General features: G+C 56.4%; 103 protein-coding genes and 1 pseudogene (2 of these 104 running past the window's edge). 45 read left to right on the top strand and 59 right to left on the bottom strand.

The annotated features are described in order from the left end of the window. Positions 1–235 carry the final stretch of an NAD-dependent epimerase/dehydratase family protein gene (locus O1721_RS11520; RefSeq protein ID WP_017384852.1) on the top strand. 779 nt of this gene lie to the left of the window's left edge, so only the last 235 of its 1,014 coding nucleotides appear in the window; its start codon lies off the left edge, out of view; the stop codon is at positions 233–235. A 146-nt stretch (positions 236–381) separates the two neighbouring features. Here the strand turns inward: O1721_RS11520 and O1721_RS11515 are convergent, their stop codons facing one another. The 15 genes and pseudogenes from O1721_RS11515 to gspC all read right to left on the bottom strand — a co-directional run bounded on the left by O1721_RS11515 (position 382) and on the right by gspC (position 16,579). After that, positions 382–2,193, bottom strand: a complete 1,812-nt coding sequence (locus tag O1721_RS11515) for a glycoside hydrolase family 19 protein (RefSeq protein WP_032647858.1) — start codon at positions 2,191–2,193, stop codon at positions 382–384. Positions 2,194–2,327: 134 nt separating this feature from the next. Then, positions 2,328–2,768, bottom strand: coding sequence for a type III secretion system invasion protein IagB (gene iagB / locus O1721_RS11510; protein ID WP_017384854.1), 441 nt, complete (start codon positions 2,766–2,768; stop codon positions 2,328–2,330). A gap of 102 nt (positions 2,769–2,870) precedes the next feature. Beyond that, positions 2,871–5,572, bottom strand: a pseudogene (locus O1721_RS11505) (glycosyl hydrolase family 18 protein). Positions 5,573–5,826: 254 nt separating this feature from the next. After that, a complete protein-coding gene (locus O1721_RS11500; RefSeq protein ID WP_023303380.1) occupies positions 5,827–6,624 on the bottom strand; it encodes a prepilin peptidase in 798 nt (265 codons plus the stop codon). Continuing rightward, entirely contained in the window at positions 6,621–7,106 is a 486-nt protein-coding gene (gene gspM, locus O1721_RS11495; RefSeq protein WP_017384857.1) for a type II secretion system protein GspM, read from the bottom strand. Before gspM ends, O1721_RS11500 begins: the two co-directional genes overlap by 4 nt. Further along, positions 7,103–8,236: a type II secretion system protein GspL gene (gene gspL, locus O1721_RS11490; RefSeq protein WP_032647854.1), complete on the bottom strand. Its 1,134-nt coding sequence runs from the start codon at positions 8,234–8,236 to the stop codon at positions 7,103–7,105. The genes gspM and gspL overlap by 4 nt, the downstream gene beginning before the upstream one ends. Positions 8,237–8,251: 15 nt before the next feature. Further along, the gene (gene gspK / locus O1721_RS11485) at positions 8,252–9,262 is read right to left on the bottom strand and encodes a type II secretion system minor pseudopilin GspK (protein WP_017384859.1); all 1,011 of its coding nucleotides are present in this window, start codon (positions 9,260–9,262) and stop codon (positions 8,252–8,254) included. Beyond that, positions 9,259–9,867, bottom strand: coding sequence for a type II secretion system minor pseudopilin GspJ (gspJ, locus tag O1721_RS11480; protein ID WP_017384860.1), 609 nt, complete (start codon positions 9,865–9,867; stop codon positions 9,259–9,261). The genes gspK and gspJ overlap by 4 nt, the downstream gene beginning before the upstream one ends. Further along, positions 9,864–10,244 (bottom strand): type II secretion system minor pseudopilin GspI, encoded by a 381-nt coding sequence (gspI, locus tag O1721_RS11475; RefSeq protein ID WP_015571001.1) that lies wholly within the window; start codon positions 10,242–10,244, stop codon positions 9,864–9,866. Before gspI ends, gspJ begins: the two co-directional genes overlap by 4 nt. Continuing rightward, on the bottom strand, positions 10,237–10,722 hold the full coding sequence (gene gspH / locus O1721_RS11470; RefSeq protein ID WP_032647849.1) for a type II secretion system minor pseudopilin GspH: 486 nt from the start codon (positions 10,720–10,722) through the stop codon (positions 10,237–10,239). Before gspH ends, gspI begins: the two co-directional genes overlap by 8 nt. Then, complete coding sequence (gspG, locus tag O1721_RS11465) at positions 10,722–11,171, bottom strand: type II secretion system major pseudopilin GspG (RefSeq protein ID WP_003858352.1); 450 nt, start codon at positions 11,169–11,171, stop codon at positions 10,722–10,724. The genes gspH and gspG overlap by 1 nt, the downstream gene beginning before the upstream one ends. Positions 11,172–11,174: 3 nt before the next feature. Next, positions 11,175–12,383 (bottom strand): type II secretion system inner membrane protein GspF, encoded by a 1,209-nt coding sequence (gspF, locus tag O1721_RS11460; protein ID WP_017384864.1) that lies wholly within the window; start codon positions 12,381–12,383, stop codon positions 11,175–11,177. Further along, positions 12,383–13,861 carry a type II secretion system ATPase GspE gene (gspE, locus tag O1721_RS11455; RefSeq protein WP_032647847.1) on the bottom strand — a complete coding sequence of 493 codons (1,479 nt, stop codon included), beginning with the start codon at positions 13,859–13,861 and terminating at the stop codon, positions 12,383–12,385. The genes gspF and gspE overlap by 1 nt, the downstream gene beginning before the upstream one ends. 14 nt (positions 13,862–13,875) lie before the next feature. Then, positions 13,876–15,792: a type II secretion system secretin GspD gene (gene gspD / locus O1721_RS11450; protein ID WP_017384866.1), complete on the bottom strand. Its 1,917-nt coding sequence runs from the start codon at positions 15,790–15,792 to the stop codon at positions 13,876–13,878. A gap of 13 nt (positions 15,793–15,805) precedes the next feature. Beyond that, on the bottom strand, positions 15,806–16,579 hold the full coding sequence (gspC, locus tag O1721_RS11445; protein ID WP_045324685.1) for a type II secretion system protein GspC: 774 nt from the start codon (positions 16,577–16,579) through the stop codon (positions 15,806–15,808). Positions 16,580–16,837: 258 nt separating this feature from the next. Between gspC and O1721_RS11440 the strand changes: the two genes are divergently transcribed. Next, the gene (locus O1721_RS11440; protein WP_032647845.1) at positions 16,838–18,400 is read left to right on the top strand and encodes an ExeA family protein; all 1,563 of its coding nucleotides are present in this window, start codon (positions 16,838–16,840) and stop codon (positions 18,398–18,400) included. Further along, entirely contained in the window at positions 18,400–19,038 is a 639-nt protein-coding gene (locus O1721_RS11435) for a hypothetical protein (RefSeq protein WP_015571004.1), read from the top strand. Before O1721_RS11440 ends, O1721_RS11435 begins: the two co-directional genes overlap by 1 nt. Here the strand turns inward: O1721_RS11435 and O1721_RS11430 are convergent. The 3 genes from O1721_RS11430 to O1721_RS11420 form a co-directional block, all read right to left on the bottom strand. Next, a complete protein-coding gene (locus O1721_RS11430) occupies positions 19,035–19,658 on the bottom strand; it encodes a helix-turn-helix domain-containing protein (RefSeq protein WP_017693726.1) in 624 nt (207 codons plus the stop codon). The two genes, O1721_RS11435 and O1721_RS11430, sit on opposite strands and share 4 nt — an antisense overlap. A 269-nt stretch (positions 19,659–19,927) precedes the next feature. After that, positions 19,928–20,758 (bottom strand): N-acetylmuramoyl-L-alanine amidase, encoded by an 831-nt coding sequence (locus tag O1721_RS11425; protein WP_032647842.1) that lies wholly within the window; start codon positions 20,756–20,758, stop codon positions 19,928–19,930. After that, entirely contained in the window at positions 20,755–21,078 is a 324-nt protein-coding gene (locus O1721_RS11420) for a heavy metal-binding domain-containing protein (RefSeq protein WP_006174327.1), read from the bottom strand. The genes O1721_RS11425 and O1721_RS11420 overlap by 4 nt, the downstream gene beginning before the upstream one ends. Positions 21,079–21,175: 97 nt before the next feature. Between O1721_RS11420 and O1721_RS11415 the strand changes: the two genes are divergently transcribed. The 6 genes from O1721_RS11415 (at position 21,176) to artJ (ending at position 25,701) form a co-directional block, all read left to right on the top strand. After that, positions 21,176–21,694, top strand: coding sequence for a lipoprotein (locus tag O1721_RS11415; protein WP_023303369.1), 519 nt, complete (start codon positions 21,176–21,178; stop codon positions 21,692–21,694). Positions 21,695–21,920: 226 nt separating this feature from the next. Then, positions 21,921–22,649, top strand: coding sequence for an arginine ABC transporter ATP-binding protein ArtP (gene artP, locus O1721_RS11410; protein ID WP_006809439.1), 729 nt, complete (start codon positions 21,921–21,923; stop codon positions 22,647–22,649). A gap of 18 nt (positions 22,650–22,667) precedes the next feature. Further along, the gene (artI, locus tag O1721_RS11405; protein WP_006174322.1) at positions 22,668–23,399 is read left to right on the top strand and encodes an arginine ABC transporter substrate-binding protein ArtI; all 732 of its coding nucleotides are present in this window, start codon (positions 22,668–22,670) and stop codon (positions 23,397–23,399) included. Positions 23,400–23,405: 6 nt separating this feature from the next. Continuing rightward, entirely contained in the window at positions 23,406–24,122 is a 717-nt protein-coding gene (gene artQ, locus O1721_RS11400; RefSeq protein WP_003858367.1) for an arginine ABC transporter permease ArtQ, read from the top strand. Next, on the top strand, positions 24,122–24,790 hold the full coding sequence (artM, locus tag O1721_RS11395) for an arginine ABC transporter permease ArtM (protein WP_003858369.1): 669 nt from the start codon (positions 24,122–24,124) through the stop codon (positions 24,788–24,790). Before artQ ends, artM begins: the two co-directional genes overlap by 1 nt. A gap of 179 nt (positions 24,791–24,969) precedes the next feature. After that, a complete protein-coding gene (gene artJ / locus O1721_RS11390; RefSeq protein WP_032647840.1) occupies positions 24,970–25,701 on the top strand; it encodes an arginine ABC transporter substrate-binding protein ArtJ in 732 nt (243 codons plus the stop codon). A 76-nt stretch (positions 25,702–25,777) separates the two neighbouring features. Here the strand turns inward: artJ and O1721_RS11385 are convergent, their stop codons facing one another. From O1721_RS11385 to nfsA, 11 genes are all read right to left on the bottom strand, one after another. After that, a complete protein-coding gene (locus O1721_RS11385) occupies positions 25,778–27,247 on the bottom strand; it encodes a sensor histidine kinase (protein ID WP_015571009.1) in 1,470 nt (489 codons plus the stop codon). After that, positions 27,231–27,938: a response regulator transcription factor gene (locus O1721_RS11380; RefSeq protein WP_022650690.1), complete on the bottom strand. Its 708-nt coding sequence runs from the start codon at positions 27,936–27,938 to the stop codon at positions 27,231–27,233. The genes O1721_RS11385 and O1721_RS11380 overlap by 17 nt, the downstream gene beginning before the upstream one ends. A 112-nt stretch (positions 27,939–28,050) precedes the next feature. Continuing rightward, positions 28,051–29,187: a 23S rRNA (uracil(747)-C(5))-methyltransferase RlmC gene (gene rlmC, locus O1721_RS11375; protein ID WP_032647838.1), complete on the bottom strand. Its 1,137-nt coding sequence runs from the start codon at positions 29,185–29,187 to the stop codon at positions 28,051–28,053. Positions 29,188–29,227: 40 nt separating this feature from the next. Further along, on the bottom strand, positions 29,228–29,725 hold the full coding sequence (locus O1721_RS11370) for a YbjO family protein (RefSeq protein ID WP_086598616.1): 498 nt from the start codon (positions 29,723–29,725) through the stop codon (positions 29,228–29,230). A gap of 42 nt (positions 29,726–29,767) precedes the next feature. Then, positions 29,768–30,613, bottom strand: a complete 846-nt coding sequence (potI, locus tag O1721_RS11365) for a putrescine ABC transporter permease PotI (RefSeq protein ID WP_032668746.1) — start codon at positions 30,611–30,613, stop codon at positions 29,768–29,770. Then, positions 30,610–31,563 carry a putrescine ABC transporter permease PotH gene (potH, locus tag O1721_RS11360; protein WP_017693731.1) on the bottom strand — a complete coding sequence of 318 codons (954 nt, stop codon included), beginning with the start codon at positions 31,561–31,563 and terminating at the stop codon, positions 30,610–30,612. The genes potI and potH overlap by 4 nt, the downstream gene beginning before the upstream one ends. Before the next feature lie 9 nt (positions 31,564–31,572). After that, a complete protein-coding gene (gene potG, locus O1721_RS11355; RefSeq protein WP_017693732.1) occupies positions 31,573–32,706 on the bottom strand; it encodes a putrescine ABC transporter ATP-binding subunit PotG in 1,134 nt (377 codons plus the stop codon). 143 nt (positions 32,707–32,849) lie between these two features. After that, positions 32,850–33,962, bottom strand: coding sequence for a spermidine/putrescine ABC transporter substrate-binding protein PotF (gene potF, locus O1721_RS11350; RefSeq protein ID WP_015571013.1), 1,113 nt, complete (start codon positions 33,960–33,962; stop codon positions 32,850–32,852). Positions 33,963–34,312: 350 nt separating this feature from the next. Beyond that, the gene (locus O1721_RS11345) at positions 34,313–34,789 is read right to left on the bottom strand and encodes a YbjN domain-containing protein (protein ID WP_003858385.1); all 477 of its coding nucleotides are present in this window, start codon (positions 34,787–34,789) and stop codon (positions 34,313–34,315) included. A 63-nt stretch (positions 34,790–34,852) separates the two neighbouring features. After that, positions 34,853–35,755 carry a 30S ribosomal protein S6--L-glutamate ligase gene (gene rimK / locus O1721_RS11340; protein ID WP_017693733.1) on the bottom strand — a complete coding sequence of 301 codons (903 nt, stop codon included), beginning with the start codon at positions 35,753–35,755 and terminating at the stop codon, positions 34,853–34,855. Between the two features lie 64 nt (positions 35,756–35,819). Beyond that, positions 35,820–36,542, bottom strand: a complete 723-nt coding sequence (gene nfsA / locus O1721_RS11335) for a nitroreductase NfsA (protein ID WP_015571015.1) — start codon at positions 36,540–36,542, stop codon at positions 35,820–35,822. A gap of 185 nt (positions 36,543–36,727) precedes the next feature. On the opposite strand from nfsA, the gene O1721_RS11330 reads away from it, so the two are divergent. Then, complete coding sequence (locus O1721_RS11330; protein ID WP_006809455.1) at positions 36,728–36,997, top strand: GrxA family glutaredoxin; 270 nt, start codon at positions 36,728–36,730, stop codon at positions 36,995–36,997. Positions 36,998–37,027: 30 nt separating this feature from the next. Here O1721_RS11330 and O1721_RS11325 read toward each other — a convergent pair whose 3' ends face one another. After that, complete coding sequence (locus O1721_RS11325) at positions 37,028–37,402, bottom strand: inner membrane protein YbjM (RefSeq protein ID WP_017384878.1); 375 nt, start codon at positions 37,400–37,402, stop codon at positions 37,028–37,030. Positions 37,403–37,676: 274 nt separating this feature from the next. Here O1721_RS11325 and O1721_RS11320 point away from each other — a divergent pair, with 274 nt between their 5' ends. Further along, positions 37,677–39,362, top strand: a complete 1,686-nt coding sequence (locus tag O1721_RS11320; protein ID WP_026080732.1) for an aspartate:alanine antiporter — start codon at positions 37,677–37,679, stop codon at positions 39,360–39,362. A gap of 288 nt (positions 39,363–39,650) precedes the next feature. Here the strand turns inward: O1721_RS11320 and O1721_RS11315 are convergent, their stop codons facing one another. Next, a complete protein-coding gene (locus tag O1721_RS11315) occupies positions 39,651–40,208 on the bottom strand; it encodes a TetR/AcrR family transcriptional regulator (protein ID WP_032647831.1) in 558 nt (185 codons plus the stop codon). An 82-nt stretch (positions 40,209–40,290) separates the two neighbouring features. Here O1721_RS11315 and O1721_RS11310 point away from each other — a divergent pair, with 82 nt between their 5' ends. Both O1721_RS11310 and O1721_RS11305 read left to right on the top strand, forming a co-directional pair. Further along, complete coding sequence (locus O1721_RS11310) at positions 40,291–41,505, top strand: MFS transporter (RefSeq protein ID WP_032647828.1); 1,215 nt, start codon at positions 40,291–40,293, stop codon at positions 41,503–41,505. Continuing rightward, positions 41,495–42,307, top strand: a complete 813-nt coding sequence (locus O1721_RS11305) for a Cof-type HAD-IIB family hydrolase (protein ID WP_015571023.1) — start codon at positions 41,495–41,497, stop codon at positions 42,305–42,307. The genes O1721_RS11310 and O1721_RS11305 overlap by 11 nt, the downstream gene beginning before the upstream one ends. Positions 42,308–42,397: 90 nt before the next feature. Here the strand turns inward: O1721_RS11305 and O1721_RS11300 are convergent, their stop codons facing one another. Then, positions 42,398–43,630, bottom strand: coding sequence for an MFS transporter (locus O1721_RS11300; protein ID WP_032647826.1), 1,233 nt, complete (start codon positions 43,628–43,630; stop codon positions 42,398–42,400). A gap of 167 nt (positions 43,631–43,797) precedes the next feature. On the opposite strand from O1721_RS11300, the gene O1721_RS11295 reads away from it, so the two are divergent. The 3 genes from O1721_RS11295 to deoR all read left to right on the top strand — a co-directional run bounded on the left by O1721_RS11295 (position 43,798) and on the right by deoR (position 45,968). After that, positions 43,798–44,526, top strand: a complete 729-nt coding sequence (locus tag O1721_RS11295; RefSeq protein ID WP_032647824.1) for a phosphatase PAP2 family protein — start codon at positions 43,798–43,800, stop codon at positions 44,524–44,526. Positions 44,527–44,533: 7 nt separating this feature from the next. Next, a complete protein-coding gene (gene ybjG / locus O1721_RS11290; protein WP_015571025.1) occupies positions 44,534–45,142 on the top strand; it encodes an undecaprenyl-diphosphate phosphatase in 609 nt (202 codons plus the stop codon). Between the two features lie 67 nt (positions 45,143–45,209). After that, positions 45,210–45,968, top strand: coding sequence for a DNA-binding transcriptional repressor DeoR (gene deoR / locus O1721_RS11285; protein ID WP_017384886.1), 759 nt, complete (start codon positions 45,210–45,212; stop codon positions 45,966–45,968). An 84-nt stretch (positions 45,969–46,052) separates the two neighbouring features. On the opposite strand, the gene dacC is transcribed toward deoR, so the two are convergent. Beyond that, positions 46,053–47,258 (bottom strand): serine-type D-Ala-D-Ala carboxypeptidase, encoded by a 1,206-nt coding sequence (dacC, locus tag O1721_RS11280; protein ID WP_023296184.1) that lies wholly within the window; start codon positions 47,256–47,258, stop codon positions 46,053–46,055. A gap of 243 nt (positions 47,259–47,501) precedes the next feature. Here dacC and O1721_RS11275 point away from each other — a divergent pair, with 243 nt between their 5' ends. Continuing rightward, on the top strand, positions 47,502–48,128 hold the full coding sequence (locus tag O1721_RS11275) for a glutathione S-transferase family protein (protein WP_032647822.1): 627 nt from the start codon (positions 47,502–47,504) through the stop codon (positions 48,126–48,128). Here the strand turns inward: O1721_RS11275 and O1721_RS11270 are convergent, their stop codons facing one another. Both O1721_RS11270 and bssR read right to left on the bottom strand, forming a co-directional pair. After that, entirely contained in the window at positions 48,129–49,247 is a 1,119-nt protein-coding gene (locus O1721_RS11270) for a PQQ-dependent sugar dehydrogenase (protein ID WP_017384889.1), read from the bottom strand. Positions 49,248–49,353: 106 nt separating this feature from the next. Beyond that, entirely contained in the window at positions 49,354–49,737 is a 384-nt protein-coding gene (gene bssR, locus O1721_RS11265; RefSeq protein ID WP_003858412.1) for a biofilm formation regulator BssR, read from the bottom strand. Between the two features lie 217 nt (positions 49,738–49,954). Between bssR and rimO the strand changes: the two genes are divergently transcribed. Further along, positions 49,955–51,280 (top strand): 30S ribosomal protein S12 methylthiotransferase RimO, encoded by a 1,326-nt coding sequence (gene rimO / locus O1721_RS11260; protein WP_017693743.1) that lies wholly within the window; start codon positions 49,955–49,957, stop codon positions 51,278–51,280. A 63-nt stretch (positions 51,281–51,343) separates the two neighbouring features. Here the strand turns inward: rimO and gsiD are convergent, their stop codons facing one another. The 5 genes from gsiD to iaaA are packed head-to-tail and all read right to left on the bottom strand — an operon-like array spanning position 51,344 to position 57,566. After that, on the bottom strand, positions 51,344–52,255 hold the full coding sequence (gsiD, locus tag O1721_RS11255; protein ID WP_015571027.1) for a glutathione ABC transporter permease GsiD: 912 nt from the start codon (positions 52,253–52,255) through the stop codon (positions 51,344–51,346). A gap of 1 nt (position 52,256) precedes the next feature. Then, positions 52,257–53,177, bottom strand: a complete 921-nt coding sequence (gene gsiC / locus O1721_RS11250; protein ID WP_006809475.1) for a glutathione ABC transporter permease GsiC — start codon at positions 53,175–53,177, stop codon at positions 52,257–52,259. A 5-nt stretch (positions 53,178–53,182) separates the two neighbouring features. Next, entirely contained in the window at positions 53,183–54,721 is a 1,539-nt protein-coding gene (gene gsiB, locus O1721_RS11245) for a glutathione ABC transporter substrate-binding protein GsiB (protein WP_032647821.1), read from the bottom strand. A 23-nt stretch (positions 54,722–54,744) separates the two neighbouring features. Next, positions 54,745–56,616, bottom strand: coding sequence for a glutathione ABC transporter ATP-binding protein GsiA (gsiA, locus tag O1721_RS11240; RefSeq protein WP_032668745.1), 1,872 nt, complete (start codon positions 56,614–56,616; stop codon positions 54,745–54,747). Between the two features lie 11 nt (positions 56,617–56,627). Continuing rightward, positions 56,628–57,566 (bottom strand): beta-aspartyl-peptidase, encoded by a 939-nt coding sequence (iaaA, locus tag O1721_RS11235; protein ID WP_015571030.1) that lies wholly within the window; start codon positions 57,564–57,566, stop codon positions 56,628–56,630. 189 nt (positions 57,567–57,755) lie between these two features. On the opposite strand from iaaA, the gene moeA reads away from it, so the two are divergent. After that, a complete protein-coding gene (gene moeA, locus O1721_RS11230) occupies positions 57,756–58,988 on the top strand; it encodes a molybdopterin molybdotransferase MoeA (protein WP_022650670.1) in 1,233 nt (410 codons plus the stop codon). 1 nt (position 58,989) lies between these two features. Beyond that, entirely contained in the window at positions 58,990–59,742 is a 753-nt protein-coding gene (gene moeB, locus O1721_RS11225; protein WP_017693746.1) for a molybdopterin-synthase adenylyltransferase MoeB, read from the top strand. An 85-nt stretch (positions 59,743–59,827) separates the two neighbouring features. Here moeB and fsa read toward each other — a convergent pair whose 3' ends face one another. Continuing rightward, positions 59,828–60,490 (bottom strand): fructose-6-phosphate aldolase, encoded by a 663-nt coding sequence (gene fsa, locus O1721_RS11220; RefSeq protein WP_017384896.1) that lies wholly within the window; start codon positions 60,488–60,490, stop codon positions 59,828–59,830. A gap of 127 nt (positions 60,491–60,617) precedes the next feature. Between fsa and O1721_RS11215 the strand changes: the two genes are divergently transcribed. The 4 genes from O1721_RS11215 to O1721_RS11200 all read left to right on the top strand — a co-directional run bounded on the left by O1721_RS11215 (position 60,618) and on the right by O1721_RS11200 (position 66,397). Next, a complete protein-coding gene (locus O1721_RS11215) occupies positions 60,618–61,517 on the top strand; it encodes a glycyl-radical enzyme activating protein (protein WP_015571034.1) in 900 nt (299 codons plus the stop codon). A gap of 4 nt (positions 61,518–61,521) precedes the next feature. Then, entirely contained in the window at positions 61,522–63,954 is a 2,433-nt protein-coding gene (locus O1721_RS11210; RefSeq protein WP_015571035.1) for a formate C-acetyltransferase/glycerol dehydratase family glycyl radical enzyme, read from the top strand. A 219-nt stretch (positions 63,955–64,173) separates the two neighbouring features. Further along, complete coding sequence (locus O1721_RS11205; protein ID WP_032647816.1) at positions 64,174–64,989, top strand: Cof-type HAD-IIB family hydrolase; 816 nt, start codon at positions 64,174–64,176, stop codon at positions 64,987–64,989. 151 nt (positions 64,990–65,140) lie between these two features. Beyond that, positions 65,141–66,397: a DUF1479 domain-containing protein gene (locus O1721_RS11200; RefSeq protein WP_032647814.1), complete on the top strand. Its 1,257-nt coding sequence runs from the start codon at positions 65,141–65,143 to the stop codon at positions 66,395–66,397. Here O1721_RS11200 and O1721_RS11195 read toward each other — a convergent pair. Then, on the bottom strand, positions 66,394–67,467 hold the full coding sequence (locus O1721_RS11195; RefSeq protein ID WP_032647812.1) for a LacI family DNA-binding transcriptional regulator: 1,074 nt from the start codon (positions 67,465–67,467) through the stop codon (positions 66,394–66,396). The two genes, O1721_RS11200 and O1721_RS11195, sit on opposite strands and share 4 nt — an antisense overlap. Before the next feature lie 286 nt (positions 67,468–67,753). Between O1721_RS11195 and O1721_RS11190 the strand changes: the two genes are divergently transcribed. Together O1721_RS11190 and O1721_RS11185 are read left to right on the top strand one after the other, a co-directional pair. After that, the gene (locus tag O1721_RS11190) at positions 67,754–69,055 is read left to right on the top strand and encodes an MFS transporter (RefSeq protein WP_017384901.1); all 1,302 of its coding nucleotides are present in this window, start codon (positions 67,754–67,756) and stop codon (positions 69,053–69,055) included. Between the two features lie 17 nt (positions 69,056–69,072). After that, positions 69,073–71,436, top strand: a complete 2,364-nt coding sequence (locus O1721_RS11185; protein ID WP_032647809.1) for a glycoside hydrolase family 31 protein — start codon at positions 69,073–69,075, stop codon at positions 71,434–71,436. Between the two features lie 92 nt (positions 71,437–71,528). Here the strand turns inward: O1721_RS11185 and O1721_RS11180 are convergent, their stop codons facing one another. After that, positions 71,529–73,124: an ABC-F family ATPase gene (locus O1721_RS11180; protein WP_003858434.1), complete on the bottom strand. Its 1,596-nt coding sequence runs from the start codon at positions 73,122–73,124 to the stop codon at positions 71,529–71,531. A 222-nt stretch (positions 73,125–73,346) separates the two neighbouring features. Here O1721_RS11180 and ldtB point away from each other — a divergent pair, with 222 nt between their 5' ends. Next, positions 73,347–74,267, top strand: coding sequence for a L,D-transpeptidase (gene ldtB, locus O1721_RS11175; protein ID WP_015571042.1), 921 nt, complete (start codon positions 73,347–73,349; stop codon positions 74,265–74,267). Positions 74,268–74,308: 41 nt separating this feature from the next. Here ldtB and O1721_RS11170 read toward each other — a convergent pair whose 3' ends face one another. From O1721_RS11170 to etsA, 6 genes are all read right to left on the bottom strand, one after another. Next, positions 74,309–75,025, bottom strand: a complete 717-nt coding sequence (locus O1721_RS11170) for a GntR family transcriptional regulator (protein ID WP_015571043.1) — start codon at positions 75,023–75,025, stop codon at positions 74,309–74,311. Positions 75,026–75,039: 14 nt separating this feature from the next. Then, complete coding sequence (locus O1721_RS11165) at positions 75,040–76,362, bottom strand: PTS sugar transporter subunit IIC (RefSeq protein WP_032647807.1); 1,323 nt, start codon at positions 76,360–76,362, stop codon at positions 75,040–75,042. Between the two features lie 51 nt (positions 76,363–76,413). Continuing rightward, a complete protein-coding gene (locus tag O1721_RS11160; RefSeq protein ID WP_017693755.1) occupies positions 76,414–77,790 on the bottom strand; it encodes a glycoside hydrolase family 1 protein in 1,377 nt (458 codons plus the stop codon). Positions 77,791–77,974: 184 nt separating this feature from the next. Then, a complete protein-coding gene (gene etsC / locus O1721_RS11155) occupies positions 77,975–79,345 on the bottom strand; it encodes a macrolide efflux RND transporter outer membrane subunit EtsC (RefSeq protein ID WP_032647805.1) in 1,371 nt (456 codons plus the stop codon). A 3-nt stretch (positions 79,346–79,348) separates the two neighbouring features. Beyond that, entirely contained in the window at positions 79,349–81,289 is a 1,941-nt protein-coding gene (locus tag O1721_RS11150; protein ID WP_032647803.1) for a MacB family efflux pump subunit, read from the bottom strand. Next, entirely contained in the window at positions 81,286–82,473 is a 1,188-nt protein-coding gene (gene etsA / locus O1721_RS11145; RefSeq protein ID WP_032647801.1) for a macrolide efflux RND transporter periplasmic adaptor subunit EtsA, read from the bottom strand. Before etsA ends, O1721_RS11150 begins: the two co-directional genes overlap by 4 nt. A 667-nt stretch (positions 82,474–83,140) precedes the next feature. On the opposite strand from etsA, the gene iroB reads away from it, so the two are divergent. From iroB to O1721_RS11125, 4 genes are all read left to right on the top strand, one after another. Continuing rightward, positions 83,141–84,256 carry a salmochelin biosynthesis C-glycosyltransferase IroB gene (gene iroB, locus O1721_RS11140; RefSeq protein WP_017384908.1) on the top strand — a complete coding sequence of 372 codons (1,116 nt, stop codon included), beginning with the start codon at positions 83,141–83,143 and terminating at the stop codon, positions 84,254–84,256. Between the two features lie 141 nt (positions 84,257–84,397). Next, entirely contained in the window at positions 84,398–88,057 is a 3,660-nt protein-coding gene (gene iroC, locus O1721_RS11135; protein ID WP_045324690.1) for a salmochelin/enterobactin export ABC transporter IroC, read from the top strand. A gap of 101 nt (positions 88,058–88,158) precedes the next feature. After that, entirely contained in the window at positions 88,159–89,388 is a 1,230-nt protein-coding gene (locus O1721_RS11130) for an alpha/beta hydrolase-fold protein (protein WP_017384910.1), read from the top strand. 83 nt (positions 89,389–89,471) lie between these two features. After that, entirely contained in the window at positions 89,472–90,428 is a 957-nt protein-coding gene (locus O1721_RS11125; protein ID WP_032647796.1) for an alpha/beta hydrolase, read from the top strand. 44 nt (positions 90,429–90,472) lie between these two features. Here the strand turns inward: O1721_RS11125 and iroN are convergent, their stop codons facing one another. The 7 genes from iroN to mntR all read right to left on the bottom strand — a co-directional run bounded on the left by iroN (position 90,473) and on the right by mntR (position 100,003). Then, positions 90,473–92,647 carry a siderophore salmochelin receptor IroN gene (gene iroN / locus O1721_RS11120; protein ID WP_023303341.1) on the bottom strand — a complete coding sequence of 725 codons (2,175 nt, stop codon included), beginning with the start codon at positions 92,645–92,647 and terminating at the stop codon, positions 90,473–90,475. A gap of 346 nt (positions 92,648–92,993) precedes the next feature. Beyond that, positions 92,994–94,034 (bottom strand): aldo/keto reductase, encoded by a 1,041-nt coding sequence (locus O1721_RS11115; RefSeq protein ID WP_032647793.1) that lies wholly within the window; start codon positions 94,032–94,034, stop codon positions 92,994–92,996. Between the two features lie 102 nt (positions 94,035–94,136). Further along, positions 94,137–95,660, bottom strand: a complete 1,524-nt coding sequence (locus O1721_RS11110) for an efflux transporter outer membrane subunit (protein ID WP_032647791.1) — start codon at positions 95,658–95,660, stop codon at positions 94,137–94,139. Continuing rightward, positions 95,660–97,231, bottom strand: a complete 1,572-nt coding sequence (locus O1721_RS11105) for a DHA2 family efflux MFS transporter permease subunit (protein ID WP_015571056.1) — start codon at positions 97,229–97,231, stop codon at positions 95,660–95,662. Before O1721_RS11105 ends, O1721_RS11110 begins: the two co-directional genes overlap by 1 nt. Next, positions 97,228–98,322 carry an HlyD family secretion protein gene (locus O1721_RS11100; protein ID WP_015571057.1) on the bottom strand — a complete coding sequence of 365 codons (1,095 nt, stop codon included), beginning with the start codon at positions 98,320–98,322 and terminating at the stop codon, positions 97,228–97,230. The genes O1721_RS11105 and O1721_RS11100 overlap by 4 nt, the downstream gene beginning before the upstream one ends. Positions 98,323–98,423: 101 nt before the next feature. Next, positions 98,424–99,533, bottom strand: coding sequence for an anion transporter (locus tag O1721_RS11095; RefSeq protein ID WP_017384914.1), 1,110 nt, complete (start codon positions 99,531–99,533; stop codon positions 98,424–98,426). Then, positions 99,530–100,003, bottom strand: a complete 474-nt coding sequence (gene mntR / locus O1721_RS11090) for a manganese-binding transcriptional regulator MntR (protein WP_015571059.1) — start codon at positions 100,001–100,003, stop codon at positions 99,530–99,532. The genes O1721_RS11095 and mntR overlap by 4 nt, the downstream gene beginning before the upstream one ends. 183 nt (positions 100,004–100,186) lie before the next feature. On the opposite strand from mntR, the gene mntS reads away from it, so the two are divergent. Together mntS and O1721_RS11080 are read left to right on the top strand one after the other, a co-directional pair. Continuing rightward, positions 100,187–100,315, top strand: a complete 129-nt coding sequence (gene mntS, locus O1721_RS11085; RefSeq protein ID WP_032647789.1) for a manganase accumulation protein MntS — start codon at positions 100,187–100,189, stop codon at positions 100,313–100,315. A gap of 269 nt (positions 100,316–100,584) precedes the next feature. Next, the gene (locus tag O1721_RS11080; RefSeq protein ID WP_032647787.1) at positions 100,585–102,168 is read left to right on the top strand and encodes a phosphoethanolamine transferase; all 1,584 of its coding nucleotides are present in this window, start codon (positions 100,585–100,587) and stop codon (positions 102,166–102,168) included. Between the two features lie 116 nt (positions 102,169–102,284). Here the strand turns inward: O1721_RS11080 and ompX are convergent, their stop codons facing one another. Next, a complete protein-coding gene (gene ompX / locus O1721_RS11075) occupies positions 102,285–102,803 on the bottom strand; it encodes an outer membrane protein OmpX (protein WP_003858450.1) in 519 nt (172 codons plus the stop codon). Positions 102,804–103,157: 354 nt separating this feature from the next. On the opposite strand from ompX, the gene rhtA reads away from it, so the two are divergent. The 6 genes from rhtA (at position 103,158) to ybiO (ending at position 109,755) form a co-directional block, all read left to right on the top strand. After that, positions 103,158–104,045, top strand: a complete 888-nt coding sequence (rhtA, locus tag O1721_RS11070) for a threonine/homoserine exporter RhtA (protein WP_017384917.1) — start codon at positions 103,158–103,160, stop codon at positions 104,043–104,045. Between the two features lie 298 nt (positions 104,046–104,343). Further along, positions 104,344–104,847 (top strand): DNA starvation/stationary phase protection protein Dps, encoded by a 504-nt coding sequence (gene dps, locus O1721_RS11065; protein WP_000100801.1) that lies wholly within the window; start codon positions 104,344–104,346, stop codon positions 104,845–104,847. A 361-nt stretch (positions 104,848–105,208) separates the two neighbouring features. Next, the gene (gene glnH / locus O1721_RS11060) at positions 105,209–105,952 is read left to right on the top strand and encodes a glutamine ABC transporter substrate-binding protein GlnH (protein WP_003858455.1); all 744 of its coding nucleotides are present in this window, start codon (positions 105,209–105,211) and stop codon (positions 105,950–105,952) included. Between the two features lie 93 nt (positions 105,953–106,045). After that, positions 106,046–106,705, top strand: a complete 660-nt coding sequence (gene glnP / locus O1721_RS11055; RefSeq protein ID WP_003858462.1) for a glutamine ABC transporter permease GlnP — start codon at positions 106,046–106,048, stop codon at positions 106,703–106,705. Beyond that, complete coding sequence (gene glnQ, locus O1721_RS11050; RefSeq protein ID WP_023296158.1) at positions 106,702–107,424, top strand: glutamine ABC transporter ATP-binding protein GlnQ; 723 nt, start codon at positions 106,702–106,704, stop codon at positions 107,422–107,424. The genes glnP and glnQ overlap by 4 nt, the downstream gene beginning before the upstream one ends. 120 nt (positions 107,425–107,544) lie before the next feature. Next, positions 107,545–109,755 carry a mechanosensitive channel protein gene (ybiO, locus tag O1721_RS11045; protein ID WP_032647784.1) on the top strand — a complete coding sequence of 737 codons (2,211 nt, stop codon included), beginning with the start codon at positions 107,545–107,547 and terminating at the stop codon, positions 109,753–109,755. A gap of 45 nt (positions 109,756–109,800) precedes the next feature. On the opposite strand, the gene rlmF is transcribed toward ybiO, so the two are convergent. After that, on the bottom strand, positions 109,801–110,712 hold the full coding sequence (gene rlmF / locus O1721_RS11040; RefSeq protein WP_032647782.1) for a 23S rRNA (adenine(1618)-N(6))-methyltransferase RlmF: 912 nt from the start codon (positions 110,710–110,712) through the stop codon (positions 109,801–109,803). A 242-nt stretch (positions 110,713–110,954) separates the two neighbouring features. Between rlmF and mcbA the strand changes: the two genes are divergently transcribed. The 3 genes from mcbA (at position 110,955) to ybiJ (ending at position 112,154) form a co-directional block, all read left to right on the top strand. Next, complete coding sequence (gene mcbA, locus O1721_RS11035) at positions 110,955–111,218, top strand: DUF1471 family periplasmic protein McbA (RefSeq protein ID WP_003858470.1); 264 nt, start codon at positions 110,955–110,957, stop codon at positions 111,216–111,218. A gap of 123 nt (positions 111,219–111,341) precedes the next feature. Beyond that, on the top strand, positions 111,342–111,608 hold the full coding sequence (locus O1721_RS11030; RefSeq protein ID WP_017693765.1) for a DksA/TraR family C4-type zinc finger protein: 267 nt from the start codon (positions 111,342–111,344) through the stop codon (positions 111,606–111,608). A 285-nt stretch (positions 111,609–111,893) separates the two neighbouring features. After that, positions 111,894–112,154 carry a DUF1471 family protein YbiJ gene (gene ybiJ / locus O1721_RS11025; protein ID WP_003858474.1) on the top strand — a complete coding sequence of 87 codons (261 nt, stop codon included), beginning with the start codon at positions 111,894–111,896 and terminating at the stop codon, positions 112,152–112,154. A gap of 116 nt (positions 112,155–112,270) precedes the next feature. On the opposite strand, the gene ybiB is transcribed toward ybiJ, so the two are convergent. Then, positions 112,271–113,233, bottom strand: a complete 963-nt coding sequence (gene ybiB, locus O1721_RS11020; RefSeq protein ID WP_017693766.1) for a DNA-binding protein YbiB — start codon at positions 113,231–113,233, stop codon at positions 112,271–112,273. A gap of 255 nt (positions 113,234–113,488) precedes the next feature. Between ybiB and O1721_RS11015 the strand changes: the two genes are divergently transcribed. From O1721_RS11015 to O1721_RS11005, 3 genes are all read left to right on the top strand, one after another. Further along, entirely contained in the window at positions 113,489–114,025 is a 537-nt protein-coding gene (locus O1721_RS11015; protein ID WP_015571068.1) for a fimbrial protein, read from the top strand. A 69-nt stretch (positions 114,026–114,094) separates the two neighbouring features. Further along, complete coding sequence (locus O1721_RS11010) at positions 114,095–114,769, top strand: fimbrial biogenesis chaperone (protein ID WP_032647779.1); 675 nt, start codon at positions 114,095–114,097, stop codon at positions 114,767–114,769. A 26-nt stretch (positions 114,770–114,795) separates the two neighbouring features. After that, on the top strand, positions 114,796–115,343 hold the 5' portion of the coding sequence (locus O1721_RS11005) for a fimbria/pilus outer membrane usher protein (RefSeq protein ID WP_139152758.1). 1,996 nt of this gene lie beyond the right edge of the window; only the first 548 of its 2,544 coding nucleotides appear in the window; its start codon is at positions 114,796–114,798; its stop codon lies off the right edge, out of view.

Genomic DNA, 115,343 nt, shown 5'->3' with positions numbered 1-115,343 from the left:
TTCCGTTCCCTACCCGATGCTGGACATGATTGCCCGCAGCATGGAGCGCTTTGGCAGTAAATCGGCGAAAGAGCCTGCGCTGACGCATTACGGTGTGTCGAAGCTCAACTTTGATTTTACGCTGGATATTTCGCGGGCGGAGAACGAGCTGGGGTATAAACCGATTGTCTCGCTGGATGAAGGGATAGTGCGTACGGCGGCGTGGTTACGGGATCACGGGAAGTTGCACCGGTAAGCGTTCCAGCCTCATGTAGGCCGGGTAAGCGCAGCGCCACCCGGCAAAAAACAGAGAGTGCGGACTGATGCCCTCACCCCGGCCCTCTCCCACAGGGAGAGGGTGCAGACACTAAAACGGCAACCCTGGGGGTTGCCGTTTGCTGTTTATAACGCCGTCCAGGCTTCAGCCCATGCCAGACCTGCGCCTGGTTCATAGTACGTTGGAGAGTTGTTACACCAGCCGCTGTACGGGAACGGTTTACACTGGAACAGTTTACCGTGGTTGTTCACGATATCACCGGCGTTGTACTTGCTGTTCGCGCTCCATGCCGGGTAAGACGTATCTTCTCCGGATGGCGTTGCCGCTTTCGCTTTCACGTTCAGCAGGTAAGACGTGGTGCTGCTCAGCTCGCCATCGCTGACGGTCAGGCTCACTTCATACTGCTGCGCCGTCGCAGATTCTGGCGCGGTGAAGGTCACAACCGCTTTGTCCTGACCGGAAACAGTCTGACCATCCTGGGAACGCCAGGTATAGGTCAGCTTGTTGCCATCTGGATCGGTAGAGCCTTCCGCGCTCAGAGAAACCTGCGCACCCGCTTCCACTGCACCGATCGGACCGGCAATCTGCGCAACCGGCGCGTGGTTCACCACAACCGGCGTTTCATCCGGCGTTGGGGTTGGTGCCGGCGTTTCATCGTCGGATGGCGTCGGTGTTGGCGTGACCGGCGTTTCGTCCGGGGTCTCGGAAGAACCCTCGTCGTTAACAATTTTCACGTTAAAGAAGTGCTGCACGCACTTGCTGTAGTCACCGTCTTTAAATGCGCTGAACGGGGTCTGGTAACCCACCAGCTGGCAAGAGTAGGTTTTGCCGTCCGGAGTATCCGCGCTCCATCCCCAGTCCTGTTCCCAGTAAATCTTCAGGGCGCCTGCGCCACCTTCGTCGAACTGCTTCATGTTAGCGCAACCCATCACTTCGTTCGCCGGAACAGGCACTTTCAGGTAGTTCGCGAACTCTTTGTAATACTTGATACGGTTTTGAGACTGCGCAATTTCAGTCGGGCCGCCGCACTCAACGCCGCCGTTGATGATCTGGGTGGTCACACCAAAGCCCGGAACCAGACCGTTGGCTTTATCGTGATCGTTCGGCTGCCATGTACCGTCGATCACCTGCAACATGCTTGGTTTTGGCGGCTGCGGATAGGCGAAGAAGAAGATCGCACTCGCCAGGTTCAGCCAGGTGTCCGCCACCAGCTCAGGTTTGTCGAGCAGCGTACGCACGTCGCCGTACATCGCTTCAGAGAATGGACCGTAGTTGTAATTGTAGGACAACTGTTTCGCACCACGACCGAAGTAGCTCAGGAAATCGCCGTCTTTATCTTTACCGCAAGGCCAGGTCTGCCCCTGCCAGACGTCCGGGTTACATTCGCCGTTATAACCGCCCTTCTGCCCTTCGCTCCAGCCCATTTCACGTACGTGGACCAGCGCCTGACGCCATTCGGCTTCCGGACGCCAGCTTTCGTGGCCGCCGGTCTCCTGGGCAAAGTGGGCAAACATGGTGGCCAGCTCTTTGCGGCAGATGGCGTCGCTGTCACGACCGTCATTGTAGGTCTTACACAGCGCCGGGAATTTACCCACGGCTTTCAGGAAGTTGCTGTAGGTATAGGCCTGCGCGCGCAGCGGGAAGAGATATTCCCAGTCGCTGGCTTTCACAATCCCTTCAACGCGCTTAACGTTGTCCGGGTTCGCCGCCCGGCCTGGCTCAATCAATTCAACCTGCGCGTTATCCAGCGTCTGGATGGTCTCTTTAACCGAAGCCATCAGCGGGAAGTCCGTCAGTTCCTTCTCTTTCTTCGCCAGATCGCTGGCTTTGATGGTGTACGGCTCACTGCTGGTCTCCTTCAGGTTAGCAGCCTGAGCCATGAGTGGCGCCACGCAGGCTCCCGCAATGAGTACACTCAGTAACGTCCTTTTGTTCATTTCAGTTTTCCTGTTCGTTTAAAATTAAATGTTAAAATCCCGGCTTAGGTATTACTCCGTTAATACATAAACCACATTCAGCTGTTTTCACTTTTCGAAGAACACCTTCAGGAATTCTTCAAAAATAAAAAACGTTAATAACGTGCTGCTAATTTGAGTTGCTGATATTTGGCCCAGACCTTATGGGCATATTTCATCCTCTGCGGATAATTTTCTTTTTTCAGTCCGGCGTTATACGCGCCAACGGCTTCCCAGTTATAGCCATACACCCTGATCATCCCGGCGAGGATAGAAGCCCCGACCATGATCGAAGTACATGGCTCCGTGATTAACCGGTATTCGTCGATTCCTCTGCTTTCCAGCGCGGTAAAATGCGAACTGTTGATTTGCATCAGCCCGACATCCCGCGTGCCATCGCGGTTTTGCCCAACCGCATACGGGTTCATTCCGGATTCCACATTCGCTATCGCGTACAGTAAATAAGGGTCGACATGATAATAATGCGCCGCTTTATTCCAACAGTTTGCCAGAGCGCTTTGGCTTATTATCAATAACAACAAAATCAACTTTTTCATTTTTACCTGCTGACAGTTTCGGTTATTTCTCCTTACCAACATCCTGTAAAATGAATTTTGAATCACTCCCCCTCTAAAAGGGGGAGTCATTAATGGGTTAGATTATTTGCAGTCTGTTGATGCGCCTTCTTTTACCCATACGTCGCTGTTGGCTGGATTATCACCACGGGTCCACCATTTCGCACGGTAAACGTTTCCTTCATAGGTGGTGGTGTCGCCGCCGTTGTAGACCAGGTCAGAACGCCAGTTCATCTTCACGTTGCTTACCAGCTCCCATGCATCCACACCGAAGCCAGGCTGATTGCCCTGAGTCCAGTACTTCGCTTTCCACACCAGATGGTCGAAGCTTACGGTATCGCCACCGTTGTAGATTTTGCTGGATTCCCACGCCGCATATTTGCTGGCGTTAGCATCCACAGGTGCATCGCAGCTCCCTTTGTCAGACGGTGGAGTCACATCATCAGCCGGAGGGGTAACGTCATCCGCCGGGTTAGTGTCTTCGTCATCTGGCACTGGTGCAGGCGCCGCTTTCGGATTCACGGTGACCTGGACGTTAGACTGCACGCTGGTCTTACCGTCGCTCACCACCACGCTCAGGGTGTAGGTAGACGTCGAGCTCACTTCCGGCGCAGTGATGTTCACGTTCGCGGAGTCAGACCCGGTAGCGTGCATATCTGCTGGTACACTCCAGGCGTAGGTCAACGCATCTCCGTCTGGATCCGCGGCCTGGGCATGCAGCGCATAGGTTTCACCTGATTCAAGCGTGATCGCTTCCATTGGGTTTAAAACCGGTGCCTGGTTAGCTTTCGGCGCCTTGTTCACCACCTGGATATCAATCGCGTTGCTCAGGCCTTTTGCATCGGTCACCGTCAGGCGGAACACCATGGTCTGGTCGGACGTCGCGGCGGCAACGTTAAAGGTCGCTTTCGCTTTGGTGCTGTTGGTGATGGTGACCGACGGACCAGAGACCTGAGTCCATTTGTAGGTAATCGCATCGCCATCAGGATCGCTTGAAGCAGAGCCATCGAGCGTGACGGTTACCGGGCCAGACACGTTCTGGTCGGCAGAGGACGCGATTGGCGCGTGGTTGGTGACCACCGGATCAACCGGCGTAGCGTCGCCGCCCAGCAGGCTTTCGTTCATCGCGTTCAGGATGTCACCGGTGTCAGAGTCGATAGACCATGCGAACAGGCCACCCAGTTTATTCGCCAGAACATACTTACCTTTCGCCGTGGTTGAACGCGCATCTTCATACGTGATCAGGTCGCCGGTAGTTTTGTTGAAGACGTAAGGGGCTTCCGCATCAGCGTCGTAGCCGTATTCCCAGCCTGGTTTGCCTTTGTATTCGTTAACGATCTGACGATAGTCAACCACGCCGGGTTCCCAGGTCCCTTTCACCATACCTGTAGCGGTGCCGGTGAATGGATTGTTACCGGTGTAGCCATGCACGCCGGTCCAGCCGCGGCCATACATTCCCGCACCCACCACGATCTTGCCTGGTTGTACGCCCTGGGAAAGCAGCGCGTTAACGCCATTTTCAGTGGTGTAGTCAGTGTCCGGACGCCATGCTGGCGCGCGCAGCGCCGCCTGGTGGCCGAGAACGGTGTTGCTCCAGCCGCCGTAGAAGTCATAGCTCATCAGGAAGATGTGGTCGAGGTACTGCTGAGCGGCAGTGTAATCCACGTCTTCGATCTTATCGCGGCCTGCACCGATGGCGCTGGTCAGTTCATAGGTACGGCCCGTCTGTGCAGAGAGCTCGTTCAGCATGGTGCGCAGGTCGTGCATCAGCGCGGTATAGGTTGCTTTATCCTGCTGCGGGTTACCCAGATTTTCGCTCACACCGCCGCCGCCAGGGAATTCCCAGTCGATATCCACGCCGTCAAAGAATTTCCAGGTCTGGAGGAACTCTTTCACAGAAGAGACAAAGCGTGCGCGGATAGCCGGGTCACCCATGTGGAAGAAGGGATCGGAGAGCGTCCAGCCGCCGATAGATGGCAGCACTTTCAGGTCCGGATGCGCTTTTTTCAGCGCCATCAGCTGGCCAAAGTTACCTTTATACGGGTCGTCCCAGCCGGAGACGCCAGCCTGTGGTTTTTGCAGCGCAGCCCATGGGTCGTGGATCGCCACGGTATAGTCAGGTCGGCCCTTACAGTCGTTCTGGAGCACGCGGAAGCTGTTGCCGCCTTCAATGGTTTTCAGGCCGTCGTTGATGCCGTCACCGCCACAGATTGGAATGAAGCCGTAAAGAATGTGGTTGAGGTTTGCCGCAGGGATCTTATCAACCGGGAAGTTACGGTCATAAACGCCCCACTCCGGGAAGTAGGCCGCAACCACTTTATCGGTATGCTTCGCAAACGCTTTGTTATTCTCTTTGAGAGACGTATTCAGCGGCAGCAGGTGGCTACCGTCGGTGTCTGCCACAATAATCAGCTTGCTGGCGCTTTTCGCACAGCCGCTGGCGTTACAGACTTCAACCTGTTCCTGATAACGCCCGCCTTTTTCACTTTAAACGTTGCAGAGCCCGTCGCGCCGGCTGCGCCGGTCCATACGGTTTGTCCGTCCAGCAGAACTTTCGCTGAAGTTGGCGCATCACCACTCCAGACGTTCCACTCAACTTTTACATCCACGCCATCGTTATGCACTTTGACAAGATTGTTATAATCCTGGGCAGCCTGATCCACTTCCACCAGGGCAAATTTGTCATTGCCATAGCCGATCGTCGGTGCACCTGGCGCTGCTGCAAATGCGGAGCTGGTTGCCGCCGCAATAAAGAGCGCCAGATATTTTGGCTTCATAAATTTCATTTTTATTTCCTGATAAATTTATTCGTAACGTAATAACCCATGTCTTCCGTGAGATCATGGATGCGTTTCGCGTAATGCGTATTTAACCAACGTGAGTGCCGTGAACAAAAAATTGTTGCTGCGTTGTATTCCTCCATTAAAAGATACAAGCTGAAATTCCGTGTAGCTTATATCTCTTACGATACACTGAGCGTAAAGGGTCGTCCTTCCCTTCCTCCATCAAAAAGATTTATAAAAAATCTTGACCTGTATATTTAAAATGTGAAAGCAAATTGCTGGCTCATAAACACCACTATTCCAGCAAAGGCGAGATAAGGACCAAAAGAAATAGTGAGGTTATTTTTATTTAAATTATTTACGGCGAAATAACCGACAATACCGCTTAACGCTGCCGCCAGTTCAATGGAGGGCAACACCTGCCAGCCGCACCAGGCGCCCAGCGCCGCCAGTAGCTTAAAATCCCCGTAACCCAGACCTTCTCGTCCCGTGATCAGACGAAAAGCCCAGTAGAGCAGCCAGAGCGACAGATAGCCCGCCACCGCGCCGAACAGCGCATCGCGTAGCGGCAACGTGTGGTCAAACGCATGGAGCACTAACCCCGCCCACAGCAGCGGCTGGGTCAGGCAGTCCGGAAGCAGCTGATGCTGCCAGTCGATCATGGCCAGCGGCAGTAAAAAAGCCGCCAGTAACCACAAAGAGAACAGCGCCTGAACGTCCGGCATGCACCAGGCCGTGATGCCAAAAAACAAGGCGGAGATCAGTTCGACCAGAAAGAGTCGCAGCGGGATCGCGCTGCCGCACTGGTGGCAGCGTCCCCGTAATAACAGCCAGCTGAGCAGCGGGATGTTTTCCCACGCGGCAAGTGCGTGCTGGCACACCGGACAGTTCGAGGCCGGAAAGAGCAGATTGCCACTCCCCTCCTCATCCATCACCATCCCCGGTACGCGTTCGGCGACAACGCCAAGAAAACTGCCCACAATGCCGCCCAGGATCGCACTCATTATCGGGAACCCTACCGGAAAGGCGTCCCGCATCAGCGAAAAGGTATTCATGCGTTTTTTGACCAGGTGAGCTGCACCTGCGCTTTCACGTCGCTGAGGTGGTCCACCGGCGTGAGGTTTATTTTTTGCAGTCTCACGCCGGAGGTCTGATTAATTTCACGCAGCCAGCTTCTTAATTCATACACATTCACCCGATTCAACACGAACGATAAAGTTTGCCCCTCCTGGCGCATATCCGTCAGTGAAAGGTTAATTTCATGGGCGCTGTTCTCGACCACCGTACGCGGATTATTCGTTTTGACTATCTGGACCTGAAGATGATTTTTATCAATTTCACTGCGCATCCAGTTAAGGGTTTCTTTTTGTCTTTTAAGCGTCGACTTACTATTTTGAATCATATTATCCAGGGGGATCACTCCCGTGTAATACACCACTGCCCCCACAATGGCAACGGCACATATTTTTAAAATAATTTTTTCCCGGGTGCTGTAATTCTGATAGCGTGACTTCAGCTGCGCGATTCGCTCTTTCATTTATGTTTCCCTGCGATCATGGCGGTATACGGTTCGGTTGTTGAAACAGGCTGTAAGGTAAAATCAAAATTCTCACTGGTCTGGTTAACAAACGCCTGCAACGCGGGCTGGTTTTGCGCGCTGACGCTCAGCGTCAGGGTGTTTTGCTGCGCATCGTATTCCAGCAGCTCGATCTCCATCGCAGGGACTGACTGCCGGGCGTTCTCCAGCTCATCAAGCTGAAGAAAGAATCCCTTGCTCTGTTTTTTCAGGCTTTGACCAAAGTGATATTTGATATTGGTCTGCTGGCGCATGCTGGGGAAATGGTGCTGATAAACCTGGACGATCTCCTCCTGCACCCGATTTTCCTGCTGCACCAGCATCCAGGCCATTGCAATGCGTGGCCCCAGCAGCAGAGCAACAGACAGCACACCCACCGCCACCATCGCGGCTTTCATACTTTTCGCCGCCCGCCCATGACCGGCCTTAAGGCTGAATTCACCGTGAAGCAGGTTAACGCGGCAGGTTTGCCACTGCGGCTGAATCAGTGCCAGCGGATGCTGCCAGGCATGCTGCACGTCAACGTGCACCTTCGCAGGCGCATCGCCGTAACACCATACTTCCCCGACCCCGGCTTTCTGCATTAACAGCGGCAACAGGGTTGCCTCCATTTCACCTGCCACATGGGGCGATAAACGCAGCCAGTAGCTATCATCCTGTGCGACCAGCGTGCTGCCCCCTGTCGTCACGGGTAGCAGCCAGGCATCAGGCAGGGCCTGAATCACGTTTAATCCGGCCTCCTGACAGCGGGTTAATGCCGCGCGCAGGCGGTCGGCGTCAATGGCCACGGCGTCGACGTCGGCCCCTTTTTTGTGGAGTACCGTCCAGTGGAGGTTGTCCACGTCGCCAATCAGCGTCTCTTCCGCCATCCACGAGAAGGCCATCGCCTGAGAAGCCACCTTTTTCGGCAGCGTAAAATGGCGGAAAATCATGTCGCTGGCGGGCAACAGGAGACAAACGCGCGTAGCCAGGGGGTGTTCGGCCAGCATCTCCAGGCTGTCGACCACCTCGACGCGCTCGCTGCCGGACTCACACCACATTATTTTTCCGCCCTCGCGGCTGTCGGGACGAACAAAAAGTACCTGTTTCATAACGTTCTACTTTGCTTATTCAATCATTCGGTAACGACGCTGCCACGTCACGATCTCACCGGCTTCGTTATTCACCTGAAGCTGGCTGACCACGCGAAGCGTTAATTCATCGGTATTGCCGGTGTAATTCACGCGGAAGTACCGGCTGTTTATAGAAAATTGATCCGCCACCTGCGGGAGATCGTCTTTTAACTGCGGGAAGGCCTGCTCCAGCGCTTTGCTGAACGCTTCCATATTTTCCCAGCCCGATTCCGGACGCGCATCCAGCAGGCGAACGGCGTCATCCCGCGTCAGTTTTCCGGGGAACATGGCCGCCAGCACGGCGGCCTGTTCCGGTTGCAGGGTGTTGACATCGACCTTGCTGGCAGCATCCGGCAGCGCGCATAACAGCTTGCTCACCTTCGGATACGCCGTAACAGGGAACGCCGGCAGCAGTTTGATTTCCGCGATGCTGCGCATCATCTGATTTGCCGGTTGCCGCGCGGGCACGACGCCAGCCCACGCATCGCTTTCGGCCCCCTCCTTCGCCGTGGTGCTGTCACCATCGAGATAATCCACCAGCTGGAAATAGACCGCCTCCGCCGTGCCCGGGCTGAGGCCGCTTTCCGTCAGGAGTTGTTCAACAATCCGCGCTTTACGCGATTTTTCCGCCACCCCGGGAGCGCTTTGCCCCTGGGGTGCGATGTCAGCGGTCAACAGGTTATTGACGTTAAAGCAGTCCTGCGCATCTTCCACCTGGCTCACGACCGTATAGTCCTCACCCTGCGTCTCCAGCGGCTGATGCCAGTCGCCGTCCAGGGCCAGTGGCTTGCTCTCGCCGCTGGCGTCGGTCTGTAACCGGTCCTTCACCACTTTTTCCTGGGTCTGCATCGCCCAGCGCAGCTGCTGCTGGCTTACCTGATAATGCGTTTTCTGCAAATTACGGCAGAACTGCTGGCTGATTTTGGCAGCCAGCGCCGACATCATCACCAGCAAAATCAGCACCACCAGCAGGGCGACGCCCTGTTGTTGACGGATCCGTTTCATGGTCTGGTCTCCGGCGAAGGCGCTGGCGCCGCGGCAGCGGCCACCTCCGGCATATCACCCGGTGTAGTGAACACCCAGCGCCAGGTATCCCCGCTTTCCATCGTCAACGTAACCTCCACGCCGTCCGGCAGATGGGCGGCGTCGTGCCAGGCGGTCAGCCAGCCCTGACGATAAAACCGCCACTGCAATGATTTTACGCCGCTGACAATCGGCACCTCGTCAGGCTTAACGTCCGCCGGAGCGTCAATGACCGGCCAGACGTCGCGATACAAACGCCCCTCTTCCAGCCGCCAGCGCACGCGCTCCAGCTGGACCGTTCCGCTCACGCCATTCAGGGTGGTCAGTTCAAGAGCATCGCCCTCCTGACGAAACAGCTCCGGCTCATTACGCGGGGCGCGCGCCTGAAGCTGGAAAAAATCACGCTCCATCAGACTCCAGGCGCGCTGAAGCTGGTTGAGCTTTGCGGCGCTGGCATCGGTGGCCGAGCTGGTACGCATCGCGCCGTCCAGAATTTGCCAGGCCAGGGTGCTGATCACCGCGAAGATAGTCAGCGCAATCATGATCTCCAGCAGGGTAAATCCGCGCTGGCGTCGCGTTTTCTTCACTTGCTCTCTCCCGGCGGAATGATGCGCAGGGAGATAACCGGCTGGCTCTCATCGCTTTCCGCATATACGCGTAGGGTATTCGCCCAGACGTTGTCGGCGGTTTTCACCCGCTGCTTACGCCAGTTCCAGCTGCGCCCGCCCATGATTTCCGTCCCCTGCTGTTCAGCATCCGGGAAGTCAGTTCTGGTGAGCTGTGCCTCCGCCAGCTGGTTTTCCGCCACCCAACTGGCCTGCAAGGTATCGGCCAGGCCATGGGTAAAACGCACGTTCAGGGAGACCGAGTTCATCAGTGCCAGCGCGGCGGTGGAGAAAATCACCAGAGCGACCATCACCTCCAGCAGCGTCATCCCCTTTTGCTTTTTGTTGCCGTTAGCCATCGTTTTCTACCGATACCGGCGCCGCGCCCTGCGACACCACGCGGAAATGGTGCTGTTTGTCGTAACTTTGCAGCGTCAGCGTAAAGCGGCTGATTTCACCGTCCGGTAAAAAGATCACCTGCGGCTCGGAGGTCACCGTCGCGGCCAGACGCTGCGGCGAAAGCGACACATGCATCTCTTCCGGAAAATCACCTTTGGTGTTAATGCGTCCGGCAGATAATGGCATCCAGTGCCGCTCGCCATTTTTATCGGCGATCGTCACCAGCTGATATTTATCGGTGGCGATCACCAGCCCGACAATATTTCCGTCCATCACCGCACGGTCTGAACCATAATCAACGAGCGCTTTTAATTGCTGGCCAAATATATCCGCGCCGCTGCGCGAAGGAATGGTGGACACCACCATCATGGCGCAGCTGGCAAATATCACCAGCGCCAGAATAATTTCCAGCAACGTAAAGCCGCGTTGATTTTTCATTATTTCTCTTTCTTATCCAGAGACCAGTTGGTAATGTCATCGGCGGTATTGGCTTCGCCGTCCGGACCGGCTGAGAAGACGTCCACCGCGCCGTGTTCACCCGGGCTCACCAGAAGATAATCATTGCCCCAGGGGTCCTGCGGCAGGCGACGGATATAGCCGTCCGTGCGGTAGCCGTTCGGGATTGGCGCGATTTCAGGTTTGGTCACCAGCGCCTGCAAACCCTGCTCTGTGGTCGGGTAGCGGTGGTTATCCAGCTTGTACATATCCAGCGAGCCTTCGAGCGCGACAATATCGCTGGTTGCTTTTTGCGTATCGGCTTTTTCCTTATTGCCCATTAAATTTGGCACCACCATACTCGCCAGTACGCCGAGAATAACAATGACCACCATTAATTCGAGCAATGTAAAGCCCGCCTGGCGAGCCAGGTTTTTACGTTTTAAAGCCATGATTTAACCTACCATATTATTAAGTTGCAGAAGCGGTTGTAATATTGACAGAACGATGAATAAAACAATCGTCGCCATGGATACCACCAGCGCCGGTTCAAAGACCGACAGCGTTAATGTAATTCGATGTTGTAAGGCCGATTCCTGATTTTCCGCCGCGCGATCCATTAAATTACCTAATTCCCCGCTCTCTTCACCGGAGGCAATCATATACAGCATGGTGGGCGGGAATAATTTCGCCTGTTCCAGCGCCGCATACAGCGACGCCCCCTGGCGCACGGTGTCGGCGGCCTGCTCCAGCACCTGCCGGGCATAGCGGTTTTCAATACCGTCCATCGCGATATACATTCCCTCCAGCAGCGGCACGCTACTGGCCTGCAAAATGCTCAGGGTACGGATATAGCGGGCACTGTTGATGGCGCAGACCAGCTTTTTAATCGGCGAGCCGTTCACCAGCCAGCTGTGCCAGCGAAAACGGTTTTTGGCATTCCTCAGCCAGGTTTTGAAGCCGATAAAGCCGCCCCCCAGAATGCCCACAATATAAATGCCCCAGGCTTGCAGGAAATCACTGACCGCAATCAGCGTCCGGGTGGTGATCGGCAGCTGCTGCTTCATGTGGGTAAACTGCTCGATCACCTGCGGCACCACCGCCACCAGCAGGATGCTGATGACCGCGATGGCGACCACGGTGAGGGTTATCGGGTAGACCATTGCCTGCGTCAGCTTGCTTTTCATCTTCTGGCGCTGCTCGTTGTACTCCGCCAGCTTCTCCAGCACGTCGCCCAGGTGACCGGTTTTCTCCCCGGCCATCACCAGCGTGCAGTAAAGCTTGTCGAAGGTGCGCGGAAACTGGCTGAAGGCATCGAACAGGGTGTGGCCTTCCACCACCTTCTCGCGGATCTCCACCACCATCGCCGCCAGCTTTTTGTCTTCCGTCTGCTTCGAGATCGCTTTCAGCGCGCTCTCCAGCGGCAGCGCGGCGTTGACCAGCGTCGAAAGCTGACGGGTAAACATCGACAGCACCGGAGTAGAGAGCTTCACCCCGGTTTTCGCTTTCCCGCCAGCCGCCGTTTCGCGGGTTTCGGTGATGCTGACGGGCATCAGCTTTTGCTCGCGAAGCCACTGGCGAACCTGCTTCTGCCCCTCGGCCTGTAACGTCCCGCGCTGTGTTTTCCCCGCGGCATCTGTTGCCGTCCAGGCGTAGAAAGCCATTACGCATCCCCTCCACGTTCGGCGGTGACGCGCATGACCTCTTCCAGAGACGTCACGCCGCCGATCACCTTCAGCAGCCCGTTTTCACGCAGGCTGTAGGCATGCTTAAAAAGCTGCGTTTCGAGGGACATTTCGTCCTTATCTTCATGGATGGCGCGGCGCATGGCGCTGTCCACCACCAGGAATTCATGGATACCGGCGCGGCCCTGATAGCCGCTCTGACGGCAGTGTTCGCACCCCACCGCGCGGTAAATCGCGTCTGGCGGCGCGGCCATAAAGCTGAACAGCGCTTTTTCATTGGCGTCCAGCGGACTGGTGGTCCGGCAGTGCGTACACAGCCGACGCACCAGACGCTGGGCAATGACACCGAGCAGCGATGAACCGATTAAGAAGGACTCCAGCCCCATATCCCGCAGACGGGTTATCGCCCCTGCGGCACTGTTGGTGTGCAGCGTCGACATCACCAGGTGACCGGTCAGCGACGCCTGCACCGCAATCTGGGCGGTCTCACCGTCGCGAATTTCCCCGATCATCACCACGTCCGGGTCCTGACGCAGAATGGCGCGCAGCCCGCGGGCAAAGGTCATGTCCACGCGCGGGTTAACCTGCGTCTGCCCCACCCCTTCCAGCTCGTACTCAATCGGATCTTCCACGGTCAGAATGTTGCGTTCGTGGCCGTTCAGCGCCGAAAGAATGGCGTACAGCGTGGTACTTTTACCGGAACCCGTCGGGCCGGTAACGAGGATGATCCCGTGCGGGCGGTCGATCAGCCCTTTCAGCTTCTCCAGTTCTTCATCAATCAGCCCCAGCTTGTTGATGTCGGGCTTGAGATTGCTTTTATCGAGCAGGCGCATCACCACGCGCTCGCCGTACTGGGACGGAATGGTCGAGACGCGCACGTCGATGGCCTTGCGACCGATGCGCAGGGAGATACGGCCATCCTGCGGGAGGCGTTTCTCGGCGATGTCGAGTTTCGACATCACCTTGATACGCGACACCAGCAGCGGGGCGAGCTTACGCGCCGGTTGCAGCACCGAGCGCAGCACGCCGTCAACGCGAAAGCGAATGCTCAGGGTGCGCTCGAAGGTTTCGATATGAATATCCGACGCGCCGTCCTTCACCGCCTCGCCGAGAATGGCGTTGATCAGGCGGATCACCGGCGAGTTTTCGTCGTTATCGAGCAGATCTTCGTTATCCGGGATCTCCTCGGTTAACGCCATCAGATCGATATCCGCGTCCATGTCGTCCACCAGCTGCTGCGACACGCCGCTGCTCTGCTGCCAGATTTTGGCCAGCATCTCGTCAAACGCTTCCGGCGCCAGGGTGATCGGGACGAACGCGCGTCCCAGCACCCGGCGCACCTCCAGCAGTGCTAATGCCGGGGTGTCCTCACGGATATAGACGTCATTGTTGTAAAGCAGAACGCCGTTAACTTTTGCGTAGTTGCTGCTACACAGGGTTTTACTCAGTTCGTCCACGGTATCCCTCCGCCTTACTCTTTAAACGGATTGCGTGCCGCGGAGGTTTTCGCGGGTGCGGCGCTGGCGGCAGGGAACGCTGGCAGTACGGCGTTGTCCGTCGGTTCAATGATCCCCAGCTTCTTCTCTTCCGCTCGCTGCATCTGGCGCACCCGGATCTGGTCATATTTCTCTTTCGAGGCTGCGCTGTAGTTGTCGTCGTCACGCAGGACGGTGGTATGAATAAACACCATCAGGTTGCGTTTAGAGGTATCCTGCGAGGTGTAGCGGAACAGCTGCCCGACCAGCGGGATATCGCCGAGCAGCGGCACTTTGGAGACCGACTGTTTGGTCACATTTTCCATCAGGCCGCCGAGCACCACCGTCTGACCACTGTGGACCATCACTTCGTTATTAATCGTGCGCGTGTTGAAGGTTGGGCCGAGGCTGGAATCTTCCGTTGCGCTGTTGTCAACGCTGGACACTTCCTGCTCAATCTTCAGGTGGATCATGTCGCCATCGTTGATTTGCGGCACAATCTTCAGCTTGGTACCGACGGTTTTACGCTCAACGGAGTTAAAGACGTTGTCGCCGCTGGTGGTTTGCGAACCGGAAAGCACCGGCACATCCTGACCGACGTTAAACGACGCTTCTTTGTTATCCAGCGTGACCACGCTTGGCGTGGAGAGGATGTCGTTTTTACCGTCGGTGGAGAGCGCGGTCACCAACGCACCGAAATCACCGTTAAAGAAGCCGGTCGCAAGGCCCGTGAAGCTCGCCCCTTTCATGGTGCCATTTTTAATCTGGCTGATTGGCAGGCCGGTAGCGCCAAACTGCACGCCGCCGTGCTTGCTGGTCCACTGCACGCCAAGATCCAGGCCGTTGCCGTCCTGCACTTCGGCAATGATCGCTTCCACCAGCACCTGCGGACGGCGAATATCCAGCTTGTCGATCACCTTCTCCAGGGAGTTCATCACGTTAGGCTGCGCGGTGATCACCAGGGAGTTGGTCGACTCGTCGGCGGTAATGTTCAGGTCGGTTGAGGCGCTCGCGGTTTTCGCTTTGGCCGCGCCCGGCTTGTCTTTCAGCTGCTCGCCAATCCCCGTCAGCACCGGTACCACTTTGGTGGCGCTGGCATATTTGAGGTAGAAGACGCGGGTGTTCCCCTCGTTATTCTGCTCGCGATCCAGCTGATGGATAAGGGAACGGGTACGCGCCCGCGCATCTTCCGAGCCGCTGATCACCAGGCTATTGGTTTCGTCATCCGCCACCACCTTGGTCGCCAGCTGCGGCGCATTCTGCCCCTTCTGCTCTTCGTTGTTGAGGTTATTCAACATATCCGAAAGCTCTTTGGCAGAGGCAAAGCGCAGCGGGATGATTTCGCGGCGCTGAATACCGTCTTTATCGACGCGCTGCACCAGATCCACCAGGCGGTTCACCACCGAGGCTTTACCGGTTAACAGCAGGACGTTGGACGGCTCAAAGTGGACCACATTCCCGATGCCGGTGGCATCGTTGAGCTGGCGCAGCAGCGGGGCCAGCTCGCGAACGGGTACGTTTTCCATGCGCACCACGCGGGTGATAATCTCGTCACCTTTGCCCGGGTTTTTGCTGTCTGCCAGCGGCGCACCGGCGGTACGCGCTACGCTTGAGCGCACCACTTTGACCATGCCGTTGTCCATCGGGATCACCGACAGGCCGTAGAGATCCAGCACACTCAGGAAGAACTGGTAATACTCATCCTCCGTCAGCACGTTGTAGGTTCTGACCGAGACGGTTCCCTGGACGGACGGATCGACCAGAATAGTTTTGTTGAGATTGCGACCTACCGTATCGATAAACTCGCGAATATCAGTATTTTTAAAACTTGCGCTAAAGTTAGCTGCAAGCAGCGAACTGGAATATAACGACAATGCGGTCAGCGCCACGCACGCCCAGGGAAATTTTTTCATGTCTGCACACTTATTAATTATTTAGAACATTAACCCGAATATTTTCAAGGTGAGCGTGACGTCGTACGATGACCTCCGCTTCTTTCATTTTCGACCAGTTGGCAATAATGCTTTTCGCTTTTGCTTCATCGGTCATATCGACAGAGTTAACCTGAATCGCCACATCGCCTTTTTCCAGACCTGACTGACTGTAAAAGGCGGAGGCATTCCTTGGGTTTATCCTGTAGCCTTCCAGCCGGCCTTTTTCAATGATGGGTTTTAACACCAGATAATCATCAAGATGCACACTCTCTGCGCCAGCATCTTTCGTCGATTTTGTAACCGGGCCGCTCTCCACGCCCCCCTTAAAATAGTCCGGTTTATTTAACGCCAGTACCTGCGTAGCACCTTCATAATTAACCACCACATTATCTTTGTTTATTTCCTGAATAAATGCGTCGTTAAACCCGGCGAGCGGTTCACCCTCGCGGTAGCTTCGCTGGCCGCCTGGAGTTTTGATAACAGCGAAGGAGAGCCAGGCGTCATCACTGCGCACAATGCCTTCAATCTCCGCCGCCAGCGGGGGTTTTGCCGCAGCCGATAAGTTCTCCTGACGGACGGCAGCCGTAAAAAGCGTGAAGGGTTTGTCTTCGTGCGGTTTTTTCAGCGGCTGTAGGTCAGAATTAGCAAACTTATTCGTAACTTTTTTATAATCTTTAAAGGTGAGATAGCCTTGCTGGCCGCAAAAAATGAGCAGCAAAAACGTAATACAAGGCGTTATCCACCGTGACAGAAATGAGAACCTCATTTTTTATCCGGCCTATAGCAAAGCAAAAATAAGCAGCGTCATACTGCGCCAATATGGAGGAAAATAGTAATAAGCTGCTGCAAACGCGACCACTGACTTCGCCACCAACTTTCATAAAGAAAAATATTGACCGTATAAATTCCAGATGTTAGGCGCAGCCGGCTGGATATTTTTACTCTGTCTGCAAATTGACCGCTCAGGGGCATTACCTTACTTTCTGCTGCTGTTGCTATTCCTAATCAGAGACGGTAAGTCGTTATGTATCAGAGCCACTTTAATTTTAACAATCCGCCATTCAGGACAATCACTCGTTTATCCGGTGATTTTCTGGTGCCTTATCATCAGGACGTGTTCAACCTGCTGAAAGAGAAAACCCAGCTGGCGGGAATTATCGGGCTTTTTTGCGACGACGCTCCGCTTCTGGGTCAGTTCATCGACGCGCTTAAAGCCAGCAACCATACCGTTCTTGCCATCAACGCATTTCCCAAACTGAGTGCCAGTAGCCTGCTGTACAAACTCAACCCGGGAACGAAAGCGATTAAAGATCGCATGCAGGCGGTGGATGCCGTCCTGCGCCAGTGGCAGGAGGGGAAAGCGAAATCCAGAGTAGTGACGATCGCCCATGCCGAAGCCATGAAGGAGAGCTGCCGTGAAGTCCTGGGAACGCTGCTCACGCGCGCCCAGGAGCTGAACTTCCGGCTCGCCGTGGTACTGACGGGCACTGCGGATCAGGAGATCCTGCTAAAGCAACCTGAACTGCGCGAATATACGCACACGCATCATGCCCTGCGCCCCCTGACCTGCCGCGAATACCTGAGCTATGTTCAGGCCCAGTGCGAAGAACACGGCTGCGAAAACTCGCCGTTGCCGCCTGCCCGCGTGCGCAAAATGCACACGCTAACCAAAGGCAACATCAGCAAACTGAACGCGCTGGCGCACCTGTCAATGCTCGCCGCCTGGACGGAACGCGCGGCCCAGGTCAGCCCACGTCATTTACGTCTGGCGGCGGGAGAGATCCTGCCCGCCCAAAAACACGGTAAGCGCCTGGCGACCGTGGGGCTGTTTGCGTCCGTGCTGTTTGCCGCCTGCGGCTGGTATTTGACCTCATCGATCGGTGCACGCCTGCCGATCCAGCTGCCGGTGCCCGTCAGCTGGAAACAGCAATCGCTAAAAGTCGAAGCGCCCGTAGTGCCGGTTATCGACAACGAAATAGTTAATCAGCCGGATGCGATGCATCAGCTGTATCTCATGTGGGGGTATGACGCCTCGGCCGAAGATGCGCTGTGCCAGAACGCCGCCAAAGTGAACCTGATGTGTAAACAGGGGAACGCGTCGCCGGAGACGCTGGCGCAGGAAGGGTATCCGTGGGTCAGTGAACTGAAAACCAGCGGCCATCTTAACTATGCGGTGGTCGCCAGGGTCGGGAACACGTCCATTGACCTGTTAATGAATAACCGGACCTGGCAGGTGAGCCGCAGCTGGTTTAACCGGCACGCGACCGGCAACTTCACCCAGCTGCACCGCCTGACACCGGAAGGTAAAGACGCGATCGGCGCGGCCAGCGACAGCAAAGATATGGCCTGGCTGGATCAGCAATTAAGCCTGGCGCTGAGCCAGCCCGAAACGCATGCCCGGATCTGGACCACAGAGATGATGAAACGCACCCGCGAGTTCCAGCAAAAAATGCATCTGCACGTGGATGGCATCCCCGGTGAAGATACGCTGATGCAGCTGATGCGCGTGACCAACAGCACGCCGGGCGTACTGATTCAGACCACCCGCACCACCCCGGACGCGAAAATGCAGGAGAAGAAAGCCTAATGTCGACCATCTGCCTTGCGGCCCAGCGCAGCTATACAACCGGGGAAGCGGTCTGGTTTTCGTACCGTCTCCCCAGCCTGAAAAACGTATTCGGCAAAACAGCGTTATGGCTGGTCGGGATTTGCGTCATGCTGGTTGTCGGCCTGTATATGCACGTCTACTGGAACCTGCACCACCCGGCGCCTGAACCGGTCAACGCCAGCGTTGCGAAACCGGAAACGCAGCTTTCGGATATGCATTACGTGTACGTGAGTAAACCGTTCCCGCATCCGCAGCCTAAAGCTGCGCCAGTGCCAGTTGATGTTCCATCGATGCAGGATCTGCCGATCAACAGTGATGATGGCGACTGGCAGCAAGCGCCCGACGGCGCAGTGCCACACGACGCCTCGCGGGATACCTTACCCGGGACCGAAGCGCATGAGCACGATAACGCTCCCGCCAGCACGGGCAGTGAAGAGTCATCATTAACGGAATTATTTAAGCAGGCGCTAAAAGAGCAGGAGCAGGATTATTCTCAAGGAAAAATTCCCGCGCCGCCGGTTGACGAAACGCAGGATAATTCACAAGCCAGTGTAAAAAACAGTGGAAATAGCCGTTCTCCTTTCAGTGAAAAAGGAGACGGCGGGAGCAGGTATTAATATTTTTCAGGCAGTGCGGTAAGGTTAAGCAGTCGACCTTTTTCCACCACAATATATTGACCCTTTTTCAGATCGGAGAGGATTTTAATAATAGTGCTACGTGCCAGGTTAGTGTATTCCTGAATGTAATCATAAACGTTAATATCACGCTGTTGTTGAACAATCAGGTCGTTAATCTCATATAAAAATTCGCGGACAACGGAATACGCACTGCGGGCAACCAGAACATCATCACGTTTGCTCAGCATGCAGATGTACCAGGAAAGGACTTTGGTCAGTTCTGGCCACAGATTTTTTTCGGTCATCAGCTGGGCGAAGACCTCTTTCTTGATCGAGCGAACAACCGTATTCGTCCGAACAAGGCCGTACATATGGGTGGCGTTGTAATACATTGACGACAGGCCGAAAATGCATTGCCCGGTGACGGTGAACATGCACAGTTCGTCAGATTCACGTCGAAATTCGACTTCACCGCTAACGATAATATGAATATAGCCGGAATCAGAAGTGGAAATTTTCTGCCATTTTTTTAACGTTCTTTCTTCAACGCCTGAGGTTGCAGAAATGATCTTTTCCATTTCATGTTGCGGACGTAATTTTTTTCCATAGATGCTTAACATTGTTATACCCGATTTAAGATGTGATTTTTAAAAAGCATGGCCACGGTGTTGTTACCGAGCCATAAATATTTTTCCTGATGAAAACGTCAAGAATAAACAAAAAAAGAGTGAAGCTTTTTATTAATTCGCCAAATTACTTAGCGCGCTATGTGTCCATCTTAAATCCGGATAATTTTAAGTCAATTAACTAAAAATGAAATGAGTTTGTACTTAGGATTAATCTGATAGAAACTTACGAAAATATACTCATTCGGGGGTAGTCCGAAGGTTTACCCCTGCCCGAATTTCTCTAAAAGTGCTTCGGCAATCGCCATGGTTTCCACATCCGCTACGCCATTCCATAACTGCGGACGGAAATGCATCTGGAAAACCATGATGATGCGTTTTTGCTGTTCGGGCGTACTGTTTTCTGGCACTTCGTAACCGTAGCGCGCCAGCAAATCGAGCAGTGCTGCGGTATCAACCTGCTGATAATGCGGTCGCCCGTTGATATAAAAATCTACGCGCGCCGGATCGGGCCAGGCTCCGATACCCTGCTGCGCCAGTTCGCGCCACGGAAACAGTGGCCCAGGATCGTCTTTACGCTGCGGGGCGATATCCGAGTGTGCCACCACGTTCTGCGGTTTAATGTCGTAGCGGGCGATGATGTCTCTGGCAAGCGGGATCAGCGCCGCAATTTGCCCCGGTTCGAAGGGGGTAAAGGTTTTCACGCCATCGGTTTTCCGCCAGCCGCGGTTTTCCAGCTCAATGCCGACGGATGTATCATTTATGCGGTTGGTGCCACGCCAGAAGCTGATGCCCGCATGCCAGGCCAGTTCGCTCTCAGGGACCAGCTGCCAGATACGCGGTTTGCCCTGCGGAGCTGGCGGCTTTGCGGGGATGAGATAGTGAGAGCTGACGTTTTTATCGGTCAGGGTCGCAAGCGAGGTGTCGAAATCATCGGCGGTGTAGTGAATAACCAGCACCTTTATACGCGGGTAGGCCGCCTGCGCCTGATGGCGCGTATCCAGCTCGTACGCGCCTTTATCAACAATGCCCTCTTCCGAGGCGCATCCTGCCAGCAACATCGCCAGCAGGAGGGTTGAGAGCGAACGCTTCATCGACGGGTCTTCACCGCCGTGCCGCTTACGCTCACCATCAGCATGCTGGCATCTTTCCCGACCGTTTCGTAGTCGATATCAATGCCCACCACCGCATCCGCGCCCAGCGCTTTGGCCTGCTCGCCCAGCTCCTTAAACGCAATCTCGCGCGCCTTACGCAGCTCTTTCTCGTACGCGCCGGAACGACCCCCGACGATATCCCGAATGCCGGCAAAGAAATCGCGGAAAATGTTTGCGCCCAGAATCGCCTCACCGGTGACCACGCCGCAGTACTCGGTAATCGGTTGACCTTCCAGGGTTGGCGTTGTTGAAAATTGCATACTTTCTCTCCTTCTTTAGCGTTCAATGCGTTAGCGACAGCATTATCGGTTCGTTACGCTATGATTGAAAGGATAGTTAATAAATAAGGAAATCAACATGCGCTACTCTGCTTTAACGCTTTTAGTGCCATGCGCGCTGGTGCTCAGCGCCTGCACAACGCCGGTCACGCCAGCCTTTAAGGATATCGGAACCCGCAGCGGCCCTTGTATTGAGGGTGGCCCGGATGCCGTGGCGCAACAATTTTATGATTACCGTATTCAGCATCACGGTAATGACCTGACCGCCCTGCGCCCGTACCTGAGCGATAATCTGGCGAAACTGCTCACCGACGCTTCGCGCGATCCGCAGCACAACGCCCTGCTGTCATCCGATCCGTTCTCCAGCCGCGCCACGCTGCCGGACAGCGCCGACGTTGCCAGCGCGTCCACCATACCGAATACCGACGCACGCAATATTCCCCTGCGCGTGAAGCTCACCCAGGGGACGCAAACATGGCAGGATGAGGTTCTGATGATCCGTGAAGGCCAGTGCTGGGCAATAGACGATGTGCGCTACATTGGCGGCAGCGTTCATGCCCCGGCGGGCACCCTTCGCCAGTCGATTGAGAACCGCTAACGCCTCCGTTAAATAAACGTTAACCCCGTAAAATGTCCGGCATTTCCTGCGGAATGCCGACATTTATACTCGCCCCCCATTCCCGTCGCTATTTTGTGCTATGTTTAAGAGTAAATACGGGTTATATTTAACTTTTAACGCAGAAATATTGCATAACTATTCTGTCAACGGTACTATCTGCGGCCTCAATTGCTATAGATTGCCTGGATGAGTAAAGACTGCCCCGATGAGTATTAAACTAAACGGCATTAACTGCTTCTACGGCGCACACCAGGCGCTGTTCGACATTACGCTGAGTTGCCCGGAGGGCGAAACGCTGGTTTTGCTCGGCCCAAGCGGCGCGGGAAAAAGCTCCCTTCTGCGTGTTCTTAATCTGCTTGAAATGCCCCGTTCGGGGACGCTGGCCATCGCCGGTAACCATTTTGACTTCGCGAAAACCCCGTCTGATAAAGCGATTCGTGAACTGCGTCAAAACGTGGGCATGGTTTTCCAGCAATACAATCTCTGGCCGCATCTGACGGTGGTGCAAAACCTGATTGAAGCCCCGTGCCGCGTGCTTGGCTTAAGCAAAGACCAGGCGATGGCGCGTGCGGAAAAGCTGCTGGAACGTCTGCGTCTGAAACCGTACAGCGACCGGTATCCTTTACATCTTTCTGGTGGTCAGCAACAGCGTGTGGCGATCGCCCGTGCGCTGATGATGGAGCCTGCGGTGCTGCTGTTTGACGAGCCGACCGCGGCGCTGGACCCGGAAATTACCGCCCAGATCGTGAGCATCATTCGTGAGCTGGCGGAAACTAACATTACCCAGGTCATCGTGACCCACGAGGTGGAAGTGGCGCGCAAAACCGCCAGCCGCGTGGTCTATATGGAAAACGGGTATATCGTTGAGCAGGGTGACGCGAGCTGCTTCACTAACCCGCAAACCGATGCCTTCAAAAACTACTTATCACACTAATGTGTTAGGGAAATTATAATGAAAAAAGTATTGATTGCCGCGCTGCTTGCTAGCGTCAGCCTTTCCGCTACCGCAGCCCAGACCATCCGTTTCGCCACTGAAGCGTCCTACCCTCCGTTTGAATCCATTGATGCGAACAACAAGATTGTTGGCTTCGACGTGGACCTGGCAAACGCCCTGTGTAAAGAAATCGACGCGACCTGTACCTTCAGCAACCAGGCGTTCGACAGCCTGATCCCAAGCCTGAAGTTCCGCCGTATCGACGCCGTAATGGCCGGAATGGACATCACTCCGGAGCGTGAAAAGCAGGTTCTGTTCACCACCCCTTATTATGACAACTCGGCCCTGTTCATCGGTCAGAAAGGTAAATACGCCTCCGTTGACCTGCTGAAAGGCAAGAAAGTCGGCGTGCAGAACGGCACCACGCACCAGAAATTCATCATGGATAAGCATCCGGAAATCACCACCGTGCCGTATGACAGCTACCAGAATGCGAAGCTGGACCTGCAAAACGGTCGTATCGATGCGGTGTTCGGGGACACGGCTGTTGTGACTGAATGGCTGAAAGCGAACGACAAGCTGGCCGCCGTGGGTGACAAGGTGACCGATAAAGACTACTTCGGTACAGGTCTGGGTATTGCCGTACGTCAGGGCAATACCGAGTTGCAGCAGAAATTCAACGCTGCGCTGGAAAAAGTGAAGAAAGACGGCACCTACGAAACCATCTACAAAAAATGGTTCCAGAAGTAATTCCTGATGAATGAAATTTTTCCTTTAGCAAGCGCCGCCGGGATGACCGTCGGCCTTGCCGTTTGTGCACTGATTATCGGCCTCGTACTGGCGATGTTCTTTGCGGTGTGGGAGTCCGTTAAGTGGCGCCCTGTCGCATGGCTCGGTTCAGCGCTGGTGACTGTGCTGCGTGGACTGCCGGAAATTCTGGTGGTCCTGTTTATCTATTTCGGCTCCTCACAGCTGCTGTTAACGCTGTCGGACGGCTTCACGATTAATCTCGGCTTTGCGCAGATCCCGGTGCAGATGCAGATTGAGAACTTCGACGTCAGCCCGTTCCTGTGCGGCGTGATTGCGCTCTCCCTGCTCTATTCGGCCTATGCGTCACAAACGCTGCGCGGCGCGCTGAAAGCGGTACCGCAGGGTCAATGGGAATCCGGCCAGGCGCTGGGTCTGTCGAAAGCGGCGATCTTCTTCCGCCTGGTGATGCCGCAGATGTGGCGTCATGCCCTGCCAGGGCTGGGTAACCAGTGGCTGGTACTGCTGAAAGATACCGCGCTGGTGAGCCTGATCAGCGTGAACGATTTGATGTTGCAAACCAAAAGTATCGCCACCCGTACGCAGGAGCCGTTTACCTGGTACATCGTCGCGGCGGCTATCTACCTGGTGATCACGTTGCTGAGCCAGTACGTTCTGAAGCGTATTGATCTGCGCGCAACGCGTTTTGAACGGAGACCAGGCTGATGCTGGATTATTTACCCGAACTGATGAAAGGGCTGCACACCAGCCTGACGCTGACCGTCGCGTCTATCATCGTGGCGCTGATCCTGGCGCTGATCTTCACCATCGTCCTGACGCTGAAAACGCCGGTGCTGGTGTGGATTGTACGTGGCTACATTACGCTCTTCACCGGAACGCCGCTGCTGGTGCAGATCTTCCTGATTTACTACGGCCCGGGCCAGTTCCCGTCGTTACAGGAATATCCGGTTATCTGGCATCTGCTCTCTGAGCCATGGCTCTGCGCCCTGATTGCCCTCTCCCTGAACAGCGCGGCCTATACCACGCAGCTGTTCTACGGCGCCATTCGCGCGATCCCGGAAGGCCAGTGGCAGTCCTGCGGGGCGCTGGGCATGAGCAAGAAGGATACGCTGGCGATCCTGCTGCCTTATGCCTTTAAGCGCGCCCTCTCTTCCTATTCCAACGAAGTCGTGCTGGTGTTCAAAAGTACCTCTCTGGCCTACACCATCACCCTGATGGAAGTGATGGGCCACGGACAGCTGCTGTACGGACGCACCTACGACGTGATGGTGTTCGGGGCGGCGGGTCTGGTCTATCTGGTGGTCAACGGTCTGCTGACCCTGATGATGCGTCTTATCGAGCGTAAGGCGCTGGCGTTTGAGCGCAGAAATTAATCGACTTAATGCATAAAGCTGTTTTCGTAGTGCGGGTAACCTGATAGGTTACCCGCATTTTTTTATGCATTAAATAATATTTAATCATATTTATTGCATATAAATTCATTGAGTGGCATTGTACATCCATGCCGCAGACACGGCGCATAATGACAAGATTGACAGACGGGAGCATTACAATGAAAAAGTTAGTTCTGGCCGCATTACTCGCAACCTTCGCCGCTGGCGCATCCGCCGTCGATAAAATCAATTTCGGCGTTTCTGCCACCTATCCGCCGTTTGAATCGCTGGATGCCAGCAACCAGATCGTCGGCTTCGACATCGACCTGGCGAAAGCGCTGTGCAAGCAGATGCAGGCCGACTGCACCTTTACTAACCACGCATTTGACAGCCTGATCCCGTCCCTGAAATTTAAAAAGTACGACGCGGTGATCTCCGGCATGGACATCACGCCAGAGCGCAGCAAGCAGGTCGCGTTCACCGACCCGTACTACGCGAACTCTGCGGTGGTGATTGCGAAGAAAGGGGCTTATAAATCTTTCGACGAGCTGAAAGGCAAGCGCATCGGCATGGAGAACGGCACCACGCACCAGAAATACCTCCAGGACAAGCATCCTGAAGTGAAAACCGTGGCCTACGACAGCTACCAGAACGCCATTATCGACCTGAAAAATGGCCGTATTGATGGCGTATTTGGCGACACCGCGGTCGTGAATGAGTGGCTGAAAACCAACCCGCAGCTGGGTACAGCGACGGAGAAAGTGACCGATCCGCAGTATTTCGGCACTGGCCTCGGTATTGCCGTGCGTCCGGATAACAAGGCTCTGCTTGAGAAACTGAACGGCGCGCTGAAAGCGATCAAAGCTGACGGCACATACCAGAAAATCAGCGAGCAGTGGTTCCCGCAATAACCTTTTTTGCCGGGTGACCTGGCCTACGGGGGTGGTCTGTAGGCCGGGTAAGGCGAAGCCGCCACCCGGCAATTTCTTAAAGCGGCACAAAGAACCTGAACCGTGCCCCGCTCACGGACTCCATCAGCCTGATCCCCCCGCCGTGCAGCTCCAGCATTCTTTTCACGATTAACAGCCCTAACCCGCCCCGGTGCTCCCGCGAGGCCTGTGGATTTAACGCTGACGGACGCTGGAACAGATCGTCCCGTAATGCGGCATCAACACCCGTTCCGCTGTCGGCCACTTCAACCTGTAACCGGTCGTTCTCCTGCCACACCGCCAGACGAATATCTCCACCTGCTGGGGTATGGCGTATCGCATTATCCAGCAGATTCGTCACCACCCGTTCAATCATGGAAACATCGGCCAACACCTGCGGCAGCGGACCCGGGACGTCAATGTGCAGATTTAACTCACGCGTGCGGGCAGCGAGTTCAAACTTTTGCGCCACGTCGGAAATCAGTTCAGCCATGGCAAAACGCTCGCGCTGGGGCTTGATGCCGCCGTGCTCAAGACGCGCCAGCTCGAACAGCTGCTGCGACAGATGGCGTACCTTTTGCCCCTGACGCAGCGCGGTAGCGAGGTACTGCTGATGCTCCTGCGGCGACAGCGTTGCGGATTTCAGCGACAGCGTTTCCAGATAACCCAGCAGCGACGTCAGCGGGGTGCGTAAGTCGTGCGAAATGTTGGCGATAAACTCCCGGCGCTGGCGGTCGCTGTCGGCCAGCCGATCCCACTGAGAGGTGATTTTGCGCGCCAGCTCGATAAAGGTATTGCGCAGGATCGCCACTTCATCCTGGCCGGCAGGCTCAAGCGGCTGGGCCGCCAGCTGCTTAATCGCGCTGATGCTGTCCTGCTCCAGCCCGGCCACGTCCAGCGTGAGCTCTTTAACCGGGCGCGTCACCCAGTACCAGAGCAGCAACCCCGCCAGCAGACCAAACAGTGCCACCAGCAGCATCGACCACAGCGCCGTACTCCAGAGCGCTTTGTGCCAGGCCATCTCCGCCAGCGCGTTGGACTCCTCCCCCTGTAAAATAATGTACAGATACCCCTTCAGCTCACCGTCCTGCCGCAGCGGGGTGGCGCTGAAGACTTTCTTATTCTGGCTTCGGGGATCGTCGCCAAACACCGGCATCACCGTCCCGCTGAGGAAATTCTGTATCGGCACGAGGTCAATTTTTTGCCGCTGAATGTGCCCTGGCGGGGCGGCATCGGCCAGGATATCGCCATCTGGCGAGACAACATACAGCTCGACGCTCGGATTAAAGGTCATCAGCCGGTCGAACAGCGGTTTTAAGGCGCTGCGATCCACCCTGCCCTGCGCATCCAGAATCGCTTCCCGCTGCACAATCTGCTGCGCCAGCCCGCCGGAGAGCCGCTGCACCATCGCATTGCCGTACTGCATGCTACTGTAGAGCTGCACCGCACAGGCGACGGTGGCGCAGAGCAGCAGTAACGCCGTAAACAGCAGCGTCAGGCGCTGGCTCAGGCTAAAGCGACGCATCATGATTCTGCTCCGCAAATTTGTAGCCTTTGCCCCAGACGGTGCGAACGATCTCCGGCTCGGCGGCATCTTTCTCTATTTTAATGCGCAGGCGGTTAATGTGGGTATTGACGGTGTGTTCGTAGCCTTCGTGCTGATACCCCCATACCTGCTCCAGCAGTGCCAGCCGCGAAAAGACCTCTCCGGGATGGCGGGCAAAGAAATAGAGCAGTTCAAATTCGCGCGGGGTGAGATCGACGTGTTGACCGTTAAGGCGCACGGTGCGCGCCAGCGGATCGATAGTCAGTCCGTGCGCCTGAATAATGCCGTCCGTCTGCGCCTGGCCCATCGCCTGCTGACGGCGAAACAGCGCCTTAATGCGGGCAATCAGCTCCTGCACCGAGAAAGGTTTTGCCAGATAATCATCCGCCCCTGTTTCCAGGCCAGTAATACGGTCAGTTTCACTGCTGCGGGCGCTAATGATGATAATGGGCAGGTAGCGGGTCATCTGGCGGATACGGCGGCAAATCTCCAGACCATCAACATTCGGCAGCATCAGATCGAGGATCACCGCGTCCCACGGCTGTGTTTCAAGACGCTGTAAGGCGTTGCCCCCGTCGGGCTCGTGGGTAATGGCGTAGCCTTCATCTTCCAGATTAAGACGCAGGAGTGCCGCGATATCGTGGTCGTCTTCTACCAGCAGGATCTGCTTCATGGGTAAGCCTTCAATCATTTGTTATGACGTAAGCTTACCTGATTTCGAGCGGGGGAAGAGTTCACATTTTGTTGAACATTGTGCGGGGTTTATGCCGGGTGGCGGCTTCGCCTTACCTGGCCTGCGCTTTGGTTAACAACGTCAACACTTCATAATGGGCGGTATGGGGGAACATATCGAAAAGCTGAACGCGCGCAATGCGGTAGCCCGGCAGGCTGGCGATATCCTTCGCCATGGTCTGCGCGTTACAGCTGGAGTAGACAATGTACTCCGGCGCCATCTGGCTCAGGTAGTCGCAGAGCGCCTGGCCGATACCCCGGCGCGGCGGGTTCACCAGCACCAGCTCCGGCACGTTGCCCTGTCCGGTGGCGAACCGGGTCGAGTCTAGCGCCTGGAAGTGCAGATTCGTCAGCCCCAGCTCTGCGGCGGACTGCTTCGCGCAGGCAATCGCTTCGGCGGAGATCTCAATTCCGGTGAGCTGCATGTCTGGCGTGGCACAGTGCAGGCCAAAGCCGCCGACGCCGCAGAACAGATCCCACATGTGATGAACCTGTAACGCACGCACCCAGTCGCGCGCGGTGGCATACAGCGCGCTGGCGACGGTGGGGTTAGTTTGAAAGAAGCTTTGCGGACGGATCCACAGCGGCACGCCGTTAAAGCTCTCCGCCAGCGCATGCTGTTCGGTGAAGAAAATCTCTTTTTCCCCTTCCATGATCGCCATATGCACCGGCTGAATATTTGCGGTGATCACCTTGAGCTGCGGAAGCTGTTCCTGCAACCCCGGAAGCGCCGCGCGCAGCTGCTCCAGCTTGTTTTCCGAACGCAGCACAAAGCGCAGCATCATCCCGCCGTCGATCTGGCTTTCGGTCAGCAAAAGGTATTTCAGCTCGCCGCGCCTGCGGGCAACGTTATAGGGCGTTAACCCCGCCCGGGCGATAAACGGCTTCAGCGCGCTAAACACCGGCTCAAACGAGGCGGGATACAGCGGGCAGTCGGTTAAATCTTCCGGGGTGCCGTCGCGGTGCAGCATCCCCAGCAGCGGCTTTTCAACGCTGCCGCTGACCACCATTTTGGCTTTATTGCGAAAGCCCTGCTCCGGGCCGCTGACGGGTGCGCACCACTCGCCCACCGCGTGTGCTGCCAGCAGCTGTTGCAGGTCGACCATTTTGGCGGTGAGTTGTTGAGAGACTGGCTGTTCTATCCACTGACAGGAGCGGCAGCGTCCGGCGTCATAGAGTGCGCACTGCATATGAAAACCTTAAGAAACACGAGGGCTGCGATTATACACATTATTGCAGGCGGAAGAACCGCCGACTGGAAGCCGGGAGATAAAGCAGGCAGAGCACCAGCATATCCGGCAGTTTTTGCATCACCAGTGAATGGAAAATCTCGCGTCGCGACTCACCGGGTATGCTGAACAGCTCCGGATAGCCATAGCCCAGCGAGGCGGCCCACAGGTAGCTGGCAGCGGTGATCTGCGTCAGCAGATACACCCAGCGCGCCCAGTTACGTCCTTTCACCAGCGAGAACGCACAGTAGATCTCAATAAACACCAGCATCAGGCTGCTGAGAAACACCAGCGTCAGATTCCACGTCTGCGCGCTGCGGTGAATAAATTCCCCCATTCCGCGCGGACCCAGCGTGTTCATTATCATCAGCACATCCAGACAGCGGATCATAATAATGGCGAGCGCCGCCACCTGCACCAGTGCAGGGACGTTCGGACGAGCGTGCGAATGACGTGTTTTTTGTAAGAATCCCAATGTTTTTACTTCCCTGAAAAACAGTGCCGCGTCATACGCGGCACATCACTGGAAATAGTAATTCCTTCAGCCGCGTCTTGCACGCTGGATATCGCGCACACGCTGTTTTTCCGCGCGCGCCATCAAATACCAGGCGATAAATCCGACAATTCCGACCACGCCAAGGATGATGGACGCCAGGGCGTTAATCTCGGGATTCACCCCCATCCGCACGCTGGAGAAGACCAGCATCGGCAGTGTCGTCGCGCCCGGTCCCGACACAAAGCTGGCGATAACCAGATCGTCGAGCGAGAGCGTGAACGCCAGCAGCCAGCCGGAGATCACCGCTGGCATAATCATCGGCAGCGTGATGATGAAAAAGACCTTCAGCGGCGTTGCGCCGAGATCCATCGCCGCCTCTTCAATGGAGCGATCCAGCTCGCGCAGCCGCGAGGATATCACCACCGCCACATACGCCGTACAGAAGGTGACGTGCGCCAGCCAGATGGTGAGCATCCCGCGATCCGCTGGCCAGCCGATGGCGTGCGCCAGCGCGACAAACAGCAGCAGCAACGACAGGCCGGTGATGACGTCCGGCATGACCAGCGGGGCGGTGATCATAAACGCGAAACCATTCGCCCCGCGGAAACGGCCAAAGCGCACCATCACCAGCGCGGCAATCGTGCCCAGCACGCAGGCCATCGTCGCCGCCAGCGCCGCAATGGTCAGGCTCAGCCCCACCGCGCTCATCATCGCATCATCGTGGAACAGCTCGCTGTACCAGCGCGTCGACCAGCCCGCCCAGACGGTGACCAGCTTAGAGCTGTTGAACGAGTAGATCACCAGCATCAGCATTGGCGCATACAGGAAGGTAAAGCCGATCATCAGGATCGCAATTCGCCACGGGGAGCGTACTACCGGTAAGTTGTTCATCCGTGGTCTCCCATCTGTTTCTGCTGATGTTTGTGGAACCACATGATCGGCACGATCAGCAGCAGTAACATGACGATCGCCACCGCCGAGGCCACCGGCCAGTCGCGGTTATTGAAGAACTCCTGCCACAGCACGCGGCCAATCATGATGCTGTCCGGGCCGCCGAGCAGTTCCGGGATCACAAACTCCCCGACCGCCGGGATAAATACCAGCATCGATCCGGCGATGATCCCGCCTTTGGTGAGCGGCACAATGACGCTGAAGAAAGTCTTCAACGGGCGTGCGCCGAGATCCAGCGAGGCTTCCACCAGCGAGTAATCGATTCGCGTCAGCGCAGTATAGATTGGCAGCACCATAAACGGCAGATAGGCATAGACAATCCCGATATACACCGCAAGGTTGGTGTGCAGGATCGTCAGCGGCTGGTCGATGACCCCAAGCCACAGCAGGAAGTTATTCAGTATGCCGTTATTCTTCAGGATCCCCATCCACGCGTACACGCGGATCAGGAACGACGTCCACGACGGTAAAATGACCAACAGCAGTAAAATATTTCGCGTCGACGGCTTGCTGTGCGCCACTGCCCACGCCAGCGGGTAGCCCATCAACAAGCAGCAAATCGTAGAAATAGCCGCAACCTGTAACGACTGCAAATAGGCTTCGAAATAGAGCGGATCGTCGGTCAGTTGCAGGAAATTACCGAGGTTTAAGGTCAGCGTCAGCTGCCCGTCGGCCCACTCCCACAGATCGGTATACGGTGGGATCGCCCGCGCCATCTCCGCCAGGCTGATCTTAAAGACGATCAGGAACGGCAGCAGAAACAGCAGGATCAGCCAGATATAGGGCATGGCGATGACCAGCTTGCGGCCATGCGCCATCTGCATGCGCGCCAGCCAGAGCGCGAAACCGCCCGGTTTTTTGACGCGGGCTGGAGGTTCAAGTGTGCTCATGACCGCTCCTTATACCGTCAGGACTACGCAACTGTCCGCATCCCAGCAGAGGCTCACTTCGTCGCCCCAGGTTGGCTGTCCCTTGCGATACCGGTGTTCGTTCTGTAACTGGGCGCTGAGCATCTGGCCGCTTTTCAGGCGCACATGGTAAATCGACAGATCGCCGAGATAGGCAATGTGTACCACTTCGCCCACGGCAAAGTTATAGCCATCGGCGGGCGGCTCATCGCAAAGCATGATTTTTTCCGGGCGCAGGGCAACGTAAACCGGCACGTTGTCCACCACGGAGTTATCAGAATCAACCTTCAGCGGGTGCACCAGCCCCGGCGATTCAATCACCAGACCGTCGTCCTGGCGTTCCTTCAGTAGCCCTTCGAAGACGTTCACCGAGCCGATGAACTCCGCGCTGTAGCGGGTTGTCGGGTGTTCGTAGATCTCTTCCGGCTCGCCGATCTGCACGAACTTACCGCGATTCATGATCGCAATGCGCCCGGCCATGGTCATCGCCTCTTCCTGGTCATGAGTCACCATCACGCAGGTCACCCCCACGCGCTCGAGGATATCCACCACTTCCAGCTGCATCCGGTCGCGCAGCTTTTTATCCAGCGCGCCCATCGGCTCGTCGAGCAGTAATAATTTTGGACGCTTCGCCAGACTTCTTGCCAGCGCCACGCGCTGACGCTGGCCGCCGGAAAGCTGATGCGGCTTACGCTTCGCAAACTCCTGCATATGCACCAGGCTCAGCATCTCTGCCACGCGCGCGGTGATTTCGGCTTTCGGCAGTTTGTCCTGCTTCAGACCGAAGGCGATGTTCTGCTCAACGGTCATGTGCGGGAACAGGGCATAGGACTGGAACATCATGTTTATGGGCCGCTGGTACGGCGGCACGCTGGAGAGGTCTACCCCATCCAGCACGATCTGCCCGGCGGTAGGCTGTTCAAAGCCTGCCAGCATACGCAGCAGTGTTGATTTGCCGCAGCCCGATGCGCCGAGCAAAGCAAAAATTTCACCTTTGTAGATCGTCAGGCTGACATCGTCCACGGCATGCTGGCCGTCGAAGGATTTGGTGAGGTTACGAATTTCAAGAAGCGGGGTCAGCGCTTTACGGACTTTCGCCTGCGGGCGGGGGATAGCGTCATTCACGGGGTGCTCTCCGGCATAGATCAACACTGGTGCAAACGCACCGTCAGGGTGCGCATCGCCGGGCGGCGCTAACGCTTGCCCGGCCTACGGGATCTGTCGGCCCGGTAAGCGACAGCGCCACCGGGCAACGATATCAAACGCCGTTACTTACCGCTTTTCACCTTGGTCCACGCGCGGGTACGCACACGGTCAATTTTCGGTTCCTGCACTTTCAGGGTGAAGAGCTTGGCAAACACATCGGCTGGCGGATAGATCGCCGGATTATTGCGGATTTCTTCGCTCACCAGCGGCACGGAGGCCTTGTTACCGTTGGCGTAGTAGACATGGTCGCTGATGTGGGCAATCACCTCCGGACGCATCAGGTAGTTGAGGAATTGATACGCTTCCTCTTTATTTTTCGCATCAGCCGGCATCGCGAAGACGTCGAAGAACGCCAGCGCCCCCTCCTTCGGAATGAAGTAGGAAACATTCACGCCGTTTTTGGCCTCTTTCGCGCGGTTCGCCGCCTGCCAGACATCGCCCGCCCAGCCGATGGCCACGCAGATATCCCCGTTAGCCAGGTCGTTGATGTACTGAGAGGAGTGGAAGTAGCGAATATTCGGACGCAGCTTCAATAGCAGGTCGGTCGCCGGACCGGTGTAGTCGTCGGCCTTGCTGCTGTTTGGATCTTTGCCGAGATAGTTAAGCACGGTGGCGAAAATCTCTTCCGGCGCATCGAGGAAAGAGACGCCGCAGCTTTTCAGCTTCTCGAGGTTTTCCGGCTTCAGCACCACGTCCCAGCTGTCCAGCTTGACGTCCGGGCCCAGCGCCGCTTTGACTTTATCCACGTTATAGCCAATACCGGTTGTCGCCCACAGGTAAGGCATCGCGTATTTATTCTCCGGATCGTGCTTCGCCACCAGCTTCAGCACGTCCGGATCGAGGTTCTTCCAGTTCGGTAATTTGCTCTTGTCCAGCGGCTGGAAGACACCGGCGGTCAGCTGACGCTCCAGGAAGCTTGCCGACGGCACCACCAGATCGAAACCGGTGCTGCCCGCCATCAGTTTGCCTTCCAGCACTTCGTTGGAATCGAATACGTCGTAGACAACCTTAATGCCGGTCTCTTTTTCAAAATTCGCGACGGTGTCCGGCGCAATATAGTCAGACCAGTTATAGACGTGCAGCGTTTTTTGTTCCGCAGCGAGCGTGCCGGCAGAGACGGCCATCAGTGCACCCGCAACCAGACCCGATAACCATTTTTTATTCAAGGCGATCATATTGTTATTCCTTCTGAAAGTTCGTTAACAAACGAACCAAAACTGTGCAGCCTGAAGATATGCAATAATCATGCATAGTTTGTCGCTCTGCCCGAAATAAAATACCCCCCTCTTCCCGGCAGGTTCCGCTCGCTTTTTTAAGCACCGCAAGAATAACTGTAGCCCGTGTCTCCGGCTATAGCCCAGACGAAAAAACGCCTTTTATCAATTTTTTATGCAGATTATGTCTACGTGATAAGCCGAAACGGCCGGAGAGGAGGTGAAAAACTCTTTAAAGAAAGGTTAAAAGCAGCAGAAAAAACGGTGTTATGCAGCCGCTCTGGCAGCGACTGCGCAAAAGTCAGACAGGCTTAGTGGAGAAAATTGGGAGATGCATCATTATTCTCGGCATCATCTTCCGCGCTATACAGCAGGTGATGTGCGTTGGCTTCCATCATTACCATGGAAATTTGCTCTTCGCTCAGGCGCATAAACCAGGCGAACTGCTTGAAGGAGAGCCCCGCGCCGGAGAATAAAGACTGGCAAACCACCAGCTTTGGCAGATTATCATCCTGTATGTCGAGAAACGCTTTCACCGTCAAAGAACTGGCGTTGATCGCTGACAGATCAGACGCCAGCGCCAGCAGCGCAGAAGGCTTTACTTCAGCCAGCGCCGAGAACAGGATCACGTCGTTAATCAGATCGATTTTGGCATCGAAAATGCCATCGAAATTTTGCATGTGAGGCAGATGCAGCGCCTGGCAGGAGTCGCATTCGAAGAAAGTAATACCGGCATCATCGAGCCATTGACGTAACGTATCCAGTGTAGGTACGACCTGTAAATCCATCGCTGTGCAGCCTCTTAAATAAAAACGTTGTCCAGATTACGCAAAAAGTGCGCGCCGATCCATTTAACCGCCCGTTTTCAGGCAAAATCCCGGCGTCGCATGGCGTTCAATCCATGCGATCATTTTACCTGCAATATCGACGCCTGTGGTTTTTTCCACCCCTTCCAGCCCCGGCGAGGCGTTGACTTCCATCACCAGCGGCCCGCGCCCGGCACGCAGCAGATCGACCCCCGCCACGTCCAGGCCCAGCGTCTGCGCTGCTTTCACCGCAATCTCGCGCTCGCGCTCGCTAATAAGGGCCACCCGCGCGATACCGCCGCGGTGCAGGTTAGAGCGGAAATCGCCCTCTTTTGCCTGCCGCTCTATGGCGGCCACCACCTCATCGCCCACCACAAAGCAGCGGATGTCGCACCCGTTGGCCTCTTTAATATACTCCTGCACCAGAATATGGGCATTCAGACCGCGAAACGCGTCGATCACGCTTTCCGCCGCCTGACGCGTCTCCGCCAGTACCACCCCAATACCCTGCGTACCTTCCACCAGCTTAATAACCAGCGGCGCACCGCCCACCATGTCGATTAAATCGCTGGTGTCGTCCGGGGAGTGGGCAATCCCGGTGACGGGCAGATCGATCCCCTGGCGCGCCAGCAGTTGCAGCGAGCGCAGCTTATCGCGGGCGCGGGAGATCGCCACGGACTCGTTGAGCGGATAGCTTCCCAGCATTTCAAACTGGCGCAGCGCAGCCGTACCGTAATAGGTGATCTGGGAGCCAATGCGGGGAATTACCGCATCAAAATGCGGGAGTTTGCGGCCTTTGTAATGAATCGACGATGCCGCAGGGTCGATGTTCATATAGCAGGACATCGGATCGAGGATCTCAATCTGATGTCCGCGTTTCGCCGCCGCTTCTCGCAGGCGTTTACATGAATAGAGCGTTCCATCCCGGGACAATATGGCAATTTTCACCCTGCACCTCTCTAAAGACATGGTAAAAGCCTGCCTATCATACACGAGGCGCAGGAGGAATGGACTACCGCGTTGCCCAGCCCTGTTTGTGCAGGTAATCAAGAATGAACGGGCGGTTCTCCTTGATGATGGTGCGACGAATATGGTCGCTCCAGGTGTCGCGGCGGTTGTTGCTGTCGCGCGTCAGATAGTAGTTCGCTAGCTCTTCATCGTATTGATGCAGAACGTCCTGGTCGACCGGCTGGTAGTGGTTTTCATGCACCAGCATCGCAGCAGGAATGCGCGGCTTCAGATCCGGGTTATCCGCCGGCCAGCCGAGGCACAGACCAAACAGCGGCAGAACGTGTTTCGGCAGCTTCAGCAGTTCCGTCACGCTTTCGATGTTGTTACGCAGCCCGCCAATATAGACGCCGCCAAGCCCCAGCGATTCCGCCGCCGTGAACGCGTTTTGCGCCATCAGCGCCGTATCCACCACGCCCAGCAGCAGCTGTTCCGCCAGCCCCAGCTCGGCCTCGGGGCAGATTTGCAGATGACGGTTAAAATCGGCGCAGAACACCCAGAACTCAGCCGCCTGGGCAACGTGCTTTTGTCCGCCCGTCAGCGTTACCAGCTGCTCACGCATCGCCGGATCGGTGATGCGGATAATGGAGCTGCACTGCAAAAAGCTGGAGCTGGAGGTGCCTCTTGCGCTGTCGATGATCGCTTCCCGCTGCGCCTGGGTAATCGGCTCATCGGTGAAATGGCGAATGGAACGGTGGGAACGAAGCAGGTCAATGGTTGGCGTCATTTTGTCTCTCTTTGTGTTGCGTAAAACGTATGGCAGCCAGTATAGGCAATGATCCACCTGATGTAATTGGCGAAACATAGCCTGACTGTATCAAAGTGACAGGTGAAACCTTCTTTCCATGACGGCAGGTTATCGTGCACTATAGGCGCCATTCGCCGTCAGGCTTGTTTTTTGAGGAGAGAGAAATGTTTGCAGTAATTTTTGGTCGTCCAGGATGCCCTTACTGTGTACGCGCGAAAGAGCTGGCAGAGAAACTGACTGAAGAACGTGATGATTTCAACTTCCGTTACGTGGATATCCACGCGGAAGGCATCACTAAAGCCGATCTGGAAAAAACCGTGGGTAAACCGGTTGAAACCGTGCCGCAGATCTTCCTCGATCAGAAACACATCGGCGGCTGCACCGATTTTGAGGCCTACGCCAAAGAACACCTGGGCCTGTTTGCGGCTCAGTAATGCGAAGACGCCCTCACCCTGAGGGCGTTTTTATTTACGGTGCTTCCGCTGTTGCAGCAGGCTGCGCGTAAATAAGAAACAGAGCGCGCCCAGCGCACACCAGAAAACGCCACTCAGTAGCCACGCCACTTCCTGCCAGACGCTTCTCGACGAGAGAAACAGCACGCGCATCAGAAGCAGGCAGAGCGGGGCCGCAAGCATTGCCCCAATAAGCGGCATCACCACCTCGCCTTTACGCGAGAGAAAACCAGCGACTACCCCCGGCAGGATGAAGAACAACAGGCCCAGCTCGGGATGACCGGACGCTCTGAAGGCGCCTTTCACGTTAAAAGCGAGCGACATGCAAACGACTGTAAACAGCAAAAAACAGCTGATTACGCCAGCCCAGTTTCGTTTAAAGTTCAAACTATCCTCCTGACTTATCTCTATCAAATACAAAAATCGTCCGGTGGACGCCCAGTCAGATAAAGCAATGCGGCAATCCTTGCCAAAGCACGCACAGAAGTCGTGCGATAATAGGTGGCTGTCGGTAGCTATTACGATTAAACTAACCGACTGCTAGTGTTTAGGGTATTTATCAGGAAGCAGGGAGATGCAAAGTGATTCCCTGACTCTGAAAACAGTAGCCCAAATAGTCCTTTCATTCAACAACTTACTGGTAAACAAGAAGTTAGCCTCCGTGAATATAAACGTCGCAGACTTGTTAAATGGGAATTACATCCTGTTATTATTTGTGGTACTGGCGCTGGGCCTTTGTCTGGGTAAATTACGCCTGGGTTCAGTTCAACTTGGTAATTCCATTGGCGTTTTAGTCGTCTCCCTGTTATTAGGTCAACAACATTTCAGTATTAACACGGACGCGCTTAACTTAGGTTTCATGCTGTTTATTTTTTGCGTAGGCGTGGAAGCCGGTCCGAACTTTTTTTCCATTTTCTTCCGAGACGGCAAAAATTACCTGATGCTGGCGCTGGTGATGGTCGGCAGCGCCCTGCTGATTGCGTTAGGGCTGGGCAAACTGTTTGGCTGGGACATCGGCTTAACGGCCGGTATGCTGGCAGGCTCGATGACCTCCACGCCGGTGCTTGTTGGCGCGGGGGATACGCTTCGTCATTCTGGCATGGCAGGCACGCAGCTTTCCTCCGCGCTGGACAACCTGAGTCTGGGCTATGCCCTGACCTATCTGATTGGTCTGGTGAGCCTGATTGTTGGCGCGCGCTATCTGCCAAAACTTCAGCATCAGGATCTCCAGACCAGCGCCCAGACCATCGCCCGCGAGCGCGGCCTGGACACGGACTCCAAACGTAAAGTTTACCTGCCGGTGATCCGCGCCTACCGCGTCGGGCCGGAGCTGGTTGCCTGGACCGACGGGAAAAACCTGCGCGAGCTGGGGATCTACCGTCAGACCGGCTGCTACATCGAACGTATCCGTCGTAACGGCATTCTGGCAAACCCGGACGGTGACGCGGTGCTCCAGATGGGCGATGACATCGCCCTTGTTGGCTACCCGGACGCCCACGCGCGTCTCGATCCGAGCTTCCGCAACGGGAAAGAGGTGTTTGACCGCGACCTGCTGGACATGCGTATCGTCACCGAAGAGATTGTGGTGAAAAACCACAACGCCGTGGGCCGCCGTCTGGCACAGCTGAAGCTGACCGACCACGGTTGTTTCCTCAACCGCGTGATCCGCAGCCAGATTGAAATGCCTATCGACGATAACGTGGTGCTCAATAAAGGCGATGTGTTGCAGGTCAGCGGCGATGCCCGACGTGTTAAAACCGTTGCCGACCGTATCGGCTTTATCTCGATCCACAGCCAGGTGACGGACCTGTTAGCCTTCTGCGCCTTCTTCATTGTCGGCCTGATGATCGGGATGATAACCTTCCAGTTCAGCAACTTTAGCTTCGGCATTGGTAACGCAGCCGGTCTGCTGTTCGCCGGGATCATGCTGGGCTTCCTGCGAGCGAACCATCCCACCTTCGGCTATATCCCTCAGGGGGCGCTGAATATGGTGAAAGAGTTCGGTCTGATGGTCTTTATGGCGGGTGTCGGCTTAAGCGCCGGGAGCGGCATTGGCAACGGCTTGGGCGCGGTCGGCTGGCAAATGTTGGTTTCCGGACTTATCGTCAGCCTGGTACCGGTGGTGATCTGTTTCCTCTTCGGCGCCTACGTGCTGCGCATGAACCGCGCCCTGCTCTTCGGCGCGATGATGGGCGCGCGCACCTGCGCACCGGCGATGGAGATCATCAGCGACACCGCGCGCAGCAATATCCCGGCGCTGGGCTATGCAGGCACGTACGCAATCGCCAACGTGCTGCTGACGCTGGCGGGTACGCTGATCATCATTATCTGGCCAGGACTCGGATAAATCTCAAGTTTGCGTGTGGCGCAAAAAATTTTCGTTACGCGCAGAACTTTTTACGCAGGGTGCAGTCATAACTAGTGCCACTGCTTTTCTTTGATGTCCCCAATTTGTGGAGCCCATCAACCCCGCCGTTTTGGTTCAAGGTTGATGGGTTTTTTGTTGCCTGAAGAAATACAAATTTAAGATTCAGGATTGTAGGCCGTGTAAGGCGAAGCCGTCACCCGGCAAGTAAGGTAGTCGAATCGACTCCAGGCAAAAGTTCTGGGCCGGTAACATCATGGTGCCCTTCTGCTAATCGCGTGGCATCTGCTCACGGGCAATTCGCCCCACCATCACCCGGATCTCCTCCCGGGTTAACGGCGACCGATCGGTCACAAAATGCAGCGTCATCCCCTCGATAAACGCATCCAGCGCGCGGGCGGTGGCCGGATCAAACCACTGCTCCAGCGTAGCCTGGCTCATCTTCATCCAGTCCTGCATCACCGTTTTCAGCGCGGCGCTGCGGTGCATAAACGCGTATAACTGATACATCAGCGCCATATTGTGTGGCGTGGTCACGGCTGAACTGTGGATCAGCGTGGTAATGGCCTCGCACGCCCTCTCGCGCCCCGTAACCCCCGCGAAGAAATCCCGGTACTGCTGAGACATCTGCTGCGTAAACCACGTGAATGCCTCCTCCAGAAGCGACTCCATCCCGTCGAAATAGTAGGTCATCGACCCCAGCGGCACGCCTGCGCAGGTGGCAATTTTGCGGTGCGTGACGGCATGAATACCGTGCTCAGCAATGGTGTCCAGCGTCGCCTGGAGTATCTTCTCGCGGCGGTTAGGGTCGTTCGGTGGTCTGCTCATAAAATCCTCATCCGGTTTATGTACAAATGTACACAAAGTTGCTAGTGTTGTCGCTATTGTTGTACTTCTGGTGCTGATCCCAATGACGCTAACTTCTCCTCGCAAAGCCCTGCATCTGCGCATGTGGGCGCTATTTATGTTCTTCTTCATCCCTGGGCTGCTGATGGCTTCCTGGGCAACGCGCACCCCGGCAATCCGCGATACGCTATCCGTTTCGACTGCGGAGATGGGGATCGTGCTGTTTGGCCTGTCGATTGGCTCGATGAGCGGCATCCTCTGCTCGGCCTGGCTGGTGAAACGCTTTGGCACGCGCGCGGTGATCCGCACCACCATGTGCTGCGCCGTGGTGGGAATGCTCGGTCTGAGCGTGGCGCTGTGGTTCGCCTCGCCGCTGATGTTTGCCCTTGGGCTGATGGTATTTGGCGGCAGCTTTGGTGCGGCGGAAGTGGCCATTAACGTCGAGGGGGCCGCCGTCGAACAGGCGATGAACAAAACGGTGCTGCCGATGATGCATGGCTTTTACAGCCTCGGCACGCTGGCGGGCGCGGGCGTGGGGATGGCGCTGACGGCGCTGGGCATTGCGGCCAATGTGCACATTTTACTCGCGGCGCTGGTCTGTATTATCCCGATCCTCACCGGCATCAGGGCTATTCCCGCTGGCACAGGACAAAATGCCTCGGACGAACAGAAGTCTGAGGCAAAAGGGTTGCCCTTCTATCGCGATTTCCAGCTGATGCTGATTGGTGTGGTGGTACTGGCGATGGCGTTTGCTGAAGGCTCCGCCAACGACTGGCTACCGTTGCTGATGGTGGACGGGCACGGATTTAGCCCCGCCTCCGGCTCGCTGATTTACGCCGGGTTTACGCTCGGCATGACCGTCGGACGCTTTACCGGGGGCTGGTTTATCGACCGTTACAGCCGCGTGGCTGTCGTCCGTGCCAGCGCCCTGCTGGGTGGGCTGGGCATCGCGATGATTATCTTTGTGGATGTGGACTGGATTGCCGGCGTGTCGGTGATCCTGTGGGGACTGGGCGCCTCCCTTGGCTTCCCGCTGACCATTTCCGCTGCCAGCGATACCGGCCCCGACGCGCCGACGCGCGTGAGCGTCGTAGCGACCACGGGCTACCTCGCTTTCCTGGTGGGCCCGCCGCTGCTTGGATTCCTCGGTGAGCACTACGGGTTACGCAGCGCGATGCTGGTGGTATTAGGGTTAGTCATTATTGCCGCCCTGGTGGCGCGAGCGGTGGCAAAACCGGAAGCAGAAACAACGTCAATGGAGAAGGGATATGAGCGTTAAACTGATTGCAGTCGACATGGATGGCTCCTTCCTGAGCGATGCGAAAACCTATAACCGCGCGCGTTTTCTGGCGCAGTACGCGCGCATGAAAGCGCAAGGCATCCGTTTTGTGGTCGCCAGCGGAAATCAGTACTACCAGCTGATCTCATTTTTCCCGGAGATCGCCCATGAAATTGCCTTCGTCGCCGAAAACGGCGGCTGGGTGGTGGATGCGGGCGAAGACGTGTTTAACGGCGAACTGTCGAAAGAGCATTTTCTGACCGTCGCCACCCTGTTAAACGACGTGCCCGGCATTGAGATAATTGCCTGCGGAAAAAACAGCGCCTACACGCTGAAAACGTATAACGACCTCTTCAAAGAGATTGCTGCGAAATACTATCACCGCCTTGAAAGCGTCAGCAGCTTTGACAACCTCAACGATATTTTCTTCAAATTCGGGCTAAACGTCTCTGACGACGAAATTCCGCGCATTCAGGCGCTGCTGCATGAGAAGCTTGGCGACATCATGGTGCCGGTGACCACGGGACACGGCAGTATCGACCTGATTATCCCCGGCGTACACAAAGCTAACGGCCTGCGGATCCTGCAAGCGCGCTGGGGCATTGAGGACAGTGAAGTGGTGGCCTTTGGCGACAGCGGTAACGACGTGGAGATGTTGCGCCAGGCTGGGTTTGGCTTCGCGATGGCCAATGCCAGACCGCACATTAAGGCGGTGGCCCGCTATGAAGCGCCGAACAATAATGACGAAGGGGTGCTGGACGTAATTGATAGGGTGCTGGATGGGAGGGCGCCGTTTAATTGATTCCGTGCGCTCTGGTGCCCTCACCCTAACCCTCTCCCACAGGGAGAGGGGACTGTCCCGAGCTCGCCCACGGGGGAGAGGGAATAAGAATTACGGTTGCAGGGCGTTTCCGACGCGTTTGTCTTTCAGGAATACCACCATCAGGGCAATCCACAGCACGCCGTTGGCGAGGTTAAACAGGCTGAACAGTCCGTTACCGCCGAAAGCATAGGCATGCTTGCTCACCTCAATACCGACGGTGAAAATCAGCATTTGCAGCATCCCCATCGCGGCAGACACCGTGCCTTTACTCATTTCACTGGCAAACAGCGTCAGGCGTACCAGACCGGCATTCGCCACGCCAATACCAAACGCGTAAACGCTCAGCCCCGCCGTCATCCACAGGTACGCATGAGACGAGGCTACGGTCGCCACCGCCGCGATAATCAGCCCTGCCGCAATGGGCCAGCCGCCCATAATAATCAGCGAACGCACGGTACGACGTGACGTCAGACGCGCCAGCACCAGGTTACCGATAATCAACGCGCCAAAAATCGGCACCTGTAACAGGCCATACTCATAGCTGCTAAGCTGCTCGCCGCTGATGATAATAACCGGCGACTGGGCAATCCACGCCAGCAGCGGCAGGCTGACAAAGCCCGTCGCCAGCGCGCCCGCGACAAAACGGCCGTTTTTCAGCACCGCCTTATAATCACGCCCCAGCTCTTTAAGCGAGAGCTTTTCGCCCAGGCGGGTGGCGGTCTCCGGCATCGCACGGTGCAGCCCAAAGAAAGAGATGGCCGCAAGCGCGGCAAAGAGGACGAACATCCCTTCCCACGGCGCAACGTGGACCCATGCGGCTCCCACCAGCGGCCCCAGAAGCGGCGCAATCAGCGCCACGTTCGCCATCAGCGCGGTTATTTTGATACATACCGCCTCCTCAAACGACTCCTGAATAGCGGCGTAGCCCACGGCGCCAATAAAGCACAGGCTCACGCCCTGAAGGAAACGCAGCAGCGTGAATTGCTCAATGTTCTGCGCCAGCAGCGTGGCGAGACAGGTGACAATAAACCACACCACGCCCGTCAGCATCACCGGGCGGCGGCCAATACGATCCGACAGCGGCCCTAAAAGCCACTGTAAAAACATGCCGCCCGCCAGATAGGCGGTCATGGATGTAGGTACCCACTCAATACCTGCGTTGTACTGCTCAACCACAGCCAGCATGCCTGGCTGGATCATGTCGTTGCCGATGTAGGTAGAGAATTCGTAAAGCACCAGACACAGAGGAAAAAGTAACGCCTGACGACCCAGACGATTACCGGAAGAAGAACGGTTTATCATGCAATCTCTTTAGTATGAAAAAATCGCGATGAGTGTAATGAATTGCCGCTGTCTGAGATAGCATAATCACGTGAAAACACAGAAATAAGGCACTTATCGTTGTTGTTTAAGGTTTCCTTAAGTTGCCCTCCCTATGATAGTGCTATTTCACGTTATTGACCGAAACTATGACACACGCCGTCAGCCCTTCAGAATTATCTAAGTTACCGACAAATAAGACAAAAAGCCTTTACCGTTTGCCTGCCCGCTTTTATGGTTATCAGCTTTTCGGGCTGATCGTCCTTGCGCTGCTTTTTACCTGGCTTTCGCGCGATGAATCGCTTGACCGATGGATAACCGGCTTCTGGTATGACGCGGCGACGCACCATTTCCCGCTACAGCAAAACCCGCTGCTGGATCTGCTGAACCATCGGCTGGCGAAATATGTGACCATTGCGCTGGCTGCCGCATCGCTGATTTACGGCGCTTACAAACGCAATGCCCGGCTGGTGACGGCCGCGCTTCTGATGGGGCTGGGGGCGCTGGTAGTTGGGGTGCTGAAAAGCATAAGCCACCACAGCTGTCCGTGGGATCTGGTGGAGTATGGCGGCAAAGCCGTCTCGTATCCCCTGTTCAGCGCCGTTCCGGCAGGCAGCGGACCGGGACGCTGCTTTCCCGGCGGCCACGCCTCAAGCGGGTTTATGGTGATGGGGCTGTTTTTTGCCTTCTGGCGTGAACGTCCACGCCTGGCCTGGACCTGTGTCGCGTTAGGCGTTGTTATGGGGCTGCTGATGGGATTCGGGCAGGTCATGCGCGGCGCGCATTTTTTCTCTCACAACCTGTGGGCCGGGTGGTGGGTCTGGTTTTCCCAGGTGCTGGTTTACGGGCTGGTTTCCACCTGGTTTGCTAAAGAGTAACGAGATTATGTTAGAAAATCTGAACTACGAACTGTTTTACCTGCTCAACGCCACGCCAGCATCACCGGAATGGATGATCGATCTCGCCACCTTCATTGCGAAAGATGTGATCAGCATTGTACCGGCGCTGGCGGTGATCCTCTGGTTATGGGGACCTCGTACACAGGTCACCGCCCAGCGCCATCTGGTGATCAAAATGGCGATGGCGATCGGCGTGAGCGTGCTGGCAAGCTACGTGCTGGGCCACGCCTTCCCGCACGATCGTCCGTTTGTCGATCGCGTCGGCTACAACTTCCTGCACCATGCGCCGGATGACTCGTTCCCGAGCGATCACGGCACGGTGATCTTCACCTTTGCGCTGGCCTTCCTGTTCTGGCATCGCCTGTGGTCTGGCATGGTGCTGATGGGGGTGGCGGTCGCCATCGCCTGGTCCCGCGTCTACCTGGGCGTGCACTGGCCGCTGGATATGGTCGGCGGTTTCCTGGTGGGGCTGATGGGCTGCGTCAGCGCAGCCATCCTGTGGAGCCTCTTTGGTCCGGCGCTTTATCGTGGATTATCACAGGCCTATCGCGTTCTGTTTGCCCTTCCGATCCGCAAAGGCTGGATACGTGACTAACCCCGGTCCGTCAGGTTACACTTGAGCCCCCGCCCTGCGGGGGCTCACTTTTTTAGCCCGAGGATCTATGGAAACACGTCGCGATGACCGCATTGCTCAGCTGCTTCAGGCGCTGAAGCGCAGCGATAAGCTGCATCTTAAGGAAGCCGCTACCCTGCTTGGCGTGTCTGAAATGACCATTCGTCGCGATCTGAACAGCGACAGCGCCCCCGTTGTGCTGCTTGGCGGGTATATTGTTCTGGAGCCGCGTAGCGCCAGCCATTATCTGTTAAGCGATCAAAAAACACGCCTGGTGGAAGAGAAGCGCAAAGCCGCGCGGCTCGCCGCCTCGCTGGTGCAGCCACATCAAACGCTGTTTTTTGACTGCGGTACGACAACCCCGTGGATCATCGAGGCCATCGACAGCACCGTTCCCTTTACCGCCGTCTGTTATTCGCTAAACACCTTCCTGGCCTTGCAGGAGAAACCGGCGTGCCGGGTGATTTTGTGCGGCGGCGAGTTTCATGCCAGCAACGCCATCTTCAAACCTCTGAATATTCAGGACACGCTGAGCAATGTATGCCCGGATATCGCCTTTTACTCTGCGGCGGGCGTGAATGTGAAACAGGGGGCAACCTGTTTTAATCTTGAAGAGTTACCGGTGAAACAGTGGGCGCTCAACGCCGCACAGCAGCATGTGCTGGTGGTTGATCACAGTAAATTTGGCAAGGTTCGTCCGGCAAGGATGGGGGAACTGTCGCGCTTTGACGCCATCGTCAGTGATTGCCGCCCGGATGACGAGCTGGTGTCGTATGCAAAGGCGCAGCAGGTGAAGTTGATGTATTGAGGTTGTGCCGGGTGGCGCTGCGCTTACCCGGCCTACAACGGCTCGAACGAAGGCCGGGTAAGCGCGGCGCCACCCGGCAAAAACCTAGCTGAACCAGCTGCCAAACCAGCCGTGGAACTTCATTAACACAAAGTCCCACATCCGGCTGAAGAAGCCGCCCTCTTCCACCGCTTCCATCACCACCAGCGGACGCTGCTCAATGGATTTGCCGTTAAGCTGGAAATCTATCGTCCCGACCACCTGGCCTTTTTTCAACGGCGCGGTCAGCTGTGGCTCGGTCAGGGTATAGCTGGCTTTCAGGTTTTTCAGCTGACCGCGTGGAATGGTGACAGAACCCGCTTCACCTGCCCCCAGGTTCACTTCGCTTTTATCCCCAAACCAGACGCGCTGGCTGACGAAGGTGGCGTCCGGCTTAATCGGCGTGACGGTTTCAAAGAAGCGGAAACCCCAGGTCAGCAGTTTTTCGGATTCGTTAAAACGAATGCGGTCGGTTTTCGTCCCCAGCACCACCGAGATCAGGCGCATGTCGCCCTGCGTCGCAGAAGCCACCAGGTTGTATCCGGCCCCGGCGGTCGTCCCCGTTTTCATGCCGTCCACGTTAACGTTACTGCTCCAGAGCAGACGGTTACGGTTAGGCTGGCGGATATTGTTGAAGGTAAACTCTTTCTCTTTATGGATGGCGTACTCATCCGGCACGTCATGGATCAGCGCTTTGCCCAGCAGCGCCATATCGCGCGCGGTACTGAACTGACCGGGCGCATCCAGGCCGTGAACGGTTTTAAAGGTGGTGTTGGTCAGACCCAGTTTTTGCGCGTAGCCATTCATCAACCCAATGAATGAGTCCTGACTGCCTGCGACGTAATCGGCCAGCGCAATACAGGCATCATTTCCCGACTGAATAATGACCCCTTTATTCAGATCGGAAACGGAGACCTGATCGCCGGGCTTCAGGAACATGACGGACGAGCCGCGCAGCGCCGGGTTACCCGTCGCCCAGGCATCTTTGCCGACGGTGACCATGTCATCCAGCTTGATCTTGCCCGCTTTCAACGCCTGACCGACCACATAGCTGGTCATAATTTTCGTCAGGCTCGCCGGGTCGAGTTTTTCGTCGGCGTTACCTTCCGCCAGCACTTTCCCGCTGGCGTAATCCATCAGGATCCAGGCGCGCGCATCGACAGGCGGCGCTTCGGGCGCCGTCTGTTCCGCCGCATGGAGCGTTGGGGCAAAAAGGAAAAGCAGCGCCGAGCCTGCCGCCAGGCTGCGCAGAGAAGAAGTTTTTTGCGTCATAAATGCCACCCGAGTGTCCATTCTAAAAATCACGTCACAATCACCGTGTCGCAAGAAGCGATGAGTAATAGCGCACTACAGCGTTCAAAGAAACCTGTTCCAGGTAAAGTTTTTAAAGTTTATGCAATAACATTCAGATACGCTTTGATTGCGGCGTTTTTTTTAGCATCTGTTGCGTAATTGTTAGGTTTATCTCACCATGGCGAAAAGCTGACTCGGATTAACATCTCATCGGGAGTAAATATGATTACGCTGTGGGGCAGGAACAATTCGACTAACGTGAAGAAAGTGCTCTGGACGCTGGAGGAGCTGGATTTACCCTTCAACCAAATCATGGCTGGCATGGCGTTCGGGGTGAATAAAGACGCCGACTATCTGGCGATGAACCCAAACGGACTGGTGCCGTTGCTGCGCGATGACGAGACAGACGCCACGCTGTGGGAGTCCAACACCATCGTGCGTTATCTCGCCGCGCAGTACGGCCAGAGTCGGCTGTGGGTTGAAAATCCAGCCCGCCGCGCGCAGGGCGAAAAATGGATGGACTGGGCAAACCAGACGCTTTCCCCCACGCACCGGGTGATCCTGATGGGGCTGATCCGCATGCCGGAAGCCGAACGTGATTATCCCGCCATTCATGCCGCCCAGGACGCCTGCGAATCCCTGTTCGCGATGATGGACGACGAACTGGCGAAGCACGCCTGGTTCTCCGGCGACACCTTCGGCGTGGGCGATATCGCCGTCGCCCCCTTCGTCTGGAACCTCACTAACATGGGTCTTAGCTGGAGCCCGCGCCCTCACCTGGAGCGCTGGATCCAGCAGCTTAGCGAGCGCCCGGCGTATCGCAACGTGGTGATGATCCCGGTGACCTGATTACGACCTGGACGGGCTGACTTTCAGCAGTTGCCCGTCCGTCTCGTCAGTCAGCACGTACAGATAGCCATCCGGCCCGACGCGCACATCGCGAATACGCTGATCTTTATCGCCCAGAATGCGTCCGTCCTCCGTCACGCTATTGCCCTTCACGCTCAGCACGATGACGTCTTTCTCCTTCAGCGCGCCGATAAACAGCTTGTTTTTCCACTGCGGGAAGACGTCGCTGTTGTAGAACGCCATGCCGCTGACGGCGGGCGATACTTTCCAGACAAACAGCGGCTTTTCGGTGCCCTCAACGTGCTCGCCTTTCGCTTCCGGGATTTTCAGGCCGCTGTAATTGATCCCGTGCGTCGCCAGGGGCCAGCCGTAGTTTTTGCCCTTCTCAGGAATGTTAATCTCATCCCCACCGCGTGGTCCGTGTTCGTTGAGCCACAGCGTGTCGCTCCACGGATTCATCGCCATCCCCTGCGGGTTGCGAATGCCATAGGACCAGATTTCCGGGCGCGCACCGGCGGTGTTCACAAACGGATTATCCGGCGGCACTTTTCCGTCCTCCGTCAGGCGCACCACCTTGCCCTGAAGCTTGTCCAGCTCCTGCGCCGTCGGGCGCTGGTTGTTTTCACCCAGGCCAATAAAGAGATAGCCTTTGCCGTCGAACACCAGCCGTCCGCCAAAGTGGTTGCCGGTAGAGAGCTTCGGCATCTGTCGGAACACCACCTGGAAGCCCTCAATGCGCGAAAGGTCATCGCTCAACCGCCCGTAGCCCACGGCGGTACCCGCTTTGCCATCATTACCTGCCTCGGCGAAGCTGAGCCAGACCCGCCGCGACTGTGCAAAATCCGGGGCCAGCGCGACGTCCAGCAGTCCGCCCTGGCCGCTCGCCCACACTTTCGGCACGCCGACAATCGGATCGGAGAGCCCTTTTCCTGCCTGCCAGTGCTTAAGCTGCCCGTCTTTGAGCGTGATGAGCAGCCCCTTGTTATCTGGCAGAAACGCCAGCGACCAGGGGTGATCCAGTTTTGTCTGTAGCACGTCGACCTTAACCGTCTCAGGTGCTGCAAGCAGTGAAAGCGGGAATAACAAGACTGGAAGGAAAATCAGCGAGGATCGAGGCATAACGCACTCCTTTATCGACATATGGCTTAAAGATTAGCCACTGTTCCCGGGTGCGTTACCACTTTTACAAAAGCTTAATCAGAAGGGGGAGTTGCCTCCCCCGGGTTCAGTGCCGGGCAAGCGTTTCCGGCTTGTTCAGACACATGATGCAAAGCGCGAGCGTGGTCAGGCAGTTTTCAAGCTTCTCCGCGTTAACGGCAATAAAATTCGGGCAGTCGTGACGTCCGTTCATCAAACAGACCCCGGCGATGGAGAGCACCTCGGCGGCGCGGCGCAGCGCCACTAATTCGCTTTCAGCGTAGTGCGCTTTCAGGATGGGTGCTTTTTCACGCATGAAATTGCAAAGTTCAAAGAAGTTATCACGCAGATTTTCGCTTTCGCTGACTGACATATACCCTTTCGCCTTGCGGAGTTGCAGATATGCGGCCAGGTCGATTCGGGCGTTGATCAGCTTGTTAAGCAGATCGCGTTTCAGTCTGTCAACGGACATGCTATTTCCTCCCCTGTCAGCCATGTTACCTTATTAAGGATAAGGTCATTTTTTGTACAATGTAATGCCTGAGATCAATAAACGATAAATGATTAACATTCTTTACAATGTTACAACGATTGCCCGCCTCAACTGCGCCATCATGAGTGTATAAATCCCCCGCGATACGCTGTAAAATCCCGCCCTGATAACTCCATAATTGATGAATTTTTAACCTATGAGCAATGTTACGCACCCGCCGAAAATCGGCTTTGTCTCCCTCGGCTGCCCGAAGAACCTGGTGGACTCCGAACGCATCCTGACTGAACTTCGCACTGAAGGCTATGACGTGGTGCCAAGCTACGACAACGCCGACATGGTGATCGTCAACACCTGCGGGTTCATCGACAGCGCGGTCCAGGAGTCACTGGAAGCCATTGGTGAAGCCCTGACGGAAAACGGCAAAGTGATTGTCACCGGCTGCCTGGGCGCGAAGGTGGATCAGATCCGCGAAGTGCACCCGAAAGTGCTGGAGATCACCGGCCCGCACAGCTACGAGCAGGTGCTGGAACATGTTCATCACTACGTACCCAAACCAAAGCACAACCCGTTCCTGAGCCTCGTGCCGGAACAGGGCGTGAAGCTGACGCCGCGCCACTACGCCTACCTGAAAATTTCCGAAGGCTGCAACCACCGCTGCACCTTCTGCATCATCCCGTCGATGCGTGGCGATCTGGTGAGCCGTCCGATTGGCGAGGTGCTGGCAGAAGCCAAACGCCTGGCCGACGCGGGCGTGAAGGAGCTGCTGGTCATCTCCCAGGACACCTCCGCCTACGGTGTGGACGTCAAACACCGCTCCGGTTTCCACAACGGCGAGCCGGTGAAAACCAGCATGGTCGGCCTGTGCGAGCAGCTGGCTAAGCTCGGGATCTGGACGCGCCTGCACTACGTCTACCCTTATCCGCACGTTGACGATGTGATCCCGCTGATGGCGGAAGGCAAAATCCTGCCGTATCTGGATATCCCGCTACAGCACGCCAGCCCGCGCATTCTGAAGCTGATGAAACGTCCTGGCTCCGTGGATCGCCAACTGGCGCGCATCAAGCAGTGGCGTGAGATCTGCCCGGATCTGACCCTGCGCTCCACCTTTATTGTCGGCTTCCCGGGTGAAACCGAAGAAGATTTCCAGATGCTGCTCGACTTCCTGAAAGAGGCGCGTCTGGATCGCGTCGGCTGCTTCAAGTACAGCCCGGTTGAAGGCGCAACGGCCAACGAGCTGGCGGACCAGGTACCGGAAGAGGTAAAAGAGGAGCGCTGGAACCGCTTTATGCAGCTGCAACAGCAGATCTCTGCTGAACGCTTGCAGGAGAAAGTGGGCCGCGAAATTCTGGTGATTATCGACGAAGTGGACGAAGAAGGCGCGATTGGCCGCAGCATGGCGGATGCACCGGAAATCGATGGCGCGGTGTACCTGAACGGCGAAACACAGGTTAAGCCGGGTGATATTATTCGCGTGAAGGTTGAAAACGCGGATGAGTATGACCTGTGGGGTAGCCGGGTTTAAACACCCAGCTTCCCTTTTGTAGGCCGGGTAAGGCGTAGCCGCCACCCGGCACATTTCACTGCACTACCCCTTAATCCGCGGATCCAGCGCGTCGCGCAGCCCATCCCCCAGCAGGTTAAACGCCAGCACGGTCAGGAAAATCGCCAGGCTCGGGAAGATCGCCACGTGTGGCGCAATCACCATATCCGCCCGCGCCTCGTTCAGCATCGCGCCCCACTCCGGCGTCGGCGGCTGTGCCCCTAACCCCAGAAACGACAGGCTGGCCGCCGAGATAATCGACACGCCTATGCGCATGGTGAAATAGACCACGATAGACGAGACCGTTCCCGGCAGAATATGGCTGAACAGGATGGTGGCATCGCTGGCTCCCATGCTGCGCGCCGACTCGATAAAGGTCTGCTGCTTCAGCACCAGCGTGTTGCCACGTACCAGACGCGCGAAAGCGGGAATCGAGAATACCGCCACGGCGATAATGACGTTCGCCATGCCGCTGCCCATCACCGCCACCACGGCAATCGCCAGCAGAATACCGGGAAAGGCAAACAGCACGTCGCAGATACGCATGATGATGCGGTCCCACCAGCCTTCGTAGTACCCGGCCACCAGCCCCAGCACGGTGCCAATTGCTGCGCCCATCAGCACCGCGAAGACCCCGGCCGCCAGTGAGATCTGCGCCCCTACCAGCACGCGGCTAAAAATATCGCGCCCGAGCGAGTCCACGCCAAACCAGTGCATCATCGACGGACCATCGTTCAGCCGGTCGTAGTCGAAGTAGTTTTCCGCATCAAACGGGGCTATCCAGGGGGCGATAATCGCCACCAGGATCAGCAGTAACACAAACAACCCGGCGACCATAGCGACGGGCTGACGACGGAATCGACGCCAGAACTCAACCCACGGGGTGCGAATATGGTCCGGCCTGATCCCCGGCATAGCGTTTAAAATGGCCTGGCGACGCCAGTTCAGTAATCGCATCTTACTTATACCTGATGGCCGGGTTAATGGCGGCGTAAAGCACATCCACCACTAAGTTGATAAGAATAAACTCCAGCGAGAAAAGCAGGACTTCAGCCTGAATAACCGGATAGTCACGCATATCGACCGAGTCGACCAGCAGGCGCCCCAGCCCCGGCCAGTTAAAGACCTTCTCAACCACGATAGAGCCCCCCAGCAGGAAGCCGAACTGTAGCCCCATCATCGTGACCACCGGGATCATCGCATTACGAAAACCATGCTTCAGAATGACCCATTTCTCACTCACCCCTTTTGCCCGCGCGGTGCGAATGTAATCTTCGCTCAGCACGTCGACAAACGAGGCGCGGGTAAACCGGGCCATAACCGCCGCAACGGCCGCGCCTAGCGTCATAGAGGGCAGAATGTAGTGCTTCCAGGTGTCGGCCCCGACGGTCGGCAACCAGCCCAGCTCGACGGAGAAAATCTGCATCAGCAGCATGCCCAGCGCAAACGCCGGGAAAGAGATGCCGGTGACCGCCAGCGCCATACCGAGCTTATCCGGCCAGCGGTTGCGCCAGACGGCGGCGACAATCCCCGCGCCCAGGCCAAAGACAACCGCCCAGCTCATACTGGCAATCGTTAACCAGAAGGTAGGCATAAAGCGGCTGGCGATCTCCTCCGACACCGGACGACGCGACACCATTGAGATGCCGAAATCGCCCTGAAGGACATTGCCAATGTAACGCAGAAATTGCCTGTACAGCGGCTGGTCAAGACCGAGCTGTTTACGCACCAGTTCAATAACCGTCGCATCCGCTTCCGGTCCGGCAATCAAACGCGCCGGATCGCCGGGCAGCATATGGACAAACAAAAACACCAGCACGGCCACAATCAGCAGCGTCGGGATAAGCCCCAGCAGGCGTTTACACACATAATTCAGCATGAGTTTTATTTCAAATCCGCGTCATCAAAGCTAAAGCCCGTATCCGGCATGATGTAAAAACCGGTCAGCGCTTTGTTGTGGGCTGAGACCAGTTTTTCCACCACCAGCGCCACCCACGGCGACTCTTTCCAGATAATGTCCTGCGCCTCTTTGTACAGGCGTGCTTTCTCTTCCGGTTTGGTGGTTTTCAGGGCATCGGCCAGATCTTTATCCACCTGCGGATTACTGTAGAACGCGGTATTGAACAGCGTTGGCGGCCAGTTCTGGGAAGCAAACAGCGGCGACAGGGACCAGTCCGCTTCACCGGTTGAAGCCGTCCAGCCGGTGTAGAACATCCGCACGCCGCTCTCTTTCTGTCCTTTGCCTTCCACTTCCGCCGCTCGCTGTCCGGCATCCATCGCCGTAACCCTGGCTTTAATGCCCACCTGCGCCAACTGCTGCTGGGTAAATTGCAGCACCTTCTGCGCGGTACTGTGGTTATGCGACGACCACAGCGTAGTGCTAAAGCCGTTCGGATAGCCCGCCTCTTTCAGCAGTTCCCGCGCTTTCGCCGGATCGTAAGGCCACGGCTGATAGCTTTGCGCGTACTCAATGGTTGGCGGCATCACGCCCGTCGCCGGGGTGGCGTAGCCGGCAAAGGCCACCTTCACCAGCGCCTGGCGGTTAATGGCGTAGTTGATGGCTTCACGCACCTTCGGGTTATCAAACGGTTTCTGCGTGACGTTCATGCTGATGTAGCGCTGCATAATCGACGGGCTGGCCACCAGTTCCAGCTTGCTGTTTTTCGCCAGCAGCGCCGCCTGTTCGTACGGGATCGGGAAGGCAAACTGCGCTTCGCCGGTTTGCAGCATTGCGGCGCGGGTGTTGTTGTCCACTACCGGCCGCCAGGTGATGGTATCCAGTTTCGGCAGCCCCTGCTGCCAGTATCCGGCGAATTTTTTCACCTTCACAAAATCGGTCTGGTTCCAGGTGAGCAGTTCGTACGGTCCGGTCCCCACCGGGTGGAATCCAATCTCTTTGCCGTATTTTTTCAGGGCGGCGGGCGAAATCATCGCCGTCGCGGGATGCGCCAGGATATTGATAAACGCCGAGAACGGCTCTTTGAGGGTGATCTTCACCGTTGCCGGATCAACCACCTCGGTTTGGGCGATATTTTTATACAGGTTGTAGCGTTTAAGACCGTTTTCCGGATTGCTGGCACGATCCAGGTTGACCTTAACCGCCTCGGCGTTGAAGTCGGTGCCATCCTGGAACTTCACGCCGGTACGGAGCTTAACGGTATAGACCAGCCCGTCGTCCGACACGGTATAGCCTTCCGCCAGCACGTTTTTCAGCTTCATTTCGCGGTCCAGGCCGAACAGCCCCTGGTAGAAGGATTTTGCCACCGCCTGAGAAAGAGTGTCGTTGGCATCATACGGATCCAGGGTCGTGAAGTTAGACCCCACAGCCACCACCACATCTTTCGCCGCGAACGCGGGGACGGCGGCCAGCGCAGCCGTCACGCTCGCGGCCAGCAGCCATTTACGAGCAACAAAAGGAACCATTGTGTTCTCCTGCCTGTTGTAAGTTATAACCGCGAGAATGCATTGCCCTGACGCGGTGGTGCGACAAAATGACCGGGTCCCACCTCACGCAGCGCCACGCGCTCCAGGGTTTCGCCCCGTTTACGAATATTGCTCGGCATTTCGTCCTGCAACAGCACGCGCTGGGCGTGACGATGCTCAGGATCGGCAACCGGTACGGCAGCCATCAGCTTGCGGGTGTAAGGGTGCTGCGGGTTTTCAAACACCGCCCGACGGGGGCCGATTTCAACAATTTGCCCCATGTACATCACCGCCACGCGATGGCTGATCCGCTCCACCACCGCCATATCGTGGGAGATAAACAGAAACGCAATGCCCAAATCCCGCTGTAAATCGAGCAGGAGATTGATGATTTGCGCGCGGATAGAGACATCCAGCGCTGACACGGACTCATCCGCAATCACCACTTTCGGATTGAGGGCCAATGCCCTCGCAATGCAGATACGCTGACGCTGACCGCCAGAAAATTCGTGCGGATAACGCCAGGCATGCTCCGGCTTCAGGCCCACGCGCTCCAGCAGCCATGCGACGCGGCGCTGCGCGGCTTCACCGTCGAGCAGGTTATGCACCCGCAGCGGCTCCATAATCGAGTACCCCACCGTATGGCGCGGATCGAGCGACGCATAAGGATCCTGGAATATAAACTGAATATCCCGGCGCACCGCCTGCAATTTACTGTTAGGGAGCGTGTCGATGCGCTCACCGTTGAAGGTGATGCTCCCCTCCTGCGACGCCACCAGCCTGAGCAGCGCCCGCCCGGTGGTGGATTTACCGCAGCCGGACTCCCCCACCAGCGCCAGCGTTTCGCCCGGCCAGAGATCAAAACTGACGTTTTCAACCGCATGCACTTCGCGCTTCACGCGATTGAGGATCCCGCTACGCAGCGGGAAACGGGTCACCAGGTCACGCACTTCGAGGATTGGCCTGCCGGGAACCACCGTATCCTGCTCGGTTTCGTCTTCCTGCTGGCCCTGTTCGGTCTGAGAGAACAGCGGAAAACGGCGCGGAAAATCACTGCCATTCATGGCCCCCAGACGCGGGACCGCCGCCAGCAGCGCTTTGGTATAAGAATGCACCGGCGCATGAAAGACCTGCTCCACCGTGCCGGTTTCCACGGCATTGCCCTGATGCATAACCAGCACCCGATCGGCAATATCCGCCACCACCCCCATATCATGGGTGATGAAAATCACCCCCATCTCCATCTCCTGCTGCAACACCTTAATCAGTTGCAGGATCTGGGCCTGAATGGTGACATCCAGCGCCGTGGTGGGTTCGTCCGCAATGAGCACCGCCGGACGGCACGACAGCGCCATCGCAATCATCACCCGCTGGCGCATGCCGCCGGAAAGCTGATGCGGATAGCGGGACAAAATCGCGTGCGCCTCAGGGATACGCACCAGCTCCAGCATCCGTTTTGCTTCGTTGAGCGCCTCATCACCGCTCAGTCCCTGATGCAGGCGGATAGATTCGGCAATCTGCTCGCCCACCGGAAAAACCGGGTTCAGGGAGGTCATCGGCTCCTGAAAAATCATCGCAATATCTGCCCCGCGCACCCCCTGCATCTGGGACGCACTCAGCTCGTTGAGATCGATAACCTGACGGTTGCGACGGCGCAACAGCATCCGCTCGCTGGTGACCTGCCCGCCCGTCTGCTCAAGCAGACGCATCAGCGCCAGCGCGGTAACGGATTTACCGGAACCTGATTCGCCAACAATCGCCAGCGTCTCGCCGCGCCTGAGCGAAAACGATAAATTCTGTACTGCGGGGATGAACTGCCGCTCTTCCTGAAACGCAATATTCAGTTGGTGGACAGCCAGCACTTCGCAGTTGTCCAGCTCTTCACGGTGCGGCACGCAATGCCCCCTTATTCACGATAAATGCCTGTGCTGGGCGCATCGCCGGCATACCCCCACGCCCGGTACATCCCTTCACTGTTGAACGGCAGAGCCACGTTGCCCTCCCGATCCACCGCAATTAAGCCGCCAATCCCGCCCAGCGCCGGCAGTTTCTCCATCACTACCCGCTCGCAGGCCTCACTCAGGCTTAATCCGCCGTAATCCATTAGCGCGGTAATGTCGTAGGCCGCCAGCGCGCGGATAAACACTTCGCCGGTGCCGGTGCATGACACCGCCGCGGTGGCGTTATTGGCGTAACACCCGGCCCCCGGCAGCGGGCTGTCGCCGACGCGACCGGGAAGTTTGTTGGTCATACCGCCTGTCGACGTCGCGGCGGCGAGATTACCGGCTTTATCCAGCGCCACCGCGCCTACCGTGCCCATTTTGCTGCGTTCATCGAGCGGCGCGGCATGGTCCAGCTGCGTCATCCCCGCTGTACGGGCCTCCAGCAGTTGCCGGTAACGCTCCTCGGTGGAAAAAAGATCGGGCGAGACCGTGTCCATCCCGTGCTCGACGGCAAATTTTTCCGCCCCCGCCCCGGCCAGCAGCACATGCGGGCTTTGTTCCATCACCAGACGCGCGGCCAGCACCGGATTACGCAGACGGCTGACGCCTGCTACCGCGCCCGCCTTCAGGGTGACGCCGTCCATCACGCAGGCATCCAGCTCGTGCGTTTCATCGCGCGTAAAGACCGAGCCAATACCGGCATTAAACAGCGGGCACTCCTCCAGCAGACGTACTGCTTCGGTCACCACGTCCAGCGCGCTGTCGCCCGCTTCCAGCATCCGCTGGCCTGTTTCCACAATGGCGTTCAGCGCATCAATATAACGCTTCTCCTGCTCGGGACTGAGCTGTGCACGGGTGATTGCCCCGGCACCGCCATGAATTGCGATAACCGCTTTACTCATTTCGCATCACCCATCAGCCTGGCTGGCTGCTTTTTCTATAAATATCATTATCGTCGACGAATCTTCAGATGATTTTTGAATATAGAAAGACGCAACTGTGATGTAAAGCGTACACCCATCGGGTCATACAGTTAGCCGCACTTTTCTGCCATAATGAGCGCTTTCGTTGTTACTCCGCAGGAGCCCACCATGGATTTTACCGCCGGACTGATGCCGCTTGAGACGGCACTCTCGCAGATGCTTGATCGTATTACTCCACTGCACGACGTTGAGACACTGCCGCTTGTGCGCTGTTTTGGCCGTATTGCCGCGCGCGATATCGTCTCGCCGCTGAACGTGCCGGGGTTTGATAACGCGGCGATGGACGGCTATGCCGTACGTCTGGCGGATCTGCAAACGGGTCAGCCGCTGCCGGTGGCAGGTAAAGCGTTTGCCGGGCAGCCGTTCAACGGTGAGTGGCCAGCGGGCACCTGTGTGCGCATTATGACCGGGGCACCGGTGCCAAAGGGCTGTGAAGCCGTGGTGATGCAGGAAGAGACCGAACAAACGGACGACGGCGTGCGCTTTACCGCCAGCGTCAAAGCGGGACAAAATATCCGCCACATCGGGGAAGACATTACCCTGGGCGCAACGGTCTTTGCCGCCGGGCAAAAGCTGACGGTCGCCGAACTGCCGGTGCTGGCATCGCTTGGCATCGCGGAGATTGACGTGGTCCGCAAAGTGCGCGTGGCGGTGTTCTCCACGGGAGACGAGCTACAGCTTCCGGGTCAGCCACTGAACGAGGGGCAGATTTACGACACCAACCGTCTGGCGGTGCACCTGATGCTTGAGCAGCTGGGCTGTGAGGTGATTAACCTCGGTATCATTCCTGACGATCCGCAAAAACTGCGCGCGGCGTTTATCGACGCTGACGCCTCTGCCGACGTGGTGATCAGCTCCGGCGGCGTATCGGTTGGCGAAGCGGATTACACCAAAACCCTGCTTGAAGAGCTGGGCGAAATCGCCTTCTGGAAGCTGGCGATTAAACCGGGCAAACCGTTCGCGTTTGGCAAACTTCCGCACAGCTGGTTCTGTGGCCTGCCGGGTAACCCGGTCTCCGCCGCGCTTACCTTCTACCAGCTGGTGATCCCGCTGCTGGCGAAGCTTTCAGGCAACAATGCCAGCCCGCTGCCGGAGCGTGTGCGCGTGCGGGCGGCAACGCGCCTCAAAAAATCACCGGGCCGTCTCGATTTCCAGCGCGGCATTCTGGCGCGCAACGCCGACGGCGAGCTGGAGGTGAGCACTACCGGGCATCAGGGTTCGCACATCTTTAGCTCCTTCAGTCAGGGGAACTGCTTTATCGTGCTGGAGCGCGATCGCGGCCACGTTGAGGCGGGCGAATGGGTTGAAGTGGAACGCTTTAACCACCTGTTCGGAGGCTGACATGACGGTGGAACTGAGCGACCCGGAGATGATGCGCTATAACCGCCAGATCGTGCTACGCGGGTTTGATTTCGAGGGCCAGGAAGCGCTCAAGGCGGCCAGCGTGCTGGTTGTGGGCCTGGGCGGGCTGGGCTGCGCAGCGGCGCAATACCTGGCTGCGGCGGGCGTCGGCAGCATGACGCTGCTGGATTTCGACACCGTGTCGGTGTCCAACCTGCAACGCCAGACGCTGCACAGCGACGCGACGGTCGGTCAGCCTAAAGTGGAATCAGCACGCACGGCGCTGGCGCGCATTAACCCCAACGTTCAGTTCACCCTGATTGACGCGATGCTGGATGACGACGCGCTGTTTGCGCAGATTGCACGGCATGACCTGGTGCTGGACTGCACCGATAACGTCGCCATTCGCAACCAGCTCAATGCGGGTTGCTTTGCCCATAAAACGCCGCTGATTTCCGGCGCGGCCATCCGCATGGAGGGGCAAATCACCGTCTTCACCTACGCTGAAGGAGAGCCCTGCTACCGCTGCCTGAGCCGTCTGTTTGGCGAGAATGCGCTGACCTGCGTCGAGGCGGGCGTGATGGCGCCACTGGTTGGCGTTATCGGTTCCTTGCAGGCGATGGAGGCGATCAAAGTGCTGGCACACTACGGCACGCCCGCAGCGGGTAAAATCGTGATGTATGACGCGATGACCTGCCAGTTCCGCGAGATGAAGCTGATGCGTAATCCCGGGTGTGAGGTGTGTAGTAAATAAAAAGTCGGGTGGCGGCTTCGCCTTACCCGACCTACAACGGCCCGAGCGTAGGCCGGGTAAGCGTCAGCGCCACCCGGCAACAGCGTCAAATAGACGTCCGCCCAAACGCCCCCTGCCAGTCCTGCTCAAACTTCACAATTGCCGCATCCACGGCCGGAGAGGTAATAAACTGCTGCGCCACGTCCAGCGGCAGCGTGATGGACTCGCACCCTGCCAGCAGGCAGTCCAGCGCCTGGCGCGGGGTTTTAAAGCTCGCCGCCAGCACTTTTGACTGCGGGGCATGCAGGGTCAGCAGCTGTTGCAGTTCAACCACCGTCTGGATCCCGTCCCCGCCCTGTGCGTCCACGCGATTTACATAAGGAGCCACATACTCAGCCCCCGCCAGTGCGGAGAGCATCCCCTGTGCTGCGCCATACACCGCCGTACCCAGCGTCGGGATCCCTTCTGCTTTCAGCATTTTGATCGCCGCCAGTCCTTCAGCGGTCACGGGCACTTTCACCACCAGGTCATTGATTATCGCGCGCAGCTTACGTGCGTCTTCCACCATTCCCTCGGCGGTCTTCGCCATCACCTGAGCGAACAGCCGGCCCTTGCCGCCCAGCGCGTCGTGCAGCGCGGGCAGCAGCTCTTCCAGAGGCGTTTTACCCGCCGCCACAATGCTTGGGTTAGTGGTCACGCCCGCCAGCGGGAAGATACGCGCCAGCTTTTTGACTGCCGCAACGTCAGATGTGTCGAGATAAAGTTCCATGATGTCACCCTCAAAATTAGCCTGCACTTACCCTATCACAGCAAAACCTGCTCAGGAATTGACCCATATCAAGATAACTTTCATTCGAAAGTAATTTAATCTTCATATGTAATTCGAGGGCAAGAAAATGATCTTCAATATACAGCGTTACTCCACCCACGACGGTCCCGGTATTCGAACCGTGGTATTCCTGAAAGGCTGCTCGCTGGGCTGTCGCTGGTGTCAGAACCCGGAAAGCCGCTCCCGCACGCGGGACGTCCTGTTTGATGCCCGCCTGTGCCTGGACGGCTGTGACCTGTGTCAGCAGGCCGCGCCGGGGTGTGTTGAACGCGCGCTGAACGGGCTGGTCATTCATCGTGAGAAGCTTAACGACGAGACGCTCACTGCCCTTACCGACTGCTGCCCGACCCAGGCGCTTACCGTCTGCGGTGAAGAGAAGCAGGTGGAGGAGATTATGGCCACCGTGCTGCGCGACAAGCCCTTCTACGACCGCAGCGGCGGCGGGATCACCCTCTCCGGCGGCGAGCCGTTCATGAACCCGGCGCTGGCACATGCCCTGTTTAAAGCCAGCCATGAACAAGGCATTCATACCGCCGTTGAAACCTGCCTTCACGTCCCCTGGCATTATATCGAGCCGTCACTGCCGTATGTCGATCTATTCCTGGCGGACCTGAAGCATGTGGACAGTGACGTATTCAAACAGTGGACCGATGGCTCAGCCAGACGGATCCTGGACAACCTGAAGCGCCTGGCTGCCGCCGGGAAAAAAATCACCATTCGCGTGCCGCTGATCCAGGGCTTTAACGCCGATGAAGCGTCGGTTACCGCCATTACCAATTTCGCCGCCGACGAACTCGGCGTTCACGATATTCATTTTCTGCCGTATCACACGCTGGGCATGAACAAATACACCCTGCTCGGCCAACCCTACTCTGCCCCTGACAAACCGCTGGATAACCCTGCCCTGCTGGACTTCGCACAGCAGTATGCCTGCCAGAAAGGGTTAACCGCGACCTTACGAGGATAAACTTATGACCACCCTGAATCTCAACACCCTCAGCGAGCGCATCAAGGCGCACAAAACGGCGCTGGTACATATCGTTAAGCCGCCGGTCTGTACCGAGCGCGCGCAGCACTATACCGAAATGTATCAGCAGCATCTGGACAAGCCGATCCCGGTACGTCGCGCGCTGGCCCTCGCCCACCACCTGGCAAAACGCACCATCTGGATCAAACACGACGAGCTGATTATCGGTAACCAGGCAAGCGAAGTGCGCGCCGCGCCGATTTTCCCGGAATATACCGTCTCCTGGATTGAGAAAGAGATTGACGATCTGGCGGACCGTCCGGGCGCGGGCTTTGCGGTGAGCGAAGAGAACAAGCGCGTCCTGCATGCGATCTGCCCGTGGTGGCGCGGCCAGACGGTGCAGGATCGCTGCTACGGCATGTTTACCGACGAGCAGAAAGGCCTGCTGGAAACCGGCATCATCAAAGCGGAAGGCAACATGACCTCCGGTGACGCACACCTGGCGGTGAATTTCCCGCTGGTGCTGGAGAAAGGTCTCGACGGCCTGCGCGCGAAAGTGGCCGAGCGCCGGTCGCGCATCAACCTGACGGTGCTGGACGATCTGCACGGCGACCAGTTCCTGAAAGCCATTGATATCGTGCTGGAAGCCGTAAGCCTGCACATCAAACGCTTTGCCGACCTGGCGCGTGAAATGGCCGCGACAGAAACCCGCGACAGCCGCCGCGACGAGCTGCTGGCCATGGCGGAAAACTGCGACATCATCGCCCACCAACCGCCAAAAACCTTCTGGCAGGCGCTACAGCTGTGCTACTTCATTCAGCTGATCCTGCAAATTGAGTCCAACGGTCACTCCGTCTCCTTTGCCCGTATGGACCAGTACCTTTACCCGTACTACCGCCGCGACGTGGAGCTGGACCAGAGTCTGGATCGCGAGCACGCCATTGAGCTGCTGCACAGCTGCTGGCTGAAGCTGCTGGAAGTGAACAAAATCCGCTCCGGCTCGCACTCCAAAGCCTCTGCGGGCAGCCCGCTGTATCAGAACGTCACCATCGGCGGCCAGAAGCTGGTCAACGGTGAACCGATGGACGCGGTCAACCCGCTCTCTTACGCCATTCTCGAATCCTGCGGCCGTCTGCGCTCCACCCAGCCGAACCTGAGCGTGCGCTACCACGCGGGCATGAGCAACGACTTCCTCGACGCCTGCGTGCAGGTGATCCGCTGCGGCTTCGGGATGCCGGCGTTTAACAACGATGAAATCGTGATCCCGGAATTTATCAAGCTCGGCGTGGAACGAGAGGACGCGTATGACTATGCGGCGATTGGCTGCATCGAAACCGCCGTCGGCGGCAAGTGGGGCTATCGCTGCACCGGCATGAGCTTTATCAACTTCGCCCGCGTGATGCTGGCGGCGCTGGAAGGCGGTCGCGACGCCACCAGCGGCCAGGTGTTCCTGCCGCAGGAAAAAGCGCTTTCTGCCGGTAATTTCGGGAATTTCGATGAGGTCATGGCGGCGTGGGATAACCAGATCCGCTACTACACCCGCAAATCCATTGAGATCGAGTACGTGGTGGACACCATGCTGGAAGAGAACGTCCACGATATTCTCTGCTCGGCGCTGGTGGACGACTGTATCGAACGCGCGAAAAGCATTAAGCAGGGCGGCGCGAAGTATGACTGGGTTTCCGGCCTACAGGTGGGGATCGCCAACCTTGGCAACAGCCTGGCAGCGGTGAAGAAGCTGGTGTTTGACCAGGGCGTTATCGGTCAGCAACAGCTGGCGGCGGCGCTGGCGGATGACTTCGAGGGGCTGACCCACGAGCAGCTGCGCCAGCGCCTGATCAACGGCGCGCCGAAGTACGGCAACGACGACGACAGCGTGGACCTGCTGCTGACCCGTGCCTACGAAACCTACATTGAAGAGCTGAAGCAGTACCATAACCCACGCTACGGCCGCGGCCCGATTGGGGGTAACTACTATGCGGGCACGTCGTCTATCTCCGCAAACGTGCCGTTTGGCGCAGCAACCATGGCAACGCCGGACGGCCGTAAAGCCCACACCCCGCTGGCGGAAGGGGCAAGCCCGGCCTCCGGTACCGACCACCTCGGCCCGACGGCGGTGATTGGCTCCGTGGGTAAACTGCCGACGGAAGCGATTCTCGGCGGCGTGCTGCTAAACCAGAAGCTGAACCCGTCGACGCTGGAAAACGACAGCGATCGCCAGAAGCTGATGGTGCTGCTGCGCACCTTCTTCGAGGTGCATAAAGGCTGGCACATTCAGTACAACATCGTCTCCCGCGAAACGCTGCTGGAAGCGAAGAAACACCCGGATCAGTATCGTGACCTGGTGGTGCGCGTCGCGGGTTACTCGGCGTTCTTCACCGCCCTGTCGCCGGATGCGCAGGACGATATTATCGCTCGTACTGAGCATACGCTGTAACGGTTTATCCCCTCTCCCTTGAGGGAGAGGGTTAGGGTGAGGGGGAAATGCGCACGCTGATGCCCTCACCCCGGCCCTCTCCCACGGGGAGAGGGAGAAAACACTAAAAACGGCAACTTCGGTTGCCGTTTTGCTTTGACTTTCGAATGAAATTAAATTTGTGCTCCCCGTCACCTTGTTATTAGAATGTTTCAAAACGCAGTGACCCAGGAGCACAGTATGACCGTAAAAGTTATCGTCACCGATATGGACGGAACTTTCCTTGATGATGCCAAGCAGTACGATCGTGACCGCTTCCAGGCACAGTTTGAGCAGCTTAAAGCCCGCAACATTGAATTTGTTGTCGCCAGCGGCAACCAGTATTACCAGCTCATCTCCTTTTTCCCGGAGCTGAAAGATCAGATCTCCTTCGTCGCGGAAAACGGCGCGCTGGTCTTCGATCACGGCGAACAGATTTTCCACGGCGAACTGACGCGTCATGAGTCGCAGATCGTCATTGGCGAGTTGCTGAAAGACAAAGGGCTGAACTTTGTGGCCTGCGGGCTGGAGAGCGCGTACGTAAGCGATAAAGCCCCGGACGCGTTCGTGGCGCTGATGTCAAAGCACTACCACCGCTTAAAGCGCATCAGCGATTACCGCGACATTGACGACGTGCTGTTTAAATTCTCCCTGAACCTGCCGGACAGCGATATCCCGAATCTGGTTGATAAACTGCATGTCTCCCTGGACGGCATCATGAAGCCGGTCACCAGCGGCTTCGGTTTTGTCGATTTGATTATCCCCGGCCTGCACAAAGCCAACGGCATCAGCCGCCTGCTGAAACGCTGGAAAACCTCCCCGCAGGAGTGCGTCGGCATTGGCGACAGCGGCAACGATGCGGAAATGCTGAAGCTGGTGAAATACTCGTTTGCGATGGGCAACGCGGCGGACAGCATTAAAGCGGTCAGCCGTTACGCTACCGACGATAACAACCATCAGGGCGCGCTGAACGTGATTCAGGCCGTGCTCGACGCGCACTCCCCGTTCGACGCCTGATCCCCCTACCTGCCGGAGCCTCGCTCCGGCCCCCTCACTCTTTTCCCATCCTGTGGCACCCGTCAAGGTTTTAAACTTGCATTAACTTTTTTTTAACTTAAAGTATCACTTGTAGACACTTTTACTTTCGAATGAAAGATGCGAGGCAGTTATGACCTTTACCAGCGAAACGTTGCCAGCGGACCATAAAGCGGCAATCCGTCAGATGAAACGTGAATTACGCGCGCAGATCGGCGATGTGCAGGCGGTGTTCGACCGGCTCAGCGATAAAATCGCCACCCGCGTGGCGGAAATCAACGCTCTCAAAAACAAAGGCGAAACCGTCTGGCCAGTGATCCCCTTTGCCGACGTGAAAAACGGCACGATCACCGCCGAACAGCGCGAAGCGGTTAAACGTCGCGGCTGCGCGGTGATCAAAGGCCATTTCCCGCGCGAGCAGGCGCTGGCGTGGGATCAGTCGATGCTCGACTACCTCGATCTGAATAAGTTTGACGAGGTGTATAAAGGACCCGGCGATAACTTCTTCGGCACCTTAACGGCCTCTCGTCCGGAGATTTACCCGATCTACTGGTCGCAGGCGCAAATGCAGGCGCGCCAGAGTGAAGAGATGGCGCAGGTACAGTCGTTCCTGAACCGTTTATGGACATTTGAGAGCAACGGCAAGCAGTGGTTCGACCCGGACGTGAGCGTGATTTACCCGGACCGCATCCGCCGTCGTCCACCGGGAACCACCTCGAAGGGACTTGGCGCACACACTGATTCTGGCGCGCTGGAGCGCTGGCTGCTGCCCGCTTATCAGCAGGTCTTTGCCCGCGTGTTTGACGGCAACGTTGATAAATACGATCCGTGGAACGCCGCGCACCGTACCGAAGTGGAAGAGTACACCGTGGATAACACCACCAAATGCTCGGTGTTCCGCACCTTCCAGGGCTGGACGGCGCTGTCGGACATGATCCCCGGACAGGGCTTGCTGCACGTGGTGCCGATCCCGGAGGCAATGGCCTATATTCTGCTGCGTCCGCTGCTGGACGACGTGCCGGAAGACGAGCTGTGCGGCGTGGCGCCGGGGCGCGTGCTGCCGATTTCTGAGAAGTGGCACCCGCTGCTGATCGAAGCGTTAACCAGCATTCCGGCGCTGGAAGCCGGTGACTCCGTGTGGTGGCACTGCGATGTGATCCACTCCGTCGCGCCGGTAGAAAATCAGCAGGGCTGGGGCAACGTGATGTACATTCCTGCCGCGCCAATGTGCGAGAAGAATCTCGCCTATGCGAAAAAGGTCAAGGAAGCGCTGGAAACCGGCGCGTCGCCGGGCGATTTCCCGCGCGAGGATTATGAGAAAAGCTGGCAGGGCCGCTTTACCGTGGCCGATCTCAACATCCACGGCAGGCGCGCGCTGGGCATGGCTTAACCGTCGTACAGCCCTTCCCGCTCTACGGCGGTACGTCGTTTCCCCTGACGTATCCGCCGGACCGACTCCCGCACGGTCAGCGTGCCGTTTAGCAGCAATGTTCCCACCGGCGCATCCGGGCGCATCAGCCGCTGCTGGAGCATATGCACCGCTTCCGTTCCCAGCTCATCACGCGGAACATGTACCGCGGTTAAGGGCACATCCTGAATCGCCGCGAGATTAAACCCGTCAATGCTCATCACCGAGACATCCTGCGGCACGCGCAGACCGTGTTTTTGCAGCGCGCTGATGGTCCCCGCCGCCATAAAATCACCACCAACCAGGAACGCCGTCGGCAGGTCCTTCCCTTTCTGCTGGTGAAGCCACTCGCTTACCAGCTGCTCCGTCTCTCTGGCGCTGAAGCTGGACACCATCAGCAGGTCGCGCCTGTCGCTGAACCTGAGGTTATGACCGTGCCACGCGTCGCGGATCCCGGACAGGCGCAGCTCCATGGTGTAGCGTCGCAGGCACAGCACGTTCATCACCTCCCGGTGCCCCATCTCGAACAGGTACTCTGCCGCCCGCTCGCCAATCGCGCGATGATCCGGCGCGACGGCGGGCAGGCGCATGTGGCGGTCCCGGCAGTTAATCAGCATGCAGGGTTTGCCCATGTCTACCGCCAGATCGTGGATATGCGGATCGTCGATACCGAGGAGGATCGCCGCCTGAGTGTCCGCTTCGTTCATGCGGGCCAGAAACAGCTGGGCATCGCTGTCGTTCTCCTCCAGCGCACAGTAACGCAGGCGAACCTCGTGCGAGGCCAGCCCTTTGCTCACGCTCTGGATGACGCGGTAGTAAAAGATGTCGGACCGCTCGTCAAACGCCCGCTGCGGGGCAAACACCACCAGGCTGTTAAGCAGCAGACGCCCCGCCGCCATGCCGTCCATTACCCCCAGCTCCCGCGCGCACGCCAGCACCTTTGCCCGTGCTTTTTCGCTGGTGTTTGCCTTCCCCGCCAGCACGCGAGAAACGGTGCTGATGGAGAGCTGCGTCCGGGCGGCGATTTCGGTGATTTTAAGCCTTTTGTCCATTTTGTGATCTGGCTCCGGATGTGAAATGAAAAAATTTTCACAACTTGTTTATCAGGTAATAACTTGCGAGAAGGTCATAATGCCGAAAATTAAACCTCGGTTATGAGAAAGTTTGCACAAAATCCACTATTCCCTGCCCAATTTCTTTCTTAAGGTGAACCTGTCACACAACTTCCATACTAGTTGTATAGCAGCTTAGCGCTCTAAAACAGATAACTTTCAAACGCCTGACGCTGTGTGACACCTGAACCTTTGTCCCCTTACCGTCCGTCTTGTGGAGAAGAAAATGAGTCAGGACATCAATAACACAGTTGCGACAAGCAAAACACGTCGCGTCATCAGGAACCTGCGCTGGTACGTACTGGTGCTGTTTCTTCTCGGCGTGACCGTTAACTACATCACCCGTAATTCGTTAGGTATTCTCGCCCCTGAACTGAAAGAGAGCCTCGGGATCACCACCGAGCAGTACTCCTGGATCGTCGGCGCGTTCCAGATCGCCTACACCATTTTCCAGCCCCTGTGCGGCTGGCTGATTGACGTTATCGGCCTGAAAATCGGCTTTATGGTCTGCGCCGGGATCTGGGCGCTGATGTGTATCTTCCACGCGGGTGCCGGAAGCTGGCTGCACCTGGCGATTCTGCGCTTCTTTATGGGTGCGTCCGAAGCCGCCGCCACGCCAGCGAACGCCAAAACCATCGGTGAATGGTTCCCGAAATCAGAGCGCCCTGTTGCCGCAGGCTGGGCGGGGGTAGGCTTCTCCATTGGGGCCATGCTGGCCCCGCCTATCATCTACTTTGCTCACGCGTCGTTCGGCTGGCAGGGTGCGTTTATGTTTACCGGCGTGCTGGCGCTGCTGTGGGTGATCCTGTGGTGGGCGTTTTATCACAACCCGGAACAGCACCCAAACCTGAGCCGCGATGAGCTGGCGTTTATCAAGCAGGATAACGAACCTGCGCCGGTCAAACTGCCCTTCCTGACCGCGCTGAAGACCGTCTCGAAGAACAAACGGTTCTACGGTATCGCCATCCCGGCCTTTATGGCGGAACCGGCCTGGGCCGTGCTGAGCTTCTGGGTGCCGCTGTACCTCGCCAAAGAGCACGGTATGGACCTGAAGCAGATCGCGATGTTCGCCTGGCTGCCGTTCCTGGCCGCCGACCTCGGCAGCGTGGCGAGCGGCTACCTGACCCGGCTCTACACCCGCTGGTTTGGCTGCACCCGCGTCAACTCGGTGGTAGCCAGCTCCGTCACCGGCGCGTTTCTGATGATTTCTCTGGCCGTCGTGGCCGTGACCCGCGACCCGTATATCACCATCGTGCTGATCTCCATCGGCGGCTTCGGGCACCAGATCATCTCCTGCATGCTGAGCGCGCTGGTCGTGGAGTCGTTCGACAAAGGCCAGATGGCGACGGTCAACGGCATGCGCGGCTCGGCGGCGTGGATCGCCAGCTTCCTGTTCTCCCTTTTGATTGGGGTGACCGCCGACAAAATCGGCTTCAACCCGCTCTTTATCGCCATGGGCTTCTTTGACCTGCTTGGCGCTGTCTTCCTGGTGGCATTTATTGCTGAACGTCGCGCCAAGCGCGCCTGATAGTGGATGTATTGCATATGAAAAACCTGAAAAACTGGACCGTCGATACGCAGTCGGCGAATCATCTGGAACTGCTAATCGATAACCAGCACCGCCTGTGCCTGTATGTGCTGGAAGAGAATCTGTTCCGTGTGCTGATCAAACGTAAAGGCGAGCTGGCGCTGAACCGCACCTGGAGCATCGCGCCGGAACAAGATGTGCCGTGGGAAGGCCGCCGTCGTGACGATGTCAGCGGCTTCACCTGCCCTGCCTGGACGCTGACGCAGCAGGACGACACGTTAACCGTAGCGACTGAACAGCTGCGCGTCACCGTCCACCAGCCGCTGTGGCTGGAGTGGCACTACCGCAATGAGGCGGGCGAGTGGCAGCCGCTGGTCAATGACCGCCCGACCAGCGCCTACCTGCTGAACGCCCACGGTGACGGCGTGGCGCACTATCTTAGCCGTCGTAAGGATGAACGTTTTTACGGTCTGGGTGAGAAAGCGGGTGATTTACAGCGCAACGGCAAACGCTATGAGATGCGTAACCTGGACGCGATGGGCTATAACGCGGCCAGCACCGATCCGCTTTACAAGCACATCCCGTTCACCCTCACCCGTCGCGATGACGTGAGCTACGGTCTGTTCTACGATAACCTGAGCAGCTGCTGGCTGGATCTGGGTAACGAGATCGACAACTATCACACCGCCTACCGCCGCTGGCAGGCGGAAGCGGGCGATATTGACTACTACATCTTTACCGGCAAGCGTGCGCTGGACGTGACGAAAGCCTTCGTGCGCCTGACGGGGAAAACGCTCTTTGGACCGAAGTGGAGCCTGGGCTACAGCGGCTCGACCATGCACTACACCGACGCGCCGGATGCGCAAAACCAGCTGATGAACTTCATCCGCCTGTGCGATGAGCATGCCATTCCGTGCGACTCGTTCCAGCTCTCCTCCGGCTATACCTCGATTAACGGCAAGCGCTACGTCTTTAACTGGAACTACGACAAAGTGCCGCAGCCGAAGGTGATGAGCCAGGCGTTCCACGACGCGGGGCTGCGGCTTGCGGCCAACATCAAGCCGTGTCTGTTGCAGGATCATCCCCGCTACAGCGAAGTGGCGGAACGCGGCCTGTTCATTCGTGATTCAGAAACCGATGCGCCTGAACGTTCCAGCTTCTGGGATGACGAAGGATCGCACCTTGACTTTACTAACCCGCAGACGGTGCAGTGGTGGCAGAACGGCGTGACCACGCAGCTGCTGGAGATGGGCATCGACTCCACCTGGAACGACAACAACGAGTATGAAGTGTGGGACGGGGAAGCGCGCTGCTATGGCTTCGGTCAGGAGATCGCCATCAAGCACATTCGCCCGGTGATGCCGCTGCTGATGATGCGCGCCTCGCTGGAAGCGCAGCAGCGCTTTGCGCCGGAGAAACGTCCGTATCTGATCTCCCGCTCCGGCTGTGCCGGGATGCAGCGCTACGTTCAGACCTGGAGCGGCGACAACCGCACCAACTGGGACACCCTGCGTTATAACATCCGCATGGGGCTGGGCATGAGCCTGTCCGGATTGTTCAACGTCGGTCACGACGTCGGCGGTTTCTCCGGCGACAAGCCGGATGCCGAGCTGTTCGTGCGCTGGGTACAGAACGGCGTGATGCACCCGCGCTTTACCATTCATTCGTGGAACGATGATCACACGGTGAACGAGCCGTGGATGTACCCGGGTGTCACGCCTGCGATTCGCAGCGCCATTGAACTGCGCTACCGCCTGCTGCCGTACCTCTACACCCTGCTCTGGCAGGCGCACGCCGACGACGAGCCGATGCTGCGCCCGACCTTCCTCGATCATGAGCACGATGCGCAGACCTTTGAAGAGTGCGACGACTTCCTGCTGGGCCGTGACCTGCTGGTGGCCAGCGTCGTCGAAGCCGGGCAGCGCGAGCGCCGCGTCTGGCTGCCGGATAACGAAACGGGCTGGTACGATTTTTACACCCACGCGTGGTATGCGGGCGGCCAGGCGATCGTCCTTGATGCGCCGCTGGAAAAGCTGCCACTGCTGGTACGCGCCGGGGCCGGTTTGCCGCTCAGCGAACGCATCCGTCACGTGAGCGCCGATAAAGACGATACCCGTGAGCTGAAACTGTTCCCGGTGAAAGGCGTCGGCACCACCGCCGGGCTGCTGTTTGAGGATGACGGCGAAAGCTGGGGCTACCAGAACGGCAACGCGCTGTGGGTGGAATGGGAGATGGAGTGCGACGGCGCAAGTATCAACCTGAAGGTGAATGCGCGCGGCGACTATCGTCCGGCATGGAAGGCGCTGAAGGTGTCATTACCGGCGGGGGAAAAACGTACGTTGCGGGTGAACGGAGTTGAAGGGGGCGAGTGGGTGGTGTAGTGCGGCCTGTTGCCCTCACCCTAACCCTCTCCCACAGGGAGAGGGGATAGAACGTAGGCCGGGTAAGGCGAAGCCGCCACCCGGCTATTTTTTTAACTCTCGATACCTTTACTGCGCAGGTAATCTTCGTAGTTACCGGTGAAGTCCACCACGCGCTCTGGCGTAATTTCGATCACGCGGGTCGCCAGCGAGCTGACGAACTCCCGGTCGTGAGAGACGAAGATCAGGGTGCCCTGATACATCTCCAGCGCCATGTTCAGCGACTCAATAGATTCCATATCCAGGTGGTTAGTCGGTTCGTCCATCACCAGAATATTCGGTTTTTCCATCATCAGCTTGCCGAACAGCATACGGCCCTTTTCACCACCGGAGAGCACTTTGGCGGGCTTTTTGATGTCGTCCTGGCTGAACAGCAGACGCCCCAGAATGCTGCGTACCGCCTGCTCGTCGTCGCCTTCCTGCTTCCACTGGCTCATCCAGTCGAAGACGGTCAGATCGTTTTCAAACTCATATTCATGGTCCTGCGCGTAGTAACCAATCTGCGCGTTTTCAGACCATTTCACGGTACCGTTATCCGGTTGCAGTTCACCCACCAGGGTTTTCAGCATAGTGGATTTACCCACGCCGTTGGCGCCGAGGATGGCAATCTTCTCGCCCACTTCCAGCAGCAGGTTGAAGTTTTTGAACAGCGGGCCTTCATCGAAGCCTTTGGTGAGGGCTTCCACTTCCAGCGCGTTACGGAACAGCTTCTTGTCCTGCTCGAAGCGGATGAACGGGTTCTGACGGCTGGAGGCTTTAACCTCTTCCAGCTTGATTTTGTCGATCTGACGGGCACGCGACGTTGCCTGGCGCGATTTAGAGGCGTTGGCGCTGAAGCGGCTGACGAAGGATTGCAGGTCAGCAATCTGCGCTTTCTTCTTGGCGTTGTCGGCCAGCAGACGCTCGCGCGCCTGGGTTGCCGCCGTCATGTACTCATCGTAGTTGCCCGGATAAACGCGCAGCTCGCCGTAGTCCAGATCCGCCATGTGGGTACACACCATGTTCAGGAAGTGACGGTCGTGCGAGATGATGATCATGGTGCTGTCGCGATCGTTCAGCGTCTGCTCCAGCCAGCGGATGGTGTCGATGTCCAGGTTGTTCGTCGGTTCGTCGAGCAGCAGGATGTCCGGGTTAGAGAACAGCGCCTGTGCCAGCAGCACACGCAGCTTCCAGCCTGGCGCGACTTCGCTCATCGGGCCGTAATGCTGTTCAACCGGAATACCGACGCCCAGCAGCAGTTCGCCCGCACGCGCTTCCGCAGAGTAGCCGTCCATTTCGCCGTATTGCGTTTCCAGGTCGGCCACTTTGTAACCGTCTTCTTCGCTCATCTCAGCGAGACCGTAGATACGATCGCGCTCCTGCTTCACTTCCCACAGCTCCGCGTGCCCCATGATCACGGTGTCGAGCACGGTGAACTCTTCGAAGGCGAACTGATCCTGACGCAGCTTACCGATGCGCTCGTTAGGGTCGAGCGACACGTTACCGAGCGTTGGCTCCAGGTCACCGCCGAGGATCTTCATAAAGGTGGATTTTCCGCTACCGTTGGCACCAATCAGGCCGTAACGGTTGCCGCCGCCAAATTTGACGGAAATGTTTTCGAACAGCGGCTTACTGCCAAACTGCATAGTGACGTTGCTGGTAACTAACACGGAGAGATTCCTGCGAAAAGTGTGATAAACGCGGCATTATGCCACAATTCCGAATTGAGATCCCCTGTTGCGGTAATCCACTAAACTTTAACAAAATCGAAAAAAATGTGATTTCGTACACATCTGAATTCCCAGTTAACGGGAATGCACATATAATGCGCTCCCATTACCGATTCAGACTTATCAACTCATCGCCAGAATGGCTTAGATACCTCGCATAACATGAACATGAAATTAACAACGCTTTTTGCGGCGGCGTTAGCCGTAGTAGGTTTTTGTAAGACCGCGTCTGCGGTGACGTATCCCCTGCCGACAGACGGAAGCCGTCTGGTGGGTGAAAACCAGGTGGTGACGGTGCCGGAAGGGAACTCTCAGCCGCTGGAATACTTCGCGGCGCAGTATCAGCTCGGTCTGTCGAACATGCTGGAGGCGAACCCGGGCGTTGACCCGTATCTGCCGAAAGCGGGTACCGTACTCAACATTCCACAGCAGCTGATCCTGCCGGATACCGTGCACGAAGGTATCGTGATTAACAGCGCCGAAATGCGTCTGTATTACTACCCGAAAGGCACCAACACCGTGATCGTGCTGCCTATCGGTATCGGTCAGCTGGGTAAAGACACTCCGCTGAACTGGACCACCAAAGTGGAGCGTAAGAAAGCGGGCCCAACCTGGACGCCGACCGCCAAAATGCACGCTGAGTACATTGCTGCCGGCGAACCGCTGCCAGCCGTTGTGCCTGCCGGCCCGGATAACCCGATGGGTCTGTACGCGCTGTACATTGGACGTCTGTATGCCATCCACGGTACTAACGCCAACTTCGGTATCGGCCTGCGCGTAAGCCACGGCTGCGTGCGTCTGCGTAATGAAGACATCAAATTCCTGTTCGATAACGTGCCGGTCGGTACGCGCGTGCAGTTCATTAACGAACCGGTGAAAGCGACGTCAGAGCCGGACGGCAGCCGTTACATTGAAGTGCATAACCCGCTGTCCACCAGCGAAGATCAGATCAACAACAACGAAATCGTACCGATTAAGCTGACCAGCGCGGTGCAGTCCGTCACCTCTCAGGCGGATGTTGACACGACCATTGTTGACCAGGCGATTCAGAACCGTTCCGGTATGCCGGTGCGTCTGAACTAATCGTGAGAATTAAAAAAGCGGGCCGCGGGGCCCGCTTTTTTTTATCCGTTATTCACGATAACGATGCCGCCATGGTCATAGCGATAGTGACAATGGGCGTACTCCAGCGGCGTACCATCTTCAAGATAGATCACCTGCTCTACCTCCAGCACCGGGTCGGTTGGCTCGCAGACAAGGTGTTGCATATCCAGCGCACTGGGCTTCAGCGCCCGCACCACCCGATACGATCCCATGATCTTCAGCCCCAGCGTCTCCTGTACATACCGGAATACCGAACTTTCAAGATGGGTTTTGTTCAGACCGGGGACCAGATTGAGCGGCATTACCGTAGCGTCCAGAGACATCGGCTCACCGTTCAGTAAACGCAGACGGATAAAGTCATAGATCGGCGTATCCGGATTTATCATCAGCGATGCCTGCTCTTTCTCGTTCGGGAAGCGCAGTTCGAAGTGCACCACCTGGCTCGTCACCGTGCCTAAATGTTCCCAGGTTTTGGTCGCCCCGAAGTAGTCGCTGCCGGAGAGATCCCACTGGGAAAGCTGGAGGAAATTTTTGCGGATGAACGTGCCCTGCCCCTGTCGGGTATAGACCAGCCCTTCTACGATCAGCTGACGCATCGCCTGCTGAATGGTCATCCGGCTGGTGCTGAACTCCGCCGCCAGCGCGAACTGGTCCGGCAGAGGTTCATTGGCGGCGTACTGCTGGGTGATAATGCGTTTCTTAATTTCCCGCGCTATGGTGATGTACTTCGCCGCCATCGTCCTTCCTTAAATTAGTGTTCTGTCCCGCTGTTTTTCAACGCCACTCGCTCGGCAACTTTGAGGAAAGGCAGGTAGAAGAATACACCAAATACGATGATTGCCAACTGCACCACCACCGCCCGCCAGTCCCCCGCCGTCGCCAGCCAGGCGCTGAGGATCGGCGGGGTCGTCCACGGGATCATCACCACGCAGCGCGACATGAGCCCCAGCATGGTACAGAGCCACGCAAAGTAAATCCCGATAGCGGGCAGCAGCACAAACGGGATCATCAGCGGCAGGTTAAAGACTATCGGCAGGCCGAAAATCACCGGCTCGTTGATGTTAAACAGACCCGGCGCCAGCGACAGACGCGCCACCTGCTTCGCTGATTTCTGTCTTGAGAAGATGAAGATAGCAATCAGCAATGAGATTGTGCTGCCCGTCCCGCCCACCATGCCAAAGGTCGGCACAAAGATGTTGTTGATGATGTGCGGGATCGGCTGGCCGTTGGCAAAGGCCAGCATATTCTCATTGGTATTGATCAGCAGGAATGGCTCCAGCACCACGCTGTTGACCACCGACTGATGAATACCGAGCGTGAACAGGAAGTTACCGAAGCTGTAAATGAAGATCGTCCCGGGCAGGCTGGTGTTGATCAGCCGCAGCGGCTGCTGAATAAATGTCGTAATGAGATGGATCAGATCCGTGTGCAGCACGTTCGCCAGTATAGCCGCCAGCACCGCAAACAGGGAGAGCGTGAGGATCGTCGGGATCAGCGCGGTAAAGGATTTGCTCACCGCTGGCGGTACGTTCTCCCCCAGCGAAATGTGCAGCGCCTTCAGCCGTGAAATGGCGATAAACAGCTCGGTTGAGAGCAGCCCAATCAGCACCCCGGCGAAAATCCCGGTGGAGCCGATATTGGCGAACGTCAGCACCTGGGTAACGTTTACCGTGGCGTCGCTGCCGATGGGGGTAATCTGTAAGCGCATCGGCATCATGATGATGAAACTGCTGACGGCGATAACCACTGCCGAGACCGGATTGTCGAAATCTTTGTTGCGCGCCAGCGACCAGGCAATCATCGGCGCCAGCAGCAGCGCGGCGATGTTCAGCGTGCCGTTGATGATCGCCTCGCCCCACACCTTAAATTGCGCGAGCGTGTCGCCCTCTAAGATCCAGGGGAACACCACGTTGTTCACCAACACCGCCAGACCGGCGAGAATGAAAATCGGCATTACCGTGGCGAAGGCATCGCGCAGGGAGCGAAGATGCACCTGGTTTGCCAGGCGCGCCGAGAACTCAACAAATTTATCGACAAAAGACTGCATGTGCGGTGTTATTTTTGTTTCAGACATAGCGGAGTGTTCCCATCAATCAGTCACAAAAACGGCCCGGCAGCGTACGGCTTACATCTCGCGTCCGTTGGTATGGATAACCTGTTTTAACCACGCGTAGCTCTTCTTCGGCACGCGCTTCAGGTCTTTCAGGTCGTGGTTTTCCCGGTTGACGTAGACCACGCCGTAGCGCTTACGCATGTCGCCCTGGGAGCTGAGAATGTCAATCAACCCCCAGCCGAGATAGCCCAATACCTCTGCCCCGTCCTCGAACATCGCCTCTTTCATGGCCTCGATATGCGCCCGGTGGTAGTCGATGCGGTAGGTGTCCTCAATCGGATTCACGCCATCCCAGGACTCAATCACCCCAATGCCGTTCTCAATCGGGAATACTGGCATCCGCCAGTCGTTGGCATAGCGGGTGATGATGGTGCGAAAGCCCAGCGGATCGATCTGCCAGTTCCACTCGGTGGCCTTCAGGTACGGATTGTTTTTCTCGCCGTGCAGCAGGTAATAGTTCACCGGCGTGCCTTCCGGGATGGCATCGCTGTCCAGCGTTTTGCTGGCGTAGTAGCTGAAGGCCATAAAGTCGTTCTTCGTGCGCGCAAACAGCGCGAGATCGTCTGCGCGGTAGATATCGCCGAAGCCTTCCTGCTCCACCACCGCCATCACCGCCGGGCTGTAGCCCTGGCCCGCGAAGACGCGCAGCAGGTTCTGGTTGAGGAATTCGTCGTACTGCTGGGCGCAGAAGATGTCACGCGGTTTGCAGGTGGCCGGATAAATCAGCTGGTGCGCCAGCATGCCGCCCATCAGCTTGCCCGGCTTAGTCTGGTGCAGGTACTCGGTCAGCGCCATGTGCGCCACCATGGTGTGATGCTGCACTTCGTACAGCTCGCGCAGGGTTTCCTCCCCCTTCATATAGCCGGAGATGCGGAAGGCTATCGGCATGTGGAAAATATTCTGCTCGTTAAAGGTCAGCCAGTACTTCACCCGGTCACCAAAGCAGTCGATCATCTTTTTGCCGTAGCGGATAAACGCCTCCACCACGCGACGATCGTTAAATCCGTTGTACTCCTGTGCCAGCGCCAGCGGCATATCGAAATGGTAGAGGCAGACCATCGGCTCGATACCGCGGGCGATCAGATCGTCGATAAAGCGGTCGTAAAAGGCGATACCCTCGTCGTTAAAATCGCCGTCACCCTGCGGGCAGACGCGGCTCCAGGAGATCTGGAAACGGTAGCAGTTCATGCCCAGATCCTGCATCAAATCAAAGTCTTCCCGATAACGGTGGTAGGAGTCGGTGGCCACTTTCCAGTCAGAGATATTTTCACCGGCTTCGCGAATGTCGTACACCGACATCCCCTTTCCGCCCTCATTCCAGGCCCCTTCCGTCTGCATGCTCGACACCGAGTTGCCCCATAAGAAGTTGGCTGGCAGTGATTGATTCATGGTTGCCTCCTATATGACTAGTCATTTAAATGATATGACTAGTCATATAGCCGGAGATGAAATTTCGATCAAAGGGGAGGAACGATTTTTGTGAGATGGGTTTGAATAATGACGAAGGATGTCTTGCGAACTGCGCCCTGGCAGCAAGTCCTATTGCTGCCAGACGTAAATGAGTCTGCGCAATTCAGGGGAAAGATGCCGAACCGCCGAACTCCATATAGATTTTTGCCAGATTATTTAACTGGTTAAAGCGATTTTCATACAGTGCCAGTTCGGCCTGACGGCGTTTCTCCTGAGCATCAAGCCAGAAAGAAATTCGCACCGCGCCCTGGCGATAGCGAACTTCGTTTAGCCTCTCTGATTTTTTCGCCAGTTCCAGGCCTTCACGTAGAAGCGTCTCCTGTTCCAGGAGTTGATGACGCAAAGCAAGCGCATCTTCTATGCTACTCATCGCCTTGTAAAGTTCCTGTTTAAACTCCAGAACCCGTTGCTCGTAGTCGTTTCGGGCAATCTTCACGTCCATGCCCCTTTCTCTCCATTCCAGGAACGGCAGGGTCAGGTTTGCTCCAACAGAGCCTACAGGATTTTCCAGGAAGGCCATAAGGCTGCTGCTGCTGGTGCCAAGCGAGCCGGTCAGACTAAACGCTGGATAAAATGCAGTACGCTGGACATCAACGGTGGCCAATGCTTCCCGTACCCGCCACTCTTTAGCGCTGATATCGGGTCGATGCCGCAGCACGTTGACCGGGATCTTTCCACTGACCTGCGGCAGTGGTCCCATTGGTAACGCTTTCGGTTCGACTATCGCGCTGCCCGGCGCGGTTCCAAGCAAAACGGCTTGCTGATTGAGCGCCTGTAAACGTTCGTTCTTCAACGCCGCCAGCCTGTTTTCCTGCGAAAGCACGCCCTGCTGAGCATCCACAACATCCAGAGAGGAGGCACCGCCCGCGGCATAACGCGCGTTAGCCAGGCGCAGCGTCTCTTTTGCATAGTCGATGCTTTGTTGCAGGACAGACAGCTGCTGGTTAATAAAGCCTAAGCGCCAGTAATTATTACTGGCATTTGAAAGCAGCGTCAGGCGTGCAGAACGCAGATCCTCTTCCGAGGCAAAACGTGCCCACGCCTTCGCATCGCGCTGCCGCGCTATTTTGCCCCACAGATCCAGCTCATAGCTGGTATTAATACTGGCAACGCTGCCCCTGCTCCAGTTGGCTGAGCTGTTCAGCTGTTTTTTACCGTCAAGCGCGAGCGAACCTTTTAGTCCCGGATCGTTTGTGATGCCAATCCACTCTTCTTCCAGGCGGGCGCGATAAACACGCAATACTGCTCCAGCGACATCGTTATTGCGCACCATCACCTGCCGCAGCCAGCCGTCGAGGTCTGGATCGTTAAAGGCCTGCCAGTCGAACGGCATCCTCTCCTCCGCAGCATCCGCCTGATACCAGTTGGCAGGATATTTCACCTCAGGAGGCTGATAGTCGCTTTTCAGAGAGTCGGCGCAGCCAGCACTAAGCAGGACAGCAAGGCATACCGTTAAAGGGGATAATATTTTCATGGGTTACTCGCTGGCCAGTGAAACGACCGGATCCATCCTTGCTGCCTTGCGGGCAGGGAGATAACCAAAGATCATGCCGATTAAAGTTGAGCAGAAGAATGCGGCAGCAGCGGCCTGCCACGAATAAATGGCGGTGAAAATGCCCCCTGCCAGCGCGGTGAACAGCGCTCCGGCGGCATACGACAGTGCAATACCTAACACTCCGCCTATTAGACATACCAGCACAGCCTCAATCATAAACTGCTGCATGATATCGCCCTGACGCGCACCGACCGCCATTCGTACGCCAATCTCATGGGTCCGTTCCGTGACCGACACCAGCATGATATTCATCACCCCAATGCTGCCGATCATCAGCGAGATGCAGGCCACCATCAGAATCAGGATGCTAAAGGTCATTGAGGTCCGTTCGATTGATTGTCGAATCTGCTCGAAATTATAAAGCTGGAAGTCTTTCACGCCGTGGCGTTGAGTGAGAAGCTGAGAAATAGCGCTGACCGCTGCCTCGTTGGCAACATCATCCTTAAGCCTTACGCTGATGCTGGTCAACACCGGTTTTCCTGTCATTCGATACATCACCGTGCTGTAAGGCATCCAGACGTTAATGCGATTAGGCGCATAGCTTCGGCTGTTCCCTTTGGCGATGCCGACAACCCGTGCAGGCACGGAACCCAGAAAAACGATTTGCCCAAGTGCCTTGAGTCCCGCATCGTCAAATAACGCCTTGCGGGCGTTTTCATCAATGATGACTTCCTGCGAGGCATTTCGATCGTCCTGGAAAGTTGATCCCTGCAACAGTTCAATACCGTTTACGCGAAAATGATCGCGCCCAACGCCATTGATCGTGGCGGTAGCGGATTTACCCAGAAAGCGAATGTTGTCGGAAGCGTTAACTTCGGGGCTGACGCTGTCAACAAACCCCTGCTTTGCTAATGCTTCGGCGTCTGCCGGGACCAGTGTACGAATGGCTTCAGTGCTGTCGTCAAAGAAATCCCTTCCCGGGTAGATGCTCACCACGTTGGTTCCAAGCTCCTTGATATTATCAAGGGTTCGCTGTTTCGCGCCTTCACCCAGTGCCACCACCGTAACAACCGCGGCGATACCAAAAATAATGCCCGTCATGGTTAACGTCGTGCGCAGGCGATGCGCATTCATCGCTTTTAACGCCATGTGCAGGGATTCACGGGTACGGTCAACAATACTTTGCCACCAGCTTTGCTGAACGCTGTCAGGTCGTTTAAGGGCAACCCCGGAGGTAACACGACTGCCGGTATCAGAAATAATTTCACCGTCACGCAGCTCAATAATACGGTTAGCATGCTGCGCTACCTTCATATCATGTGTCACCATAACCACGGTATGGCCACGCTGATTCAGTTCACTGAGTATTGACAGTACCTCCTGACCGGACTGCGTATCCAGCGCGCCGGTGGGTTCATCCGCCAGAATGATTTCACCGCCGTTAATCAGCGAGCGGGCAATACTCACACGCTGCTGCTGGCCGCCTGAAAGCTCTCCCGGTTTATGATGTTCACGACCTTCCAGCCCGAGTCTTCCAAGCAATGTCGCCGCGCGCAGACGGCGTTTTTCGCGCTCACTATTGGCATAAATCGCCGGAATTTCAACGTTACTTAACGCGCTCAGGTCGGGCATTAAATGATAACGCTGGAAGATAAAACCGATGTGCTCACGGCGGATCCTTGCCAGATCGTCAGGTGAAAGCTGGGCGGCATTTTGACCGCTGATATAGTAATCGCCACAATCAGGGACATCGAGACAGCCCATAATATTCATCAGGGTTGACTTACCGGAACCGGAGGCGCCGATGATCGCGACCATCTCCCCAGCAGCGATAGTCAAATCAATCCCTTTAAGCACGGTGAGATCCTGTCCACCGTTCCTGTAGGTGCGGCTGATGCCCTTGAGTTCTATGATATTACTCAAGATACAAACCCTTCCCCGGGCGCTTTTTCACCCGGCTGCGATAACACAACATGTTCCCCGACTTTTACACCGTCCAGGATCTGGATATCCACACTGTTAGTAATGCCGGTTTTGACCTCACGGGTTTCCAGCCGGTTATCACTGGTCAATATCTGCACCTGCTGTTTGTTGCCACTCACCTTGTGCACAGCCTGAATCGGCACCAGTAACGTATTTTTAGCTTCTCCAGCCAGCAAGGTCACCTGTGCTGTCATGGCAATTCGCAGCCGATTTTCTGGATTGGGGACATCCAGCAGCGCGTTGTAGTACACCGAAGCATTTGACGTGCCTGACCCTGAGGCTGAGCTACTGCTGGCAAGGTTATCATCTTTCATAACCGACTCAGGTGCCAGTTCAACGGTACGTAACGTGGCGTCATAATGCTTATCCGGCTCAGAGAAAATGGTGAATCTGGCTTTCTGTCCCGGTGAAATTCGCGTGATATCCGCCTCAGAGATCTGGGCTTTAATTGTCATCACGTCCAGACGTGCGAGTTTGATAATGGTCGGCGCACTTTGGCTGGAGTTAACCGTTTGGCCCTGTTGGGTGACAACGGCAATAACAATGCCGTCCATGGGAGCAACAACTTTTGTATAACCCAAATCGACCTTTTTCTTGTCGACATCAATTTGCGCCTGGACGAGTTTGGCGTTCAGTGCCGATAGCTCAGCGCGGGTACTGGCCAGCGTGGTTTCAGCCGTTTCGAAATCTTCTCTCGAGCTGGCATCCTCATTTAACATCTGGCGCTGGCGCTTAAAACGCAATGAGGCTTGCTTCAACTGCGCCTGCTTAGCCTGAAGGTCCGCTTTTACCACGTTGAGAGCAGCTTCTGCGTTGCGTAAATCATTCCGCTGCGGCACGTCATCAATTTCAGCGATGAGCTGTCCTTTAGTGACACGATCGCCTAACTTCACCTTCAGCGACTTAACCTGGCCAGAAACCTGTGCCCCAACGTTGACCCGCTCAATCGCATCAATTCGACCGGTAGCAAGTACGGCGTTTTCAATATCGCCGATGCGTACTGGAGCGGTAACATACTCAGGAACCTCGGGGCTTCTCAGGAAGAAGAACAAGGCGATGCTAAAAATAATTAGCAGAGCCGCAGCACAGGTCATTACGCGTCGGGGAGGGAATTTTGTTAACATTACGCAGGTTTTCCATAACGATAAACAGCAGTGAATCAGGCATCATAGTAACATCGCCAGTATTTACGGGAGGTAAACCTGCGCTATTTGGTGAAGTAGCGTCATCGTAGACCCCCGCCATCAATTACACAGAATCACCAGGTCCGCCTGTAAACCGCCGCAAGCGTGGGATTTTGTGCCTAAATCCACAGAGTCCCCTTTTGCTGAGCCCCACCTGCGATTTTTCCCATAATCGATTCATTGTGCATTAAGTGCTTAATTATAGTTGCAACTCACATATGATAATAGTAATTATTATCATTAGCATTTGCACTGATGGTTTATCTGGCAAGGTATACAGAGGTATCAGGAAACAAGCCTCTCCAGGTTTGTTGAACGGTCTCACACTCAACAAATGCATCTGAACACCGCGGCGTGGCAGCACGACGCCTGGGCTGTTCAAAAGGACAACGGCGCGTAAGCGTTAATGGAAGCCGGGACAAGGAATTCCCGATTCACCAGCCTACGTCACGGAATAGTCAGCGACAGGACCGTTCGTAAGGCTGATGAAACTCAAAAAGGACGCAGCGTCTGTCAAAGCAGGCTTTACGAAAATTAACGTCCTGCTGCTGGCATATGACTGCGTCGACTTCCTGATTTAGTTCGTCAAGCGGAGAGGGATTTTCTCATGCGTATTTTGTTTGTAGGCCCGCCTCTCTATGGGCTGCTGTATCCTGTGCTGTCTCTGGCACAGGCGTTTCGCGTTAACGGCCATGAAGTGCTGATCGCCAGCGGAGGAAAATTCGCCCAAAAAGCGGCAGAAGCAGGGCTGGTGGTATTTGACGCCGCACCCGGTTTTGATTCTGAAGCTGACTATCGCCGCCGCGAGGCACAGCGAAAAGAAAGCAACATCGGCACAAAAATGGGCAACTTCTCATTCTTCAGCGAAGAGATGGCCGACCACCTGGTGGAGTTTGCCGGACACTGGCGGCCCGATCTCATCATCTACCCGCCGCTCGGGGTCATCGGGCCTCTGATTGCCGCCAAATACGATATACCGGTCGTAATGCAAACCGTCGGCTTCGGCCATACGCCCTGGCATATCAAAGGCGTAACGCGTTCGCTCGCGGACGCCTATCATCGCCACGGCGTTGGGGCCGCACCGCGCGATATGGCCTGGATCGACGTAACACCACCGAGCATGAGCATTCTTGAAAACGACGGAGAACCCATTATTCCCATGCAGTACGTCCCGTACAACGGCGGCGCGGTGTGGGAACCGTGGTGGGAGAGGACGCCCGACCGTAAACGTCTGCTGGTGAGTCTCGGTACCGTCAAACCGATGGTCGACGGCCTTGACCTGATCGCCTGGGTGATGGATTCCGCCAGTGAAGTCGATGCCGAGATCATCCTGCATCTTTCGGCCAATGCGCGGTCGGATCTGCGCTCACTGCCCTCAAATGTTCGCCTGGTCGACTGGATACCCATGGGAGCCTTCCTGAACGGCGCAGATGGCTTCATTCATCATGGTGGCGCGGGCAATACCCTGACGGCACTGCACGCCGGTATTCCACAGATCGTCTTCGGCCAGGGTGCCGATCGCCCGGTAAATGCCCGCGCTGTTGTCGAACGCGGCTGCGGGATCATCCCCGGCGACGACGGCCTGTCGAGCAGCATGATCAATGCTTTCCTCGACAATCGCGCGCTTCGCGACGCCTCTGAAGAGGTAGCGGCGGAAATGGCAGCGCAACCCTGTCCGAGCGAGGTGGCGAAAAGCCTGATCGCGAGGGTACAGAAAGGGTAGCCACTACGCCGTCATGACGATCATACGCCAGCACGCATCCAGGAGATACGCCCGTAACAATGCGGGACCGGATCGGGCTGGCGCTTTTTTTTGCACAGCGATCCGACTTGGATCCTATTGTTTACAGACGGAGGAGGCTTAATGCCTGCGACTCACTCTCCCACTCCTGCGCGGTCCTGGATAGTTCGCCTGGCACGCGTGTGCTGGGAACGTAAGAAACTTAGCATCATCGTAGTGGTAGCGTCGGTCTCGACCATTCTGCTGGCCGCGCTGACGCCGTTGCTGACAAGGCAAGCGGTGAACGACGCGCTGGCGGGCAATCCGACTCGTCTGCCGTGGCTGGCCTGCGGGCTATTGCTGATTGCCTTTTTTGATTTCATCGGTAACTACGTGCGCCGCGGTTATGCCGGGGAGCTCTCGCTCTGGGTGCAGCACACCCTGCGAGGACGGGCATTCGACAGTATTCAAAAACTTGACGGCGCAGGCCAGGACGCACTGCGCACCGGGCAGGTGATTTCACTGACCAACAGCGATCTGCAGCAGGTACATACCCTGCTACAGATGTGCCCGGTGCCGCTGGCGGTGTTCACTTATTACATTGCCGGCATTGCCGTGATGCTGTGGATGTCACCCGCCATGACGCTCATCGTCGTGTGCGTACTGGCATGCCTGGCTATCACTGCGCTGCGCGCGCGTCGCCGGGTCTTTGCGCAAACCGGGCTGGCCTCGGACCGACTGGCAAATCTCACCGAACATATGCGCGAGGTGCTGGCGCAGATCTCAGTGGTAAAATCCTGCGTGGCGGAGCTGCGTGAAACGCGCTGGCTGGATCGCCAGTCGCGGCAGATGGTGCGGGTACGCATCGGCGCGGCCATCTCGCAGGCGATGCCAGGTGCCACCATGCTGGCGCTACCGGTGCTCGGGCAAATCGTCCTGCTGTGCTACGGCGGCTGGTCGGTTATGCACGGGCGCATCGATCTCGGCACCTTCGTGGCGTTTGCCAGCTTCCTCGCGATGCTGACCGGGCCAACCCGTGTACTGGCATCGTTTCTGGTTATCGCCCAGCGCACCCAGGCGTCCGTGGAGCGCGTGTTTGCTCTGATCGACACCCGTTCGCAGATGGAAGACGGGACGGAGGCGATTAACGGTCAGGTTATCGGGCTGCAACTGGAGAATATGAGCTTCGAGTACCGTGGCGGCAGACGCATCCTCAGCGATGTCTCCTTTTCCCTGCACGCCGGTGAAACGGTGGCGGTAGTGGGCGCATCGGGTTCCGGGAAATCCACGCTGCTGATGCTGCTGGCGCGTTTTTACGATCCCAGCGCCGGAGAGATATGGCTCAACACCAGCGCAGGCCGACAGAACCTCCGCGATCTCAGGCTGGAGGCGCTTCGTCGTCGGGTAGGCGTTGTGTTTGAGGATGCTTTTCTGTTTGCCGGTACGGTGGCGGAAAATATCGCCTACGGGCACCCTCAGGCAACGGCGGACGACATTCGCCTCGCGGCGAGGGCAGCAGGAGCCAGCGATTTTATCAACGCCCTGCCGAAAGGCTTCGATACCCAATTAACCGAACGCGGTACGAATCTTTCCGGCGGACAGAGGCAGCGAATCGCGCTGGCACGGGCGCTCATTACCGCGCCGGAAGTGTTGATCCTCGATGACACCACCTCGGCGGTCGATGCCGGTACTGAAGCGGAGATCAACACCGCGCTGAGTCGCTATGCTGACGAAAAGCATATGCTGCTGGTGATTGCCCGACGCCGTTCGACGCTTCAGTTAGCCAGCCGGATTGTGGTGCTGGATAAGGGCCGGGTGGTGGACACCGGAACCCAGGCAGAACTTGAAGCGCGCTGTCCGGCGTTCCGCGCGCTGATGACCGGCGACGGCGATTTCCTCGCGCCTTCCCACAGTAGGCCTAACGGATTGTGGCCGACCGTACCAGCGGCACAAGACGATGCGGCGCAGACGGGGGATAAAGGCTTTGTCGCCCGTATGACGCGCGTGCCGGAAAATGCAGTACAGCAGGCGCTGGCCGGTAAAGGCCGCAAAGTCACGTCGCTGCTGAAGCCCGTGGCGTGGATGTTCGTCATCGCCGCCCTGCTGATCGCCCTCGATTCGGCGGCAGGCGTCGGGGTACTTATACTGCTGCAGCGCGGCATTGACTCCGGCGTTGCCACAGGCGATATGTCGACTATCGGCCTCTGTGCCCTATTCGCCCTGTGCCTGGTGGCCGTGAGCTGGTGTTGTTATTCACTACAGACTGTCTTCGCCGCCAGAGCGGCAGAGTCAGTCCAGCATACGGTGCGCTTGCGCAGCTTCGGCCATATGCTGCGTCTTGGTCTCCCCTGGCATGAAAAGCATGTCGATTCACGTCTGACCCGCATGACCGTAGATGTGGACTCTCTCGCCCGCTTTCTGCAAAACGGCCTTGCCGGTGCAGCCACCAGCCTGGTGACAATGTTCGCCATCGCCGCCGCCATGTTCTGGCTCGACCCGCTCCTGGCGCTGACGGCATTAAGCGCGGTGCCAGTGGTCGCACTGGCAACCTGGATTTATCGCCGCCTCAGCTCCCCTGCTTATGCGCAGGCGCGGCTGGAAATAGGCAAAGTCAACAGCACCCTGCAGGAGAAAGTCTCCGGCTTGCGCGTTGTGCAATCGCATGGCCAGCAGGAACAGGAAGCCGCCCGGCTGCGCGCGTTATCGGATCGGTTCCGTGCGACCCGCGTACGTGCGCAAAAATACCTTGCCGTCTATTTCCCGTTCCTGACCTTCTGCACCGAGGCCTCCTATGCCGCCGTTCTTCTGGTGGGTGCATCGCGAGTCGCCGAAGGCGAAATGACCGCCGGGGTGCTGGCGGCTTTCTTCCTGCTGCTGGGGCAATTCTATGGGCCAGTGCAGCAGTTATCAGGAATTGTCGACGCCTGGCAGCAGGCGACGGCCAGCGGCAAACATATCAATGAACTGCTGGCGACCGAAGGCACAGAGAACATCGAGCCCTCTTCCGCACCGCCCGCCACCGGCGCGCTGCATCTTAATGAGCTCACGTTCAGTTATCCCGACAGTCCTCAACCCGCGCTGAACAAACTTACCCTGACAATCCCTGAGGGAAGGGTCGTCGCGGTCGTTGGTCGCAGCGGTGCGGGTAAGTCAACGCTGATTAAGCTGATCGCCGGATTGTATTCCCCCACCCACGGCAGGATCAGCATTGGCGATCGGATAATTGATGATGCCTCGCTTGCCGATTACCGTCGCCAGATTGGGCTGGTCGATCAGGATGTGGCGTTGTTTAGTGGTGATATCGCGGAAAACATTCGTTATTCACGGCCATCCAGTACCAATGACGACATTGAGATTGCCTCTCAACAGGCAGGGCTGTATGAGACGGTGCGCAATCTGCCGCAGGGATTCCGCACACCGGTGAATAACGGCGGTGCCGATCTGTCCGCAGGTCAGCGCCAGCTGATTGCGCTGGCCCGCGCACAACTGGCGAATGCTCACATCCTGCTGCTCGATGAAGCCACGTCACGCCTGGATCGCACATCCGAAGAGCGATTGATGTCATCGTTAACAGACGTCGCGCACACCGGGAAGCACCTGGCGCTGATTGTGGCGCACCGTCTGACCACCGCGCAGCGCTGCGATCTGATTGCCGTTATCGATAAGGGGCAGCTTGCGGAATACGGCACCCACGAACAGCTGTTAGCGGCCGGCGGCCTCTACACCCGCTTGTGGCATGACAGCGTCGGCAGCTCTGTTCCCCATCGCCAGCACGACATCACGGGGGAAATCGTGGAAGAGTAATTGCGCACGTAAGACATTACAAAACACGCGCTAAAGCGGCTGTTCCCGGAATAGCCGCTTTAGCTATTTATACTGACACCCTTCATATTCAAAGAGAGTGAATGCTGAACATGCAACAACATCCCTCTGCTATCGCCAGGCTGCGCAGCCAGCTGGCAGCAGGCCACATTGCTAACCTTTCTGACTTCTGGCGAGACGCTGAGTCGCTAAATGTACCGCTGGTGACGCCAGTCGACGGAGCGAAAGACGAGCGTGATGTGACATTTCTATGGCGCGCCAGGCACCCTCTACAGGGCGTTTATCTGCGTCTGAATCGGGTGACGGATAAAGAGCACGTGGCGAAAGGGATGATGACCGCCCTTCCCGCGACGGATATCTGGACTCTGACACTGCGTTTACCTGCAAGCTACTGCGGCTCCTATTCGCTGGTGGAAATCCCCCCCGGCACCCCGGCCGAGACGATTGCACAGTCCGGAGGCCGCTTTGCTACCCTCGTCGGGCACGCCGATCCGCTAAACAAAACGCCGGGGATCAACGTTCGGGGAAGCACACAGGAGTCGGTGCTGGCGCTTGATAAAGCCCCCGCCCAGTCCGAATGGCGCGGCGGGTCACCCAGCGGGCAATTGCTTACCTCGGCGCGCACTCTCGCCGGGGAATCGCGCCGGGTTCGGCTCTATCTGCCGGACGTTGATGTTTCGCAGCCCCTCGGCCTGGTGGTACTGCCCGATGGTGAAACCTGGTTCGATCACCTTGGCGTATGCGCGGCAATTGACGCCGCCATAAACAACGGACGCATCGTGCCTGTGGCTGTACTTGGCATCGACAATATCGATGAACACGAGCGAACTGCGATACTCGGCGGGCGCAGCGAGCTGATAAAGGATATCGCCGACCAGTTGTTGCCGACGATCCGCGCCGAACACCCGCAGCGGCGGTGGGCAGACCGTTCGCGCACCGTGCTGGCCGGACAGAGCCTCGGCGGGGTCAGCGCGCTCATGGCCGCTCGTTACGCACCGGAAACGTTCGGGCTGGCGCTCAGCCACTCCCCTTCGATGTGGTGGACGCCAGAGGGTGCCAGCCGGCCAAACGTGTTCAGCGAAACCGATACGTCATGGGTGAGCGAACATCTGCTTTCTGCCCCGCCGCAGGGCGTGCGCATCCGCCTGTGCGTGGGATCGCTGGAAGGTTCGACGGTACCCCACGTTCAGCGGCTGCATCAGCAGTTGCTTACCGCTGGCGTCGACAGCCATTGCGCAATGTATACCGGGGGTCACGATTACGCATGGTGGCGCGGCGCACTGATTGACGGGCTTGGTTTACTCCAGGGTTGACTTGACCCGCGAACACTTTCAGGCAACTGTACAGGCTTCCTGAATAAAGAAAATGTCACCTGCGGAAAAGGAATAAACATCAGATGTATGCCCGCGAGTATCGCCCAACACGCTCACGCAAGGCGCTTGTCACTCTTCTTTCTGGTCTCACCCTTATCTGGAATGCGCACGCTTTCGCAAAGCCGGATATGCAGCCACTGGGGCCGAATATCGCCGATAAAGGCTCTGCGTTTTACCATTTCAGCGTCAACTCGTTCGACTCCGCCGATGGCAGCCGCCATTATCGGGTATGGACGGCCGTGCCAAATAAAGCCGCACCGGCGTCGGGCTACCCGATTTTATATATGCTCGACGGCAACGCAGTTATGGACCGCCTGAACGACGACCTGCTCAAACAGCTGGCAGAAAAATCACCGCCGGTGATTGTGGCTGTCGGGTATCAGACCAACCTCCCCTTCGATCTCAACGGCAGGGCCTACGACTATACGCCAGCAGCAGAAAGCGGCAAAACGGATACCCGCAACGGGCGTTTTAGCCGTAAGAGTGGGGGTAGCAACGACTTCCGCCAGTTACTGGAAACGCGTATAGCGCCAAAGGTGGAACAGGGATTGAATATCGATCGGCAGCGTCGCGGCCTGTGGGGGCACTCCTACGGCGGCCTGTTCGTGCTGGATGCATGGCTGTCTTCCCCTTATTTCCGGACGTATTACAGCGCCAGCCCGTCGTTGGGCAGAGGCCATGATGCGCTACTGAGCCGCATCACGGCGGTTGAGCCGTCGCAATACTGCGCCAGGCGCCTGATGATAATGGAAGGTTCGGCGACACCGGGCGATAACCGGGAAACGCATGCTGCCGGAGTGCTGACGAAAATTCATGCCACCCTCGCCACGCTGGAAGATAAAGGCGTCAATGCCGCCTTTTGGGATTTCCCAAACCTGGGACACGGGCCGATGTTCAACGCCTCCTTCCGCGGAGCGCTGTTAGATATCAGTGGTGAAAACGCAGGTAACACAGCAGGCTGTCATTCATTAAGCCGCTAAACACTGCCCGCCTTGACGCGGGCAGTACACCTGTAACACTACGATCAAAATGACGCGGTAACACCGGCATAATAAGCCCGGCCAGGCTCGTTATAGGTATTCGCCCCTTCGGAAGATCGGTAAATCTGTTTATCTAAGATATTGCTGACACCAACGTTAAGACGCAGATTTTTATTAATATCGTAATTGAAGTTCGTCCCCACCAGCGAATAAGCGCCCAGCTCTTTACCTGACAGACCGCCAGTATCTTCACTACGAGTTTCCGAATGAGTACGCGGTTTTTGTCTGCCGTATAACGTCCAGTTGACGCTGGCAGAGAACGCCTGGGTGATGGTCCAGTCAAGCGAGTTATTAATGGTGTATTTCGGGATGATCGACAGCGGATTACCGGTGTCTTTTTGCTCCGAGGTGATCATCCAGGTGGCATTGGTATTCCAGTTCAGACGATCTTTCACCAGCGGGAACGCCATGCTGGCTTCGATACCGTCCACCAGCGCTTTCCCGCCGTTCTGCCACTGGAGAATATATGCGCCGGAAGCGGTTTGCCCGATAACATTATCGCCGGCCACGATCTTATTCTGGTAGTCATTGCGGAAGTAGGTCACGCTGGCATGGTAATCTTCCCAGGCGAACTCCAGCCCAATTTCTTTATTGATGCTAATTTCCGGATCGAGATCTTTATTACCGATCAGGTAGCAGCCGCCCGATGTAATATCTTTTGGACAACCGTTGCCTTTCGAGTAGAGCAGATAACCTTCGCTGGATTGATACAGGTTTGGTGCTTTAAAGGTTCGGGCAATCCCCGCTTTGACTTTGAAGTAATCGCCCAATTCCTGCGAGAGGTTCAGGCTGGGGCTGAAGTTACCGCCGGACTCGTTGAGATAATCAAAGCGCAGGCCGGGAATGATATTCGTGCCGGGAACCGGCTCAATATTATCTTCAATATACAGCGCACTGATTTGGGAATGGTTTTTACTGCTGCGATCCGCAGCCGAGCCAGAAATGCCGCCGATATCACTGTCATCCACGGTCAGGCTGGTAGAGGAAGGATCGTCGAGCTCATCGCGGCTCCACTCCGCACCCACGGTCAGCGTTTGATCGACCAGCGCATTCAGCGGAATATTAAGCTCGCCGCTGGTTCGCCAGGAGCTCAGGCGATTGGTCGTGAACTTTTCATCCGCCGAAATACGCCCTTCACCGCCACCGGATAATCCTTCATTCATGCGGGTGTTATTGGTTTTCTCGTAATAGACACCAAAACGGCTTTGACCCCAGTCCCAGATACCATTATGTGTAATGCCATAATTCTGCCGGTACAGGCGGTTCGTCTCTTCGCCGGATTTCGCCAGGCTTTCAGTGACGGCACTGGAAGAACTGTTTTGCGTATCGCCTGCATAGATATTCCCCTGGCGGCTATATCCGGCTTCGAAATCGATAATTTGCTGCGGATTTAATTTCCACGAGACAACGCCGTTAATATCTTTGTTGCGCACCCCTTCATGCCCGGCCGCGTTTTTCGTACCGGCCGAGGAGTTAATATCCCAGCTGTCGGCATCGGTTTTATTCAGGTTTCCGTACAGGCGCATGGTCAGCGCATCGCCAGCCAGCGGCCCGCTAAGGCTGAAGTTGGCGCGACGCGTAGCGCCTTCGTCGCTGCTTTCCGGCTGGTTGGTGTATAACGACAGCGAACCGTGCCAGTCGTTGGTAGGGCGTTTGGTAATGATGTTCACCACCCCGCCCGCTGCGCCCGAACCGTAGCGTGCCGCCGCAGGGCCGCGGATCACTTCAATACGCTCAACCTGTTCCGGTGGCACCCAGTTGGTGTCGCCGCGGGTATCACGCTCTCCACGCCAGCTATAACGCACGGCGTTGCGCGACGTCACCGGCACACCATCAATTAAAATTAAGGTGTTCTCCGGCCCCATGCCGCGAATGTCGATCTGGCGGTTATTACCACGTGTACCCGAGGCGCTGTTGCCGGTCAGATTGACACCGGGCATTTTGCGAATAATATCGGAGAGATCGTTGACCGGAGGGTTCTTTTTAATATCTTCGCTGGTAATAATCGACACGCCCGGCTGCTGTTTGAGTACCTGCTCAGCGGTGGCTTCCACCACCAGGGTCTCGTCGTTATCATCGGAGGATTTTGCCAGTGATACCTGACTGTTCAACCCTGCCAGGAGCGCAGTGAGCGGCCAGAAGATCTTGATAATTCTCATACCCATTCCCTAATACATGCCTAACGCAAAAGTGATCGATCGTTAAGCTCACATCCTTGCCAGATATTTTAAACTGCCATTATTTTTATAATAAGAATGATAATTAATATCATTTGAGGAGGATTAAGGCAATCCTTAATACACGGATGCGCGCATTAATGAAACGCACGCATTGGCCCGGAGTGATTCTTCCCGGGTACCGCCCTGTGCGTTCGTAAAGCTGGCATACTGAAACTGCGGAAGAAGAGAACAGCCCATTGGTATTTCGTGTAGTGACATAACGTTAATATGTCACTACAAGGGAACGCAGCCCCGGTAAGCGCAAGCGCCACCGGGGAAAGAAAGGTTATTGTTGCGCTAACTGATTGCGACGGTACTCGCCCTGGCGCTCCAGCATCCAGCCAGGATACTCGCGCGGCAGCGCGCTGACCGCATCCAGCTGTTTCAGCTCATCATCGCTCAGCTGAATGCTGGTTGCGGCAATGTTGTCATCCAACTGATCGACCCGTTTCGCACCAATAATGACGCTGGTCACCACTTTCTGGTGCAGCAGCCACGCCAGCGCGATTTGCGCCACGGAAACGCCTTTACTTTCGGCGATGGTACGCATCACGTCCACGCAGTCGAAGGCGCGATCTTTATTCACTGGCGGGAAGTCGAACGCCAGGCGACGACTACCGGCCGCGCTCTGCCCGTCGCGATCGTATTTTCCGCTCAGCAGACCACCCGCCAGCGGGCTCCATACCATCAACCCGACGCCTTCGCTCTGCATCATCGGCACCAGTTCGCGCTCAAGGTCGCGCCCGGCGATGGTGTAGTACGCCTGCAATGAGGCAAAACGCGCCAGCCCCAGACGCTCAGAGATGCCGAGCGCTTTGGCAATCTGCCATGCCGCCCAGTTCGAGACGCCGATATAGCGTACGTGACCGTGCTGCACAAGATTATCCAGCGCGTAAAGCGTCTCCTCGATGGGGGTCGCGGGGTCGAAACCGTGTAGCTGATAGAGATCGATATGATCCAGCTGCAAGCGACGCAGGCTCTCCTTCACGCCGCTGATGATGTGATAGCGCGAGCTACCGCGCGAGTTCACCCCCGCTGTGCCGGTTTCACCGAACACCTTGGTGGCAACGACCACGTTTTCGCGCGGAATTTTCAGGTTCTTCAGCGCCTGCCCGGTGATCTCCTCTGAACGCCCTTCCGAGTAGACATCTGCCGTGTCGATAAAATTGATCCCGGCGTCCAGCGCGCGGCCCACCAGCTGCTCGGCGTCGCTTTGCTGAAGCTGACCAATTTTGCCCCACATGCCGCCTTCACCGCCGAAGGTCATGGTGCCGAGGCAGAGTTCAGAAACAAACAGTCCGGTATTGCCCAGTTTTTGATAACGCATAACGCTTTCCTCGCATGTCGATTGGGTGTCTGTTAGTTATACCCGCCCCCCAGCCATCGCGAATGTGGCGTTCCTGTCCGTTTCTTGCCCAATCCTCTGAATCTATCCGCGTGGGGCGTCGCCAAAGACGCTGTAGCCTGGCAGCCGCACCTGCTGATACGGCTCCCAGCCGCCGCCGAGGGCTTTGTAGAGCGCCACCAGATCAAGCGCGCTCTGCACCTGCGCCTGCGCCCGCTGCTGTTCGGCCTGAGCGAGCTGACGCTGGGCGTCCAGCACGTCAATAAAGCTGGCGATCCCCTGCCGGTAGCTGTCGCTGGCGAGATCAAAGGCGTTTTGCAGCGCGTCGATGGTTTTCGCCAGGCCCGCTTCACGCTGCTGGTCGGTGCGATAGCTCACCAGCGCGTTTTCAACGTCGCCGAGCGCCGTCAGTACCGTCTGGCGATAGTCCAGCACTGCCGCCCCCTGCTGCGCGCGCGCCACCTTGACGCTGGAGACCAGCCGACCGCCCTGGAAAATCGGTATGGAAACCTGCGGGCCAAAGCTGTAGAAGTGGCTGCTCCAGTCGGTCAGCCAGTTAGATTCACTGTTGCGCAGGCCAAACTGTCCGGAGAGGGTAAAGCTCGGGAACAGTTCTGCCACCGAGACGCCAATCTGCGCCGTGGCGGCATGGAGATTCGCCTCGGCTTCGCGCACGTCCGGGCGACGGCGGGCCAGCGTCGACGGAATACCGGTCTGCACAATATCCGGCAGCGCGGGCATCGGCTGCACGGATTGCAGTTCGGCATCCAGCGCGCCCGGCGGTTTGCCGAGCAGGATCGCCAGCCCGTTCATCGCCTGGCGTTCCTGCGCCTGATACTGCGGCAGCTGCGCTTCAAGATTGCCCAGCTGCGCCCGGGCGTTCTCCACGTCCATCTGCGGCGACAGCCCGCCCCGCTGGCGGCTTTCGGTCAGATCCAGCGTCTGCTGTGCGCTTTCAATTTGCGTATTAAGCGTGGCAATGATGCTCTGCGCCCCACGCAGCTGTAGCCACGCCCGCGCCACTTCGGCTTCCAGCGAGACCAGCGCATCGTTACGCTGCTCGATCGCCGCCCGCTGCTGCGCCTCAGCCGCTTCTACCTGACGGCGCACCTTGCCCCACAGGTCGATTTCCCACTGGGCGTCGAAGCTGCCCTGATAGAGGTTTATCGGCTGCGTCAGCGGGCCTAACGCGCCCCGCAGTTCAGGATCGACATTATTCAACTGGTCATACACGCCGTGGGATTTCAGCTCCCCTTCCAGCCCAAGCTGCTGGCGCGTCGCCTGCACATTGCCATTCACCGACGGGAAAAACGCCCCGCCGGCCTGGTTAATCTGTTCGCGCGCGCCGGCAATGCGTAATACCGTTTGCTGTAGCGTCAGATTCCCGGCGATGGCGCGTTCAATCAGGCTGTCGAGCTGCGGCGAGCCGAAGGTTTTCCACCAGCGCGGGTTAGTGGCCGCGGAGGAAGTTTGCGATTTCACCGCGCTGTCGCCCTTATCGTTCCAGTGCGTGGTGGCGGGCGGTGCAGGCTGTTGGTAGTCCGGCCCGACGGCGCAGCCCACCAGCAGCATCATTATCATCAGGGGGTGTAAACGTCTGTGTATCATCAGTGTGCTCCTGCACTCCCCTCGCTCTTAACCGGCGAGAGCAACAAACAAAACGGAATCAGTAATAGGGCCACCGCGCTCAGAATGGTGAAGACGTCAATGTAGGCCAGAAAGCGCGACTGCTCGATCATCGTCTGGTACATCCGCCCGGTGGCAATGCCGGTCGGATCGCCCACCTGAGTGGTGAAGTTCTGGATCGCCTGGGCGCTTTCGCGAATCGCCAGCTGGAACTGCTCGTTAAACGGCGAAGCGTGGTAAGCCAGATGCGCGCTGTGCGCCTGCGAGCGCTCGGTGATCGCCGCCGTCGAGAGAGAAATCCCAATCGAGCCGGCCACGTTGCGGAACATGGTAAACAGCGCCGCCGCGTCGGCGTTAAGCCGCCTCGGGATCGAGATAAAGGCGATGGTGGTCAGCGGCACAAACAGGAACCCCAGTCCAATCGACTGCGCGCTGCGGAACAGCACCAGCGTTTCGAAGTCGATATCCGGCGTCAGCGTGCGGGACCAGAAGAACGACACCGCCAGGCAGGTAAAGCCGAAGGCGATGATCCAGCGCGTCTGCACCACCGGCATCAGCTTCAGCACCAGCGGGATGGTCAGCACAATCAGCACCGCGCCGGGCGAGAGCACCAGCCCGGACCAGGTGGCGGTATAGCCCAAATCCTGCTGCGCCAGCTGCGGAATAACCACCGAACTGCCGTACAGGATCATCGCCATCCCCGCCATCAGCAGGCTGGAGATCGCAAAGTTGCGGTCCTTCATACAGTGCAGATCCACCACCGGCTTTCTGGCATACATCAGCCAGTAGATCGCGCCGATAATGCCGACCAGCGTCAGTACTGCGAAGGTGCGGATAAAGTTCGAATAGAACCAGTCATCATCTTCGCCCCGGTCGAGCATCACCTGCAAACAGCCAAGACCGAGGGCGATCAGGCCGATCCCCGTCCAGTCGACGGTGAGCTTCTCTTCCGACTTTTTCTCCCACGGCGGATCTTCCAGCAGCTGATAGATGGCCAGCACCGTCACAATCCCTACCGGGATATTGATAAAGAACACCCAGCGCCAGGAGTAGTTATCGGTGATCCAGCCCCCCAGCGTGGGACCGAGTACCGGCGCGACGATAATGGCAATGGATGAAAGGCCAAAGGCTTTGCCCCTGTCCTCCGGCTTGAAGTAGTCGAGTAGCACCGACTGCTGGGTAGGCTGCAATCCGCCGCCAAAGAACCCCTGCATCACGCGGAACAGGATGATTTGCCATAGCTCGGTGGCGATGCCGCACAGGAACGAGCAGATGGTGAACATCACAATGCAGATCAGGAAGAACTGCTTGCGACCAAACAGACGGCTCAGAAAAGCCGAAATTGGCAGCACGATGCCGTTCGCCACCAGGTAGCTGGTGAGCACCCAGGTGGATTCGTCATAGCTGGCCGAGAGCGACCCCGCGACGTGGGGCAACGCCACGTTGACGATGGTGGTGTCCAGAATTTCCATAAACACCGCCAGGGTGACCACAATCGCCACCGCCCACGGGTTACTGGCGGGCTTCCAGTTATCGTGGCTGTGATCCGTCATTCCACGGTGACCTTCGGTTCAACCGACAGCCCCAGCGGCAGCGGCTTGTTCGGATCCAGCCCTTTATCAATGACGATTTTCACCGGCACGCGCTGAACGATCTTCACAAAGTTACCGGTGGCGTTTTCCGACGGGAAGGCGGAGAAGCGCGAGCCGCTGCCCTGCTGGATGCTGTCGATATGGCCTTCCAGCTCCATATCCGGCCAGGCATCGACGGACACGGTCACTTTGTCGCCCGGCTTCATGCGCTCAAGCTGCGACTCCTTGAAGTTCGCCACCACCCACACGTTCGGGGAAACCAGCGAGAACAGCGCCGTACCTGCCTGCACCAGCGTACCGGGCTGGACGTTGCGTTTGGTGACAAAACCGTCGAACGGGGCGCGGACTTCGGTATAAGAGAGGTTCAGGTTGGCGGTTTCCAGCTGCGCTCTGGCCTGATCGACCTGCCGTTCGCGGGCTTCGACGTTGGTCTCCTGCTGGCGGATTTGCAGCTGAACCTGCTCCGCCACTTCCAGCTGCGCCTGCGCGCTGGCCAGACCCGCCTGGGCACTCCTCAGTTGAGCGTTCGCGGCATCGATACTTTGTTGCGTGGTCGCGCGCGGGTCAACGCCGCGCTGACGGCGGTACTCCGCCTGCGCGTTGGCCATATCCGCCTGGGCTTTCAGTACCTGGGCTTTGGCTTCATCGCGCTGAGCGGGATATTGCACCTTCGAGAGCGCCAGCTGCGCCTGCGCCTGATGCAACTGCGCAACCGCCAGCCCAAGCTGAGCCTGGGCCTGATCGCGCTGGGCGGTGGTATCACGCGGATCGATCACCACCAGCACATCCCCTTTCTTCACGCGCTGGTTATCCCGCACGCGAAGTTCGGTGACGTAGCCTGCCGTTTTTGGGGCAATGGTTACAACGTCGCCGTCGGTGAAGGCGTCGTCGGTGGTCTCTTCGTTACGGGTTAAAAACCACCAGACCAGCGCCACAATCACCATCACGATGACCACGATGCCAAGGATAATTAACGGTTTTTTCCCCGGGCGCTTGCGCTCGTTATTGTTTTGATCCTGCTCGTCAGCAGGTGGGTTTTGATCTTCTGCCATAGTTCAGCAACGGTCCTGTCAGTGAGCGGCATCACACTATGCCGTTCACTAAAGCTAGGACGTTGCTATACATTTGCCAGGAAAAACTGACAAATTGCGCACTATATGAGAAGGAATAGTCCGAAACCGACCGCCGCTGACCAGAGCAGCATCGGGATTGACCATAAATGGAAGCGCCACCAGATGCGGCGATCGTTGGCCATCCGCAGGGCGATGAGGTTAGCCAGCGAGCCGGGCAGCAGCCCAAAGCCGCCGACGTTGACCGCCCACGCCAGCAGTACCGTTGGGGGAACATAGTTAAGCAGCAAAATGGTGGACGGCACGTTACTGATCACCTGCGAGAGACCAATCGCCGTCAGCCATAATCCCGGCTGCGACAGACCGCTGACGCTATGGAGAACGTTCTGCAATACCGGAAGCTGGATCAGGAGATGGACGTCAATAAACATCGCCATAAACACCAGCAGCAGCGTCCAGTCAACGCTCACCAGCACCCGCCGGGCGAGGAACAGGAAGCCGCACGCCACCAGCAGCGCGCCCGCCAGCGCCTGGTTTAACTCCAGAGCGATAAGGAAAACGATATACAGCCCCAGGCAGCTCCAGACGAGACGCGGCTGCCACTGGGGGCCGGTTGTACCGCTGTGGTACTGCAACGATTTATTCGGGAAAGCAAACCAGCCCACCGCCAGCAGCGACGCCACGATCGCCAGCGCCAGCGGCGCCATCTGCCCGGTAAACGCGGTAAACGACAGGCCGGAGCGTCCCCACAGCAGAATGTTCTGCGGGTTACCGATAGGCGTGAGCAGCGAGCCCGCATTGACGGCCAGCGCTTCAAAGATAATCAGACGGGTAACCGGTATTTCGCACAGCTTACGCAGCGTGAGCGTAAGCGGCACCACGATAAAAAGCGCCACGTCATTAGTGAGAAACGTCGACAACAGCGCCGCCGAAAAGACCATAAACAGGGCCAGCTTGCGCTCGGTGGCGAAGCGGCGCACCATTTTGCGCCCCAGCACGTCAAAATAGCCGCTCAGCTCCACGCCTTTGGTGAGCATCATCAAACCGCTCAGAGTAATAATGGTGCGCCAGTCTATGGCCGCCGGCCAGGTGTGCGGCGTGAAGGGCACAAAGACGCTGAGCCCAACGCCAGTGATCAGTAAAAGATGGAAAAAGCGATCGCGTTTCAGGGCCTGCAAGCCGGGGATGTTCATTCAGCGGAGGGACCGTATTTGAGCGTAAACTCGCGGAACTTCAACAGCGTCTCCTCGCTGACGTGGTGTTCCATACCTTCGGCATCCCGACGGGCAATTTCCGGGCTGACGCCCAGCACCAGTAAAAAATTCTCGACGATCTGGTGTCGCTCGCGGCTCTCCTGCGCCAGCTTCTCGCCCTCAGCGGTGAGAAACACCCCGCGCCAGGGGATCATTTCGATCAGCCCGACCGACGCCAGACGTTTTAACATTTTGGCAACGGTTGGCTGCGACACCCCAAGGCGTGCGGCCATATCCACCTGGCGCGCTTCTCCAACCTCACGGATCAGATCAGAGATCAGTTCGACATAATCATCAATCAGCTCCCGGCGGTGCGCCTCACGCACCTGGCGGAAGCCTTCCACATGCTCTTCAACGTTCACCAGTTGCGTCGTTTTTTTTGTTGTTGGCTTACCTGCGCGACGGTTCATTGTGCTTCCTCAATGGGGTTGACGCTTCCAGCGCCCTGTAACGGAGCGCACATTGTAAACCATAGCTCTACAAGCACAAAAAATTAACGAATTAGCCATAGCTATACAATATAGCCTGTGCTATATCTGTATGTAATGCAGTCACCCTTCATGGATCGAAGGGATCATGAATCAGGAGGTCTTATGAATCAATTCAAGAGGTGTATGAACGTGTTTACCCACTCTCCTTTTAAAGTGCGCCTGATGCTGTTGAACATGCTGTGCGATATGTTTAACGCCAAACCGCAGCAGGACGACAATTCTTCCCACTAAGCGGCGTCGCGGTACGCCGCTTCATTTTCCCGTCACACTTACGTTGTAAACTGGCCTGTTCCCGATTATTTTTGCGGATTTGCAGCCCCCTTCGCAAAACATCTGTTTAGCAACTGTTGACCTTAATTCACGCTCGCACTATCTTCTTGCAGCCCTGCACAATTTGCGGCTCGCTGAAGCGGACCTCTCATTCCCTTTCCACGCACTGTCCGGCAGGCTTTGACCCTTGACGCCAGGGTGAGCACATGGCGTTTTCGTGATAGTGATCTATGAACGTAACCCTGATTGATACACTTGTTACCCGCAGCCGGGCCTTAAGCCCGTGGACGGGATTCTATTTTTTGCAATCGCTGTTGATTAACTTTGCTCTTGGCTACCCCTTTAGCCTGCTTTATGCCGTCGGATTCACCTGTATTCTTCACCTGCTCTGGCGAAGCGCACCGCGCGTGCAGAAAATGCTTATCGGGATCTGTTGTCTGATTGCTGCCGCCTATTTCCCGTTTGGCCAGGCCTATGGCGCGCCGAACTTTAATACTCTGCTGGCGCTCCACTCCACCAATATGGAAGAGTCCACAGAGATCCTGACGATCTTTCCTTGGTACAACTACGTGGTTGGCCTTTTCATTTTTGCCCTCGGCGTGATTGCGGTTCGTCGTAAGCCCGTCGGGAAAAAGGCATGGGGTAAAATTGAAAGCCTGTGCCTGGCCTTTAGTGTGGTGACGTTTTTTGTTGCGCCGGTACAAAACCTGGCCTGGGGCGGCGTGTTTAAGCTTAAAGATACCGGGTATCCGGTGTTTCGCTTCGTCAAAGACGTGGTGGTGAATAACGAGGAAGTGCTCGACGAGCAGGCGCGTATGGCCGAGCTTTCCACCATGAAAGATACCTGGAACGTGCTGGCGGTGAAACCGAAGTATCACACTTACGTGGTGGTGATCGGGGAAAGCGCGCGTCGCGATGCGCTCGGCGCGTTTGGCGGTCACTGGGATAACACGCCGTTTGCCAGCTCCGTTAACGGTACGCTGTTTACCGACTACGTGGCGGCCAGCGGCTCGACGCAGAAATCACTCGGTCTGACGCTCAACCGCGTGGTGGATGGAAAACCGCAGTTTCAGGATAATTTTGTCACCCTGGCCAACCGGGCAGGTTTTCAGACATGGTGGTTCTCTAACCAGGGACAGATCGGCGAGTATGATACCGCCATCGCCAGCATCGCGAAGCGTGCCGACGAGGTACAGTTCCTGAAAAGCGGTGATTTCGAAGCCGATAAAAACACAAAAGATGAAGCGTTGCTAAAAATGACGGCGCAGGTCTTTGCTACTCAGCGCACCCAGCCGCAGCTGATTGTCCTGCACCTGATGGGGTCACACCCGCAGGCATGCGATCGTACCGGGGGAAAATATGCGGAGTTTGTGCAATCCAAAGAGACCTCGTGTTATCTCTACACCATGACGCAAACCGACGATCTGCTCAGCAAGCTGTACTCACAGCTGCGCAACAGCGGCGACAGCTTCTCGATGGTCTATTTCTCTGACCACGGTCTGGCATTTAAGGAGCGCGGTAAACAGGTGCAGTATCTGGCACACGATGACAAGTTCCAGCAAAACTTCCAGGTACCGTTTATGGTGCTGTCGAGTGATGACAAAACGCATCGCATCATCAAAGCGCGCCGTTCCGCGAACGATTTCCTGAAATTCTTCTCACAATGGACGGGGATTAAGGCGAAAGAGATAAAAAATGATTACCCGTTTATCTCCGGGAAGAAGGGCCCGCCAGTTTACATTACCAACTTTAAGTTACAGAAAGTCGACTATAACCATCTTGGGACGGATATTTTCGATATTAAAAGTAAGTAATTTCTGCCGTTTCGTACGGGCTGATGCCCTCACCCTGGCCCTCTCCCACGGGGAGAGGGTACAAACAAAAAAAATCCGCCACATCGGGCGGATTTTTTACTGGCTCACCGAAGTGATTAGAAGCGGTAACCTACGCCCGCGATCCAGGTGCCAACGTCAACGTTGCGGATACGGCTCTGCTCATAGGAGAAGTCCAGAGCAACGTTTTCGATTGGGTTGAACTGCATACCTGCGCCATAGGAGAAACCATAGTCGCTGTTGCTTGCAGTACGGTTCAGACCCTGGTTTTCGGTCTGCTGGAATTTACCGTAGCCAACACCTACAACACCGTAGATGCTTGCCCAGTCATTCAGGCGGTAAGCAGGACCCGCGGTGATGCCGTAGTACTGACCTTTATTGTAAGAGCCATTTTCAGTACGATCTTTCTCGGTGTAAGTGAAAGAACCGATCACACCCAGCGGGTTGTTGTCTTGCTCGTAACGGTACTTCAGGTTGAAACCGTTGGTTTTGTTCATCACGCCCTGCATATCGCTCTGAGCGTAACCACCGGTTACAGTAGAAGTTGCCGCTACAGCGGTACCTGCGGAAACAGCCAGAACAGCTGCCAGTGCTGAAAGACATGCAATTTTTTTCATAACCACCTCAAATGTGCTTCAAGTAAGTCCGTAAGTTTTAAATATATCAAAAAATTCTGTGAAACTCTTTGTCATTCACGATGTCTAATGCGACCTTTCCTGTAACAGAACATTTCCAGCACCAGCTATCTCGTTCAAATAACTCCAGATTTTCACCTGTAAATGCTAATAGTGCGCGTCATCGCCATTTAGTTCATCCAGATTATTCCTAATCTTTCAGGCGATAAAATCATCAACGTTTTCTCATTTTACGGATTTTCCCTGGATTTTTTTCAACAGTAGCTCAACCGTTGCAGCTTATTTCCATTACACTGCGACTTTTACCTCATTTGACATAAATTGACAGGAGAAAGGATGCCAGGTTTACCTCGTAAATCGTCGGTCTGGATGCCGGTGGCAGTCATACTTATCGCGATGATGTCCATACAAAGCGGCGCGTCGCTGGCAAAATCGCTGTTTCCGCTGGTTGGTGCGCCCGGCGTCACGGCGCTGCGTATCGCATTAGGCACCCTGATCCTCGTGGTTGTTTTTAAACCCTGGCGGCTACGGTTTAAAAAGGAGCAGCGACTGCCTCTGCTTTTTTATGGGCTGGCGCTGGGAGGGATGAACTACATGTTCTATCTCTCTATTCAGACGATCCCGCTGGGGATCGCGGTCGCGCTTGAATTTACCGGCCCGCTGGCGGTTGCCCTCTTCTCTTCTCGTCGTCCGGTAGACTTTATCTGGGTCGTACTGGCCGTGCTGGGGCTATGGTTCCTGCTGCCGCTCGGGCAAAGCGTTTCACAAATCGATCTGACAGGGGCAGCTCTGGCGCTGGGCGCGGGGGCATGCTGGGCGGTGTATATTCTCACTGGCCAGCGTGCGGGGGAAGAGCACGGCCCCGCGACGGTCGCCTTAGGCTCGCTGATTGCCGCCGTTATCTTTGTCCCGATTGGAATGGCACAAGCGACAGACTCAATATGGCAATGGTCAATCCTGCCGGTTGGGCTGGCGGTTGCCATTCTCTCCACGGCGCTGCCCTACTCTCTGGAGATGATCGCCCTGACGCGCCTGCCCACACGCATTTTTGGTACGCTCATGAGCATGGAGCCCGCGCTGGCCGCCATCTCAGGAATGATTTTCCTCGGTGAAACCCTGACCCTGGTACAAACGCTGGCGCTCTGTTCCATTATCGCGGCGTCTATGGGCTCCACCCTGACCATGCGTCCGGAACCTAAAGTGGAAAAAATAGACCTCAACTAAGCCTTAAATTCTGCATGGCTAACCCGCCATGCAGAATATACGCCACGTCAGTAGCTCAAATAATTTCTTACAAACTCTCTCATATTGCCAAAATATTTCACCTGCTCGCCTTCCGGGAAAGCGAATTAAGATTGATCTGTATCAATTTAAATAAACCACTTACTTTTCAAATATTTGATAATACAACCTTCCTTTCGCTATTAAACCGATAGGCAGAGCCAAACCGCAGAGAAAAAATCCGGTGCTATACTTAGTCCCGTAATTACCTGGGACACAAACATCAAGAGGATATGAGATTATGAGTACCGCTAAACTGGTGAAAACGAAAGCGTCTAATCTGCTTTATACCCGTAACGATGTATCGGATAGCGATAAAAAAGCGACCATCGAGTTGCTGAATCGCCAGGTGGTCCAGTTCATCGATCTTTCGCTGATCACCAAACAGGCCCACTGGAATATGCGCGGTGCAAACTTTATTGCCGTTCATGAAATGCTGGATGGCTTCCGCACAGCACTGGTGACTCACCTGGATACCATGGCCGAGCGCGCCGTACAGCTGGGTGGCGTGGCACTGGGTACAACACAGGTGATCAACAGCAAAACGCCACTGAAAAGCTATCCGCTGGATATCCATACCGTTCAGGATCACCTGAAAGAGCTGGCGGATCGTTATGCGATTGTGGCGAACGATGTTCGTAAAGCGATTGGCGAAGCCAAAGATGAAGATACCGCTGATATCTTCACTGCCGCATCACGCGACCTGGATCAGTTCCTGTGGTTCATCGAGTCCAACATTGAATAATCCCTGCGGATTGTCCGAATAACCCTCGCCCCTGGCGGGGGTTTTGCACATTTATGGTGCGCACTTTTGCCCGCAATGGCCGCAAAAGTGAATAAAATGTAATAATCACCTCACACAACCGTTAACGGAAGATTGTTTTTTCGTCAGATTCTGCGCTAAATATCCCCTTGTCAGAAGACCTTAACGAAGCGCACCAAAACGGTGCTCCATTCTGGTGCAACCTGGCAAAATTGCCACGCTTTTTGTGCAATGCGTGACATCATCCCCTTTGCAAAACAACAGCTTGTAAAATTGGCACGATTTTTTCATTGTGCCTGAGGTTCTCGCAGGGGATCGCCCCGTGGATATAAAAGGAAATGCTATGAAGTCTGTATTAAAAGTTTCACTGGCTGCACTTACCCTGGCGTTTGCGGTGTCCTCGCAGGCTGCCGACAAACTGGTTGTGGCGACTGACACGGCGTTCGTACCGTTTGAATTCAAACAGGGTGATAAATACGTTGGTTTTGACGTGGATCTGTGGGCCGCTGTCGCAAAAGAACTCAAACTGGATTACACCCTGAAGCCAATGGATTTCAGCGGCATTATCCCGGCACTGCAAACCAAAAACGTTGACCTGGCGCTGGCAGGCATCACCATTACCGAAGAGCGTAAAAAAGCCATCGACTTCTCTGACGGCTACTACAAAAGCGGCCTGCTGGTGATGGTGAAAGCGGATAACAACGACGTGAAAAGCGTGAAAGATCTCGACGGTAAAGTGGTCGCCGTGAAGAGCGGAACCGGCTCCGTTGATTACGCGAAAGCCAACATCAAAACCAAAGACCTGCGTCAGTTCCCGAACATCGACAACGCTTACATGGAACTGGGCACCAACCGCGCTGACGCGGTGCTGCACGACACGCCTAACATCCTTTACTTCATCAAAACCGCCGGTAATGGCAAGTTCAAAGCGGTAGGTGATTCCCTGGAAGCTCAGCAGTACGGTATTGCGTTCCCGAAAGGCAGCGACGACCTGCGTAACAAAGTTAACGGCGCGCTGAAAACCCTGAAAGAGAACGGCACCTATAACGAAATCTACAAAAAATGGTTCGGTACCGAGCCTAAATAATTTCACCTGACTTCAGGTTTGTAACGCCCGGTGGCGCTTCCGCTTACCGGGCCTACGTTTTTTGTTTTTCACCACGGTATACAGGAATACATCATGCAGTTTGACTGGAGCGCCATCTGGCCTGCCATTCCTCTCTTGCTTGAAGGCGCTAAAATGACCCTGTGGATTTCGGTCCTCGGTCTGGTTGGCGGGTTGATTATCGGTCTGGTGGCCGGTTTCGCCCGCACCTACGGCGGCTGGATTGCAAACCACATCGCACTGGTTTTCATCGAAGTGATCCGCGGCACCCCCATTGTGGTGCAGGTCATGTTCATCTACTTCGCCCTGCCGATGGCCTTCACCGACCTGCGCATCGACCCGTTCAGCGCCGCCGTTGTCACCATCATGATCAACTCCGGCGCCTACATTGCGGAAATTACCCGCGGTGCGGTGCTGTCGATTCATAAAGGCTTCAGCGAAGCCGGCCTGGCGTTAGGTCTTTCCCGTCGCGAAACCATTCGTCACGTGATCCTGCCGCTGGCGCTGCGCCGCATGCTGCCGCCGCTGGGTAACCAGTGGATCATCAGCATTAAAGACACCTCGCTGTTTATTGTTATCGGCGTGGCCGAACTGACCCGTCAGGGCCAGGAGATCATCGCGGGTAACTTCCGCGCTCTGGAAATCTGGAGTGCGGTCGCCGTTGTCTATCTGATTATCACGCTTGTCCTGAGCTTTGTTCTGCGTCGTCTTGAAAGAAGGATGAAAATCCTGTGATTGAATTTAAAAACGTTTCCAAGCACTTTGGCCCAACCCAGGTGCTGCACAATATCGATTTGAACATCAGGCAGGGCGAAGTGGTGGTGATCATCGGGCCGTCCGGTTCCGGCAAATCCACCCTGCTGCGCTGCATTAACAAGCTTGAGGAGATCACCAGCGGCGATTTGATCGTCGATGGTCTGAAGGTTAACGATCCGAAAGTGGACGAGCGCCTGATCCGCCAGGAAGCGGGCATGGTGTTCCAGCAGTTCTACCTGTTCCCGCACCTCACGGCGCTGGAAAACGTGATGTTCGGTCCTCTGCGCGTGCGCGGGGCCAGCAAAGCGGCAGCGGAAGCGCTGGCAAGAGATCTGCTGGCGAAGGTTGGTCTGGCGGAGCGTGCCCACCACTATCCTTCCGAGCTGTCCGGCGGCCAGCAGCAGCGCGTGGCCATTGCCCGTGCGCTGGCGGTGAAGCCAAAGATGATGCTGTTCGATGAGCCAACGTCGGCACTCGACCCGGAGCTGCGTCACGAAGTGCTGAAAGTTATGCAGGATCTGGCGGAAGAAGGCATGACGATGGTGATCGTTACCCACGAAATCGGCTTTGCCGAAAAGGTGGCGTCCCGTCTGATCTTCATTGATAAGGGCCGTATCGCGGAGGACGGGAATCCGCAGGCGCTGATTGCGAACCCACCAAGCCAGCGCCTCCAGGAGTTCCTGCAACACGTCTCCTGATAGCCACACCCAGAGCCGGGCATGCCCGGCTTTTTTACGCCGGATTGTTCCCAAAAACTCCCCTCCGCTCCCCGCGCTCTATACTTATCATTTTGCACGATATTTTTGTCGGAGGACGCCGTGCCGTGGATCCTGTTGCTACTGTTTAGCCTGTTTAGCGCGCCATCACTTGCTGTAACCCTTCCCGGCGTTACCACCGGAGCCACCGCCACCCAGCAAAATGCGCCGCCAGAGCCAGACGCTGAAAAGAAAAAAGCCGCCTACGGCGCGCTGGCCGACGTGCTTGAGAACGACACGTCCCGACAGGAGCTGATCGATCAGCTGAGGAAGGTGGCCGCCACGCCGCCTCAGGATCCGGTTCCTGCTATTGCGCCGCCGGAAGCCGAAGAAGAAAAAACGGTGCTGGAAAACGTCACCGACATCAGTCGCCGCTACGGGGAAGCCCTGTCGTCGCGTTTTGCCCAGCTCTATCGCAACCTGGTTGGCACCTCACATAAGCCTTTTAATCCTCACACCTTTTCCGCAGCCGCCACCCAGTTTGCTATTCTGGCTGGCGCCGTCTTCATTTTTTACTGGCTGTTGCGCCTGTCTGTCTGGCCGCTTTACCGGAAAATGGGCCAGTGGGGACGCAAAAAGAATCAGCATAAAAGCAGCTGGCTGCATCTTCCGGCAATGATTACCGGGGCGTTTGTCATCGATTTGCTGCTGCTGGCCCTGACGCTGTTTGTCGGCCAGATGCTGGCCGACCGACTTAATACCGGAAACAAAACCATCGCGTTTCAGCAGGGACTGTTCCTCAATGCATTTGCCCTGATTGAGTTCTTTAAAGCCCTCCTGCGGTTGATCTTCTGCCCACGCGTGCCGGACCTTCGCCCCTTCGCCATTTCGGATCAGAGCGCCAAATACTGGGCGGTGCGGCTCAGCGTGCTGAGCGGGTTGATCGGTTATGGCCTGCTGGTTGCCGTGCCGATTATTTCCAACCAGGTTAACGTGCAGTTCGGGGCGCTGGCGAACGTGCTGATCATGCTGTGCATTACCGTCTGGGCGCTGTACCTCATCTTCCACAATAAAAAAGCGATCACCGACAGCCTGCTGCACCTGGCCGATCGCTCCCTCTCCTTTTTCAGCCTCTTTATTCGCGCCTTTGCGCTGGTGTGGCACTGGCTGGCCAGCGCCTATTTTATTGTGCTCTGTTTCTTCTCCCTGTTCGATCCGGGCAATAGCCTGAAATTTATGATGGGGGCGACGTTCAAAAGCCTGGCGATTATCGGCATTGCGGCCTTTGTCTCTGGCCTGCTCTCCCGCTGGCTGTCGAAAACGATCACCCTGTCGCCGCAGGTTCAGCGTAACTACCCGGAACTGCAAAAGCGGGTAAATGGCTGGATGACGGTATCCCTGAAGGTGGCGCGTATTCTGACGGTCTGCGTGGCAATTATGCTGCTGCTGAACGCGTGGGGGCTGTTTGATTTCTGGAACTGGCTGCATAACGGCGCGGGGGAAAAGACCGTTGATATTCTTATTCGTATCGCGCTGATCCTGTTCTTCTCCGCCGTCGGCTGGACGCTGCTGGCAAGCCTTATCGAAAACCGTCTGGTGTCGGATGTCCACGGCAGGCCGCTGCCGAGCGCCCGCGCCCGCACGCTGCTGACCCTGTGCCGCAACGCGCTGGCGGTGATCATCAGCACCATCACCATCATGATTGTACTGTCGGAAATCGGCGTGAATATCGCCCCGCTGCTGGCGGGTGCCGGTGCCCTGGGGCTGGCGATCTCCTTTGGTTCGCAGACGCTGGTGAAGGATATTATCACCGGCATTTTTATCCAGTTTGAGAACGGGATGAACACCGGGGATCTGGTGACCATCGGACCGCTCACCGGCACGGTGGAGAGGATGTCCATTCGCTCCGTCGGCGTACGTCAGGATACCGGCGCGTACCACATTATTCCGTGGTCATCGATCACCACCTTTGCCAACTTTGTGCGCGGCATTGGTTCGGTGGTGGCGAATTATGATGTCGATCGTCATGAGGATGCAGATAAGGCGAAGCAGGCGCTGCGGGATGCGGTGAGCGAACTGATGGAGATGGAGGATATTCGCGGGCTGGTGATTGGTGAACCGTCGTTCGCGGGCATCGTCGGGCTAACGAACACTGCCTTTACCCTGCGCGTGTCGTTCACCACCCAGCCGCTGAAGCAGTGGACGGTGCGCTTCGCCCTCGACAGCATGGTGAAAAAACACTTCGATCTGGCGAACGTGAGAGCGCCGGTGCAGACGTATCAGGTATTATCGCCGCCCGCTTCGCCGCTCCCTCCGCAAGAGCCGACGCTGTAACCGAGCCGGGTGGCGGCTTCGCCTTACCCGGCCTGCGATGGGGGGCTATTTGCGGCGTTTGTTATCGTCCATAAAGGTCCAGGCGATAAAGCGGCTCTGCTTCTGGCCCTGCGCCATCTCTTTTTTGACTACCTTCACCGCGCCGACGTCGGTCAGCGCGCGGTAAAGCGGCGGCAGGTTATCGCCGCGGGAGACCAGCGTGGTAAACCATTTCACCTGACGACCGAAGCCCTTACTCTCGGCAATCATGCGCAAAATAAATGCCACTTCCCCTCCCTCGCACCACAGCTCCTGCTGCTGGCCGCCAAAGTTCAGCGCGCCGTCTTCAGCCTGGCCCAGGTTACGCCGCTTGCGTTCACTTCCCGCACGTGCGGAGGCGGCGGAGTCGTGGAAGGGCGGGTTGCACAGGGTGGCATCATATTGTTCGTTCTTGTGAATAATGCCGTTGAAAATAGCAGCGGCATCCTTTTGACGACGCAAACGAACGGCCCGGCTTAACCCCGGGTTAGCGTTGATAATGGCCTGCGCGCTGGCGAAGGCTTCGGCGCCGATCTCGCTGCCGGTAAACCGCCACTGGTACTCATGTGCGCCTATCAGGGGGTAGATCAGGTTCGCGCCCGTACCGATATCAAGCACGGTGGCCTGTTTCGGCACCACGCCGCCATTGTCATCCGCCAGCAGATCGGCAAGATGATGGACATAATCCGCACGTCCTGGCACCGGTGGGCAGAGAAAGCCATCCGGGATGTCCCAGTGCGTAACGCCATAAAAATGGGCCAGCAGCGCTTTGTTCAGCGTCTTAACCGCCAGCGGATCGGCAAAGTTTACCGACGGTTCACCGGCTGGTGTCTGAACGATAAAATCCTGCAATTCCGGGCAGCTCAGGCACAGGGCTTTCATGTCGTAGCGGCTACGGTGGCGGTTACGCGGGTGCAATCCCGGCTTTTGGGAAGTCATGGCATTCTCCTTTAGACAGCCGCGTAAGATACCCTGTGACGGCGCGGGGGTAAATATCTGTCTGCGCTGCACAAAAAACCGACGAAAATCAGCAACCTGTATGTCTATGATCTGTCAGCAAATTGTCAGAATTTATCGTTCAAAAAATAAGCAGATCATCATCAAATTTTTGCGCTAAATCACGCGCGTCAGGCTTCTAAACTTAAGAGGAATCACCTGTTGTTTCCCCTGAGGATGTGATTATGAAAAAGTATCTGACCTTTATTATTGCGGGTGCGCTGGCAGGCGCATCGTTCTCAGCCTGGTCCGTTCAACCTCTGACCGACAGCAACGACACCAGCCAGCTACGTGCGGCCGGGACGGTCTCTGTCAGCCGGGCAAGCAACCTTGATGACCTTCAGGACAAGCTGGCCGAAAAAGCGCGTCAGGAAGGGGCTAAAGGCTTCGTGGTGAACGCCGCCGGTGGCGATAACCATATGTACGGCACCGCGACCATCTATAAATAACGCCCTCTTTTCCCACACTGCATCTGCCAGGCAGATGCAGTTCTCATTTCCTTCCTTCGCCTTGACTGTGCGTTTTTTAACCCCATATTAAGATGAATGGCTTAAACAGATCAGGAGAACATGATGGCTTCCGGCTGGGCGAATGACGACGCCGTTAACGAACAGATCAACAGTACCATTGAAGATGCGGTCGCGCGTGCTCGCGGTGAAATTCCGCGCGGCGAAAGTTTGACGGAATGCGAAGAATGCGGGGATCCGATTCCTGAAGCACGGCGTAAAGCCATTCCTGGCGTACGGCTATGCATTGCCTGTCAGCAGGAGAAAGATTCAAAAAATGCGGCACATTCAGGATATAATCGTAGAGGATCGAAAGACAGCCAGTTACGTTGACTTTCCTTTACCGAAGTTAACCGCGCCAGCCGTTTACTTTACGCTCACGACTTTTAGCGAAACGCGTAGCAAAACGTGCCCTTCCGATGGCTTCTGTAAAGCGCATCCCCAAGAAATGTCAATTGCGCTTCTGAATTTATTAATAATCAATAAGTTATTTGTCATTCAATTTTTTTGAGCAACCACGTCAATTCTCTTCGATTTTATCTTCCACTAAAAACCGTGATACTTATCACATCGACGGAACATCGTCCCCTTAACAGAATAACCTGCGAGAATTGACCTATGAAAACCATCAAATATGCTGTTGCCGCTGTTGCCCTGTCCGCTCTGTCTTTCGGCGCTTTCGCCGTAGAGCCAGTCTCCTCTACTCAGGCACAGGATCTGAACAAAATCGGGGTGGTGAGTGCTGAAGGCGCGACCACGCTGGACGGTCTGGAAGCCAAACTGGCGGAAAAAGCTGCCGCTGCCGGCGCAAGTGGATACACCATCACCTCCACTAACGGTAATAACAAACTGAGCGGTACTGCGGTTATCTACAAGTAATCGAACGAATTATGCTCCACCCTCACCCTACCCTCTGGTGAGATGCTCCAACCCTCATTGACCCTGTTGTTGTTACCCTTGTTTGCCCGTCCGCCACTGGACGGGCTTTTTTTTGCTTAAAAAGACTGCGCCACGCGCTGCAACCCGGCGTCCACAGACGCCACTTCCCCTGCCGCCAGCAGACAGCAGGCCATTTGCAGCTTGATAGACTGCGGAACCGGCACCTTTCCGGCCAGACACTGTACGATCCAGTGCGCGGTGACTTGCGGATCTTTCGACTCAGGCAGGATCACATCGCTGTTCTCTTCCCCACGTTCCAGCACGACCCGCGTCCCGGCAGGCTCAATCAGCATCAGCTGTGGACAACGCTGCGGGTTGGCGTAAACCTCCCCTTCAGTCCCGTGCATCAGCAGCGCTCGCCCGCCGATTTTGGCAAAGAATTGACCGACCCGCGTCACGTACTCCGGATGGGAGACGCTGGAAAGACGCAGCGCGGCGTCTTCGGCAAACGGCGTCGCCAGCTTCGCCAGGGTGTGGGCGCTGTTACGCACCCCCATGCGCCAGCGCATGTCCAGCTGCTTTTCCAGCGGCGGGCAAAGCGCGCGCACGGGAATATAGACCGGCTGGTTCCCCTCCAGCTTTGCCTGCGCCTGGCCAGCATGGAGAGTGGGTTCGATGCCTAATAATTCCAGAATGGTTTCTGTCAGCACGCGCGTCGGATCTTCGCTCACGCCATGCACCACCACCGGGAAACCGAGTTTCTGCAACAGAATAGCCAGCAGCGGCGTGAGGTTTGCCTGCTTACGCGCGCCATTGTAGGTCGGGATCACAATCGGCATCGGCTTCGTGACGGGCGGGGTTAAACGCATCGTCTGCGACTGCATGGCCTCATAAAAACCGCGCATCTCCGCCTCACCTTCCCCTTTGATGCGCAGCGCAATCAGAATGCCGCCCATTTCCAGATCCGGCACGTCGCCATTCAGCATATGCGTGTACAACGCACGGGCCGTTTCCTGGTCCAGATCGCGAGCATGGTTTTTCCCACGCCCTACCTCTTTGATAATTTTGCGGTAATCCACGACATTTCTCCTGACAGCATCATCTTGTTAACAATATAGCCCGATGAACACGCACCCGATAGTGTTTTGTGATCATTATCAACCTGCTGTTTTCAGGTAAAAAAATAAACTCAAGCACTATTTGCATTATTTGTGATTGGAACTAAAGATTCGTACCTGCCCTTTTTTTGATTAAATAAACATCGGAAAGTTATTAAGGGTCAACGGTAAAAACGTCCAGGCAACGTTTTTGCCAGAAACACATTGGGATTTACTATGAACAAGGTTGCATTAGGGTTGTTTATCGCCACAACGGTGGGGTGTTCTGCATCCGCATTTGCGGAAACCAACGGTGAAGGGCAGATTAATTTCACCGGAGAAATTATCGATTCTGCTTGCCAGGTCGTGAATGGATTAAGTAATCCATTAGATGTTCAGTTAGGAAAAGTATCTAAAACGGTATTTACCGGCGCAGGCTCTACCAGCACACTCACGAAGTTTGATATTAAGTTAACCAATTGTCCGGAAACCGTAACCTCGGCTGCGATTAACTTCGGTGGTACCCCGGATGCGGATAATAATGCCACGCTGGCATTAACGCCCGATACCGATGCGGCTACTGGTGTAGCTATTCAGCTAATGGACGCTTCCGGGCAGCCTGTCACTCTGTATACCCCTTCGAAGCAATATCCTTTAGCCTCCGGAACGGAGGTTAACGACCTGGAGTTCGGTGCGCGTTATATTCAAACTCAGGCGGCAGTTACTGCGGGCCCTGCTAACTCTGTATCGACCTTCACCGTTATTTATAACTGATCTTATCAATCCTGAGATATTAATGCTCTTGCGGGCATTAATATCTCATCTTTTTATTGAGAAATCTTTATGCGCCACGGTTATTTACTGAGCACTCTTTTACTGGTAGCAGCCTCGGCACAGGCGGGTGTCGTGATCAATGGCACCCGTCTGGTCTATCAGGGAGATAAAAAGGAATCATCTCTTGGTCTTTCAAACCCAGATACCACGGATTATCTGGTGCAGTCCTGGGTCGATTCCGGTGGTAAAAACCTGGCCAAAGCCCCGTTCCTGATCACCCCGCCGCTTTTCCGACTGGATGCGAAAGAAGATAACGTACTACGCGTGGTGCGTACGGGAGGAAATTTACCGGAAGACAGGGAATCTCTGTACTGGCTGAATATTAAAGCGATCCCGTCCTCAAAGCATGTTGAAGGCGTAAATACGCTGCAAATTGCCATTAACACCCGAATTAAATTGCTCTATCGCCCGTCAGCGGTAAAAGGCAAACCAGAAGATATGGCCGATAAACTTGAATGGCATCGCGAAGGGAATGATTTAGTGGTGAATAATCCCACGCCTTTCTATATGAATTTTCAGGCCGTCACCCTGAATGGTCAGAAAATCACGAAAGCCACTTGGGCTGTGCCGAAAACTGAAACGCATTTTGCTTTACCTGGCAATGTCGGAGGCTCGACCGTCGTGTATTCCATTATTACGGATTACGGCAGCATCAGCCAGACATGGTCTAAACCCGTTCATTAGTAATATTGCCCGGTAATAAAATCATCATGTACAGCCATAAAAAGCCGTTCACCTGCCGATTTTCGTCATTGCTGATGACTTTTTGTTGCCTGGCAATGGCGATCTTTGCGCAGCAGGTTTTGGCTGATGATTATTTTAACCCTGCCCTGCTGGACATTGATAACCCGCAGCAGGAAAAGACCGATCTGTCTGTCTATGAAAAAGGTCCCGGTCAGGCGCCAGGTAAATATCAGGTCGCGGTATTTATCAATAACAATAAAATTGATACCCGTGACGTGACCTTTAACGTAGTTAAAGATCCGCAGGGCACCAGCACGCTTCAGCCTTGTTTTACACTGGACGAATTAAAGAGCCTCGGGATCAAAACGCAAAAATATCCGCAGCTGAGGGCAGAAGGTCAATGCGCCGATCTACACGCCATCCCTTCGGCATCCGCGACCTTTCGCGTGCGCAATCAGCAGCTGCTGCTGAGCATTCCGCAAAAGGCGCTCGGACAGGTGCCACGCGGTTACATCGACCCGAAAGAGTTTGACGAAGGGATCAACGCGGGCCTGCTTAATTACAGCGTCAACGC

It is taken from the genome of Enterobacter cloacae complex sp. HYC033_NIDB (assembly GCF_056673335.1).
This window is presented reverse-complemented; position numbering and strand designations above follow the sequence as displayed.

What these genes read in the sequence shown, in the direction of transcription:
- O1721_RS11515 (WP_032647858.1), bottom strand. Translation starts at nt 2,193, where the DNA reads ATGAACAAAAGGACGTTACTGAGTGTACTCATTGCGGGAGCCTGCGTG.
- iagB (WP_017384854.1), bottom strand. Translation starts at nt 2,768, where the DNA reads ATGAAAAAGTTGATTTTGTTGTTATTGATAATAAGCCAAAGCGCTCTG.
- O1721_RS11500 (WP_023303380.1), bottom strand. Translation starts at nt 6,624, where the DNA reads ATGAATACCTTTTCGCTGATGCGGGACGCCTTTCCGGTAGGGTTCCCG.
- gspM (WP_017384857.1), bottom strand. Translation starts at nt 7,106, where the DNA reads ATGAAAGAGCGAATCGCGCAGCTGAAGTCACGCTATCAGAATTACAGC.
- gspL (WP_032647854.1), bottom strand. Translation starts at nt 8,236, where the DNA reads ATGAAACAGGTACTTTTTGTTCGTCCCGACAGCCGCGAGGGCGGAAAA.
- gspK (WP_017384859.1), bottom strand. Translation starts at nt 9,262, where the DNA reads ATGAAACGGATCCGTCAACAACAGGGCGTCGCCCTGCTGGTGGTGCTG.
- gspI (WP_015571001.1), bottom strand. Translation starts at nt 10,244, where the DNA reads ATGGCTAACGGCAACAAAAAGCAAAAGGGGATGACGCTGCTGGAGGTG.
- gspH (WP_032647849.1), bottom strand. Translation starts at nt 10,722, where the DNA reads ATGAAAAATCAACGCGGCTTTACGTTGCTGGAAATTATTCTGGCGCTG.
- gspG (WP_003858352.1), bottom strand. Translation starts at nt 11,171, where the DNA reads ATGGCTTTAAAACGTAAAAACCTGGCTCGCCAGGCGGGCTTTACATTG.
- gspF (WP_017384864.1), bottom strand. Translation starts at nt 12,383, where the DNA reads ATGGCTTTCTACGCCTGGACGGCAACAGATGCCGCGGGGAAAACACAG.
- gspD (WP_017384866.1), bottom strand. Translation starts at nt 15,792, where the DNA reads ATGAAAAAATTTCCCTGGGCGTGCGTGGCGCTGACCGCATTGTCGTTA.
- gspC (WP_045324685.1), bottom strand. Translation starts at nt 16,579, where the DNA reads ATGAGGTTCTCATTTCTGTCACGGTGGATAACGCCTTGTATTACGTTT.
- O1721_RS11440 (WP_032647845.1), top strand. Translation starts at nt 16,838, where the DNA reads ATGTATCAGAGCCACTTTAATTTTAACAATCCGCCATTCAGGACAATC.
- O1721_RS11435 (WP_015571004.1), top strand. Translation starts at nt 18,400, where the DNA reads ATGTCGACCATCTGCCTTGCGGCCCAGCGCAGCTATACAACCGGGGAA.
- O1721_RS11430 (WP_017693726.1), bottom strand. Translation starts at nt 19,658, where the DNA reads ATGTTAAGCATCTATGGAAAAAAATTACGTCCGCAACATGAAATGGAA.
- O1721_RS11425 (WP_032647842.1), bottom strand. Translation starts at nt 20,758, where the DNA reads ATGAAGCGTTCGCTCTCAACCCTCCTGCTGGCGATGTTGCTGGCAGGA.
- O1721_RS11420 (WP_006174327.1), bottom strand. Translation starts at nt 21,078, where the DNA reads ATGCAATTTTCAACAACGCCAACCCTGGAAGGTCAACCGATTACCGAG.
- O1721_RS11415 (WP_023303369.1), top strand. Translation starts at nt 21,176, where the DNA reads ATGCGCTACTCTGCTTTAACGCTTTTAGTGCCATGCGCGCTGGTGCTC.
- artP (WP_006809439.1), top strand. Translation starts at nt 21,921, where the DNA reads ATGAGTATTAAACTAAACGGCATTAACTGCTTCTACGGCGCACACCAG.
- artI (WP_006174322.1), top strand. Translation starts at nt 22,668, where the DNA reads ATGAAAAAAGTATTGATTGCCGCGCTGCTTGCTAGCGTCAGCCTTTCC.
- artQ (WP_003858367.1), top strand. Translation starts at nt 23,406, where the DNA reads ATGAATGAAATTTTTCCTTTAGCAAGCGCCGCCGGGATGACCGTCGGC.
- artM (WP_003858369.1), top strand. Translation starts at nt 24,122, where the DNA reads ATGCTGGATTATTTACCCGAACTGATGAAAGGGCTGCACACCAGCCTG.
- artJ (WP_032647840.1), top strand. Translation starts at nt 24,970, where the DNA reads ATGAAAAAGTTAGTTCTGGCCGCATTACTCGCAACCTTCGCCGCTGGC.
- O1721_RS11385 (WP_015571009.1), bottom strand. Translation starts at nt 27,247, where the DNA reads ATGATGCGTCGCTTTAGCCTGAGCCAGCGCCTGACGCTGCTGTTTACG.
- O1721_RS11380 (WP_022650690.1), bottom strand. Translation starts at nt 27,938, where the DNA reads ATGAAGCAGATCCTGCTGGTAGAAGACGACCACGATATCGCGGCACTC.
- rlmC (WP_032647838.1), bottom strand. Translation starts at nt 29,187, where the DNA reads ATGCAGTGCGCACTCTATGACGCCGGACGCTGCCGCTCCTGTCAGTGG.
- potI (WP_032668746.1), bottom strand. Translation starts at nt 30,613, where the DNA reads ATGAACAACTTACCGGTAGTACGCTCCCCGTGGCGAATTGCGATCCTG.
- potH (WP_017693731.1), bottom strand. Translation starts at nt 31,563, where the DNA reads ATGAGCACACTTGAACCTCCAGCCCGCGTCAAAAAACCGGGCGGTTTC.
- potF (WP_015571013.1), bottom strand. Translation starts at nt 33,962, where the DNA reads ATGATCGCCTTGAATAAAAAATGGTTATCGGGTCTGGTTGCGGGTGCA.
- O1721_RS11345 (WP_003858385.1), bottom strand. Translation starts at nt 34,789, where the DNA reads ATGGATTTACAGGTCGTACCTACACTGGATACGTTACGTCAATGGCTC.
- nfsA (WP_015571015.1), bottom strand. Translation starts at nt 36,542, where the DNA reads ATGACGCCAACCATTGACCTGCTTCGTTCCCACCGTTCCATTCGCCAT.
- O1721_RS11330 (WP_006809455.1), top strand. Translation starts at nt 36,728, where the DNA reads ATGTTTGCAGTAATTTTTGGTCGTCCAGGATGCCCTTACTGTGTACGC.
- O1721_RS11315 (WP_032647831.1), bottom strand. Translation starts at nt 40,208, where the DNA reads ATGAGCAGACCACCGAACGACCCTAACCGCCGCGAGAAGATACTCCAG.
- O1721_RS11310 (WP_032647828.1), top strand. Translation starts at nt 40,291, where the DNA reads ATGACGCTAACTTCTCCTCGCAAAGCCCTGCATCTGCGCATGTGGGCG.
- O1721_RS11305 (WP_015571023.1), top strand. Translation starts at nt 41,495, where the DNA reads ATGAGCGTTAAACTGATTGCAGTCGACATGGATGGCTCCTTCCTGAGC.
- O1721_RS11300 (WP_032647826.1), bottom strand. Translation starts at nt 43,630, where the DNA reads ATGATAAACCGTTCTTCTTCCGGTAATCGTCTGGGTCGTCAGGCGTTA.
- O1721_RS11295 (WP_032647824.1), top strand. Translation starts at nt 43,798, where the DNA reads ATGACACACGCCGTCAGCCCTTCAGAATTATCTAAGTTACCGACAAAT.
- ybjG (WP_015571025.1), top strand. Translation starts at nt 44,534, where the DNA reads ATGTTAGAAAATCTGAACTACGAACTGTTTTACCTGCTCAACGCCACG.
- deoR (WP_017384886.1), top strand. Translation starts at nt 45,210, where the DNA reads ATGGAAACACGTCGCGATGACCGCATTGCTCAGCTGCTTCAGGCGCTG.
- dacC (WP_023296184.1), bottom strand. Translation starts at nt 47,258, where the DNA reads ATGACGCAAAAAACTTCTTCTCTGCGCAGCCTGGCGGCAGGCTCGGCG.
- O1721_RS11275 (WP_032647822.1), top strand. Translation starts at nt 47,502, where the DNA reads ATGATTACGCTGTGGGGCAGGAACAATTCGACTAACGTGAAGAAAGTG.
- O1721_RS11270 (WP_017384889.1), bottom strand. Translation starts at nt 49,247, where the DNA reads ATGCCTCGATCCTCGCTGATTTTCCTTCCAGTCTTGTTATTCCCGCTT.
- bssR (WP_003858412.1), bottom strand. Translation starts at nt 49,737, where the DNA reads ATGTCCGTTGACAGACTGAAACGCGATCTGCTTAACAAGCTGATCAAC.
- rimO (WP_017693743.1), top strand. Translation starts at nt 49,955, where the DNA reads ATGAGCAATGTTACGCACCCGCCGAAAATCGGCTTTGTCTCCCTCGGC.
- gsiD (WP_015571027.1), bottom strand. Translation starts at nt 52,255, where the DNA reads ATGCGATTACTGAACTGGCGTCGCCAGGCCATTTTAAACGCTATGCCG.
- gsiC (WP_006809475.1), bottom strand. Translation starts at nt 53,177, where the DNA reads ATGCTGAATTATGTGTGTAAACGCCTGCTGGGGCTTATCCCGACGCTG.
- gsiB (WP_032647821.1), bottom strand. Translation starts at nt 54,721, where the DNA reads ATGGTTCCTTTTGTTGCTCGTAAATGGCTGCTGGCCGCGAGCGTGACG.
- iaaA (WP_015571030.1), bottom strand. Translation starts at nt 57,566, where the DNA reads ATGAGTAAAGCGGTTATCGCAATTCATGGCGGTGCCGGGGCAATCACC.
- moeA (WP_022650670.1), top strand. Translation starts at nt 57,756, where the DNA reads ATGGATTTTACCGCCGGACTGATGCCGCTTGAGACGGCACTCTCGCAG.
- moeB (WP_017693746.1), top strand. Translation starts at nt 58,990, where the DNA reads ATGACGGTGGAACTGAGCGACCCGGAGATGATGCGCTATAACCGCCAG.
- fsa (WP_017384896.1), bottom strand. Translation starts at nt 60,490, where the DNA reads ATGGAACTTTATCTCGACACATCTGACGTTGCGGCAGTCAAAAAGCTG.
- O1721_RS11215 (WP_015571034.1), top strand. Translation starts at nt 60,618, where the DNA reads ATGATCTTCAATATACAGCGTTACTCCACCCACGACGGTCCCGGTATT.
- O1721_RS11210 (WP_015571035.1), top strand. Translation starts at nt 61,522, where the DNA reads ATGACCACCCTGAATCTCAACACCCTCAGCGAGCGCATCAAGGCGCAC.
- O1721_RS11205 (WP_032647816.1), top strand. Translation starts at nt 64,174, where the DNA reads ATGACCGTAAAAGTTATCGTCACCGATATGGACGGAACTTTCCTTGAT.
- O1721_RS11200 (WP_032647814.1), top strand. Translation starts at nt 65,141, where the DNA reads ATGACCTTTACCAGCGAAACGTTGCCAGCGGACCATAAAGCGGCAATC.
- O1721_RS11195 (WP_032647812.1), bottom strand. Translation starts at nt 67,467, where the DNA reads ATGGACAAAAGGCTTAAAATCACCGAAATCGCCGCCCGGACGCAGCTC.
- O1721_RS11190 (WP_017384901.1), top strand. Translation starts at nt 67,754, where the DNA reads ATGAGTCAGGACATCAATAACACAGTTGCGACAAGCAAAACACGTCGC.
- O1721_RS11185 (WP_032647809.1), top strand. Translation starts at nt 69,073, where the DNA reads ATGAAAAACCTGAAAAACTGGACCGTCGATACGCAGTCGGCGAATCAT.
- ldtB (WP_015571042.1), top strand. Translation starts at nt 73,347, where the DNA reads ATGAACATGAAATTAACAACGCTTTTTGCGGCGGCGTTAGCCGTAGTA.
- O1721_RS11170 (WP_015571043.1), bottom strand. Translation starts at nt 75,025, where the DNA reads ATGGCGGCGAAGTACATCACCATAGCGCGGGAAATTAAGAAACGCATT.
- O1721_RS11165 (WP_032647807.1), bottom strand. Translation starts at nt 76,362, where the DNA reads ATGTCTGAAACAAAAATAACACCGCACATGCAGTCTTTTGTCGATAAA.
- O1721_RS11160 (WP_017693755.1), bottom strand. Translation starts at nt 77,790, where the DNA reads ATGAATCAATCACTGCCAGCCAACTTCTTATGGGGCAACTCGGTGTCG.
- etsC (WP_032647805.1), bottom strand. Translation starts at nt 79,345, where the DNA reads ATGAAAATATTATCCCCTTTAACGGTATGCCTTGCTGTCCTGCTTAGT.
- etsA (WP_032647801.1), bottom strand. Translation starts at nt 82,473, where the DNA reads ATGTTAACAAAATTCCCTCCCCGACGCGTAATGACCTGTGCTGCGGCT.
- iroB (WP_017384908.1), top strand. Translation starts at nt 83,141, where the DNA reads ATGCGTATTTTGTTTGTAGGCCCGCCTCTCTATGGGCTGCTGTATCCT.
- iroC (WP_045324690.1), top strand. Translation starts at nt 84,398, where the DNA reads ATGCCTGCGACTCACTCTCCCACTCCTGCGCGGTCCTGGATAGTTCGC.
- O1721_RS11130 (WP_017384910.1), top strand. Translation starts at nt 88,159, where the DNA reads ATGCTGAACATGCAACAACATCCCTCTGCTATCGCCAGGCTGCGCAGC.
- O1721_RS11125 (WP_032647796.1), top strand. Translation starts at nt 89,472, where the DNA reads ATGTATGCCCGCGAGTATCGCCCAACACGCTCACGCAAGGCGCTTGTC.
- iroN (WP_023303341.1), bottom strand. Translation starts at nt 92,647, where the DNA reads ATGAGAATTATCAAGATCTTCTGGCCGCTCACTGCGCTCCTGGCAGGG.
- O1721_RS11115 (WP_032647793.1), bottom strand. Translation starts at nt 94,034, where the DNA reads ATGCGTTATCAAAAACTGGGCAATACCGGACTGTTTGTTTCTGAACTC.
- O1721_RS11110 (WP_032647791.1), bottom strand. Translation starts at nt 95,660, where the DNA reads ATGATACACAGACGTTTACACCCCCTGATGATAATGATGCTGCTGGTG.
- O1721_RS11105 (WP_015571056.1), bottom strand. Translation starts at nt 97,231, where the DNA reads ATGACGGATCACAGCCACGATAACTGGAAGCCCGCCAGTAACCCGTGG.
- O1721_RS11100 (WP_015571057.1), bottom strand. Translation starts at nt 98,322, where the DNA reads ATGGCAGAAGATCAAAACCCACCTGCTGACGAGCAGGATCAAAACAAT.
- O1721_RS11095 (WP_017384914.1), bottom strand. Translation starts at nt 99,533, where the DNA reads ATGAACATCCCCGGCTTGCAGGCCCTGAAACGCGATCGCTTTTTCCAT.
- mntR (WP_015571059.1), bottom strand. Translation starts at nt 100,003, where the DNA reads ATGAACCGTCGCGCAGGTAAGCCAACAACAAAAAAAACGACGCAACTG.
- mntS (WP_032647789.1), top strand. Translation starts at nt 100,187, where the DNA reads ATGAATCAATTCAAGAGGTGTATGAACGTGTTTACCCACTCTCCTTTT.
- O1721_RS11080 (WP_032647787.1), top strand. Translation starts at nt 100,585, where the DNA reads ATGAACGTAACCCTGATTGATACACTTGTTACCCGCAGCCGGGCCTTA.
- ompX (WP_003858450.1), bottom strand. Translation starts at nt 102,803, where the DNA reads ATGAAAAAAATTGCATGTCTTTCAGCACTGGCAGCTGTTCTGGCTGTT.
- rhtA (WP_017384917.1), top strand. Translation starts at nt 103,158, where the DNA reads ATGCCAGGTTTACCTCGTAAATCGTCGGTCTGGATGCCGGTGGCAGTC.
- dps (WP_000100801.1), top strand. Translation starts at nt 104,344, where the DNA reads ATGAGTACCGCTAAACTGGTGAAAACGAAAGCGTCTAATCTGCTTTAT.
- glnH (WP_003858455.1), top strand. Translation starts at nt 105,209, where the DNA reads ATGAAGTCTGTATTAAAAGTTTCACTGGCTGCACTTACCCTGGCGTTT.
- glnP (WP_003858462.1), top strand. Translation starts at nt 106,046, where the DNA reads ATGCAGTTTGACTGGAGCGCCATCTGGCCTGCCATTCCTCTCTTGCTT.
- rlmF (WP_032647782.1), bottom strand. Translation starts at nt 110,712, where the DNA reads ATGACTTCCCAAAAGCCGGGATTGCACCCGCGTAACCGCCACCGTAGC.
- mcbA (WP_003858470.1), top strand. Translation starts at nt 110,955, where the DNA reads ATGAAAAAGTATCTGACCTTTATTATTGCGGGTGCGCTGGCAGGCGCA.
- O1721_RS11030 (WP_017693765.1), top strand. Translation starts at nt 111,342, where the DNA reads ATGGCTTCCGGCTGGGCGAATGACGACGCCGTTAACGAACAGATCAAC.
- ybiJ (WP_003858474.1), top strand. Translation starts at nt 111,894, where the DNA reads ATGAAAACCATCAAATATGCTGTTGCCGCTGTTGCCCTGTCCGCTCTG.
- O1721_RS11015 (WP_015571068.1), top strand. Translation starts at nt 113,489, where the DNA reads ATGAACAAGGTTGCATTAGGGTTGTTTATCGCCACAACGGTGGGGTGT.
- O1721_RS11010 (WP_032647779.1), top strand. Translation starts at nt 114,095, where the DNA reads ATGCGCCACGGTTATTTACTGAGCACTCTTTTACTGGTAGCAGCCTCG.